The organism is Aurantimonas sp. E1-2-R+4, assembly GCF_036549515.1.
Classification (GTDB): Bacteria; Pseudomonadota; Alphaproteobacteria; order Rhizobiales; family Rhizobiaceae; genus Aurantimonas; species Aurantimonas coralicida_A.
Map to the genome: position 1 here is coordinate 1 of NZ_JAZHLK010000005.1, position 114,149 is coordinate 114,149.

Below are 114,149 nucleotides of genomic sequence, written 5' to 3' on the forward strand. Positions count from 1 at the left end.
GGATTTCGAGAACCTGTCGCGCAACGCGCTCGCATTCCTCAAACTGGCGTCTATCCGCCTAATGCTGCGAAGGCTTTGTTCAAATTGAACAACTTTCCGGACCGACTCTAAGAAGCGAACTTCCCTCCAATGCAAACACTGCTGGACGCTGAGTTGTCAGGAAATCGCTGAATGTCGTCTTGCCGGCGCACTTGTGGCCAATGACGATGAGGACGTTCCGCCGATCAGCTGGCAGCAAGGACAGCTGGTCTCCAGCCTCGATGCTCGGCTCAGCTGGACGACGAACGATGTAGTTGCGACTGCCTATGTTGAGCGCCGCGTTTAATTCCTCGAGTCGTTCGATCAACGAGCCGATAGACTTCGCACGGAAGTCGAAGGCAAGCGATTCCTCAAACTCCATTTCTCCGAGGCGCTTTCCCGAGCCATTGGGAACAAACCAGCCGTTGAACGTCTGCGGAGTCAGCCATGGATATTGCGGCGAGGCCTCGAAGTGCGGCGGCTCCGTAGCTACGGCGCCCGACGTCTCTCCATGAAAAAAGATCGGCTGCGATAGCGACGGTAGTCGCAGTGCGATGTCCGACTTCACGACGGCGCGACGGTCACCACCGCGCAGCGCAATCTGCCTGTCCAATTCCTCGAAGGAGGTGTCCGCGAACCACTCCTTAACCCGGGTGCCAGGATAGTCGTTGTTGTCGCTCAGGGCCTCCAATCGCAGCGAGGTATCCTCGACGAAGAAAACCGATCGACGCTCAAACTCCTGGCTTACCTGCTTGAGCGCCTCGCTAAGCAACCCCTCGGTCCCGAGGGAATAATCCTCATCATAAGGCTCGTGTCGGCTCCGATAGTGGTTCAGCTGATAGCCGTTTCGCATGAAGATCAGGCGGGCCTGAATGAGCTTGTCTGCGTTCGAAGTGTAGAAAAAAGTCCTCAGAAGCCGGTCGAACCGAAAGACGTCGCCATAGTGCGGCCTCACGCGACTACCAGTCGACGGACGGTTGCGCCTCGGTTGAGCCCACTATACGAGCCGAGCCACGCGGCCTCGCGCGAAAGACAAATAGATTGAATCTCTTCAGCAATAGCGTCATTCGCACCATCAAATATCACGTAAACTAGCGGCCCCATGCTGCTCATGCCGGCAGCATAGCCCTCGTAATGTAAAGATTCCAAGAGCCGTTCGACTGGTGTACCACAACGCTCGACTTCCAGACGCTTGAATCCTACTGTCGCCATGGCCTTCATAGCAGAGGCTAGCGCCTTAATATCCACGGAGCGAAAGGCAGGCAGAACGCCATGATAAAGTAGCGCCATCGCGCGTAACGCATCATTCGATTTGATGGGGGCATTTTCGTCGAAAAAGCGACGTTCATCAACCCCGTGAACCGACGATGCCACTGGCATGCAAAGCCCGATACGCCATTGATCGGGGAACGGAATTCGAAGCATCAATAGCGGCGCCAAATTAGCCATATGAGCCCGAGAGGGCAGCAGGCCATCGACGAGATCCCGCGGCCTACCGGCGTCCCATAAAATACCACCCTCGTAGAACCCGTGCACCCCGATGCCGGAAGCGCCGCCACGACCGCTCGCGCGTTGCTGCGCAGCCCGATCACGCGATGATCCGGTAAGCTCGTCAAACCCAACGACGATGCTCAACTTCAGCGCTGTTTTAGTACCGAAGCCGACATGCTGAGGCGCATGTTCCTTTATGGTGGCGGCCGCGCCGACGCCGCTTTCTTCGACAAGCGAATGAAGCAATTCGATTAGCTCACGGCGGGCATCTTCATCGAGAGACGCGACTCCCTCGACGAAAACACGATCGTTTCGTCGAAGCTCAACCCGGGATGCTGTGCGATTGACCATGAACCCCACGCCGCCATAAGCGCGGGGCGAAACGAAACCCATGTCCGCCAGTGAGACATGGATTCTCGAGCCTGCGGTCACCGACACCGACAAGCGATTATTCTTCCGGAGCCGGCACGGCGGATTTCCATGTTGCTTCAAAATGTCTTTCGAGCTCATTGAACATGAAGCCGCCGCGTTGCACGAGTAGCGTTGGGGTGTTGCGGCTACGCTCGTCCATTAGATAAGGCCCCCAAAAGATCTCGTCGTCGATGCGGAGAAGATTGATTGCTGGGATCGTCCGCATGCGGCGCATTTTGAACCTGCATGCGTCAATGTCTCCGTGCTGAGCGACTTCGGCTTCAAACGCCTCGACGGCGTTTCGGATTTCCCCCTTCGTCCCGCCTTCCTCGATATCTCGAAAATCCGCCAAGCTCTGGGATTTCGTCGGGAAGTCGGGATCGATCAACAATATCCGAACTTTCGCACGACGTGACCACTCGCCGAACTCACGAGCGTAGTCCTCGCGAAATGACGAAAGCCCTAGGCCAATGATGTCTATTTGCTTTGCTTTCCTCAACCGCGCATTATACTGCTCTTTAATGCGCACCGACCGATGGCGAAATACATTCGTGATTCCAGCTTCAGTGATCACTTCTAGACGACTTTGCATCCGCTCGCTCGATCGGACATACAGATACAGCACAAGCCCTGCGATGCCGGTCGCGAGCAAACCGCTTCCGACGCTCTGGCCTAAAGATTTCCCGAATAGCTCCCCGCCCTCAGTCGTCATGAAGAGCATGCCGATGAGTAAGAGAAGCGAATGCGCCGCAAGCCACGTCAGGCTCGTCGGCGATCGCCAAGATCGCATCCGCTAATTCCGTTACATTATCAACTTTTCCACGCTACGCTTTCAGAGAACACTTGTTGTTAGACTTAAATATATCAAGGGGAGTTTGGGAAATTCGGCAGGATTCCACTATAAAAAACTGACCAGAAGGAGCTCCCAAGCTCAAATCCGAGTTGCGGATTTTCACTTATCTCGGCTGTACGACCAGATCGATTTGCCCTCCCCCTACTCCCCCATCCGGCATGTCGTCTCCGGCCTATCCACCCCCAGCGTGTCGAGTTCGGAGACCCGGTGCAAAAAGCCTTCCTGCGGCGAGGCGGAGACGACTGAGGCCTCGGTGCCCAAGAGTACCGGCTGGCGCAGCTGCCAATCCCAGTCGCGAAACGTCAGCCGCTGGCCCTTGAAGGCGGCGACGGTGAAATCCGGCCCCTTGATGAAGGCGTCGATGGTCGCCGGGTCGACCGACTGGGTGCGCGAGGCGGCCTCGCCGATTACCCGGATCGCCGTCCAGACCTGCATGTCCTTTGATTCCATGCGGCGGCCGGCGACATCGACGAAGCGGTTCTGGATCTGCGCGCCGCCCCATTGTTCGCTCGCCGGATGCCAGGAGCCGGGTTGCAGCCCGGCGGTGCCGGCGACCGGGCGCGGCAGCCAGGTTCGCCAGGGCACATAGGTGCCGAACACCTCGCTCTCGTCGGCGACCAGCAGGACGTCGTGCTCGGGCAGATCCTGCAGGAATACCGGGATCTGGCGCTGCACCAGCGCCTGGCCGGAATCGGTGGCGCGGGCGCCGCCCTTGTCGGCGAAAATCTTCTCGGCGACGATCTTGCCGCCGAACTTTTTGGCCGAGCGCTTCAACGCCTCGGCGAAGAGCTGGTCGTTTTCGTGGTCGCCCTCGACCAGCGCCCAGTTCCGCCACTGCTTCCACATGAGGTATTGCGCCAGGCCGTCGGTCAGCATCGCCCGCGACGGGGCCGTGTGCAGCATGTTGGCGCGGCAGCCCTCGCCACGCAACCGATCGTCCGTCGCGCCGGCGTTGAGGACGAGGGCGTTCCGGGATTTGGCGAGATCGGCGACGGCGAGCGTATCGTCGGGCGACAGATCGGTGACGATGTAGTGGATGCCGTTCGCGAGCATGTCTTGCGCCGGTGCGGCGACGTCGTCGCCGGGGGCGAGCGTCGTCACGTCGAGGGTAAAGTTCTGGCCCATGAACGAGCCGGTGGTGTTGTTGTCGGCGATCGCCACCGTCGCGCCCGCAAGGCCGATGTCGGCCGGCGGGATGTCGAGGGCGGAGAGCGCCAGGGTGCGCTCATAGGTTCTGAGGAAGCCGATCTTGACCGTCTGTGTCACGGGCTGGACTGAGGCCGGCGCGGGGGCGGTGTCCGTCTGTGCGGGGGCTCCGGTCGTCAGGAGGATGAGCACCGCGGTTCCGCAAAGCACCCGCCGCAAGCGGTCTCTGGCCGGTGTGGTCAATGCTGGTTCCTCCCATTCCGCTGCCGGCCCGGCCGGCGGTCTTTCGCAATTAGCGTCTTGCAGCGCGCCCTTCAAAGCTTATGAATCATTGCCGAGGCTGGGCGCCGGATCAGACAGACGAGAGCTTTCATGTGTTACGGACCCCGCATTCCGAGACAAGCGCGACTTTTTCCCGTTGTCCTGGCGCTGCTCCTGGCCGCCCCCGCCTTCGCGGCGGAAAAGACTGTTGCCGTGTTCGATTTCGAACTGATCGATTCCAGCCTCGAAGGCTCGATGATCGGAAAGAACCCGGACGAGCAGACCCGGCTTGAAACCATGGCGCCGGCGCTGCGAGGCAACATCGACACGCTTCCCGGCTATGCCAGCGTCGACATCGTGCCGGTGCGCGACAAGGCACTGGCGCAGAATCTGGAAAGCTGCGGCAATTGTGCGCTGAGCTTCGCCAAGACGCTCGGCGCCGACATCGCCGTCACCGGAACCGTCCAGAAGGTGTCGAACCTCATACTCAACATCAACGCCTATGCCTTCGACGTTGAGACCGGCCAGCCGATCGCGCGCGGCAGCGCCGACATCCGCTCCAACACCGACGAAAGCTGGCGGAGGGGGATCGCCTATCTGTGGAAGAACGTCCTGAAGAAGCAGTTCGAGGCCGCGCCTTGATCCGCCTGCTGGCCAGCGTCACCGGCCCCGAGGAGGCCGAGATCGTCATCGAAGGCGGCGCCGATCTCGTCGATCTGAAGGACCCGGCGCAAGGCGCGCTGGGCGCGGTGTCGCCAGCCGTCCTCGATGCGACGCTGCGGGCCGTCGCCGGCCGGCGGCCGGTCTCGGCGGTGGCCGGCGACCTGCCGATGCAGCCGGACGTCGTCCGGCGCGCGGTCGAAGCGCGGCAGGCGGCCGACTACGTGAAGATCGGCCTGTTTCCGGCCAGCCGGGAGGAGCGGTTGGCCGTCATCGAGGCGTTGCGGGAGCCGGCCTTGCGCACCCGGCTGATCGCGGTGTTCTTCGCCGATGGCGACCCGGATTTTACGCTGCTGCCGGTGCTGGCCGAGGCCGGATTTGCCGGCGCGATGATCGACACGATCGGCAAGTCGAGCGGCCGGCTGCTTCAGCATCTGTCGCTGGCCGAGCTGGCGGATTTTGTCACACAGGCGCGGGGGCTCGGGCTGATCACGGGGCTCGCGGGCTCGTTGGAGCCGCCGGACGTGCCGCGGCTGGCTGTGCTGCAGCCCGATTATCTCGGCTTTCGCGGCGCCCTGACGGCTGGCCCGCGGGACGGGCCGGTCGATCTCGATGCCGTTCGGGCGATACGCGCGCTGATCCCGGCGGAGCAAGACGCCTCAAGGAGTGTCGCGTCGACCGCTGTCGCCGGCGACCTTATTTTCGTGCGCGACTTCACCCTGCCGATGGAAATCGGCGCCTATGGCCATGAGCGCGGCCGCACGCAAAAGGTGCGCTTTTCCGTCGAGGCCGAGATCGAGCCGATCGTCCCAGGCGCCCGGTGCATGGCGGAGATCTATTCCTACGACGTGATCATCGACGCGATCCGCAGCCTCGCCGCGCGCGGGCATACGGACCTCGTCGAGACGCTGGCGCTGGAGCTCGCCGAGACCGTGCTTGACGACGTCCGCGTCCGCGAAGTGACGGTGCGGGTCGAAAAGCTCGAGCTTGGTCCCGCTGCCGTCGGGATCGCGGTGACGCGCCGCCGCGCCGGACCGACCGGGTAGGGCCATTCGAAATCAGCGCTTTACAGCGGCGGCGAAGCGTCGTTCTCTTGTTACCTTGCGGTTGAGCGCCTCGGCGTTCGCCAACGATCAGAGCGGCCGATCAAGGCCGTCATGGCACAGGGGTGGAATCCGATCGGCATTTCACCCGGGAGAGACGCATCCGAAGGGCAGGTGGCAAGGCATGAAGGACATTCTCGTCGTCAAGATCGGTGGCAGTTGCGCGGCGTCGCCTGATCTGGTGCGGTGGGTGGCGGCGATCGAGCAAGCGCGATTGCCGATCGTCGTCGTGCCGGGCGGCGGTCCGTTCGCCAATGCCGTCAGGCGCTACCAGCCGCGCATGGGCTTCGGCGACGAGGCAGCGCACGAGATGGCGATCCTGGCGATGGAACAGTTCGGCTGCGCGCTCGTCGGTCTCGGCGGGCGGATGGTGAAGGCGGCGGACGAGGCCGCGATCATGGCGGCGCTCGAACGCGGCGACATCCCGGTCTGGATGCCACGCCAGCTGGTGCTTTCGGCGCCGGAGATCCCCAAAAACTGGAGCGTGACCTCGGATAGTCTTGCCGCCTGGCTGGCGGGACGGCTTCCCGGTGCACGGCTTTGCCTGTTCAAACAGATCGATTTGCCGGAAAACGCCACCATCGACGCTCTTGCCGGGGCACAGATCGTCGACGAGTGTTTCACCGAGTTGCTCGATCCGGCAACCGACGTCTATGTCGCCGGACCGGCGGATCTCAGTCTTGCCGGCGTACGCCTGGCCGAGGGAGAAATTCCCGGGCATCCTGTGATGCGGCGGCGCGTACTCGTGGCGGCAAACGCCGGGTGAGGCGAAGCCCCGACGATCCGGGCTTGGCGCTACGCCCGCCCGGCGGCTTTGCAACCGCGCCGGAATGGTCGACATAGCCGGGCATGGCGCGCGAAAAGCTGCTCTTTCTGACCGGACATCTGGCGCGGCCACGGCTCGAGCGCCTGCTGCGAGGGCTCGGTGCGACCGAATTCGACTGGGCGATCGCCGATATCGGGGTGAAGGTCGCGGCGCTCGCCACCGGCGAGATCATCGCGCGGCGACTGCAACAGCCGGTGGTGGCGGATCGCGTCATCCTTCCCGGCCGCTGCCGGGCGGATCTGGACCGCCTCTCCCAACACTTCAGGATCCCTTTCGTGCGCGGACCGGACGAACTCGCCGACCTGCCGGCCTTTCTCGGTCGCAAGGGCGCGCCGCCGGATCTGTCGCGGCACGACATGCGTATCTTCGCCGAAATCGTCGATGCCTCGGCGCTGTCCGTGGACGAGATCGTCCTGAGATCGGAGGCGATGCGGGCGGCCGGCGCCGACGTCATCGACCTCGGCTGCTTGCCCGATACGCCCTTCGCGCATCTCGAAGACGCGGTGCTGGCGCTGAAGGGCGAGGGCCACCGTGTCAGCGTCGATTCCGCCGATCCGGACGAGCTTGCGCGCGGCAACAGGGCGGGGGCGGACTTCCTCCTGTCCCTGACCGAGGAGACGCTGGCGATCGCCGGCGAAGGCGACGCCGTGCCGATCCTCGTGCCGGCCCGGCCCCATGACGTTGCCTCGCTGGAACGCGCGATCTCCGCGGCGCGGGACATGGGCATCGCTTTCATCGCCGACCCGATCCTCGATCCTATTCATTTCGGCTTTGCCGACTCGCTGGTCCGCTACCATCGTCTGCGTGAAGCCTATCCGGACGTCGACATCCTGATGGGCACCGGCAACCTTACCGAGCTCACCGACGCCGACACGTCGGGGATCACCGCGACGCTACTCGGCATCTGCTCGGAGCTTGAAATCCGCAACCTCCTCGTCGTCCATGTCAGTTCGCACACGCGCCAGACGATCGCAGAGCACGACGCGGCAAGGCGAATGCTCTTTGCCGCCCGCGAAGATGGCGCGCTGCCGCGCGGCTATTCCAAGGCATTGCTGCAGGTGCATGACGTCAAGCCGTTCGCGTCGACGCCGGACGAGCTTGCCGAGCAGGCGGCGGCGATCAAGGACCGCAACTACCGGATCGAGACTGCCGAGGACGGTATCCACCTCTACAACCGCGACGGCCATTTCATCGCAACTGATGCGTTCGATCTGTTCCCCAAGATCGCGGTCGAGGGCGATGTCGGCCACGCCTTCTATCTCGGTGCCGAGTTGCAGAAAGCGGAGATCGCCTGGCGGCTGGGAAAGCGCTACGCCCAGGACGGGCCGCTTGACTTCGGCGTCGCCGCGCCGCGCCCTGAGGCGGATCGGACTAAGCTCGAAGCGGCGGGGCATACGTTAAAGGCGAAAAAGACGCCATCATTGTAGCGGCCGACCGCGTCACGGTTTCCATGCAGAGAGTTCCGATGCCCTATATCCGCGAGACCATCCTGACCACCTGCTCCGCCTCTGGCAATGTCCACATCGCGCCGCTCGGGATTATCCAGGACGGCGAGGGCTGGGTGATCGCGCCGTTCCGCCCGTCGACAACGCTGGCCAATCTGGAGGCGACCGGCGTCGCCGTCGTCAACTACACCGACGAGGTGAAGATCTTCGCCGGCTGCCTGACCGGTCGCAAGGACTGGCCGCTGACACCGATCGACGGCTGCAAGGTGCCGCGGCTCGAAGCCGCGCTCTCTCATGACGTTCTGGAAGTCGTCTCCGTCACACCGGACGAGCAGAGGCCGCGGTTTACGTGCCGGGTCGCGGCCTCCGGTCAGCACCGGCCGTTCCAGGGGATGAACCGGGCCAAGGCGGCAGTGCTGGAGGCGGCGATCCTGGTGAGCCGGCTGAAAATGCTGCCGGCCGAGAAGATCGAGGACGAGATTGCCTATCTGAAGATCGCCATCGACAAGACCGCCGGCCCCGACGAGGAACAGGCCTGGTACTGGCTGCTGGAGAAGGTGATCGACCATCTCGCCGAGGTCGAAGGGGAAAGATGACCGGCGGGCGCCCGGTGCTCCCGCCACCGGTGACGTCGATCAGGTGATGACCGCTGGGCTGCTCAGCCGCGACTTTCGGCCAACAGCGCCAAGGCGGCCGCCGGAGCGGCCCGGCAGATGTCGTCGCGCATTTCGCCCGGGCAATCGAACAGATCGGAGAAGTCGACGACGCCGCGGTCGAGGCGGGCCGCGAGGCGCCGCAGCACGGGCCGACCGGCGCCGGCGACGACCACTGGCGCGTCGTCGCTCAGGTCTTCGCGCGACAACACCTGCAACGCCGCGTCGTGGATGTGGCGCATCTGCGCCTCCGCGAAGGCATGGGCGAGCCATTCCCAGGCGCCGTCGCCAGCATCCGCGGCATCCATGCCCACCATGCGGGCGAGGCGCCGGCGTGAGGCGTCGACCGTCTTTTCCTGATTGTCGGCGGCCGGATGCAGATCGTCCACCTCGTCGAGTATGCCGATGACGCGCTGGACGTCGGCCATCGTGGCGAAGGACTCGTTCATCACCGGGATCGACCGACCGGCGAAGGGGACACGCTTTTCCACCGCCATCAGGGGGGTGCGGGTATAGCCTTGGTAGACCAGCTCGCCGTGAACGAGGCGGTCACGGTCGGTGAAGCCGCGGGCGCGGACGTGGCCGTCGCTGACCGGCACGATGTCCGTCGTGGTCGAGCCCATGTCGAGAAACAGCGCTTCCTCGATCGAGGCGGCAGCGAGCGCCGCGCTGGCATGCCAGTTCGCCGAGGCGATCTCGGCGGCATGGGCGCCGGAATCGCCTGTCGAGATGAAGCCCGTCGCTCCGGCATAGAGCGAGATGTCGCCGGATAACCGCTCGGTGAAGACTCGGGTCAGCTGCTCGACGCCCTCCCGACGCGAGGCGAAGATATCGGACAGTTCCCCGGTCATGGTGATCGCGTGGCGCTCGACGCCGGAGACCTCGTCGAGAATGGTCGCGAGAGCCCGATCGAGATGCGCGAGGCCCTGCCAGATCGGGCTGGGCTCCTGCCAGATCTTGAGGACGCGGTCCCCCTCGGCCAGCGCCGCCTTCAGATGCGCGCCGCCAACGTCCCAACCCAGCGTTCTTGTCATGCTATTTCCGCCCGCCTCTGATACGCGCCATCCTATACCATCGAATGTTCGAACGATGCGACCCGAGGGCTTTCATGCGGATCATTCCGGTGCTCGACATCATGGGCGGTCTCGTCGTGCGCGGGGTCATGGGCGATCGCCAGGCCTACCGGCTGATCGAAACCCCGCTCAGCGACAGTGCCGATCCCGTCGCGGTGGCCAAGGGTTTGGCGGCACTGGGGAACTTTTCCGCCTTCTATGTCGCCGACCTCGACGCGATCGAGGGGCGGCCGCCGAACGCGGCCGTGTTGTCCGCGCTGGGCGAGGCCTTTCCGGACACGGAATTCTGGGTCGACGCCGGCCTGCGGACCGCGGCCGGCGCCGAACGCCTGCAACGGGCGCCGCGCCAGCACGCGGTGATGGGCACCGAATCGATCGCGGACGCCGCGGCCCTTGCGGCACTCACCCGCCCGAAGCGGGTCATCCTGTCGCTGGATTTCAGGGGTGACGCGTTCCTGGGGCCGCCGGAGATTCTCCAAGATACGACGCTTTGGCCGGACCGGGTGATCGTCATGACGCTGGCGCGGGTCGGCAGCGGCGCGGGGCCGGACCTTGCTCGCCTCGGCTCGATCATCGCTCGCGCTGAGGGACGGGCAGTCTACGCGGCCGGCGGCGTCAGGGGGCCGGAGGATATCGAAGCGCTGGAACAAGCCGGGATCGCCGGCGCGCTGGTGTCGACGGCGCTGCACGACGGACGGTTGTCGCCGGAGGCGCTGCGGCGCTTTTACCGCTGAGGGCAGCGAAAAGGGGCCGCATGGGCCCCTTTTCCTGTTGTTCGCTTCCTTGGAAGGTCGGTCTCTACTGGAAACCGAATTTGGCGGCCAATCGCCGGAGAAGGCCGGCGGGCATCGCCGGCTTGTCGTCTTTTCCGGGATGGTCTCTTGTCTAAGCCCCGGCGAACGGATGCGACGCCGTACCCTTCTTGGCAACGACTTCTTGGGCCGTCGGCGTGCCTTTGATGGCGCGCTCGATGGATTCCATCGTGGCCTGATAGTTATAATCGCGAATTTTCGCGTCGTCCTCGGCTTCCCAGTGGATGAAGACGCCGACGCAGATGAACAAATCGTCGGCCTCGGCCGCCGGGATGATGCCCTTTTCGACCGAGTCGGCTACGGCGCGCGCAACGGCGGTCTGGGCCGGGCCGAACATCTGGACGGCCTGCTTGGCGCCCTTGATGGTCACCTTGTTGAACATCACCGTGTTCGGCTTGCACGGAAGGTTCGGGGCCACGACCGCGAGCAGCGTGGTGAAGCCGTCCTTGTTGTTGGTCAGCGAGTTGCAGAACGCCGACTCCGCCGCGCTGCCGCGCGGTCCGATGATGAGGTCGATATGGGCGACTTCGTTGCCTTCGCCGACGAGCGATTCGCCGACCATGACCTTGTTGATGGTTGCCATGAGCTATTCCTCCACAAATAGGCTGCTAACTGGTCCGGCGTCGCCGCCGGCCCGGTTAAAGAACTTCCGATTCCCGAAAAGGCGAACTTATCCACGCGCCTGGATTAGGCCGCACGACCGTTCCTCCTCCCGGTCGCCAGACACGACAGGTCCGGCATACGGCTATCCTTGTTGGCGGCGTCCCGCACGGGACCGGTTAGCCAGATAGCAAAAGGGTCAAATGGCCCCCTATGGACGACAGTCAATCACCACCGAACGGCTTCCGCAAGGCTCCTCGCGAAAAGGCTGGCGACGGTCAGATCGGCCGACGTGCCGGGATTGACGCCTCCGCCTTTGAGTTCGGCGTCGAAGCTGAGGGCGAGGGCGAGCGCCGCGTCCGGATTTGGCTCCTGCTTCAAACGCTTGGCGAATTCGTCCATTCGTATCCGTATGGATTCGGCCACGTCTGGCCCGAATTTGCGCAGGATATGGCTGTCGGGAAATCGGGTAGAGAAGGCAATAAAACAATCGAGGGCTGGGCTGCGTCCCGGAGATGTTTCTCCGGTTCGGCCGGAAGCGGCGATCGCGGCAACTCCGATGTCGAAAATCTCGCGAAATCGGTTGGCATATTGCCGGGCGACGAGATCGTCCGCCTCTGCGAGGCGCATGGCGTCTATCAAACCAATCGACGGTGGTGAGCGGACGTCGTGGGTACCCCGGTTGCCAAGGCCGCCGGGAGAGGCGCGCGCGATCGCCGTGAAGACGTCTCGCGCGTCCTGCGGCCCGAGATCAGCAAGGACGGCTTCCAGTGCTCGGCGAAGCGCGCCGAGGCTTGAACCAGACATTGCGGAGACATCGTCAGCGATCTCGGCTGCCGCGGCGAGCGGGGCGGCGAGGAGCACGATGCCAAGATTGGTGTTCATGCCGGTCGCCGCCCAGCTTGCCTCGGTTGCGCCGCGAACGCGGGCGCCGACGCGGGCGCCCGGCTTTGCAATGAAGGGCGCCGCGGCAAGGGCTGCGGCCTCGAAGGTGGTGGCGCTCATGCCATGGCCGGGGGCGAAGCGGTGGACGTTGCCCGGTTTCACTGCGTCGAGCTCGGCCCGGCATGCGGCAAGGAAGGCCGCCTCGATCATGGCCGGTCTGATGCTCATTCTGCTGCCGACAGAGACCGAAAGGCGCTCGCCGCACGCCGCGCTTCAACCTGCGCCAGCAGATCGCGCGCGCGGATCGCGGCGAGGTCGCAGCCGGTGGCTTTTTTCAATCCGGTCCAGGCGGGCATCGAATTGACCTCGATGATCTGAGCGCGCCCAGCCGCGTCGCGCAGGAGATCGACGCCGCAGAAATCGCCGCCGACGGCCTCTGTGGCGGCGACGGCGAGGGCCTCAAGGTCACCGTCGGGCGGCATCGGCATCGGCTCGGCGCCCTGCTTGACGTTGGTGATCCAGCTGGCGGCCTGACGCCGCATCGATGCGGCGGCGCGGCCGGCCGAGACGAGGATGCGCACGTCGCTCCAGCGCCCGGCCGTTTCGACCCCGGCGAAGCGCTGCAGATAGTAGACGCCGCCGGCAATATCCTCGGCCGCCGGCAGATCGTCGGCGGTGTGGATCAGCTTCAATCCATTGCCCTGCGCTCCGAACAGCGGCTTCAGCACCAGCGGGCCGGCCTCTGCCGCCGTGATCCGCAAGGCCTCGGCGCGGGATTCGACAGTGAAGCTGCGCGGGCTCGGCAGTCCAGCGCGGGCGATGAGGAAGCTGGTCATCGACTTGTCGACGCAGTTCTCGATGGCCCGTGCGTCGTTCGACACGAGGACTCCGAGGCGGGTAAGGGCATGCAGCACGCCGAGCCGGCGGGTCACCTGCTCGAAGCTGCCGGCATCCATGGTGCGCACGCAGACCGCATCGGGAAGGTTTTCGCCGAAATGAGGAATGGTCAGTCCGCTGGCCGCGCCGGTGTCGAAACCGATCTCGGCAAGGCCCGCAGTATGAACCTCCGCGCCGAGGTCGCCGAATGCCTGGATCAGCTCGCGGGCGTGCCGGTCGATCCGCGCTGTGACGAGCAGGATCCGCACCGGCCCCAGGGAGGGTGCATCAATCAAAGGACGCATCGACGAGCTTGGGATCGACCGCGCCGCCTCTGAATGTCTCGCCGGTCTCCAATGCCACGACCGCGACTTCGGCCGGCGAAAACAGCATTGGGTCGATCTGGTAGAAGTCGCCCTTGTATTGGCGGAATATCTCCGCAAATGGCGTGCCGTAGTCCTTGGATGTGCTGCTCGGAAGTTGCTCGGCGAGGGCCTTGGCGTCGGTAGCGGGACCGGTGACGTGAAGCAGGATGCGGCCGCCATAGATTACCGCGTCGTTGGTGCGGCCCATCGCTGTCACGAAATCCGGATGTGGGGGGCTGAGCGGGGCGGTGCCCATGCCCTCGACGATGCGCGACAGGTCGAATTTCAGCTCATGCGCCTTGTGCAGGGCGACTTCGACGACGCGGCCGACGATCTGCACCGAGCCTGCGAGGCTCTGGGTCGGCGCGAAAATGATAACGAGATTGTCCGGCGCGACGTCGCAATCCGCGGCGATCTGGCGGACCAGCTTCTCCGGCGGCGGGCTTGACGCTTCGAGCACCAATGTCGCGATGTCGCCGCGGTCGGCATAGGCGATGTGCTTGAACAATTCCTCCTTGCCGGCGAGCGCCCGCGCCGGACCCGAGCCCATCGAGAAATAGGAATCCTCGCCGGCGCCGCTGGTCAGCTGCCAGCCGGCATATTGGCTTCCGAGGCAGGCCACAACCGGTTGCGAGGAGCGGACCGTCAAGGTGAACGGCCAGCGCACAAGATGGGGTGAGGCCTCGAAGCTGACGGTGCCGAGGCCGCCGAGACAGATCTCGGTGATCAGTCGGCCGGCCTCCAGGCTGCCGGGAACCGACGCGCCGGCGTCGATCAGGGTCTCGCCGGCCGCGCCGATCGCGATGGCGAGCCTGAGTTCGGCGGCCCGCGTCTTCATCGCCGCAACCATTGGGACCACCCCCTGGTTCACCGATAGCCTCTGCGCGCCGCTCATGCCGCTCTCCTCCCCACTCGTTCTTGCATGTCGGCGACGCGACTGTCGAACAGCGCCTGGGCCGCCGTCGGGGTCGCCGCCTCGGCGACGATCGTGCAAAGCGGCTGGCCGGCATGGAACACGACCGGCAGGGCGGACCGGTCGCGCGTCCAGTCCGGCCAGACGAAGTGTTCCGGCAGCGTGACCTCATCGTCCGCCCAGGCAAGGCCGGTGGCGCGCACCTGACGCGGGCCGGCGAAGCGCTCCGGCAACCGCCCCTGACAGGCGCCGAGATGCAGGCCGAACAGCGGTTCGCTGTCGGTGTCGAAGACGTCGATGGTGGCGCCGCTGCGCGGATTGATCTCGAGCAGCACAGGCCCGTCGGGCGCGAGCACGAAGTCGACGCTGCAGAGGCCAGTCACAGGCACGCGCGCCACCAGGCGTTCGATTTGCGCCAGCATTTCGCGACCGGCCGGTTCTGGAGGCTGCAGGGGGCCGACCGCGCCGCCATAGCGGTAGGGCTCGGCGATCGACGGCGCCGCCCATTGCCGGGTGAAGCCGAGCAGAGCGAGTTTGCTGCCGGCTGCAACGATGCCCGCCGACCACCGCTCGCCGGCGACGAAGCGCTGGAAATAGCGGTTTGCCGCCGGCGGCTGGCTCGCCGCCGGTTTCACATGGCTGCCGCCGGCACCGCCGATCTGCTTCGACAGCCAGCCCGACGGGTTCTCCGGCGCTTCCCGCCGTATCTCGGGATGGGGAATGGCGGCCTCGGCGCAGAGCGCGGCAAAGTGCTCGGGGTCCTTCAGCGTCCGCACGGTGGCGGCGTCATTGCCGAGCAGCGGCCAGCGCGCCGCGATCGCCTCGATCAGCTCCGGCCGATCCTCGAAGCCGGCGCCGTAGACGAAGCCGACCGGCGACTGGCCTTGCGCCAACCGGTCCAGCGCGTCCAGAAGATCGCCGCCGTCGAAGCCGTCCGGATAATGGCCGCGCAAAACCTCGCCATGAAGGGCGCTTTCCTTCAGATCGAGATCGCCGAAAAAGTCGACAGCCAGCGCGTCGTAGCCGGAGCGCCGCGCGCTTTCGGCAATCTGCCGGGCCGAGAAGGCGGCGACGAGGACAGTCGGGCGGGGCATGGCGATTACTTCACCAGCGTTCGGGCAAGCGCGAAGGCGTCGCGGAAATCGAGGATTTGCGGCTCGTCGGCCTCGATCATGCGTTTGAACAGGCCGGATTCGGTCTGATATTTGATGTTGCCGATCGCTAGCGCCCCGACGCCAAGCGCCTGTGTGCCGCTGATCGGCTTGCCGTTGTCCATCACGTCGATCCCCTCGATGCCGGAGGGCGGAACGGCGTTGACATCGGCAGCGACGAGGAGCCCTGACGCCTGCTTCAACTGGGCAGCGTCGAGCACGCGAACCCCGGCCTTGGCGGCGGAAAGGACCACCTCGACGTCTTTCACGATGGCGTTCTGCTTCGCCGTGTCGGAGCCGTCTGCGGCGTTCACCGCGACGCCGAAACGATCCTTCATTTCCTGGGCGCGATCCTCGACGCGTTTGAGGCCGCTATAGCCGACGATCGTCACCTTGGCGCCTTCGAGGGCGGCGATGACGGCGGCCGAGTAGCCGACGACGCCGGTGGCGCCGAAGACGGCGATCGAAGTGTCCTTCAACGACCGATCCTTCTTGTCCTTCAGCAGCTTCTCGACGCAGGCGACCATCGCCGCCGCCGTGGTGAAGGAGCCGGCGGGATCCGCGAAGAGGTTGGCGCCAAAGGGCGGCACCAGCGCCTTCTTGGCCGCGTCGATCATGTCGAGGGCGAGGATCGCGTCGTTGCCGCCGAAGAAAAGGCCCGACGCCGCTCCCCATTTCGGCGGGCGCGAAAAGATGACGTCCTGGACGAGATCGGCGATCTCGGCGAGTTCGACGTTTTCGTAAGGCACGACCGCGTCATAGCCGGCGTCGAGCGCCATGTTCACGTCGAACGGGCTGACATGCTTGTGCGGGGTGAGCATGTGAAGAATGTTCTTCTCGGTCATTCCCGTTCCTCCAGAAATTCGTTGTCGTTCGCCCGGTCGAATGGCCGGGCGGATCTCGCCGCTTCGCCGCGGCCTAGCCGGTGCCCGCCAGTTGGTGGCGCGAAGCGCGTTCGACGCTGGCGCCGTGATTGCGTCCCGCGACGATGCGGGTGTCGAGGTCATGCGCGGCGCCTTCGGCCCGCGCCGCTGCAACGAGCCGCTCGGCCTCTTGCGACGATGCCGAAAATGCGAAGCCGGTCGGCCCCCAGGAACTCTGGCCGATCCCGTGAGCCCCGGCGGCGGCCAAAAAGGTGCAGGCGCGGGCGACGCGCGGGCTGGTGAAGACGCCGCCCTGGGCTGGCGCGAAGTGGCCGCCGACCATTTCCTGAATGGTCGCGACGGAGGCGCCGAAGGCAGCGATGTCCTGTTCGGCGAGGCCCGGAAGCGTCTCCATCAGCACCAGCCGGCAGATTTCCGCCGTTTCGCTTTCCGGGAACGGCGGCAGGGCGTCGAAGGCAGCGATTTCATCGGCGCCGTGAAATCCTTGACTGTTCGGGTCGAGAACGAGGATGACCCGCCAGTCCGTCGGGAAGGCAAAGCGCGAGACGATCGGTGGTGGCCGGTCTTGCCTGCCCTTGCCGCCGTCGACGGCAAGCCCGCCCTGGTTGAAGAACGCCGCCCCCAGGCCAGAGCGATTGCCGCGTCCCAACCGGGTGGCATCGCCGGTAAAATCGGTCGGAAAGCCCTCGAGTGCCCTGACGCCGGCGGCGACGGCGAGCGCCAGCTGCGTCCCGGAACCGAGTCCGGCATGGGCGGGAATGGTTTCGTCGATCGTTATCTCGTGAGTCTGGTCGAGGCTGAGATGACGGCGCATGGCGCCGAGATGCTCCGCCGCTCGTTCGGCGTCAGCGCCTTCGACACGATCGTGCCCGGCGCGGCGGATCGACAGGCGCGTCGATGGGGCGTCGAGGGCGAGGCCGATGCCGCCGAACCGACGGCCCGACTGGCCACCCGGGTCGAGGAAACCCAGGTGCAGGCGTGCGGGCGCTGAGACGCTGACGACGTCTTCTGTCACGATGTCCCCTGCTTTCGAGGTGCCCGCACCCTATTATTGCGACTGGAGCCCATCGGGCAAGTCGGAGCGAGGGAGAAAACCATGGCAGCCAAGACCTATTCGGACGCGGAAGTCGAGGAACGGTTGAAGGCGGAGCTGCCCAGCTGGCGGTTGGAGGGGGGCTGGATTCGCCGCACCTACAAGACCGCTGGCTGGAAGGGAACGCTGATGGTGATCAATACGGTCGGCCATTTGGCCGAGGCCGCCTTTCATCATCCGGACCTTACCGCATCCTATGCCTGGGTGGAGATCCGGCTGATGAACCACGCCGCCAAGGGCATTACCGATTCGGACTTCGCCCTCGCCAAAAAGATCGAGGAGGTGGTGATGTGGCAGCCGGGCAAGGAGGACGGCCCGCTGCAAGGCACGCCCGACGATCCGCGCTTCGCCTACATCAAATACGACAAGAAATAAGCCGGAGCGGGCGATCGGCTTTGACCTTCTCCCGCAAGCCTGTAGATTTGGGCGACGGGCACAGAAAGCGAAGCGTCTTGCGCAAGGCATGGATCGATGGACGGCCGGTGTCCATGGAGGAGGCGGTCCGGGCGACGGCTGATCGCATCGGCCGGAGCCGGTTTCCCGTCGTTACCGGACTGGCTACCGATCTCGCCGGTATCAATGCGGCGATCACGCTTTGCCGGGTCGCCGGCGGCGCGATCGATCACGCGACGTCGAAAGAGATTTATCCGCTGATTTCAGCGCTTCGTGACGGCGGCATGATGCTTGGCGCGCCCGCGGAAATCCGGCGTCGCGCCGACCGCGTGCTGATCGTCGGACCGGACGCTTTCGCCCCGGCGCCGGACCTGCCGCAATTCCTGTTCTCGAACGGGCCGGATCTCGGCGGTCGCACAAAGGGCGGAGGGCGGCAGGCGCTGTGGCTGGGTGCGCCGTCCGATGCCCCGCCCTTGCCGAAAGCGATCACGGTTGAACGGGTCGGTTGTCCCGGGGAGGGGATCGTCGACGCCCTCGCGATGATCAGGGCCGCGCTTGCCGGGCATCGGTTCGGCGACGGGCCGTTGCCCGAGAAGCGGATAGGCGAGATCGCGGCATGGCTGAAGGGCGCTGCCTTCGGCTGCGCCATCTTCTCACCCGCGGCGATGGATGGTCTCGGAGTCGAGATGCTCGCCGGCCTTGTCTTCGACCTCAATGCCGAGACCCGCTTCACCAGCCTGCCGGTTTTCGGTCCGGAGCAGGCCTATGCGGCGGCGCTCGCCACGACTTGGTCGACCGGCTTTCCCCTGCGCACGAGCTTCGCGCGCGGGTTTCCCGATCACGATCCGCAGATGTTCGAGGCCGGACGGCTGGTTGCCTCGGGCGAGGCGGATCTCGCCATCCATGTCGCGGCTCTGGCCGGCGCGAACGCCGCCGAGCCGGAATGGGCGGGACGGGTGCCGGTAATCGCGGTCACCGCGCCCGGCGATGCCTGGACCCATACGCCCGAGATCGGTTTCGAGGTCGCCCTGGCCGGCCGCGATCATGATGGCGCTCTTTTCGACGGGACGTTCGGCGGCTTCGTACCGGTTCCTGCAAGCGCGGAAAGCGATGCCCCTCCCTCGGCCGAGATCCTGTCGGCGATCGCGGCGGCGCTCGGCGAGGCGGCGCCATGCTGATGCGGCTCAAGGACGGACATATCGTCGATCCGGCGAACGGCCGTGATGTGGTCGCCGATCTCTTCATCGAGGACGGCCATATCGTCGATCCGCCCGCCGACGGCAGGGTGCCCGGCGAAACTATCGACTGCAAGGGCCTGATCGTCATGGCCGGAGCGATCGACATCCACTCCCACATCGCCGGCGGGCATGTGAACACGGCGCGGCTGCTGCTGCCGGAATTTCACCGTGCGTTCCAGTCGCGGCCGGGTGCGACGGCGCTGTCAAAGGTCGGCTGGACGACCGAGGAAACCGGCCTGCGCTACGCCGAAATGGGTTTCACCACGGTGGTCGAGCCGGCGATGGCGCCGTCGTCGGCTCTGCATGCCCATCTCGAACTCGCCGACATCCCGATCATCGACAAAGCCACCCTCGTCGTCCTCGGCAACGACGATTTCCTGATGGGGATGATCCGCGACGGCGAGAGCGAGAGCGCCATCGCGGACTATGTCGCCTGGACCGTCTCGGCGTCCCGCGCGCTTGGCGTCAAATGCATCAATGCCGGCGGATCGGCCGCTTTCAAGGAGAATGTCCGCCAGTTTGGCTTCGACGATGAGGTGCCCGACTACGGCGTCTCCTCGCGCAAGATCGTCAAGACGCTGCAGACGGCGGTGACCGGCCTCGGCATTGCGCACCCGCTGCACGTCCACTGCAACAATCTCGGCGTTCCCGGGGATTCGGCCGCAGCGGCCGAGGCGACCATCGCTGCGGCCGAGGGTCTGCCGCTGCATCTGGCGCATCTGCAATTCTACGGCTATGGCGCCGAGGGAACTCGCCGGTTCTCCTCGGAAGGTCAGCGGCTCGCCGAACTGGTCAACGCGACGAAGGAAATTACCGTCGATATCGGCCAGGTGATGTTCGGACAGACGGTAACGGTCTCCGCCGACGAGTTGCGACAGTTCGCCGGTCGCGGCCAGGCGAAGCCGCGCAAATCGGTGATCTTCGATCATGAGGCGAATGGCGGCGGCGTCGTGCCGATGGACTACAAGCAGTCGAGCTATTTCAACGCGCTGCAATGGGCGATCGGGCTGGAGCTGTTTCTCCTGATCAAGGATCCGAGCCGGGTGTTCTTCACCACCGACCATCCGAACGGCGCCCCGTTCACCGCCTATCCGGACATCTTCGCGCTGCTGATGGACCGGGGCGTGCGCCAGCGCTGGCTGGAAGCCCTGCCGAAATCCGTGCTGGAAATGACGATCCTGCCGGAGATCACCCGCGAATATACGCTGAAGGAAATCGCGACCATGACCCGCGCGGCGCCGGCGCGGCTGCTCGGCACCGCCGATCGCGGCCATCTCGGCAAAGGCGCTATCGCCGATATCGCCGTCTACCGACCCGGCGACGACAAGGCGGCGATGTTCGGCCGGGCCGCCTATGTCTTCAAGGATGGGACCCTCGTCGTGCAGGACGGACGGGTGGTCAATCGTGTCTCCGGGCGGACCCTGTCGCTGCGTCCGGAGGCCGACAAGGCGATGGCGAAGCGTCTGGAGACCTATTTCGACGAGCGCTATGGCATGCCGGCGCGGTGGTTCGAAGTGCCGGACTACGCGATTGGGCGCGACGATCCGTTCAAGGTGGTGCCATGCCGGAGATGAACATCAACGGCGTCGCGATCGACGACAGTTTCGCAGAAGCCTTTCCGATGCGCGCCACAGCGATCCAAGTGACCGCCGACAGCGAAAAATGGGCGCTGGAAGCCGCCCGCTCGTTCACCGGCTTTGCCACCTCGGTCATCGCCTGCGGCTGCGAGGCGGGGATCGACCGGCTGCTGACGCCACAGGAGACCCGCGACGGGCGGCCGGGCGTGCGTATCCTGATCTTCGCGATGGATACGAAAGGCCTGGCCAAGCAACTCGGCACCCGGCTCGGCCAATGCATTCTCACCAGCCCGACGTCGGCTTGCTACGCCGATCTGAAAGGCGAGACGCAGATCGATCTCGGCTCGGCGATCCGCTATTTCGCCGACGGCTGGCAAATATCCAAGAAATTCGGCGACAAGCATTTCTGGCGCATGCCGGTGATGGAGGGCGAATTCGTCTGCGAGGCGAAGACCGGCGTTACCAGGGAGGGCGTCGGCGGCGGCAATCTCCTGTTCATGGCGCGCGGCAGTCGGCAGGCGCTCGCCGCCGCGGAAGCGGCCGTCGCGGCGATGCGGGCTGTGCCCGACGTGATCATGCCATTTCCGGGCGGCGTCGTGCGCTCCGGCTCCAAGGTCGGCGGTAAATACAAGGGCATGATGGCCTCGACCAACGAGGCCTATTGCCCGACGCTGAAGGGCGTGACCCAATCCGCGCTCGGGCCGGAGATCGGCTCGGTTCTGGAAATCGTCATCGACGGCCTGTCGGCCGAGGCGGTGGCCGACGCCATGCGGGCCGGGCTGCAAGCCGCCATCGACCTCGGGACGGAGGAGGGGGCGCTCAGGATCGGCGCCGGCAATTACGGCGGCAATCTCGGCCCGCATCACTTCCACCTCAAGGATCTCGTGCCATGAGCGGCCTGACCTTCCGCAAGACGGCGGAACCGGACCAGCGTCTCGATCTGTCGATCCTGACGCCGGCCCATCTGGCGAATCTTAGCCTGTCCGAAATCACCGCGCTGCCGATCGGCACGACCAAGCAGCTGGTGACCGTCGGCGATATCTTTGCGTTGTCCGGCAATGACGCGGCGACGATCCGCTTCGAGGGCGGGTCCGAGCGCTTCGACCGGATCGGCGAGGCGATGGACGATGGCGCGATCCATGTCGAGGGTGGCGCCGGCTGGCGCGTCGGCCGGCTGATGGCCGGAGGGCGGCTGACCGTCACAGGTTTAGTCGGCGGCCTCGCCGGGTCTGGCATGAGCGGCGGCTTTCTGTCGGTCGGTGGCGACGCGGGCGATTTTCTTGGCGGTCCGATGGCGGGCGAGATGGCCGGCATGCGCGGCGGCGCGATCCGGGTCGGCGGCAGCGCCGGGGCGCGGGCGGCCGACCGGATGCGCCGCGGCACCATCGTCGTCGATGGCGCGGTGGGCGACAATGCCGGCAGCCGGATGATCGCCGGAACCCTCGTCGTCGGCGGTCTGGCGCGCGGCGCGCCGGGGCGCTTGATGAAGCGCGGCACGCTGATCCTCTGCGGCGGCGCCGAACGGCTGGCCCCGACCTTTCTCGACAACGGCCCGGCGGATCTGTTGATCCTCAAGCTGATGGCCCAGGAATTCGCGACCGGCGACATCGGGCCAGCGCCGTTCGACGGCGCTCCGATGCGGCGTATCGGCGGCGACACCGCCGTTCTCGGCAAGGGCGAAATCTTCCTGCCGCTCGGTTAGGATAACCGCCACCCTCCCGTTCACGATCGCGGCATAGCGCCTGTTTCGGCAGTGGAATTCTGGGAGATCACCAGTTCCCGCGCTAATCTTTGCATCCGAGCGCCGACGGGCGCCGTAACTCGTCATATGGCAATGGCGGCTGGGTACCGACGCATCGATTTCGGGAGAAACGACGAACATGATGATCGACCTGATCCTGACAGTCTGCATGGTATCCAACCCCGCGAGCTGCAAGGAAGAGCGGCTCGCCTACCAAAGCCGGGGCTCGCTCGCCCAATGCATGATGCTGTCGACGCCGTACGTCGCGGCCTGGGCCGGCGATCACCCGCAATGGACGATCACGAGCTGGCGCTGCGGCTGGCCGGATGAGCGCAAACAGCCGATCTGAGCGGCTCTGGCGAACGGCCCGCCGCTTGTATGGTCGCTCTGACGGACCGGCGAAGGATGGACGGATGCAACTGACCCCGCGCGAAAAGGACAAGCTGCTCATCTCCATGGCCGCCATCGTGGCGCGGAAGCGGCTGGAGCGGGGCGTCAAGCTGAACCATCCGGAGGCGATCGCGCTGATCAGCGACTTCGTCGTCGAGGGTGCGCGCGACGGTCGCTCGGTAGTCGATCTGATGGAGGCGGGTGCGCATGTGATCACCCGCGATCAGGTGATGGAAGGCATTGCCGAGATCCATGACGTGCAGGTCGAGGCGACGTTCCCGGACGGCACCAAGCTGGTGACGGTCCACGAGCCAATCCGCTGAGGATCGGCGCGGAGGGCGGCCGAACGCCCAGCCCATAGAGATCGATCAGCTACCCTGCTGTACTTCCTCGTCGTTCCCGCCGGCCTGACCTTGGTCCGAGGCGCTGGTCTTCGGCATCGTCATGCTCGAAGGGTCGCTCGCGACCGCATTCTCGGCTTCATCGAGCGATGAGACCGCGATCGGCGCATCAGCGGCGACGAGGCCGTTCCGCGGCGATCCGCCGATGAAGCGATAGCCCTGCTCGACCGTTGAATAGTACGCGGTCCCGACGATTCCGTTCATGGTCACGGTGCGAATCATCACCGGGTCGCCGGACCCCGCCGATCCGGTCCAAGCAAGAAGTACCGCCGCGATCACGAATGATCTCAGCATGAAGTCGACTCCCTTCTGTTGCCGGCCGTCTGGCTTCGATCGTTGTGCGTCGAAACTCCGGAGCGGCCTGGCCCAATCCTCGAGAGCCAATGTGCGGCATCGAAAATCGGGCTTGCCGAGACGATAACGAAAGGTGGTTGCCAGAGTTTCTCGCTTGTCGCGCCAGCTTTGGTTTATCGTTTCCAAAACCCTTCCGACAACCGGCGATCGGTGGACCTTTGACGCGCGGCGGGAAAAGCGGCGAGAAACCCTTTGACACCTGCTTTCCGGCCTTCCATGCTCCGCACAGTAACCCGGCCGAATGCCGGGCGGGACGCGACCCAATTCGGGGCGACCGTCGACCAAACGAGGGACAACCATGCTCAAGCGCCTTTCTCTTATCGCCGCCTCGCTTTTCGCCGCGACGGCCCCCGCCTTTGCCCACATCAATCCGGCCGAGCACGGCTCGCTGCTCACCGGCTTCGTCCATCCGCTGCTGGGCTGGGACCATGTGCTGGTCATGGTCGCCGTCGGAATCTGGGCGGCGATGATCGGTGGCCGCGCGTTGTGGGCGGTGCCACTCGCCTTCGTCACGGTGATGAGTGCCGGCTTCGCCCTGGCGGTCGCCGGAATCGCGCTGCCCTTCGTCGAGCCGGTGGTGCTTGCCTCGGTCGTCGCGCTCGGCCTGCTGATCGCCATGGCGGTGAAGCTGCCGGTTTCGCTTGCAGCGACGATCGTCGGCGCCTTCGCGCTGTTTCATGGGGCGGCGCATGGCGCCGAACTCGGCGCGTCCGGGGCCGCGGTCTTTGGCCTCGGCTTTGCCGGCGCGACGGCACTGCTGCATGGCGGCGGATTGTTGCTCGGCAATGCTCTGGTCCGGACGGCGAACCCTATCCTCCTGCGGGCGATCGGTGCGCTGTCCGCCGGCGCCGGCCTCTATCTGATGGCCGGCTGATCGTCCGGAGCCTTCGAGCCGCGCCGGGCGGCGGGGAGATGTCATGCCGGAATTCCTGCGGGCACCGCAACCGGTTGGGGAATATGATCTGATGGCGATCGGCCCTGTTCTCCTGGCCGTGCTCGTCATAATCGGTATCCGCAAGCTTTGGAGTCATTGGTCATGATCCCTGGCGAAATCTCACGGCCGCGAGCGACATCGTCCTCAACGAACGGGCGGTTCCCGTCACGATCGAGGTCGCCAATACGGGCGACCGGCCGATCCAGATCGGCAGCCACTACCACTTCGCCGAGACCAACCCGGCGCTCGCCTTCGACCGCGAGGTGACGCGCGGCATGCGCCTCGACATCGCCGCCGGCACGGCCGTGCGCTTCGAGCCGGGGGCAGACGCGCGAGGTGACGCTGGTGCCGCTCGGCGGGGTGCGCAAGGTCCATGGCTTCAACGGCAAGGTGATGGGCGCGTTCTAACGCGTCGGTTTCGGCGATCTCCGGATGATCGCGCGGTGTGAGCCCGGCGAGCGTCCGCGCGTCACCGCGCTGCGGCCAATAGCGCCCGGACCGCCGCGAGCAAAAGCACCGGCATTGACGCTGTTGAGGTCGGAGCGGCCCTCCATGGCTCGCAGCTCGTTCGGCATGTCCGCACCGCCTCCGAAGCGGGGAACGACTGGCCGCAGATAGCTGTCATCGAAGTCGCGGCCATAGGCGCGCTCCTCGACCGTGTCGCCGAACACTCGGGCGCCGGGAATGCGCGGACCAGCTGGCGGTTGCGGCGCGCCGACGATCGGCAAGCCGGACATCGACATGCCCGGCACGTCTCCCATCGGGCCCGGATCGAAGGCCTGGGCGAAGGCCGCCGCCGGCAGGAGAAGTGTTGCGAGCAGTGCGAAACGAAACACGGAAAACTCCTTTCCGGCGAACGGGCGATGGGGGGCCGGCGACAGGCGCGAGCGCTGATGACGGGCGGACCATCCAGGAACGCGCCAGCAGTCTGCGCGATCCCGACAGATCGGGCAAGCCAGGCTTTCGCGACCGAATTATGGTCTGGAATGGTGCGAGGCAGCGATGGACGATGCGGAGCGCTGACCCTCGACCACACCGGCATCTACCAGGCCCCATGTCGGCCTGAGATGGAGGTCGATCCCAGACCTACGAAGTGCGGGCCGATGGCGCGCTTTTGACCTGCGAGCCGGCGAGCGAGCTGCCAATGGCGTAGCGGTATTTTCTGTTTTAGATCGGGTCCATGGCCGAATCTGCCCCGACGCTCAGGTGCAGTGCAGAGCATCGGCGCTGTCATGCACGGCGACGCGGTAGCCAGCGGCAAGGGCGTCGACGCTGGGTTTCGGCGTAACCACGGTCAGCGGGCCGCCGGGCAGTTCGCCGACGCGGTCGTAGCCGCTGGCGCTCCAGCGCAGCAGGCGGCGCTTCCAGACCAGCCAGGCGTCGCCGTCGACCAGCACGAAGGCGCCGTCAGGGATATCTGCGGCCGCCCTCGTATGATGCACTTGATCGCGCAGTCGCGGTTTGACCCGATGGGCATGGAGCGCGTCGTCCATGGCTTTGGCCGAAGGCGGTGCGGCGAGATGATGCGTCTTTCTCCACGCCTCGCGGTAGGCGTTGAAGTCGGCGCGCCGGCATTCGGCGCAAGGGCGGTGGCCGGCCGCCAGTGCCGTCGCTTCGTCGAGAAAGAACAGCTCGGTATAGCGGCCCGACGTCATCGGCGTGCGCCGCCTGCCGCGAAAGGCGAGAACGCAGGCAATCCAGGCCTTGTGCTTCCAGCGGCTCCGGCCGAGTTTTCGGTCGCGATCGTGCAGAATGCCGCGATTGCCCATCAGCGCGCCCCGCGCCGGATCGGCGATGATCTCTCCCAGCGGGGTTACCCGGTTTTGCAGCGGCATGACGGCTCCTCATGCCTGGTGCGCGGCTTGCTTGTCGCCGCCGTATCGTCGCCGCGAAGGGGACAGGGCGCGCTAGCGTGCGGAAGTAGGAAGATTGAATGATCGTTGGCACTTCGGTCAAGCGCGCGGGCGAATGGACGGACGCCGCCGACACGATCACGCTCGACGAGACGGCGCGGCATCGCCGACGCATGGCGATGGTCTCGGACGACGACGGCATCGCATTTCTGCTCGATCTGCCCGAGGCAGTGCTGCTGAGGGACGGCGACGCGATCGGCCTCGACGACGGCCGGTTGATCGCGGTGCGGGCCAAGCCCGAAGAGCTCTACGAGGTTCGTGGCAAGGACGCCCGGCATCTCCTCGTTCTGGCCTGGCAGATCGGCAATCGTCATCTGCCGGCGCAGCTTCTCGGCGAGTGTATCCTGATCCGCCGCGACCCGGTCATTTACGAGATGCTGTCCGGCCTTGGCGCGACGATCACCGAAGTGGCGGCTGGGTTCGATCCGGAGGGCGGAGCCTATGAGGCGCACGGCCATGACCACGAGCCTTCGCCCGAGACCGCAATCCGGTGAGGGACGCTGAAACCTCGACGACGCCAGAGGCGGGCGGTGTGGCCGGCGAAGCCGCCGCGCATCTGCCGCAACTGCTGACGCTGTTTTCGCCGCCTTTCCGATCGGCGCTGGACGACCTCGGTTCGGTGGCGCTAGGGTCCGACATCGCCGCGATGCGGCACGAGGCGCTGCGAACGAGGCTCTTCCGGTCATGATCCACATAAACGGCCTGCCGATGGTCGAGTCCGCGGCGTGACACGGCTGTGGCTGAAGCAGCCGCTCGCCATTCTTGCCGACGGCGCGGATGGCGGCATGGTGATCGAGGATGGGCGGATCGTCGAACTGGTGCCCGCAGGCGGCGCGCCTTCGGGGCCGGTCGACGCGGTCTTCGATGCGTCGCGGCACGTGGTCCTGCCGGGTCTCGTCAACACCCATCATCATTTCTACCAGACGCTGACTAGGGCGCATCCGGCGGCGATCGACAAGGCGCTGTTTCCCTGGCTAACCAGCCTCTATCCGATCTGGGCGCGGCTCGATCCGGACAGTTTCCGCCTGTCGGTCAGGCTGGCGCTGACCGAACTTCTCATGTCGGGCTGCACCACCGCAGCGGACCACCATTACCTGTTTCCAAAGGGTCTGGAGAACGCCATCGACATCGAGGCCGAGGAGGCGGCGAGCCTCGGCATTCGCGTCACATTGAGCCGTGGTTCGATGGACCTGTCGGAGAAGGACGGCGGCCTGCCGCCCGATAGCGTCGTCCAGGACAAGGACGACATCCTCGCGGACAGCGAACGGCTGATCGGGCGCTATCACGACCGGTCCGACGGGGCGATGATTCAGATCGCGCTGGCGCCCTGTTCGCCCTTCTCGGCGACCAAAAGCCTGATGATCGAGAGCGCCGCGCTGGCCGACAAGCATGATTGCCGGCTGCACACCCATCTTGGCGAAACCGAGGATGAGAACGCCTTTTGCGAAGCGACATTCGGTTGCCGGCCGCTCGACTATCTGGAAGACGTCGGCTGGCTCGGGCCGCGCACCTGGCTCGCCCACGGCATTCATTTTACCACCGAGGAATGCCGGCGCCTCGGCGCGCACAAGGTCGGCGTCTGCCATTGCCCGACGTCGAATGCGGTGCTGGCCTCGGGCTTTTGTCCGGTCAACGAATTGCGGGATGCCGGGGCGCCGGTCGGGCTGGGTGTCGACGGTTCGGCCTCGAACGACGCCTCGAACCTGATCGAGGCGGCTCGCCACGCGCTGATGGTCGGGCGCCTGAACTACCGCTCGGCCGCAGCGATCACCGCGCGAGACGTGCTGGCCATGGCAACCGAAGGTTCGGCGGCCTGTCTCGGCCGCACCGACATCGGCCGTATCGACATCGGGCGGCAGGCCGATCTTGCGCTGTTCACCCTCGACGAATTGCGCTTTTCCGGCGCGCATGATCCGATTGCGGCGCTGGTCCTGTGCGGCGCGACGCGCGCCGACCGGGTGATGGTGAAGGGCGAATGGCGCGTCCTCGACGGCCATCCGGTCGGGGTCGACCTGGCCCGTCTCAGGGCCGAACATAGCGCAGCGGCCCGGCGTTTCGGCTGAATTCGCGCTCCTGGTCTACCGATGCCCGGCGAAACGAGGTGCGTGGGGCAAGGAACGCGTCACGCTTTTCATCTTGCACGGGCTTGGAAGCAGCCGGATGCTTTCCGCTTTACGCCGCCGCTCCCGACGTTGCAGAATGCTTGACCGAATGGTCAAAAACGACGGAAAGAGCCTGAATGTCCGAACTGACCGCCGCCCGGCTGACGACCCATGTGCTCGACACCAGTCTCGGCCGGCCGGCCTCTGGTATCGCGGTGACGCTGTGGCGGCTCGGGGCGGACGGTGGCAGGGAAAAGGTCGTGGAAACCGTCACCAATTCGGACGGGCGCTGTGACGCGCCGCTGATGGCCGGCGAGACTTTCGTGGTCGGCGAATACGAACTCGTTTTCGCGGCCGGCGCTTATTTCGACGCGACGGGCCGGGATCTGCCGGAGCCGAAATTCCTCAGCGACGTCGTCATCCGCTTCGGCATCGCCGACGAGACGCATTATCATGTGCCGCTGCTCATTTCGCCCTTCGGCTATTCCACCTACAGGGGCAGCTGATGACCGGTCATGACGCCCCTCGGCCGATCCGCTTCGTCCTCAATGGCGAGGAGCGTGCCGTCGCGGGGCTGAAGCCGACGACGACGATTCTCGAGTATCTGCGCCGGACGGAACGGCTGACCGGCACCAAGGAGGGCTGCGCGGAGGGTGACTGCGGCGCCTGCACGGTGCTGATCGCGGAGCCGGATGGCGGCGGCGGCCTCTCGCGCCGGGCGGTCAATGCCTGCATCCAATTCCTTCCTTCGCTGAATGGCCGGGCGATCGAGACGGTGGAATACATCGGCCGCGATGGAGCCCACCCGATCCAGACGGCGATGGTGGAAAAACACGGCAGCCAGTGCGGCTTCTGCACGCCGGGTTTCGTCATGCAGCTTTACGCCGGCTGGCTCACAGGCGCGATCTCGGACCGCCAATCGGTCAAGGATCTGATCGCCGGTAATCTCTGCCGCTGCACCGGCTACGGGCCGATCGTCGAGGCGGGGTTGGAGCTCGGCGCGGTGCCGGTGCCCGATACTGCGAAAGAGGACGCGGCGCTCGGCGCTCGGCTGGCGGAATTCGAAGGTGACGGCGTCTTCGCCTATGAGGCCGGCGGCGATCACTGGTTCGCGCCGACCAATGTCGACGACCTCGCCGATACCTATGCCGCGCATCCGGATGCCGTGCTGGTCGCGGGCGCGACCGACGTCGGGCTGTGGGTGACCAAGCAGCACCGCGAGTTGCCGATGATCATCGACGTCAGCCATGTCCGCGATCTCCAGGTGATCGAGGAAGCGGCCGGCCGGGTCTTTATCGGGGCCGGCGTCACTCATCGCCGGGCTTTCGACATACTGACGGGTATGCACGCCGATCTCGGCGAGATGCTGCGCCGCTTCGCGGGCTGCCAGATCCGCAATGCCGGCACGGTCGGCGGCAACATTGCCAACGGCTCGCCGATCGGCGATCTGCCGCCCTGCCTGATCGCGCTGGGCGTGCGGCTGCATCTGCGCCAGGGCGACACGGCCCGCGCCATCGACCTTGAGGATTTCTTCATCGCCTACGGCCGCCAGGACCGGGCGAAGGGCGAGTTCGTCGCCGCCGTCGAGGTGCCGCGGCTGGGGACGAACCAGCGCTTCTTCGCGCACAAGATCTCCAAGCGCTTCGATTCCGACATTTCCGCTGTCATGGCCGCGTTCCGCCTCACCTTCGACGGCGACAGAGTGAGCGAAGCACGGCTTGCCTTTGGTGGCATGGCGGAAACGCCCAAGCGCGCGGCGAAGGCGGAAGCCGCGCTTGTCGGCCGGCGCTTCGACGAAGCGGCGGTGAAAGCGGCGACTGCGGCGATGGCCGAGGACTTCACCCCGCTAACCGACATGCGCGCCTCGGCTGCGTACCGGCTAAAGACGGCGCAAAACCTGTTGCGCCGGTTCTGGCTCGAACAGCAGGGCGGCGTGCGGACCCGCATCGAGGATGTCGCGGCAGACGCGACCACGCTCGGCGAGGTTGCGTGATGGACGAAACGCGCATCCAGGATCGCGGCGGCGCCGGCGAACCTTCGCTCGAAACGCTGGGCGAGAAGCCGCCAGGCGGCGAACGCGCGATCCGGGGCGGCGTCAGGACGGCGCTCGCCCATGACAGCGGCGGCAAGCACGTCTCGGGCGCCGCGCGCTATGTCGACGATGAGCCTGAGCTGCCCGGAACGCTGCAAATCTACATCGCCATGTCGGAGCGGGCCCATGCCCGCATTGTCGGCATGGAACTCGATGACGTTCGGTCGGCGCCGGGCGTTGTCGCCATGCTGACCGCTGCGGACATCCCCGGCCAGAACGACTATTCGCCGGTGTTCGGCGACGATCCGATCTTCCCGGTCGACACGGTCGACTATGTCGGGCAGCCGCTGTTCGCCGTCGCCGCCGAGACGGAAGCGGCCGCACGTGCTGCCGCGAAACTGGCGCGGATCGAATATGAGGACCTGGCGGCGGCGATCTGCATCGATGACGCGATCGCCCTTGCCGACAAGACCGGCGAAGACCTGCTTCCCGTCCATGAGATGAATCTCGGCGATGCCGGTGCCGCGCTCGATGCCGCGCCGGGCCGGGTCAAGGGCCGTGTCGAGGTCGGCGGTCAGGATCATTTTTACCTGGAAGGCCAGATTGCCTATGCGATCCCGCAGGAGGATGGTGACGTGCTGGTGCGCTCGTCGACCCAGCATCCCTCCGAAGTCCAGCACAACGTCGCGAAAATGCTGGGTGTGCCCGATCACGCCGTGACCGTCGAGGTGCGGCGGATGGGTGGCGGCTTCGGCGGCAAGGAAAGCCAGCCGGCGCTGTTCGCTTCGGTCGCGGCCCTCGCCGCGATCAAGACCGGCCGCCCGGCGAAGTGCCGGCTCGACCGCGACGACGACATGGAAATGACCGGCAAGCGCCATGAGGTGCGGATCGACTACGATCTCGGATTCGAGGCGGATGGCCGGATCGCGGCCGTCGATTTCGCCCATTTCGTGCGCTGCGGCTATTCGAAGGATCTGTCGGCGGCGATCGCCGACCGGGCGATGTTTCACGCCGACAACGCCTATGCGCTGCCGGCCGCGCGCATTCGTTCGCGGCGGCTGAAGACCCACACGGTATCGAATACCGCATTTCGCGGCTTCGGCGGGCCGCAGGGCATGGTCGGGATCGAGCGCGCCATCGACCACATCGCCTTTGAGACGGGGTTCGACCCGCTCGACGTCAGGAAGCGCAATTTCTACCCGGCCCCCGAGGACCGGGATAGTCCGGCCCTGACGCCCTATCATATGCCGGTGACCGACTCGGTGATCGGTGAGATCGTCGCGGAACTGGAGGCCTCGTCCGACTACCGCGCCCGGCGCGAGGCGATAAAGGCCTTCAATGCCGACAACCCGATTCTCAAAAAGGGCCTGGCGCTGACGCCGGTGAAGTTCGGCATCTCCTTCACCACAGCCCATCTCAATCAGGCCGGCGCGCTCGTCCATGTCTACAAGGACGGCTCGGTGCATCTCAACCACGGCGGTACGGAGATGGGGCAGGGGCTGTTCATCAAGGTCGCGCAGGTGGTCGCCGAGGAATTCCAGATCGACATCGACAAGGTGAAGATCACCGGCACGACGACCGCCAAGGTGCCGAATACGTCGGCGACGGCGGCCTCCTCCGGTTCGGACCTCAACGGCATGGCCGCACAGGCCGCCGCCCGGACGATCAAGGACCGGCTGATCGACTATGCCGCCGAGCGGTACAAGGTGCCGAAGGACCAGGTCGTCTTCGAGGCCAACCGGGTGCGGATCGGCAATGACGAGAAGCGCTTTTCCGATCTCGTCGGCGAAGCCTATCTCGCGCGCATTTCGCTGTCCTCGACCGGCTTTTACGCGACGCCCGGCATCAGCTACGACCGGGAGAACGCGCGAGGTACGCCGTTTTACTATTTTGCCTATGGCGCGGCCTGTTCGGAGGTCGTCATCGACACGTTAACCGGAGAATACCGGCTGCTGCGCGCCGACATCCTCCACGACGTCGGGCAGTCGCTGAATCCGGCGATCGATCTCGGCCAGATCGAGGGCGGCTTCATCCAGGGGATGGGCTGGCTGACCATGGAAGAGCTGTGGTGGGACGACAAGGGCCGGCTCAAGACCCATGCGCCGTCGACCTACAAGATTCCGACCGCCAACGATCGCCCGGACGATTTCCGCATGGCGATCTGGGAGAAGGGCGAGAACCGCGCGCCGACGATCTATCGCTCCAAGGCGGTCGGGGAGCCGCCGCTGATGCTGGCGATTTCGGTGTTCTCGGCGCTGACCGACGCGGTGTGTGCGGCGGGAGACGGCAAGGCCTTCCCCGATCTCGACGCACCGGCGACGCCCGAGCGCGTGCTTGCCGCCGTCGAACAGGTGCGAGGGGCTGGATGAGAGCAACCTATCTTGCGTTCACGGATATGGTACCGTATTTTAGTATCACTTCGAAATGAAGAGGCGACACAGTCGGACATTGGAACTCATATTCGCCCGCCCGGTGAGAGGTTCCATCCGATGGGTCGATATCGAAGCGATGTTCCTTGAGCTCGGCGCCACACTCCAAGAGCGCGAAGGCTCGCGCATCGGCGTCCTGCTGTTTGGCGAGGTTCGCGTATTCCACCGGCCTCACCCGTCTCCCGATACCGACAAGGGCGCCGTGGTGAGTATCAGGAAATGGTTGGAAGCCCATGAGGTCAGGCCATGACGCAGAACATCATGAAGATCGACGGACATAACGCCGTGGTGACGTTCGACCCGGAAATCGGCATGCTGCGCGGCGAGTTTGTCGGCCTGAACGGCGGAGCCGATTTTTATGCCTCCAGCGTTGAAGCCTTGCAGCAAGAAGGGCGCCTCTCGCTCAAGGTGTTCTTGGACATGTGCGAGGAACAAGGCATCGAGCCGTTTCGAAAATTCTCCGGCAAGTTCAATGTTCGTCTTGCGTCCGAACTCCACGAAGCGGCGGTCCAAGCCGCGCGCGCCGAGAACAAGAGCCTGAACGAATGGGTCGCCGAGGCGATCGATCATGCCACGAAGGCGGGGTGATCGATTTGGCGGGTTTGTCCACCCTCGTTCCGAAGGCGCTCGAGGCCGGCACGCCCGCCGTCCTCGTCACGATCATCCGCGCGCTCGGCTCGACGCCCCGCGAAGCGGGTGCGGCGATGCTGGTGACACCGTCGCAGTTTGCGGGCACGATCGGCGGCGGACGGCTCGAATTCGATGCGATCGAGCGGGCGCGGGCGATGCTGGTTTCCGGCGAGACCGAGGCGGTGATGGACGTCCCGCTCGGACCGGAGATCGGCCAGTGCTGCGGCGGGCGGGTGGAGCTGTCGCTGCGCCGGGCGAACGAAGCCCTGCTTTCGGAACTGGAGACGCTCGAGGCGCGCGAGAAGGCGGAGCGGCCGCTGGCGCTGATCTTCGGCGCGGGGCATACGGGCCGGGCGCTCGCCGCAGCCCTGGCGCTATTGCCGGTTCGCGTGCGCCTCGTCGACAGCCGGCCGGAGACCTTGGTCGGCCTGCCCGAGGCGGTCGAGACCGCCGCCGCCGCGCTGCCGGAGGCCGAGGTCGCGGCCGCTCCCGCCGGCACGGCCTTCGTCGTGATGACCCACGCGCATTCGCTGGATTTTCTGATTGCTGCAGCAGCCTTGGCGCGGGGCGACGCCGCCTATGTCGGCATGATCGGCTCGGCGACGAAGCGCGAACGGTTTCGCCGCTATCTCGTGGAGGAGGGACGGGACGCCGACGTCGCCCGGCTGACGCTGCCGATCGGCGGAGCCGCGCTGCATGACAAGCGCCCCGAGGTGATCGCCGCATTGACGGTGGCGGAGCTGGCCGTTTGCCTGCTTTCCGATCAACAGGAAAAGCTGATCGATCGCTTTGCGGCGCGCAACGGGCGATGTCATAGTGACGGGGTCAGATCAACGGGATGACCCACATCGACATGGCGCCGCGCCTGCAGCTCTCCGGCATCACCAAGCGCTTCCCGGGCGTCGTCGCGAACGATCAGGTATCGTTCTTAGTGGCGCCCGGCGAGATCCATGCGCTGCTAGGCGAGAACGGCGCCGGCAAGTCGACGCTGGTGAAGATCATCTACGGCGTGCAGAAGGCGGACGAGGGCACGATGGCCTTCGACGGGACACCGGTCGCGATCCACTCGCCGCGCGAGGCCCGGGCGCTCGGCGTCGGCATGGTGTTCCAGCACTTCTCGCTGTTCGAGGCGATGACCGTCCTGGAGAATATCGCCCTCGGCATGGACAACCCGCCGCCGCGCCGGGAATTGGAAGCCGCGATCCGGGAGGTGCTCGCCTCCTACGATCTGACGCTCGATCCGCATCGCGTCGTCCACACGCTGTCGGTCGGCGAACGGCAGCGGATCGAGATCGTGAGGGCGCTGTTGCAGCGGCCGAAGCTCTTGATCATGGACGAGCCGACCTCGGTCCTGACCCCGCAGGAAGTCGGGCAATTGTTCGAGACGCTGCGCCGCCTTGCCCGCGAGGGCTGCTCGATCCTGTATATTTCCCACAAGCTGCACGAGATCAAGGAACTCTGCGAGACGGCGACGATCCTCAGAGGTGGCAAGGTGGTGGCCACCTGCGATCCCCGCGAAGAGTCGGCGCGCTCGATGGCCGAACTGATGATCGGCGGCGATCTAAAGGATCTGTCTGGTAAGGCGGCCGGTGTTAACGGCGAGGTCCGCTTTGCCGTTAGCGATCTGTCGGCGCCGGGCGAGCCGCCCTTCGGCACCAGCCTCAAGGATATCTCCTTTACCGTGCGCTCCGGCGAACTTCTGGGCATCGCGGGTGTTGCCGGCAACGGCCAGAATGAACTGCTTCAGGTGCTGTCGGGCGAGCGAATGGCCGGCGTAACCGGCAAGATCATGATCGACGGCGGCACGATTTCGAACCGCTCGGTCGACGGGCGGCGGGCCTTCGGGCTGGCGACCGTGCCGGAAGAGCGCAACGGCCACGCCGCAGTGCCGGGCCTGTCGCTTGCCGAGAACGCGGTTCTGTCCGCGCGAAAGCGCATGGGGCTTGCCGCCGGCGGCATCATCAAGGCTGGCGCCGCGCGCGCCTACGCGGCCTCCGTCATCGATGCCTTCTCGGTCAAGGCGACGGGGCCGGGCGCCTTGGCGGGAAGTCTGTCCGGCGGCAATCTGCAGAAATTCGTGATGGGCCGCGAAATCATGCAGGACCCCGCCGTGCTCGTCGTCTCGCAGCCGACCTGGGGCGTCGACGCGGGCGCTGCCGCGTTCATCCGCCAGGCAATGATCGACCTCGCCGCCAAGGGCGCGGCGATCGTCGTCGTCAGCCAGGATCTCGACGAATTGCTCGAACTCTGCGACCGGATCGCCGTCATCAACGAGGGGCGGCTGTCGGAGCCGATGGATGTCCAGGGAATTTCCATCGAGCGGGTCGGTCTTTTGATGGGCGGCATCCACGGCGCTTACGGGGACGACCACGCCGGCGCCGAGAGGGCCGCCTGATGGCCCTCGTTTTCGAGCCCCGCCGGGAGCCGAGCCGCGCCATGATGCTGACGGCCCCCGTCATCGCCGTCGTCGCGACCCTCGTCGCGGGCGCGATCGTCTTCACGTTGCTCGGCCATGACGGTCTCAAGGCGGTCTACCAGATTTTCGTCGTGCCGCTGTTCAATCCCTATCGCTGGCAGGATCTTCTGGTGAAAGCCGCGCCGCTGGCGATCATCGCGACGGGCCTGGCCATCGGCTTTCGCGCCAACATCTGGAATATCGGCGCCGAGGGACAGTACATCCTGGGCGGGCTCGCCGGCACCGGCGTCGCCTTGCTGACTCTTGACGTCGAAGGCTTCTGGGTCCTGCCCGTCATGATCGCGGCCGGCATCCTCGGCGGCATGGTCTGGGCCGGCGTACCGGCCTTCCTCAAGACGCGGCTCAACGTCAACGAGATCCTGTCGAGCCTGATGCTCAACTATGTGGCGATCCAGCTGCTCTATTATCTGATGCGCGGTCCCTGGAAAGACCCGATGGGCTTCAACTTCCCCCAGACCGCGATGTTCACCGCCGCCCAGACGCTGCCGATCGCTGTTCCGGGCACGCTGATCCATCTCGGCATACCGATCGCGGCGGCACTGGCGCTGACCGCCTGGTTCCTGATGACGCGGTCGATCACCGGGTTTCAAATCCGCGTCGTCGGGCTGGCGCCGAACGCGGCCCGCTACGGCGGCTTCCGCCAATCCTCGACGGTCTGGTTGGCGCTGCTGGTCGGCGGCGGCCTCGCCGGCCTTGCCGGAATTCTCGAGGCGTCCGGCCCTTTCGGCCAGATGGTGCCGCAATTTCCCACCGGCTACGGCTATACGGCGATCATCGTCGCCTTTCTCGGACGGCTCAATCCGCTCGGCATCCTCGTCGCCGCGCTGGTGCTGGCGCTCACCTATGTCGGGGGCGAGAGCGCCCAGACGACGATCGGCCTGCCGTCGGCCGCGGCCGGCGTGTTCCAGGCGATGATGCTGTTCTTCCTGCTCGCGACCGATCTTCTGGTGCGCTACCGGCTTGTCGTGCGACGCAAGGCCGGAGGCCCGTCTCCGGAGACCCGCCGTATCGAGGTGGAGCCGGCGACATGACCACAGCACTGTTCATCTCCATCCTGATGACGATCGCGGCGGCGGCGACGCCGCTCTTGATCGCCGCGCTCGGCGAACTGGTGGTGGAGAAATCCGGCGTCCTCAATCTCGGCGTCGAGGGCATGATGCTGATCGGCGCCGTTACCGGCTTTGCCATCGCCTATACCACCGGCGTGCCATCGCTCGGCGCGTTGGCGGCAATGGTCGCGGGCGCCACGGCATCGCTGATCTTCGCGGTCTTGACGCTCAGCCTGATGGCCAACCAGGTGGCGACGGGTCTCGCCCTGACTATCTTCGGCACCGGCGTCTCGGCGCTATTAGGCGCACCCTATGTGGGCATCACTACCGCGACGCTCGGACCGATCTTTCCCGCCGCGCTCGCGAGCGATCCCATTGGACGGGTGATCTTCGGCCATTCGCCGCTGGTCTATCTCGGGCTCGTGCTGGCCCTCGCGATCTGGTGGTTCCTGAAGCACAGCCGCGCCGGGCTGATCCTGCGCGCGGTCGGGGAGAGCGACAGCGCCGCCCACGCGATCGGCTATCCGGTTCTCAAGGTGCGCTATCTCGCGGTCCTGTTCGGCGGCGCCATGGCCGGGCTTGCCGGCTCCTATTATTCGCTGGTGCTGACGCCGATGTGGGCGGAGCGGCTGACCGCCGGTCGCGGCTGGATCGCCATCGCGCTCGTCGTCTTCGCCTCATGGCGGCCGGGGCGGCTGGTGCTCGGCGCCTATCTCTTCGGTGCGGTCATCACGCTGGAGTTGCAGGCAAAGGCGGCCGGCTTCAATCTGTTCGCGCCGGAATTTCTTGCCAGCCTGCCCTATCTGGCAACCATCCTCGTCCTTGCCATCATTTCGGCCGGCAAGGGAAGCGTCCGAACCGCGGCGCCGGCCTGCCTCGGCCAACCGTTCCGGGCGAGCGCCTGACATCAACCCCAACCACCCCAAGGAGTCCCGCGATGTTCAACACCACTCGACGCCGACTGATGGCAGGAGCCGTCACGCTCGTTGCCGCGGTCTCGTTCGGCCTGCCGGCGACCGCGCAGGACGGCGAGAAAAAGGACAAGGTGAAGGCCGCCTTCGTCTATGTCGGCCCGGTCGGCGATTTCGGCTGGACCTATGCTCACGACCAGGGGCGCAAATATCTGGAGGAGAAGCTCGGCGACAAGGTCGAGACCACCTTTGTCGAAAATGTCGCGGAAGGGCCTGACGCCGAGCGGGTCATCCGCCAGCTCGCCCAGGACGGCAACGACATCGTCTTCACGACTTCCTTCGGCTTCATGAACCCGACCATCAAGGTCGCCAAGCAATTTCCGGACGTGAAGTTCGAGCACGCGACCGGCTACCAGACCGGCTCCGACAATATGGGCCTTTACAATTCCCGCTTCTACGAGGGTCGCGCGGTGCTCGGCACGATCGCCGGGAAGATGTCGAAGAGCGGCAAGGCCGGCTACATCGCCTCCTTCCCGATCCCGGAAGTGGTGATGGGCATCAACGCCTTCACGCTGGCGGCGCGGGCGGTGAATCCGGATTTCGAGACTCAGGTGGTCTGGGTCAACTCCTGGTACGATCCCGCCAAGGAGGCCGATGCGACCAAGGCGCTGCTCAGCCAGGGCGCCGACGTCATCACCCAGCACACCGATTCCCCTGCACCGCTGCAGGCCGCTGAGCAGGGCGGGGCCATCGCCTTCGGCCAGGCCTGGGACATGACCAGCTTCGCGCCCAACGCCCACATGACCGCCATCGTCGACAAATGGGGACCCTATTATGTCGACCGGGTGCAGGCGATGCTCGACGGCACCTGGACGGCCGACAATGTCTGGCTCGGCATGAAGGAGGGCGAGGTCGAGATGGCGCCCTTCAACGACAAGATGCCGGCCGACGTGAAGGAAGCCGCCCAGAAGATTGTCGACGACACCAAGGCCGGCACCTACGAGGTGTTCACCGGGCCGATCAAGGATCAAGCGGGCGAGGTCAAGGTCCCGGAAGGCGAGACCATGTCGGACGAGGACCTTCTGAAGATGGACTGGTACGTCGAAGGCGTGAAGAGCTGAGGCACGGCGCTCTCAAGCGCCCGACGACACGGCAAGGGGCGCTTCGCCGCCCCTTGCCGATACCGAACCCAACAGGCTCGCGCCTTCCCCGTCTCCTGAACGGCGGGCGCATGACAGCCTTATTCGAGACCTATCAGGAGGCGCCGCGACAAGGGGGCGGCGCTTCGAGGCAACTCGCGAATGTGGACCTATTTCTCCGAATGGCTGGGCTTCGCCGTGCGCTGGCTGCACGTCGTCACCGCCATCGCCTGGGTCGGCTCGTCCTTCTATTTCATCGCGCTCGACCTCGGCCTACGCAAGCCGCGCGAACTGCCAGACGGCGTCGGCGGCGAAGCCTGGCAGGTGCATGGCGGCGGCTTCTACCATCTGCGGAAATACATGGTCGCGCCGCCAGCGATGCCGGAGGACCTGACCTGGTTCAAATGGGAGAGCTATTCCACCTGGCTGTCCGGTTTCGTGCTGCTTGTCCTGATTTATTACCTCGGCGCCGATCTCTATCTGATCGATCCGGAAAAGGCCGATCTGCCGGTCTGGGGCGCGAGCGCGCTCGGCATTGGCGGGCTGGCGCTCGGCTGGCTGGTCTATGACCGGCTGTGCAAGTCGCCACTGAAGAAGAACGACACGGCCTTGCTCGCCGTCCTGTTCGTTTACGTGGTCGCGGCGAGTTTCCTGTTCTCGGAGGTTTTCTCGGGCCGTGGCGCGATGCTCCACACCGGCGCGATGATCGCCACGCTGATGACCGCCAACGTGTTCCTCATCATCATCCCGAACCAGACAATCGTTGTCGCCGACCTCAAGGCGGGCCGCACGCCCGAGCCACGGCTCGGCCAGGAGGCCAAGCAGCGCTCGCTGCACAACAATTACCTGACGTTGCCGGTTATCTTCCTGATGCTGTCGAACCACTATCCGCTGGCCTTCGCGACGGAGTGGAACTGGGCGATCGCCGGGTTGGTGCTTTTGATCGGCGCGGTCATCCGGCACTACTTCAACACGATGCACGCGACCGGTCGGCAGCTCTGGTGGTGCTGGGCGGTCGCCGGTCTGCTCTTCGCCGCAGTTATCACCCTGTCGGGTGCGCCGGGCTGGCGGGCCGAGGCGAAGTCCGGTGAGGGTGCGGAAGCGTCGCGCCGGTGGGACGGCGACCCGGCCGTCGCGCTGGCCGCCTCGCCGCATTTCGCCGAGGCGGAGGCGATCATCCTGTCGCGCTGCTCCATGTGCCACGCCAGCGAGCCGCTGTGGCCGGGGCTCGCGACGGCGCCGAAGGATATCCGCCTGGAAACGGGAGACGACATCATCCATTACGCGTCGCTGATCGAGCGTCAGGCCGTGCGCAGCCACGCCATGCCGCCCGGCAACGTCACCGGCCTCGAACCGGCCGAACGCGAGACCCTTGCCGCGTGGATCGCATCCGGCTCCGGCCGCTATGTCGCCGACGGCGGGCAACCGTGACACGCGTCGGTGGCAGCATCGCGATCCGGGGGCGGTTGCTCTGGTTCGACGCCGACCCGGCCGAGGAGGGCGAGGGGGCGGCGGTCCGTTACATCGCGGACGGGCTGGTCGTCGTCGACAAGGGGATCATCCGCCAAGTCGGCGAAGCCGCGACGCTGCTGCCCAGACTGCGGCCCGAAACGCCGGTCGCCGATCACCGGCCGCATCTGCTGATGCCCGGCTTCATCGACCCGCATCTGCACATGCCGCAAACGCAGGTGATCGCCTCCTACGGCACCGAGTTGATGGAATGGCTGGCGAAATACACTTTTCCCGAGGAGAGCCGCTACGGCGACCCGGCGGTGGCGGCCGAGGGCGCGCGGTTCCTCCTCAACGAGCTTCTGGCGAGCGGCACGACGACGGCCGGCGTCTATTGCACCACGCATCCGGAAAGCGTCGACGCGTTCTTCACCGAGGCCGCGCGGCTAAACCTGCGCATGGTCGCCGGCAAGGTGATGATGGATCGCGGCGCGCCGCCGGCGCTGCTCGACACGGCGGAATCCGGCTATCAGCAGTCCAAGGCGCTGATCCGCAAATGGCATGGCAAGGGCCGGCTCGACTATGCCATCACGCCGCGCTTCGCGCCGACCTCGAGCGCGGCGCAACTGGAAGCCTGCGAGGCGCTTGCGGTCGAGCACCCCGACCTCCACATCCAGACCCACCTGTCCGAGAATGCTGCCGAGATCGCCTTCGTCCGGGAGGCGTTCCCCTGGTCGAAGGACTATACGGAAGTCTACGAACGCTTCGGCCTTGTCCGTCCCAGGGCGCTGTTCGGTCACTGCATCCATTTGTCGCAGCGCGAGCGCGAGGCGCTCGCCAAAAAGGGCGCGACGGCAGTGTTCTGTCCGACCTCGAACCTCTTCCTCGGCTCGGGGCTGTTCGATCTCGCTGCCGCGCGCGCCGCCGGCATCAAGGTGGGGCTCGCGACCGACATTGGCGGCGGCACCAGCTATTCGATGCTGCGGACCGCGGCCGAAGCCTACAAGGTGCTGGCGCTGCAGGGCCAGAAGCTGCCCGCCTTCGACGCCTTTCACATGCTGACCGCCGGCAATGCGGCGGCGATGGGGCTCGACAACCGGATCGGGCGTATCGCGCCGGGGCTCGAGGCCGACCTCGTCGTCCTCGATACCTGCGCGACCTCGGCCATGCGCCGGCGCATGGCGCGGGTCGAGACGTTGGAGGAAGAGCTGTTCGCGCTAATGATCCTCGGCGACGAACGCGCCACTGTCGCGACCTATGCGCACGGCCACCGCGTCTATGACCGCGGGGCGGCGGCTTCGAAGCCATTGCCGCCGCGTCCCGACCATGCGCCTGTGACGGGACCGGAGCAGGCCGGCGAAGCGGCGCAGTAGCAGGTCGCATCCGGTAAATATCGCCCACCCACCGCGACAAATGCGTGTTCGCGGCTATCTCCCCTGCAGACAAGGCGACGGCGCCAAATGGTGCTGGCCTGAAGCCGGCAAGCAAGGGAGAAGCGGATGCGACTGGTACGATACGGCGAGAGCGGCGCGGAAAAGCCGGGTCTGATCGACGACGAAAACGTTCTTCGCGATCTGTCGGAGGAGGTCGAGGACATTGCTGGCGAGACGCTCTCTCGGGCGGGGCTGGAGCGGCTGCGCGCGCTCAATCCCAAGGGCTTGGCCAAAGTGGACCCGTCGCACCGCATCGGTCCGCCGGTCGGCCGGGTCGGGAACTTCATCGCGGTGGGGCTTAACTATGCCGACCACGCCAAGGAGTCCGGGATGGACATTCCGGCGGAGCCGATCCTGTTCAACAAGGCGCCGTCTTCGATCGTCGGGCCGCATGACGACGTGATCGTCCCGAAGGGCTCGGACCGGCTCGACTGGGAGGTCGAGATCGCCATCGTGATCGGCGAAGAGGCGCTCTATGTGTCGCAAGAACAGGCGATGGACCACGTCGCCGGCTTTTGCCTGTGCAACGACGTCTCGGAGCGCACCTTCCAGACGCAGCGCGGCGGACAGTGGATGAAGGGCAAGAGCGCCCCCAGCTTCGGCCCACTCGGCCCCTGGCTGGTCACGCCCGATGCGCTCGGCGACCCGCAGGCGGTCGATCTTTGGCTCGACGTCAATGGCGAGCGCATGCAGACCGGCTCGACCGCGACGATGATTTTCCCGATCACCACGCTGGTCTCCTACATCTCGCAATTCATGCGCCTGATGCCGGGCGACGTGATCATCACCGGAACCCCGCCCGGCGTCGGCATGGGAATGAAGCCGGAGCGCTATCTCAAGCCCGGCGACATCATCACGTTGGGCGGTCGGGGCTTGGGCGAGCAACGCCAGACGGTACAGGCCTTCGCGGGGTGAGCGTCGCCAAGGCCGGTTGGACTTTCATCGGGTTCGCCGGAACAACCTGCCCGTTTCGACCCTTAATCTGATCGAGCGGGTCATTTCGCGTTCCGTAACGGTAGCCGAGACTGGACATGGGACGAAGGTTTCCTATCCCTTAAGGTTCGGAGCTTTTCGCGCGGGAGCGTTGCCTCCGCGCATCGTCTTTCCTGACTGTTGAACCTGAAGGCCGTCCATGGACAAACCCGTTGCCGCCGCCCGTCAGCCGAAAAAAGCCCCGACAGCCAAGGCCGCCGAGAGCGAAGCTCGCCTCTTGGCGCTGGCCGAAAACCGCATCGTCATCGAGGGCGTCGCGCCGGAGATTGATGGCGGTCGCTTCGCGGTCAAGCGCGTCGAGGGCGAGAAGCTGGTCGTCTCCGCCGATGTATTTTCCGACGGGCACGACGAAATCGCCGCGGCGGTCGTCTACGGCTCGGCGGACGACGAGGCCTGGAGCGAGACGCCGCTGACATTCGTCGCGAACGACCGCTGGTCGGCGGACATCGTCTTCGAGGTTCCAGGCCCCTATCGCTTTTCGATTATCGCCTGGCGCGACCTCTATGCGACATGGCGCGACGAGGCGACGAAGAAGCGCGACGCGGGCAAACTGAGCGACCTGGAACTGACCGAAGCGCGTGAACTCGTCAAAAACGCGGCGACGTCAGGGCGTGGCTCCAAGGCCGATCAGAAAGCGGTGGCGAAGCTTCACGACAAGCTGGAAAAGCTCAGCGCCAAGGGCGACGCCGACGGCCAGTACGCGCTGATGCAGGCCGCCGACACGATCGCGCTGCTCGACGCCGCCGGCCACCGCACGCATCTGTCGCGCTATCCGATCGAGGTTCCGGTCTGGGTCGATCGCACCGCCGCGGCGTTTTCGGCCTGGTACGAACTGATGCCGCGCTCGCAGTCCGGTGACGCGAGCCGGCACGGCACCTTCGACGACGTTATCAAGCGTCTGCCCGACATTCAGGAGATGGGCTTCGACGTTCTGTATTTTCCGCCGATCCATCCGATCGGAAGCACCAACCGCAAGGGCAAGAACAATACACTGACGCCGGGGCCTGACGATCCCGGCAGTCCTTATGCGATCGGCTCGGACGAGGGCGGACACGATGCCATCCATCCCGAACTCGGCTCCTTCGAGGATTTCGCGCGGCTCATAAAAGCGGCGGGGGAGCATGGCTTGGAGATCGCGATCGACTTCGCCATCCAGTGCTCGCCGGACCATCCATGGATCAAGCAGCACCCCGAATGGTTCGACTGGCGGCCGGACGGCACCATCAAATTCGCCGAGAACCCGCCGAAGAAATACGAGGACATCGTCAACGTCCATTTCTATCGCGGCGCGCTGCCGTCGATCTGGTACGAATTGCGGGACATCGTCCTGTTCTGGCTCGACAAGGGCGTCAGGATCTTCCGCGTCGACAATCCCCACACCAAGCCGTTTCCGTTCTGGGAATGGATGATCGCGGAGGTGCGCAAGGTCGATCCCGGCGTGGTGTTCCTCGCCGAGGCCTTCACCCGGCCGAAGGTGATGAAGCGGCTCGGCAAGGTCGGCTACAACCAGTCCTATTCCTATTTCACCTGGCGCAACGCCAAGGCGGAGCTGACCGAGTATCTGACCGAGCTGACGCGCACGGAAGCGGCCGAATACATGCGGCCGAACTTCTTCGTGAATACGCCGGACATCAACCCGATCTATCTCCAGGTCAGCGGTCGGCCGGGGTTTCGCACCCGCCTCGCGCTCGCCGCGACGCTTGCCGGCAATTATGGTGTCTATTCGGGTTTCGAGCTTTGCGAGTTCCTGCCGGTTCCGGGCAGGGAAGAATATCTCAACTCCGAGAAATACGAGATTCGCGCCTTCGACTGGAAGGCCGAGGGCAATATTCGGGACGACATCGCCTTCTTCAACCGGCTGCGCCGCTCGGAAAAGGCGATGCAGGATTTCCGCAGCCTCGCCTTCTACAATTTCCACAACGACAACATCCTCTATTACGGCAAGCGGACGGCCGACCTTTCCTCCTTCCTGCTCTTCGCTGTCACACTCGATCCGCATGCGCCGCAGGGCGGCCATTTCGAAGTGCCCTTATGGGAGTTCGGGCTGCCGGACGACGGGTCGGTGATGGTCGAGGATATGGTCACCGGTCAGAGCTTCGCCTGGAAGGGCAAGGTTCAGCACTGGTGGATGAACCCGCACGACCGGCCCTACGCCGTCTTCAAGATCTCCCGCTGACACCCCAACGCCGGAAGCTGCAACCAACATGAACGAGCAAGTCTCCATCGCTCCGAACGAGCCGACCCCGGGCCCCGATCCCGAGGCCATGGACTGGTACAAGGATGCGATCATCTACCAGCTCCACGTCAAGACCTTCGCCGATTCGAACGGCGACGGGATCGGAGACTTCGCCGGGCTGCTCGACCGGCTGGACTATGTCCAGGAACTCGGGGTCACGGCCATCTGGCTGTTGCCGTTCTATCCCTCGCCGCTCCGCGACGACGGCTACGACATCGCGGACTACCGCTCGGTCAATCCATCCTACGGCAATCTGGACGACATCGAGCGATTGATCGAGGAAGCGCACAAGCGCGGCCTGCGAGTGATCACCGAGTTGGTCATCAACCACACCTCCGACCAGCATCCCTGGTTCAAGGCGGCGCGCAACGCGCCGAAGGGATCGCCCGAGCGCGATTTCTACGTCTGGGCCGATGACGACAAGGGCTACGACCAGACCCGCATCATCTTCCTCGATACGGAGACATCGAACTGGACCTTTGACCCGGTGGCGGGCCAGTATTTCTGGCACCGCTTCTATTCGCACCAGCCGGATCTGAACTTCGACAATCCGAAGGTCATGGAGGAAGTGCTGTCGGTCATGCACTTCTGGCTGGATAAGGGCGTCGACGGTCTGCGGCTCGACGCGATTCCCTATCTGGTCGAGCGGGAGGGAACCAACAACGAGAATTTGCCCGAGACCCACGTCGTCCTGAAGGCCATCCGCACGGATCTCGACAAACACTATCCCGACCGGATGCTGTTGGCCGAGGCCAATCAGTGGCCGGAGGACACGCACCCCTATTTCGGCGACGGCGACGAATGCCACATGGCGTTCCACTTCCCGCTGATGCCGCGCATGTACATGGCGCTGGCCCAGGAGGACCGGCACCCGATCACCGACATCATGCGGCAGACGCCGGAAATCCCGGAAAACTGCCAATGGGCGATCTTCCTGCGCAATCATGACGAGCTGACGCTGGAAATGGTCACCGAGGAAGAGCGGGACTATCTGTGGTCGACCTATGCCAGCGATACGCGGGCGCGGATCAATCTCGGTATTCGCCGGCGCTTGGCGCCGCTGATGGGCAACGACCGGCGAAAGGTGGAACTCCTCAACGCCCTGTTGATGTCGATGCCGGGCACGCCGACCATCTATTACGGCGACGAGATCGGGATGGGCGACAATTATTATCTCGGCGATCGCGACGGCGTGCGCACCCCGATGCAATGGTCCGCCGACCGCAATGGCGGCTTTTCCCGCGCCGACCCGCAACGGCTCTATCTGCCGGTGATCCAGGACCCGGTCTACGGCTATCAGGCGGTCAACGTCGAGGCGCAGTCCAACAATCCTTCTTCGCAGCTCAATTGGATGCGGCGCCTGATTCAGGTCCGGCGCACCAAGGAAGCCTTCGGGCGCGGCGAAATTACCTTCCTTTATCCCTCCAACCGCAAGATTCTTGCCTATCTGCGCGAATATGGCGGTGAGCGCATCCTGTGCGTCGCCAATTTGTCGAGTTCGGCCCAGGCGGTGGAATTGGATCTCTCCGCCCACGCCGGCGCGACGCCGGTGGAAATGCTCGGGCTTTCGGTTTTTCCGACAGTGGGGTCGGGAAGCTACGTTCTGACGCTGCCGGCCTACGGTTTCTTCTGGTTCGACCTGGCTTCCTCGGGGCGCGAATCCCCCGAACCGGCGCCGCTTCCGGCGTTCTCGACGGTTGTCGCCGCCAACGACCTTCACGGCACGATCAACAGGCGCAACCAGCAAGAGATGGAATCCGTGCTGCCGGAGTTCATCGCGGGCCAGCGCTGGTTCGCCGGCAAATCCGAGCGGCCGGGCAGGGTGCGAGTGGACGTGCTCGGTCCTCCGCCGATGGGTTCGCGGCGGCATCTCTTCACCGAACTGACCGTGACCACGGCCGAGGGCGAGCACCGTTATCTGCTGCCGCTCAGCGCCAGGTGGGGAGAAGACAATCTCCATCATCAGGCGCCGATGCTTCCCTACACCTTGATGAAGATCCGCCAGGGGCCGCGGATCGGCGCGGTCGTCGACGGGGCACGCGATCCCGATCTCGCCAAACTCGTGGTGGCCATGATCGCCGACGGCAAGACGATCGATCTCGCCGGCGGCGCCTTCGAGATCGCGACATCGCAATCGGCGCATGAGGCGCTGACGCGGGCGGCCGAGGTCGAGGCCGACGACATCCATGCGCTGAGTGGCGAGCAGTCGAACACCTCGCTGCAGATCGGCCAGGAGGCGATCCTGAAATTCTATCGTCGTTTGCGCGACGGCATCCAGCCGGAGCTGGAGGTCACGCGCTTCCTGACCGAGAAGACTAATTTCGAAGCAGCCCCCGCTCTGCTCGGCTCGATCGAACTGGTTCGCCAGGACGGCAGCCGGACGGCGGTCGCCGCCTTGTTCGAGCAAGTGTTGAATCAAGGCGACGCCTGGACGGTGGTTACCGATGCGCTGTCCCGCTATCTGCGCGATAACGCCTATGGCCAGCAGCCGACCGGCGATGAAAGCGCAGACCTCGGAGCCCTCGGCGGAGAGCCGCAACTGGCCATCCAGATCGACCCCGGCGCGGTCATCGGCACACGAACCGGCGAGATGCACGCCGCGTTGGCGACGAAGACCGGCGACGCCGCTTTCGATCCCGAGCCGATCGACGCGGCAGCGCTTGCCGAGATCGTCGCGGAAGCCAAGCGCGAGGTGAGCGATACGCTCGTTGCGCTGTCGCGCATGCGGCACGCGGTCGGTGATTCCGCGGCTGACGGGGTGGAGCGGTTGCTCGGCGCGGAAAAGGACATCCTGACCTGGTTCGACGGTTTTTCGCGTCTGGCGGTATCGACGCATCGGACCCGTATCCACGGCGACTACCATCTCGGCCAGGTGCTGGTCGCCAAGAACGACGTGGTCATCCTCGACTTCGAGGGAGAGCCGGGTCGGCCGCTGGAGGAGCGACGGCGCAAATCGTCGCCGCTGCGGGACGTCGCGGGCATGCTGCGGTCCTTCGACTACGCCGCCTTCGCGGCCCGCGACAAGGCGGGACCGGCGGACGACGCCACGGTGGAGCGTCTGCGCGAGATGGCGGAAAGCTGGCGCGACGAGGTGGCCGAGAGCTTCCTCGTGCATTGGAGTGCGGCCGCCGGCATCACGCTGGACGATCTGGCCACCGCGCAACTGCTCGATCTCTTCGTGCTGCAAAAAGCTTTCTACGAACTTCGCTACGAGGCGGCGATGCGGCCGGCCTGGCTGTCGATCCCGCTGCGCGGGATCATCGCGCTCCTCGAGAAACGACAGGTTTTGAAATGAACAAGACAGCACAAAAGAGCGGTGGAGCGGCCATGGTCGACCACCGCCCGAATGAGCACGAAGCGCATGAGATCGGTCGCGGCGTGCATGGAGATCCCTTCGCCGTGCTCGGGCCGCGGCCGGTCCAAGGCGGCTCGATTGTGCGGGTTTTTCGGCCTGGCGCCGAAGCGGCGGCCGTCGTCGATGGCAAGGGCAAGGTCCTTGGCGAGCTCGAACGCTTCGGTCCCGCAGGGTTTCATTCCGGTTTCGTCCCAGGCCTCAAGCCCGGCGACGTCTATCGGCTGCAATACGTCCATGGCGGCGACCATTGGCAGGAGGAGGACGTCTATCGCTTCGGAACCATTTTGGGCGAACAGGACGTCTATCTTCTCAACGAAGGCAATCACTACCGCCTTTACGAAAAGCTCGGTGCCCATCCGACCACGATGGACGGCATCCAGGGAACGGCCTTTGCCGTGCTTGCGCCGAGCGCGCGCCGTGTGTCGGTGGTGGGCAATTTCAATTCCTGGGACGGCCGCCGTCACGTCATGCGCAAGCGCCACGAATGTGGCGTCTGGGAGCTGTTCGTTCCCGCCGTCGGAAGGGGTGAGGTCTACAAATACGAACTGACCGGGCCAGACGGCAATATCATGCCGCTAAAGGCCGATCCCGTCGGTTTCCTGCAAGAAGCGGCACCGTCGACGGCCTCCGTCGTGGAAGGGCTGGTCGAGCACGACTGGCAGGACGGCGAATTCCAGAAGCATAGCGCCGACTGGCAGGATCGCGAAAAGCCCATCTCGATCTACGAGGTGCATCTGGGCTCATGGCGACGGGGCGACGACAACAGCTTCCTCACCTACGACGCTCTGGCCGAGGAACTCGTGTCCTATGTCAAGGACATGGGATTTACCCATGTGGAGTTCCTGCCGGTCTCCGAGCATCCGTTCTATGGCTCCTGGGGTTACCAGCCGATCGGCCTTTACGCTCCCACGTCCCGCTACGGCTCGCCCGAGGCCTTCGCCCGCCTCGTCGACGCGCTGCATCAGGCCGAGATCGGTGTGCTGCTCGACTGGGTACCGGGGCATTTCCCGACCGATATTCACGGCCTCGGCCAGTTCGACGGGACGGCGCTCTACGAACACCCCGATCCGCGCCGCGGCTTCCACAAGGACTGGGACACGCTGATCTACAATTACGGACGGCCGGAGATCGACAACTATCTGGTCGCCAACGGGCTCTACTGGCTCGACCGTTTCCACATCGACGGGCTGCGTGTCGATGCCGTCGCCTCGATGCTTTATCTCGACTATTCGCGCGAGCATGGCGAGTGGGAGCCCAACATTCAAGGCGGGCGCGAGAACCTCGAGGCGATGGCGTTCCTGAAGGACACCAACGAGCGCGTCGGCGAGTATTATCCGAAGGCGACCACCCATGCCGAGGAGTCGACCGCCTTCCCCGATGTCTCCAAGCCGACCTTCGCCGGCGGCCTCGGTTTCCACTTCAAATGGAACATGGGGTGGATGCACGACACGCTCGAATTCATGTCGAAGGAGCCGGTGCATCGGCGCTATCACCATCACCAGATGACCTTCGGCATGGTCTACGCCTATTCGGAGAATTTCATCCTGCCGCTCAGCCACGACGAAGTGGTCTACGGAAAGGGCTCCTTACTCGGCAAGATGCCCGGCGACCAATGGCAGAAATTCGCCAATCTCAGAGCCTATTTCGGCTTCATGTGGACGCATCCGGGCAAGAAACTCATCTTCATGGGGGGTGAGTTTGGCCAGGCCGGGGAGTGGAACCACGACCGCTCGCTTGACTGGCATCTCCTCGAAAGTCCCGAGCACAAGGGCGTGCAACGCCTCGTACGCGATCTCAACACCATGTACCGGGAGATCCCCGCGCTCCACCAGCTCGACTGCGAGCCCGCCGGTTTCGAGTGGGTCGACACATCGAATGTCGAGCAGAGCGTCATCGCCTTCCTGCGCAAAGATCGAGACGACAAGCCGGTGCTCGTCGTCTCCAACTTCACGCCGATGCCACGACACGACTACCGGATTGGCGTTCCGTCAGGCGGCAAGTGGGTGGAGCGGCTGAACACCGACGCCGAGATCTACGGCGGTTCGAATGTCGGTAATCTCGGCGGCAAGGAAGCCGAGGAACACTCGGTCCATGGCCGGCCCTATTCGGTGTCGCTGACCCTGCCGCCTCTGGCGACCATCGTGCTCGTCCAGGAGGGCTGACGCTGTCGGCAAGACGGACTTATACCAACCTGCGGTGATAGGGACCTATTCGATGGCGCTGGACGGGCTTGTCCGGCCAGGAGCGCCGCGCGGTTCGATGCGGCGCATCGGGCAAGCGGTGCGACGCCGTCCGGCAAGCCCGTACAGCCCACCGAAGGCCGGGCTCTCGCCGTGCCTGGCTTCGTCGCGGGCCTCGCCCGATGCGCCGCATCGCGCGTCGTCCCGCTCCTCGCCACGCATCGGCGATCGTCCCGGTCGAATGGGTTCCTATCACCGCAGGTTGGTATTAGACCTCGGACGGGGGTGACATTCCGTCCGGACTGCCCTGAACATCGCGGAGCGTGGTGAAGGGCGAACCGTGCGGGGCGACCACGACACTGAACGAGCCGTCTGTCTCCAGCACGACGGCCCGTACATTGGCGAGGTCGGCGGTCCCTTGCGAACGGATCGCCGCCAGGACCTCCTGCTCGGTGACCCGCTCCTTCGAGAGCATGGCCGATAGAAAGCGGCCGTCGAAGAACAGCAGTGTCGGCTCCGCCTTGACGAGGTTTTGAACCCGTTTCCATCGCAGCGACGTCCATGCGACCGCGTATTGCAAGCCGCAAAGGAGGACAAAGGCGAACAGGCCCTCAGACAGCGAGGTGTCCTTGTTCAAGATCACCGACGCCAGGATCGAGCCCAACGCGACGGTGACCACTAGGTCGAAAGCGTTCATCTTCGACAGCGTGCGCTTGCCGGTGGTTCGCAGGAGCAAAACCAGCCCGGTGTAAGCGAGAATGCCGGTTACCAGGATTTGCCACAAGTCGTACCAGCTATCGAATATCACGAGCCACTCCGATCGATTATTTTAAAGGCGGCGCCAAACGCCTCTCAGCGCTCGGCTGACATGATCAAGCCAGTCCTTGAGGGCGGCGCAGATCCAGCGTCATCGGGAACGTCGGGTTCGGCGCTTCGGCGGCCGGCTCGAAGCTGCCGGGCGTATGGCCGATGTCCTCGAACCGCGCGAGCCGGCGCGCCTCGGCCTCGTAGGAATTGACCGGGAAGACGTCGTAGTTCAGCCCGCCCGGATGCGCGACATGGTAGATGCATCCCCCCAGGGAGCGCTTCGACCAGCGATCGTAGATGTCGAAGGTCAGCGGTGCGTCGACGGGGATCGTCGGGTGGAGGCCCGAGGCCGGCTGCCACGCCTTGAAGCGGACGCCGGCGACGGCGTCCTTGCCGCTGCCCGTGGCGGTCATCGGCACTTCGCGGCCATTGCAGGTCACCAGGTGCCGGGCCGGATCGAAATTCGTCATCTTGACTTGTAGGCGCTCCACCGAGGAGTCGACGAAGCGGACCGTGCCGCCGATCGCGCCGGTCTCGCCCATGACATGCCACGGCTCCAGCGCCTGACGCAGTTCGAGCGTGACGCCGCCGCGCTCGATCTTGCCGCAGAACGGAAAGCGGAACTCGGCCTGCGCCTCGAACCATTCGGGCCGCATCGGATAGCCGGCGTCGCCGAGATCGGCGAGGACGTCCTGAAAGTCCTGCCAGACGAATTCCGGCAGCATAAAGCGATCGTGCAGCGTGGTGCCCCAGCGGACGAACTTGCCGGTTTGCGGCGACTTCCAGAATTTTGCGATCAGCGCCCGGATCAGCAGTTGCTGGGCAAGGCTCATGCGGGCTTCTGGCGGCATCTCGAAGCCGCGAAACTCGACGAGCCCGAGGCGGCCGGTCGGACCGTCCGGCGAAAACAGCTTGTCGATACAGATCTCGGCGCGGTGGGTGTTGCCGGTGACGTCGATCAACAGGTTGCGAAACAGCCGGTCGGTCATCCACGGCGGCACCAGTGATGACTCGGCCGGGATCTGCGCCATGGCGATTTCGAGCTCGTAGAGCTGGTCGTGCCTGGCCTCGTCGATGCGCGGCGCCTGGCTGGTCGGTCCGATGAACAGGCCGGAGAACAGATAGGACAGGGACGGGTGGCGCTGCCAATAGAGGACCAGCGACTTCAACAGGTCGGGCCGGCGCAGGAATGGCGAATCCAGCGGCGTCGCGCCGCCGACGACCACATGGTTGCCGCCGCCCGTACCGGCGTGCTTGCCGTCGATCATGAACTTGTTGGTGCCGAGGCGCGACAGCCGCGCTTCCTCGTACACCGCCGTGGTGATGTCGACGCTGTCCCGCCATGAGGCCGACGGGTGGACATTCACCTCGATAACGCCAGGGTCCGGCGCGACCCGAATGACGTTGAGGCGGGGATCTTCAGGCGGCGGGTAACCCTCGATCTGCAGTGGCAGGCCTTCGGCTTCGGCCACGTCCTCGACCGCGCCGAGAAGGTCGAGATAGGATTCGACCGTCTCGAGCGGCGGCATGAACACGCAGAGCTTGCCGTCGCGGGGTTCGATCGCCAACGCGGTGCGCACGGAGCCTTCGATCTCGGTCGGCGACGGGTCGGGCGTGCCGGCACCGGCTGACGGGCGACCGGTGGGAGACGTATCGTTGGCGGTGACGGGATCCGCCAGCGTCCGGCGCTCGCCGCCACTGCCACGCCGTGGCTGCATTTCGACACGCCCGAATTGGGTGCGGTGCTGCGGCGGCAGCGGCGGGAAGGGCTGCATCGGATCGGCCGGGTGGGTGTAGGGATAATCCTCGTCATCCAGATGCGGGATGGCGCCGAGCGGCAGGCGGTAGCCGAGGGCGCTGTCGCCGGGTGCGAGGAACAGATGCCCGCGCCGCGTCGTCCAGCGTTCGGACTGCCAGCGGATATTGCCTCTCGCCTGCCAGGCCTGGACCGGCAACACGTAGCCGGCCGGTTGCGACAGGCCGCGATCGAACACCTTGGCGAGACGCGCGCGCTCCTCGCGGTCTTCCAGCTTGGAATCGGTCGGTTCGACGTTTTCGGGAAGCTGGGCCTCGCGGGCCAACCAATAGGCCGAATCCTCGAAGGCCGGGGCGGCATAATCCGGATCGATGCCGAGAACTTCGGCGACCTTGCGCGAGAGGCGTTCGGCCTCCTTGGGGCCGACCGGCTGCGCGTCGGTCTCGCGGGCGACGAGGTCGACGTTTTTCCAGATCGGCACGCCGTCCTTGCGCCAGTAGAGCGAGAAGGTCCAGCGCGGCAGGGTCTCGCCGGGATACCACTTGCCCTGGCCGTAATGCAGGAACCCGCCGGGGGCGAAACGGTCGCGCAGGCGCCGGATGAGGTCGTCGGCGAGGCCGCGCTTCATCGGTCCGGTCGCGTCGGCATTCCACTCGGCCGATTCGAAATCATCGATAGAAACGAAGGTCGGCTCGCCGCCCATGGTCAGCCGGACGTCGCCGGCGACGAGATCGGCATCGACCCGCTCACCCAGCGCGTTGAGAGCTTGCCAGCTCTCCTCGGAAAACGGATGGGAGACGCGCGGCCGCTCGGCGATGCGCTCGACCGTCATTTCGAAGTCGAATTCGACCTCGGCGAAACTGACGGCGCCGGTGATCGGTGCGGCCGAGCGAAAATGCGGGGTCGCGGCGAGCGGAACGTGGCTTTCGCCGGTCATCAGCCCGGATGTCGGGTCGAGCCCGATCCAGCCGGCGCCCGGCAGATACACCTCCGCCCAGGCGTGCAGATCGGTGAAATCGACGTCGGTGCCGGTCGGCCCGTCGAGCGCCACCGTGTCGGGCTTCAACTGGATGAGGTAGCCGGAGACGAACCTGGCCGCGAAGCCGAGATGGCGCATGATCTGCACCAGCAGCCAGGAGGTGTCCCGGCAGGAGCCGGATCCGCGTTCGAGCGTCTCCTCGGGCGTCTGGACGCCCGGCTCCATCCGCACCAGATAGTCGATCTTCTGTTCGAGCGAGCGGTTGAGCCCAACCAGAAAATCGACCGTGTGCGTCTCGCTGCGGTCAAGTTCTTCCAGATATCGGGCCAGCAGCGGCCCGGCGGGCTCGGCGTCGAGATAAGCGGCCAGATCGGTTTTCAGCGGCTCTTCATAAGCGAACGGCCACGCCTCGGCGACCTCCTCGACGAAGAAGTCGAAGGGGTTGTAGACGGTCATGTCGGCGATGAGGTCGACCTCGATGCGAAATTCCGTCGCCGGCTCGGGGAACACGAACCGCGCCAGATAGTTGCCGAAGGGGTCCTGCTGCCAGTTGACGAAGTGCGGCTCGGGCAGGACCTTCAGCGAATAGGACGGGACCTTCGTCCGCGAATGGGGCGCGGGCCGCAACCGCACGACCTGCGGGCCGAGCCGCACAGGCCGATCGTAGCGGTAGTGGGTGACGTGGTGAAGGGCTGCGAGGATCGACATCGGGGCTTTCGTTGGACCGGTTCCGGCGGGACGGCCATTGGACAATAGGGCTTTGGCGCCGCCCGGCAAACCGCCCGGCCCCGCCAAACGGGCGGGAAGGCGCTTCCATTCGACGGCATGCGGCCGGAACCACGGGGCCGTTCGCCTGTTCATGGGCGCGGCGCGGCTGGCGCAAGAAGCGTTTTGGGATTCGACATCATGAAGCTGTTTTCCTGCCCGTCCTGCTCCCAGGTGGTGTTCTTCGAGAACGTCGTCTGCGAACGCTGCAACCACGCGCTCGGCTACGAGCCACGCTCGAACCGGATGCTCGCTCTGGAGCCTGCCGATGGATTGTGGGTGGAGGCGGGGCGCCATTCGCAGGGACGACGCTGGAAATATTGCCAGAACCATCAATACGGGGTCTGCAACTGGCTGATCGCCGCGGACAGCGGAGACGGGCTTTGCGCCGCCTGTCGGCACAATGTCACCGTGCCCGACCTTGCCGACGCCGAGAACATCTCGCTTTGGCGCCGCATGGAGGGCGCCAAGCACCGGATGATCTATACCGCGATGCGGCTCGGCCTACCGCTGCAAACCCGCGACGAGCATCCCGAGGGCCTTGGCTTCGAATTCCTCTCCAGCGATACCACGACCGGCGAGGCTGTGATGACCGGCCACGACGATGGTTTGATCACTATTGCCCTGGCCGAGGCCGACGACGCCGAGCGGGAGAAGCGGCGCACCGCCATGGGCGAGCCCTATCGCACGCTGCTCGGCCACTTCCGGCATGAGGTCGGTCACTGGTACTGGGACCGCCTGGTACGTGACGGCGGCGCGCTGGAGGCCTGCCGCGCGGTCTTCGGAAACGATGAACAGGACTATGGCGACGCGTTACAAGCGCATTACGCCAACGGGCCGAGGCCCGACTGGCAGAATTTCTTCGTCTCATCCTATGCCGGCTCGCACGCCTGGGAGGATTTCGCCGAGACCTGGGCGCATTATTTCCACATCGTCGATACGCTGGAGACCGGCAATAGCTGGGGGGTGACGGTCGATCCGCGGGTTGACGGCCAAGGTCTTCTGACGACGACGATCGATTTCGACGTCTTTGCTCATGAAATCACGATCCAGGACGTCGCGGATGCCTGGCTGGCGCTCTCCGCGGCGCTGAATTCCTTCAATCGCTCGATGGGTCATTCCGACCTTTATCCGTTCGTCCTCAACGAGGTCGTCATTGGCAAGCTGGGCTTCATCCACAATCTGGTTCACGGCCGCATTGGACACGGCAAGCAGACGTGACGGCCGGAATGACGCTCCCCACTTGAGGCGGGCGCGATCAGGCGGCCCCGAGACGCTGGATTTCGCTGGTCATTGAAAAAATAGACGGCGCCTGAGGGTGGAACGAACCGTTGCCGCTCCAATTAGCCTTATGGGACGGGTGATTGAAGCGGGTGCGCGCGACGGCCGATGAGTTGACGCGCGCCGCTGACTTTTTTCCCGCGAATTTTTCATCGACCCTCAGATCGCGGCCCGCGTGTCGGATCCGTGCGGTCCGAGACTCGAAACGAGACAGGTAGCAGGCCCGTGGACATGGCAAGCAGCGACAGATCTTCCTTCGAAACCTCCTGGGGTACTGCCCGGCACGGTGATCAGACCGAGTTCCGGCTATGGGCTCCCAGCGCGCAATCGATCGAGCTGGCCGCCGCGACGGGAGACGGTTCGCTCGAATTTCTCGCCATGGACAAGGACGCTGACGGCTGGTGGCGCATCACCACGGATTGCGTCGCGGTGGGTGGCGGCTATGGTTTTCGCGTGAATGGCGACAATGTGGTGCCGGACCCGGCGGCGCGGGCGCAGGCCGGCGACGTTCACGCACTGTCGAAGCTGGTCGATCCCGCCGACTTCGTGTGGAAATCGGTCGATTGGGCCGGTCGGCCGTGGCGGGAAGCGGTGTTCTACGAACTCCACACCGGCACGTTCACGCCCGAGGGCACATTCGAAGCGATCATCGACAAGCTCGACTACCTGCGCGAGGTCGGGGTGACCGCGATCGAACTCTTGCCCGTCGCCCAGTTCGGTGGCCGGCGGGGCTGGGGCTACGACGGGGTGCTGCTCTATTGTCCGCACGAGGCGTATGGCGGGGTAGATGGCTTGAAGCGGCTCGTCGACGCCGCGCATGCGCGCGGGCTGATGGTCTTCCTCGATGTCGTCTACAATCACTTCGGCCCGGATGGGAACTATATCAGCTCTTACGCCCCCGAGTTCTTCCACGAGGAGATTCATACGCCTTGGGGGGCTGCGATCGCCTATGACGAGGCGCCGGTGCGGGCCTTCATGATCGAAAATGCGCTCTACTGGATGGAGGAATATCGCATCGACGGGCTTCGCCTCGACGCGATCGACTCAATCGAGGACACGACGGAGACGCCGTTGGTAGAGGAACTGGCGACGCGGGTACGGGCGGTGTTCCCGGACCGGCACGTCCATCTCACCAGCGAGGACGACCGCAACATCACCTGGCATATCGAACGCGGGGCATCGGGCGAGCCCAAGCTCATCTCCGGCGAGTGGAACGACGATTTTCATCATTGCGCTCATGTGCTCGCCACCCATGAAGAGGAGAGCTACTACGCCGATTATGTGCGCCACAGTGTCGAGCAGATGGCCAAGTGTCTCGCTACCGGCTTCGTGTACCAGGGTCAGCATTCGCAAACGCGGGACCGTAAGGTGGGTCAGCCGTCCGGCCATCTGCCGCCGACGGCCTTCGTCAATTTCCTGCAGAACCACGACCAGATCGGCAATCGCGCCTTCGGGGACCGGCTGACGGATCTCGCGTCGCGCCGGGTCAACGAATGCCTCCAGGCTATCCTGCTGTTGTCCCCGCAGATCCCTCTGATGTTCATGGGCGAGGAATATGGCGACACCCATCCGTTCAGCTTCTTTACGGATTTCGACGGCGAACTCGGTGATGTCGTGCGGGAAGGCCGCCGTAGCGAGTTCAAGAGGTTCGGCGCGTTTCGGGACGAGGAGGCGCGCAAGCTGATCCCCGATCCGAATGCCGAGACCACCTTCCGTGATTCCCGGCTGGATTGGTCGGTGATGTCGCGGCCGACTTATGCCCGCCGTCTCGCCATGACGAAGGTGCTGCTGGCCAAGCGCCGGCAAAACATTGTCCCGCTTCTCGAAGCCATTCCGCCCCATTGCGGCAGCTATCACGTCTCGGATAATTCCAAGGCGTTCGTCGTTGCCTGGGTGCTGAAGGGCGGCGCGGTCCTGCATCTCTTCGCCAATCTGGATGACGAGCCCTGGGCGATCCCCGACGATGTCATGAAGGGCGACCTGACCTGCGGGACGCTGGTCCACGCCCACCCGAAGGGCGCCGACGCGGATCTGAAAACCGGCATCTTGCCCGGACCGTCAGTGGTTTTCCGGCTTGAAGAGCAGCGCCTGATTGTCGGGCCAGCCCAGTGAGCGAGCAACTCGACAGGCTGGCAGCGAGCCACGGCATCCAACTCGCCTATATCTCGGAACTCGGAGAGCGCCAGGTCATATCCGACGAAGCCAAGCGGGCGCTGCTCGCCATTCTGAGCGTCGATCCCGATCATGGCAAGGCCGGCGACTTCGACGAAGCGCAGGATGCGCCGACGCGGCGCTGCGCGTTGCCCGAGGCGATCGCGGCAAATCGCGCCTGGGGCGTCGCGTGCCAGCTTTACAGCCTTCGCTCGCATCACAATCTCGGCATGGGCGATTTCGAGGATCTGGCCGATCTGGCGCAAGTAGCCGCCGCCGAAGGGGCGGCCTTCATCGGCGTCAATCCGCTGCATGCGCTGTTCATGGCCGATCCTGGCCGCTACAGCCCCTATTCGCCGTCCAGCCGCCGCTTCCTCAATCCGCTCTACATCGCCGTCGACCAACTGGCGGGCGGGCCGGAGGCGATCGCGCGGCTGAGGGATGCCGAGCCAAGTCTTTTCGCGGGTCTCGATGGGACGCTTGTCGACTATCCGGCGGCCGGAAAGGTGAAGCGCGGGCTTTTAAAGCAGATCTTCGCCGATCGGATCGACGCCATCCGCGAGGATCAGGCGTTCGAGCGTTTTTGCGCCGGCGGCGATGAGGCCCTCGCGGGCTTTGCTTTGTTCGAGGCGATCTCCGAGTTGCGGGTCGACGCCGGAGCCCATGCGGGTTGGCACTCCTGGCCGGCGGCGCTCCAGAACCGGAACAGCCCGGAGGTCGCCCGCTTCGCCGAGGACCATGCCGACCTCGTCCTGTTCCACTGCTGGTTGCAATATGTGGCCGAGGAGCAGTTGGCCGAGGCTCAGGCGCGCGCGCTTGCCGCGGGAATGCCCATCGGCCTCTATCTCGATCTGGCCGTCGGCGTGGCGCCCGACGGGGCCGAGACCTGGGCCGATCCGTCGCTGACGGTCGGCGCGGCGCGGGTCGGCTCGCCGCCGGACATGTTCAACAGCCAGGGACAGGATTGGGGGCTGGCGCCGCTGTCGCCCAAAGCCCTCGCCGAACGCGGCTATCAGCCACTGCGCGATTCCTTCGAGGCGCTGACCCGCAACGCCGGGGCGATCCGGATCGACCATGTGATGGGGCTCGCGCGGTTGTGGTGGATTCCCGAGGGCATTCCCTCCTCGGGCGGCGGCTATGTCCGCTATCCGCTCGGCGCGATGGTCGACGCGGTCGCGGCGGCGTCCGAGGCGAACGCCTGCCTGGTCATTGGCGAGGACCTCGGCACCGTGCCGCCGGGCTTCCGGCACAAGATGGAAGCGGCGCGAATCCTGTCCTACCGGGTGCTGTATTTCGAGCGCCACCGCGAGACCGAATTCCTGCCGCCGAGCGCCTATCCGAAGCTCGCGCTCGCCTGCGTCTCAACCCATGATCTCGCCACCCTCGCAGGATGGTGGCAGGGTGCCGACATCGCGTTGCGGGCCGAGATGGGCACCCAGGACGCCGCCGCGACCGAGCGCGACCGCGACAGCCGCCGTCATGATCGCCGTGCGCTGGCGGTGGCATTGGCGGAGGAGGGGATCCTCCCCGACGATTTGCGCCCAGCGGTGGCCGGGACGGACGACCTGCCGGCGGAATTGCCCGCCGAGTTGGCCGTCGCGATCCACCGCTTCGTCGCCCGCACGCCATCCGTGCTAGTGACGGTGCAACTCGACGACATGGTCGGAGCCGAGCGCCAGCCGAATCTTCCCGGCACGACCGACCAATATCCGAACTGGCGTATCCGGTCGGATGTCCCGATCGAAGACCTGCCAGGGAACGAGCGTTTCCGTGCGCTTGCCGCCGCCATGCGTGAAGAAAGACCCATCGCCTCATGAGCCGCCCTCTCGTTGCCACCTACCGCCTGCAATTTCGCGAGGGCACGACGTTCGAAACGGCCGGGGATCTCGCCCCCTATATGGCGCGGCTCGGCGTCAGCCATCTCTATGCCTCGCCGATCTTCGCGGCTTCTCCCGGTTCGACGCACGGCTACGACGTCACGGATTACAACGCCTTCGAGGACGATCTCGGCGGGCTGAGCGGATTCACCGCCATGAGCGATGCCCTGGTCGCTTCGGATCTCGCGCTGATCGTCGACTTCGTTCCCAACCACATGGGGGTTTCGCCGAAGAATTATTGGTGGGAAGACGTTTTGCGCTGGGGCGCCGAAAGCCGCTACGCCCAGACCTTCGATATTTCCTGGGAAGCGGAAAAGATTCTCGTTCCGGTGCTTGGCAAGCCCTATGGCGAGGCGCTGGCCGAGGGCGATCTTTCGGTTGAGCTCGACGCGGAGAACGCTCAGTTGCGCTTCGATGCCTCCGGCTATGGACTGCCGATCGATCCCAGAACCTACGGCCATGTCTTCGGCTTGATGGATCATCCGGAAAAGGACCGGATGGTGCGGCGATTTTCGGTCTCGACTCCGGCCGAGGCGGAGGAACTGGCGGAACGCTTTTCGGAACATCTGACCGAGAAGGGGTTCAGCAAGGCCCTCAAGCACGCGCTCGAGACGATCAATAGCGACCGGCACGCGCTACACGAGCTGCACGAAGCGCAAACCTGGCGGCTCGCCTGGTGGCGGACGGCCCGCGAAAAGCTCACCTATCGGCGGTTCTTCGAGATCGCCGACCTGATCGGTGTCCGGCAGGAATCGCGGCGTGTCTTCCGCGAATCCCATCAACTGGTCATCCGGCTCGCCCGCGAGCGCCGGCTGGACGGAATCCGGATCGATCACGTCGATGGTCTGGCCGACCCGAAGGGCTACCTAGAACAACTGAAGCAGGCGTTCCACTCGGTTCGCCGTTCGCCGACGATCCACGTCGAGAAAATCCTGACCGGCCCCGAACGGTTGCGCCGATCCTGGGAGATCGAGGGGACCACCGGCTACGAGTTCATCACGGCCCTGTCCGGCCTCTACGTTGATGCCGGGCAGGAAGAGGCGATGACGGCGGCCTATCACGATTTCCTCGGCGAGGACGAGGATTTGCGGGGCATGATCACCCGGCAGAAACGCTCGATCTTCCAGCGCAACCTCGCCGGCGAACTGTCGCACCTGACCGGTCTCGCCCTGGCGGTGGCGGGCAGGGGCCTCGCCACCCGCGACCTCGGCCAGGACACCATAGCGCGGGCCATCGTCGAGGTTGCGACGGCGTTGCCGGTCTATCGCACCTATGTCTCTGTGGACGGCGTGCCGCGGCGCGATATCGCGATCATCGACGATGCCGTCGATCTCGCCATGACCTGGCGCGAGGTCGAAGCCGACGAGCCGATCCAGTTCATCGGCCGCCTGCTCAAGCTGGATTTCGAGGACGGCGCCGATGTCGCCGCTTCGCTGGACTTCACCCGGCGGTTCCAGCAGACCACCGGCGCGGTCATGGCCAAGGCCGTCGAGGATACCGCATTCTACCGCTATAACCGGCTCATCGCCCTCAACGAGGTGGGCGGCGAACCGGATCACTACGGCGCCGACCTGGATGCGTTCCACACGGCAATGCAAATCCGGGTAGAGGACCAGCCCGAGGGCCTGCTCGCCACCTCGACCCACGACACCAAGCGCGGCGAGGATGCCCGCGCCCGCCTCTACACCCTGTCCGAGGCGCCGGAGCACTGGCGCGATCTCATCACGGAATTCGCCGAACGGATGGCGCCGTGGCGCAAGGACATCGACGGTGGTGTCGAGGCCCCGGAACCCGCCACCGAATGGGGGCTCTACCAATCGCTGCTCGGCGTATTGCCGGCCGATTTCGACCCCACCGACGGGGCGCAGAGGGAGGCGATCGCCGGTCGTCTGGCGGCCTATGCTGAAAAGGCCGTGCGCGAGGCCAAGCGCTGGACCAGTTGGACCTCTCCCGCCGAGCCCTACGAGCGCGCGCTGCGCGGCTTCGTCGAGGCGGCGCTCGATCCGAAAAAATCGGGCTCGTTCCTGACCGACTTCTGGGCTGCGGCGCAGCCCTTCGTCGCCGCCGGAGCGCTGACGTCGCTGTCGCAGACGGTGATCAAGCTCGCCGCCCCCGGCGTTCCCGACATCTACCAGGGCACGGAATTCTACGATTTCTCCCTGGTCGATCCGGACAACAGGCGTGACGTCGATTTCGCCGCGCGCAGCGAGGCGATCGCTGGCGATGTGGCGTTCGAGGAGGCTCTGGCCGATTGGCGCTCGGGCCGCATCAAGGCGATGCTGACGGCCGCGGGGCTGGCGATGCGGGGCCGGACGCCGTCGCTGTTCACCGCCGGCAGCTATGTGCCGCTCGCGGTCGAGGGCGACATGGCGCGGCACGTCGTCGCCTTTGCGCGGACGGACGAGACCGGCGGCGCGGCGATCGCGGTGGCGCCGCGGCTTTGCCTGACGCTTCTCGATGGGCGCGAGGCCATCGACGTTCAGGCCGAGCGCTGGGGCGACACCCGGATCAGCCTGCCGGAGGAACTGGCGGCTCGATCCTGGCGCAACATCCTCACCGGCGAGACCGTCGAAGCGTCCGGCGAACTTGCGCTTGCCGCGATTTTGGCCAAGCTGCCCTTCGCACTTCTCGAGGTGAGCTGACGAAACGGGGTGTGCCGCCAGCCTCAATGGACGCATTTTCCGCGGGCGGAGATCGAGATCTGAGCGGGAGGAAGCCATGACCATCCGGACCGTCGTGTGGAACGAATTCATCCACGAACGGGAGAACCCGGTCGTCAAGGAGATCTATCCGGACGGAATCCACGGCACGATCGCCGCATTCCTGTCGACCGATCAGGACTTCGCGGTCTCGACCGCGACGCTCGACGAGCCGGAACATGGTCTGCCGCAAGCGCGCCTCGACGAGACCGACGTGCTCGTCTGGTGGGGGCACAAGGCGCATGGGCAGGTTTCGGACGAGATCGCGGACCGTGTCGCAGCCCGCGTCCATGAGGGCATGGGCCTGATCGTCCTCCATTCGGGTCATTTCGCCAAGGTATTCAAGCGGCTGATGGGCACGCCCTGTTCGCTGCGCTGGCGCGAGGCGGGCGAACGGGAGCGGCTGTGGGCGGTGAACCGCTCACACCCGATCGTGCAAGGGGTGGGTCCTGCGATCGAACTGCCGAACGCGGAGATGTATGGCGAGCCGTTTCTGGTGCCCGAGCCGATGGAGACCGTGTTCATCTCCTGGTTCGAGGGCGGCGAAGTGTTCCGGTCCGGCCTGACCTACCAGCGCGGGGCGGGAAAGATCTTCTATTTCCGCCCCGGCCACGAGACCTATCCGGTCTACCACAACGCGGAGATCCAGACGGTCGTCAAGAATGCCGTGCGCTGGGCCTATAATCCGGTGCCCGCCTGGAAGGATGTCGCGGCGGCGCCGAACGTGCCGGCCGACAAGGCGCCGGAGACACTCGAGGTCAGGGGCCCGAGGCTGCACAAGGCCGGGGAGGCCGGATACCGATGAGTGGCGGAGGAGACGGCGAGACCGGGGCCGCCGCCGGCGAAAAGCGCATCATGATCCTCGGCACCGGTGGCATCTCGCATCGCCATGCCGAACATTTCCTGTCGATTCCCGGTTGCCGGATTGTGGCGGCCTGCGACACTAATGGCGAAAGAGCCCGCGCCTTCGCCGACATGCACGCCATCCCGAAATCCTTCGACAGCCTTGGCGCCGCGCTCCAATGGGGTGAGTTCGATGCCGTAGTCAACTCGACGCCCGATAACGTCCACAAGCCGACGACGCTGGAGATTCTGGCGGCGGGCAAGGCGGTCTTTTGCGAAAAGCCGCTGGCCGTCAACGCCGACGACGCCTTCGAGATGGCCGAGGCGGCCGAGCGGGCGGGGCTGATCAACATGGTCAACCTCACCTACCGCAACGCCCACGGGATTCAGATGGCGCGGCGGATGATCGAAGCGGGCGAAATCGGCACGGTCCGCCACGTCGAGGCGAGTTATCTGCAGAGCTGGCTGACCGGCCAGCATTGGGGCGACTGGCGCATCGACGAGCGATGGCTGTGGCGCTTGTCGACGGCGCACGGCTCCAAGGGCGTGCTCGGCGATATCGGCATTCACATCCTCGACTTCGCCACCTATGGCACCGGCCTCGACATCGTCGCGCTGCAGGCCCGGCTGAAGACCTTCGACAAGGCGGAGGGCGGGGCCATCGGCGCCTACAAGCTCGATGCCAACGATTCCTGCGCGATGACGGTGGAGTTTTCGAACGGCGCGCTCGGCGTCGTCCATATGAGCCGCTACGCCACCGGTCGGGCCAATGACCTCGACCTGACCATCCACGGCGACAAGGGCGCCCTCAAGATCTGGGCGAACCAGACCGATTCGATGCTGCGGGTCTGTCTCGGATCGGATATCGAGACCCAGACCTGGAAGCCGCTCGAATGCCCGCCGACGCCGCGCAACGCCGACCGGTTCGTCATCGCGCTCTTGTCGGGGGTCAATGGCGAGCCGGATTTCCGCCATGCCGCCGAGGTCCAGAAGCTGCTCGATCTCTGTTTCGTGTCGGACGCGGAGCGACGGATGCTGCCAGTCGGCTGACGGGCAGCGGGGCGGTGGATTGTCAGCCGCCCCGGACCGAACTCAATCCATATACTGGCCGCCATTGGCCGACAGCGTCGAGCCGGTGATGAAGCCGGCGTCGTCGGAGGCGAGGAACACCACGCAGCGGGCGATTTCGTCCGCCTCGCCCAGCCGTCCGACCGGGATCTGCGGCAGGATGTGCTTTTGCATGACGTCGTCGGAGATCGTCGCCATCATGTCAGTGTTGATGTAGCCGGGACAGATCGCGTTGACCGTGATGCCCTTCTTGGCGCCTTCCAGCGCCAGTGCCTTGGTGAAACCGAGGTCGCCGGCCTTGGCGGCGGAGTAGTTGGCCTGGCCGGCCTGGCCCTTCTGGCCGTTGATCGACGAAATGTTGATGATCCGGCCGAAATTGCGCTCGCGCATCCCTTCCCAGACCGGGCGGGTCATGTTGAACAGGCCGGACAGATTGGTGCCGATGACCGCCTGCCAGTGCTCCGGCGTCATCTTGTGGAACATGGCGTCCTTGGTGATGCCGGCATTGTTGACCAGGATCTCGACCGGGCCGTGTTCGGCCTCGACCTTGGCGATCCCCTCAGAGCACGCCTCGAAGGACGACACGTCCCATTTATAGACCGGGATGCCGGTGTCGTCCTTGAAGGCGTTCGCCTTCTCGTCATTGCCGGCATAGGTGGCGACCACCGTATGACCGGCCGCCTTTAACGCCTTGGAGATCGCCGCGCCGATGCCGCGCGAGCCTCCCGTCACGATGGCTACTTTGCCCATGTGTTTCCTCCCGTTGCGTGTTTATGCCGGCATCAAACGGGCGGACCTCCATCCGTCCGTCGGCTGTTGCTATCGTCGTCCTACATTCGCTCGAAGCACATAGCGACGCCCATGCCGCCGCCGATGCAGAGCGTAGCGAGGCCCTTCTTGGCGTCGCGGCGGACCATCTCGTGGATCAGCGTGTTGAGGATACGGTTGCCGGACGCGCCGATCGGATGACCGATGGCGATCGCTCCGCCATTGACGTTGACGATGTCCGGGTTCCAGCCGAGATCCTTGTTGACCGCGCAGGCCTGCGCCGCGAAGGCCTCGTTGGCCTCGACGAGGTCGAGATCCTCGATGCTCCAGCCGGCCTTTTCCAGCGCCTTGCGCGAGGCCGGGATCGGGCCGGTGCCCATGATCGACGGGTCGACGCCGGCGGTCGCCCAGGAGACGATCCGCACCAGCGGGGTGAGTCCGCGCCGCTCGGCCTCGGCCTCGCTCATCAGCACCGTCACCGCGGCGCCGTCATTGATGCCGGAGGCATTGGCCGCCGTGACCGAACCCTCCTTGTCGAAGGCGGGTCGCAGCTTCTGCACCTTGTCGAGCGTGGTGCTATGCTTGATGTACTCGTCGTCCTCGACGATGGTGTCGCCCTTGCGACCCTTGACCGTAAAGGGGGCGATCTCGTCCTTGAACCGACCGGCCTTCTGGGCGGCCTCGGCCTTGTTCTGCGACTTCACCGCGAATTCGTCCTGCATCTCGCGGGTGATCTGCCACTGGCGCGAAACATTCTCGGCGGTGGTGCCCATGTGATAGCCGTTGAAGGCGTCGAGCAGCCCGTCCTTCAGCATGGTGTCGATCAGCTTCAGGTCGCCCATCTTCTGGCCGGAGCGCAGATGCGCGGCGTGCGGCGCCATCGACATCGACTCCTGGCCGCCGGCGACGATCACCTTGGCGTCGCCGCAAGCGATCTGCTGCATACCGATGGCGACGGTGCGCAGTCCGGAGCCGCAGAGCTGGTTGAGCGCCCAGGCGGTCGTCTCCTTCGGGCAGCCTGCCAGCATCGCCGCCTGGCGGGCCGGGTTCTGACCCTCGCCGGCGGTCAGGATCTGCCCCATGATGACCTCGTCCACCTCGCCTGCGTCAACCTTGGCCCGCGAGAGCGCCTCGCGGATCACGGCGGCGCCCAGCTCATGGGCGGGCACGGTCGCGAAGGCGCCGTTGAACGAGCCGACCGGCGTGCGCGCGGCCCCGACGATGACGACCGATTGTCCGTTATTCATGGCATGTCCTTCCCTGGAGATGAGCGCGGTGCCGAATCCGGTGCCGTTGGTGCAGATGCAGATAGGGCGCCGTCGCGGCTTTTCTCAGTTGTCGCAGAGGCGGTTCGCGGCTGTCAAACCCGCTTCGCCAGTTCGCCTCGCTGGCGCCAATAGCCGAAAGGTTTGGAAAGCGCCCGGTTTTGTGCCTATCATTTATGCGGCGCAACGAAGCAGTTGCACAAAGCGTCCTCGGGGCGCCGACGGTATCGTGGACAAGGGGTGAGGCATGGCCAAGAATTCGGACGTAACGGTCATCAAGAAATACGCCAACCGTCGGCTCTACAATACCGGCACCAGCACCTATGTGACGCTGGAAAACCTGGCCGCGATGGTCAAGAGCAACGAGGAATTCGTCGTCCAGGATGCCAAGTCCGGCGAAGACATTACCCATTCCGTCCTGACCCAGATCATCTTCGAGCAGGAGAACAAGGGCGGGCAGAATTTGATGCCGATCGCCTTTCTGCGCCAGCTCATCAGCTTTTATGGCGACCAGATGCAGATGGTCATCCCTGGCTATCTGGAGCAGACGATGAGCGCCTTCACGCGGGAACAGGAGGGATTTCGCGACAAGATGTCCGGGCCCCTGGCCCACTCGCCGATCAAGATGATGGAGGCTCAGGTCGTCCGCAACACCGAGATGTTCCGGAAGGCTATGGCGGTGTTCAATCCGTTCGTCGCGGGGGCGATGAACGAGGGGGAGAAAGGCGAGAGCGCGTCGGCGCAAGGCTCGGACAGCGACGCAGCGTCCGGCCAGGAGGACCTGAAAGCGATGCGCCAGCAACTCGCCGAAATGCAGAAGCGCATTGAGGCCATCGACGGCAAGAAGAAGGGCTGAGGCCTCGCGTCCCGAGACCGGAAACGCTTCACGCCAGCTTCCTTGGCCCCCAAACGCGAAAAAGGCCGGTTGCTGAAACCGGCCTTTTCGATTCTGAGTCAGGATATGGCTGCCCCATTCTGGCGCAGGAGCCGACATCCGCCACGGATCGCGGCCGCCCTCACGTCATCATGCCCAGACACCGATCTGCCGCGTGCGCCTGATGACGCATGGCGTCAGCTTCGGTGTCAGGCTTTTTCCTTGATCGTCAGGATCTGACGACCGCGATACATGCCGGTCTTCAGGTCGACGTGGTGCGGCCGGCGCAGCTCGCCCGAATCCTTGTCCTCGATGTAGGTCGGCGCCTTCAGCGCATCCATCGAACGGCGCATGCCGCGCTTCGACGGGGATGTTTTGCGTTTGGGTACGGCCATGTTCTGCTCCGTTCGGGCTGTCGGGCGATGGCCCGCGAGGCGCATCGGCGACGTCAGTCTGATCTGTTGTGCGCCAACGCCAGGAAACGTCCCGCTTCTTCGCGCCGCGCTTTCACGTCCGAAGCCACTGCGATCACGCTGCGATCGCGGCAAGGCTTCACCATGACGGGAATTCGAGGGTGCCCATAGCAAAGCCAAGCGTCTTTGGAAAGGGGGCGAGGTGAAAACCGTCAGCTCACCTTCGCCGGTTTCAGGCAGCCGATATAGTCGCCGGACCGGCTTGCGAGACGTTCGACGCGGCGGGCCAGCCGATCCACGCTCTTGCTCGGGTTGGCCGGGCTGCGGGTCCCCGGAGCCGGCAGTGTGACGGCGAGGAGCGCTGCCTGACGGGCGTTGAGCTCGGAGGCGGGGCGGCCGAAATAGTGCTGGCTCGCCGCGCCGACACCGTAGACCCCCGTGTCCCACTCGACGATGTTGAGGTAGATTTCCATAATGCGGCGCTTCGACAGGATGGCATCGGCGTAAAGCGCCAGCGGCGCTTCCAGTCCCTTGCGCAGATAGGACCGCCCGTTCCACAGAAACAGGTTCTTCACCATCTGCATCGGGATGGTCGAGGCCCCGCGCGTTTCCTCGCCCGCCAAGGCCTCCTCGACGACGGCGCGCATTTCGCCCCAATCGATGCCGCGATGCCGGCAGAACTGCCCGTCCTCCGACATCATCACCGAATAGACCATCACCGGGGCGACATCGTCGATCGAGACCCACTCGCGGAGCATCGGCCGGAAGCTGAAATGATCGGCCAACATGAGCGTCGAGATCGGATGCACTGCGCGGATGGCATAGACCGGTGTCAGGATGAGCGGAATCGCCCCAAGCAGCAGAACGATCAGGAAAGCGCCGGCAAAAATACGGCGCATCAGAGCGGACCGCCGCAACAGGCGCCCGGACTATCCAAGATGCAAAGGCGACCGTGAAGGCTCATGAGGAGCGTTCTAGCCGGGTCGCCGGGGCGCCGCAACGCCGCTTTGCTTGACCGGCGGCACGACATGGGCAAAGCCGGAACGCGAGGGTTGGGGAGCAGGGATACGCGAATGAGCGCGAGTGAATTTGAAACGCGGCTGGCCGCGTCGGCAAAGGCGGTCGAGGCCTATCTGTCGCGCTGCCTCGGCGGCTCGGACCGGCTGCTGGCGTCCGCCCCCGAGCGGCTTCTTGGGGCGATGCGTCATGGTGCGCTCGGCGGCGGCAAGCGGCTGCGGCCGTTTCTGCTTGTGGAGAGTGCTCGCCTGTTCGGCGCCGATCCGGACGAGGCGCTCGGTGCGGCGACCGCGCTCGAATGCGTCCACTGCTATTCGTTGGTCCATGACGATCTGCCGGCCATGGACGACGATGCCATGCGGCGCGGTAAACCGACCGTTCACAAGGCGTTCGACGAGGCGACCGCGATACTTGCCGGCGACAGCCTGTTGACGCTTGCCTTCGGTTTGATCGCCGATGAGGACGGTCTTTCCCCCTCCGCGCGGATCGGCCTCGTCGCTCTGCTCTCGCGCGATGCTGGGGCGGCGGGCATGGCGGGTGGTCAGGCGCTCGATCTGGAGGCCGAGGGGCGCACTTTATCGGAGGAGGAGATCGCGACGATGCAGGCGATGAAGACCGGCGCACTGATCGCCTGCGCCTGTGAGGCCGGGCCGGTAATCGCCGATGCGGCAGCGCCCGATCGTGCCCGGTTGCGGCGCTTCGGCGAGATCCTCGGGCTCGCCTTCCAACTTTCCGACGATCTCCTCGACGAGACGGCGGACGCCGCGACGCTCGGCAAGGCGGCGGGCAAGGACCGGAGCCGTGGCAAGAAGACGCTGCCCGCGCTGAACGGCATCGCCTGGACGCAAGATCGCCTCGCCGAACTCGTGGCGCAGGCCGAAGCGGAACTGGCCCCCTATGGCGAACGAGCTATGACGCTGATCGAGGCGGCGCGGTTCGTAGCGGAGCGACGGCATTAGCCGAGCGGTTGGCCCGGACTATATTCAATCGCGAATCCGCTTGACGGCCTGAGATTCTGGGAGGCTACTAGCTCTGTTTTCACCTGTGGAGGTCGCGATGAAGATCGTGGTCATTGGCGTGTTGGGAAGCGCTATCCTGTTTTCGTCGGCGGCTCAGGCGCAGAGCTGCTTTGACCTTTGGTACGAGAGAAACCTGATCTATGCCGAAAACGGCTACTGTTTCTCGACGAGTCTCGGCCGGCGTACCTTCGCAAGCTTCGACTGCTGGACCTCCAACCCCCGGCTGACGGCGGCCGAGCAACGGCGGGTTGCCGCCCTCAAGGCCGAAGAAAAGCGGCGTGGTTGCAAGGTCAATTGACGCGGGGCGCGACGCCTCGAATGCCGTACGATCCGGGTTCCCGAACGAACGGTTTCAGTTCTTCATCACCACGCAGGAGCCGCCGGCGCCGCGCAGTCGCTGGCAGAGCTGGTCGGCCTCGCCCCGCGTCTCGGCGCCGATCCGCACCGCGTAGATCCGAGCCCGCCCACCGGCGCGATCGCGCAGGACAATCGGCGTCTTGCCTCCCAGAATCCCGGAATAGGTCGACTGCACGCGGCGAAACATCTGCATCGCGACCGACTGCTTCACATGGCCGGCGACCTGCACGCCCCAGGGTCGCATCGGGGCGCTTTCGACAGTGGCGAAGATCGCCCGCGTCTTCATGATGGGCAACCGGGCGCAGCTTTGCAGGAATTCGCGTTCGGCTTCGAGCGGTTTCGGCTCCAGTTCGTTGCCGTCTTCCTTGAACCAGTCGGCCGGACGAAAGGTGATGGCGTTGACATATTCCTCGGTCTCATAGGGGAGCGATCCGCCATTGGCGACCCAGCCTTTCACCCTGTTGATGCCGCCATTGTAGGCGGCCGCGGCAAGCCCCCAATTGCCGAGTTCAGCCTTCAGGTCGCTGAGATAGAGCGCCGAGTGACGGATGGCTGAGACAACGTCGTAAGGATCGGCGAGGCCGCGTTCGTCAGCCGTATAGGGCATGAACTGGGCGATGCCCTGTGCGCCGACGGGAGAGATCGCGCCGACGTCGAAGCGGCTCTCCTTCCAGATCAGCCGGGCGAAAAAATCCCGCGACATGCCGACGGCATCGGCGTTCGTGGCGATCAACTGGCAGATATCGGCGGAGACCGGCTTTGACGTCTGCAGCGCTGCGGCCTTGGCGGGCCTTTCGTCGGGTGTCCGGCTTGGGTCCGCGCCGATCCCGGGCGGGGTGGCCGGATAGGCGAGGGCCGGCAGGGTCAGCGATGAGGCGGCATCGTTATCGGCCGGGGCGGCCCGAGTCGGCGTGATGGCGACGAGAGCGAGAATCCCGGCGGCGACGCTGAGGCAGGCAAGCCGAAATGGGAAAAGGTCGTCTTGCATCGGATTTATCCGCATCGGGTCGGCCGGCGCGCGGACAAACCTGCCCCGGCTCCCCGCTACTATGACGAAGCGGCGGTCCGGCGGAAAGGCCGACGGAAGAACGCGACAGGATCCTGGCGGGGCGGCCGCCCGGTGGCGACTATTCCGCCGCCTGCTTTTCTCCGAAGCGGCGTTCGATATAGGCGGCGACCATCGCCTGAAACTCGGTCGCGATGTTCGGCCCGCGCAGGGTCACGGTCTTCTTGCCGTCGACGAAGACCGGCGCGGCCGGCGTCTCGCCGGTTCCCGGGAGCGAAATGCCGATATCGGCGTGCTTGGATTCGCCCGGCCCGTTGACGATACAGCCCATCACCGCGACGTTGAGCGCCTCGACGCCGGGATATTTCTCCCGCCAGGCCGGCATGTTGACACGCAGGTCCGTCTGAATCTTTTCGGCGAGTTCCTGGAAGACGGTCGAGGTGGTTCGGCCGCAGCCGGGACAGGCGGCGACGATCGGCACGAACTGGCGAAACCCCATCGTCTGGAGGAGTTCCTGGGCGACCTGCACCTCGCGGGTGCGGTCGCCGCCGGGTTCCGGCGTCAACGACACGCGGATGGTGTCGCCGATTCCCTCCTGGAGCAGGATGCCCATCGCCGCCGAGGACGCGACGATGCCCTTCGAGCCCATGCCGGCCTCGGTCAGGCCGAGGTGCAGTGCATGGTCGGTGCGGCGTGACAGATCGCGGTAGACAGCGATCAGATCCTGCACCTGGCTGACCTTGGCCGACAGAATGATGCGATCGCGCGCAAGTCCGGTTTCCTCGGCGAGCGCCGCCGAAAGCAGCGCCGACTGGATGATCGCCTCGCGGGTCACGGCGCGGGCCGAACGCGGTTGCGGCAAGTCGTTGTTGGCGTCCATCAGCCGGGTCAAAAGCGCTTGGTCGAGCGAGCCCCAATTGACGCCGATCCGCACCGGCTTGTCGTAACGGATTGCCGTTTCGACAATCGCGACGAACTGCCGGTCCTTCTTTTCCTTGAAGCCGACATTGCCTGGATTGATGCGGTATTTGGCGAGCGCCTCGGCGCAGGCCGGATGGTCGGCTAAAAGCTTGTGGCCGATATAGTGGAAGTCGCCGACCAGCGGCACGGTGACGCCCAGACGGTCGAGCCGTTCGCGCACTTTCGGCACCGCCGCGGCGGATTCGTCGCGATCCACCGTGATCCGCACGATCTCGGAGCCCGCCTCGGCAAGGGCGGCGACCTGCGCCACCGTCGCGTCGATGTCGGCGGTGTCGGTATTGGTCATCGACTGCACAACGACCGGCGCGTCGCCGCCGACCACCACACCTGCAACATCGACCCCGACGGTGCGGCGGCGCGGCGAAGGATCGGCGTCGACGGTGACGATAGAAGGCTGAACGGTCATGGCGAACCCTGAGGACATGTGCTTTCCACCTGCGAGGTGGCGTCTTGGCGCCGGCTTGTCAATTCGGTCGGCCACCGATCGCGGAACGCGAAGGCCCTGCCGGTTTCACCCTGCTGGCAATGTTCGTCGCGATCGGCGGATTTGCTCCGGCTTAACCAACAGCATCATTTGCATTCTTCGACGGGAACCCAAACGGCGTTCAACGGTTTGTGATGGTGACTGTTGTCAAAAAAACGATCGGACCTCACCATGAGCATCGGTACTATCCTTCTCGTCATCCTCATTCTCCTCCTCATCGGCGCGCTGCCGTCGTGGGGCTATTCGCGCGGCTGGGGCTATGGCCCGTCGGGCATTCTCGGCCTGATCGTCGTCGTGATCCTGGTCCTGCTTTTGCTCGGACGGATCTGACGGCCATAGCCTGACTGGTCACGAATATTAGGGGACCGGCTTCGTGCCGGTCCCCGTCCGTCGTTGCGCGTTACCATGGTCGGCGCCGGCCATCAGAGCCGACATCGCGAGAATGACTACCAGTAGAGTCGACATCCCAAGGAATACGGCGGGAAAACCGAAGCGATCCGCCAGGAACCCGATCGCGGCGGGCGCGATCAAGATGCCGGAATAACCAAAGGTCGTCGCGATCGCGATGCCGATGCCCGGCTTCAGCCCATCGATATTGCCGGCTGCCGAAAAGGCGATCGGCACGATGTTGGAGAGGCCGACGCCCAGCAGGGCGAAACCGGCGAGGACGGCGGGAAGATTGCTTGCCGCGCCGATCAGCACCAGACCCGATACCGCAATGATGAGGGATAGGCGCACAGTGCCGACAGCGCCGATCCGGTTGCGAATCCTGTCGCCGGCGAAGCGGAACAGGGCCATCGTGGCCGAAAAAGCCGCGAAGCCAAACCCCGACGCGGCGATGTCGACGTTCAGATCTTCGCGGAGATAGATTGCGCTCCAGTCGATCGCCGCGCCCTCCGGCACCATTGCGAACAACGAAAAAATACCGATCGCCAGGGCCGTGGCGAGAGCCGTGCGATCCCGCCTCGCGGCCGCGATCAGGCCGGCCAGCCCAGCCGCCTTCTGGTCGTCGTCGATCGGGGTGGCTTGCCTGTCTTCCAGCATGTGCCGCCATACGGGCCAGAGCATCGCGAGGGCAAAGCCCCCGACGAGGAGCGTGTGTCCGACCGGCCCGATCGCCGCGATGACGGCGCCGCCAGCGCCGGCTCCGACAAATCCGCCGATCGACCAGAAGCCATGAAAGGACGACATGATCGCCTTGCCGGCACCACGCTCGACGGCGACGGCGTTGGCGTTCATCGCCACATCCATGCCGCCCAGCATCATGCCGTAGAAGAAGATCGCCAGAGCGGCGAGGGGCACTGTCGGCGCCAGCGCCAGCAACGGCAGGGCGAATGCCAGCAGCATTTGCGTTATGAGCACGGGTCGCCGCGAGCCGCCCTTGGCGATCGTCATGCCGATCAGCGGCATCGCGGTCATGGCGCCGAGCCCGAGCACCAGAACGAACAGGCCGAGCGTCGACTGGGAGATGGCGAGCCGGTCCGCCAGCACCGGCACCTGCGGCGCCCAACTGCCGAGCACGAAGCCGTTGACGAAAAAGGCAATGGCGGCGGCGATGCGCACACTCGGCATCGTGAAGAACAGCCGGTTGACCCAGCCGACCGCGATCCGCCGCCCCTGATTCAAAGTGACAATCCCCGGAAGACCTGCACGACGCTTATTCCCCGCGCAGATAGGCATGCCAATAAGACAAGCCGATGAGACCACCGCCGATCATATTGCCGATCGTCACGAACAGAAGGTTCCAAAGGAACCAGCCGACGGTAAGCCCGGCAAACGCATCCGGTGTGGACGCCGTCGTCGTCCAGAACTGTTCGCCGGCGAACCACTTCGTCATTAGGCCGATCGGTATGATGGACATGTTGGCGATCGAATGCTCAAAGCCCGCGGCGACGAAGGTCGAAATCGGCCCGACGATCGCGAGGATCTTGCCCTGCACCGTTCGCGCGGCGAGCGCCAGCCAGATGGCCAGACAGACCAGCATGTTGGCAAGAATTCCCGCGGCGAAATTGGCGTAGAAGGTGTCGCCGGTCTTTCCCGAGGCGACCTTGAGCGCGTTGAGACCCACGGCACCATCGCCGATCATGTAGCCACCGGCAACGACGAACAAAATCGCAATGATCAGCGATCCGACGAAATTCCCGGCATAGACCATGCCCCAGAACCGCCACATCGTGGGCGCGGTCGAGCGTGTGGCGTACCCGTTGAATCACCAGCATCGTGTCACCGGTGAAAAGCTCCGCCCCGGCGACGACCACGAGGACCAGGCCGACCGAGAAGGCGACACCGCTGAACAGACGCGAGAGCCCGAACAGGCCATCATTGCCCGCGCCGGTTACAAGGTAGAAGATCGAGCCGAAGGCAATGTAGAAGCCCGCCAATATCGATAGGACGGCGACGTCGATCGCCGGCTTCTTCACCTTCCCAGACAGATAAACGACCGCGTTGGCCGCCGTTTCCTCCGGCGAGCGATCGCCCACGCCGGAGAATGTCGATCTGGTATCCGTCTTCTGATCCTGCATCGAGACCATCGTTGTTGTCCCCGTTGGAGCGCATCAGGCCCAACATGAACACTGCGGTTCCCACGGCAATGACGATGGGCGAGATCGGCTACTATTGCCCGTAGACCACCAGCAGATCCTTGGCGTCGATCTGGGCGCCGGCGGTGACATGCACGGCCTCCACCGTGCCGTCCCGCTCGGCGTGCAGCGCGGTTTCCATCTTCATCGCCTCGATCGACAACAGGACGTCGCCGGCCTTGACCGCCTGGCCCGGCGCAACGGCCAGCGTCGAGACGACGCCTGGCATGGGCGCGCCGACATGATTGGCGTTGCCGATCTCGGCTTTCGGCCGGACCGCGGCGCCGGACGCGCCGTGGGCGCGATCGGGCACCTTGACCCGCCGCGGCTGGCCATTGAGCTCGAAGAACACCGTCCGCATGCCCTTTTCGTCGGTCTCGCCGAAGCCGAGGCAGCGGATGACCAGGGTCTTGCCGCGCTCGATGTCGACGAGAACCTCCTCCTCCTGGTCCATGCCGTAGAAATAGGAGGGCGTCGGCAGCATCGAGACCGGGCCGTAGAGTTCCTGGATCGCGGCAAAATCAGCGAAGACCTTGGGATACATCAAATAGGAGGCGAATTCCGGGTCGCTCACCGGCCGCTCGAGCTTCGTCTCGATGGTGGCGCGCTCGGCATCGAGATCGGCCTCGCCGAGCAGCGAGCCGGGCCGCACGGTGATCGGCGTCTCGCCTTTCAGCACCTTCGCCTGGATATCCGCCGGCCAGCCGGACGGCGGCTGGCCGAGGTCGCCACGCATCATCGCCACTACCGAATCGGGGAAGGCGAGATCCTTGGCCGGATCCAGCACGTCGGCGACGGCGAGATCCTGACTGACCATCATCAGCGCCATGTCGCCGACGACCTTGGACGAGGGCGTCACCTTGACGATGTCACCGAACATCCTGTTCACGTCGGCATAGGTCTGGGCGACCTGGTGCCAGCGCGCCTCGAGGCCGAGCGAGCGGGCCTGCTCCTTCAAATTGGTGAACTGCCCGCCGGGCATCTCATGCAAATAGACTTCGGAAGCGGGACCCTTCAGGTCGCTCTCGAAGGCCGCGTACTGGGCCCGCACCGCCTCCCAGTAGAAGGAGATGCGCCGGATCGCGTCCGCCGACAGGCCCGGATCGCGATCCGTCCCCTTCAACGCCTCGACGATGGAGCCGAGGCAGGGCTGCGAGGTGTTGCCGGAGAAGGCGTCCATCGCCGCGTCCACCGCATCGACGCCGGCCTCGATCGCGGCTAGCACGGTGGCCGCGGAAATGCCGGAGGTGTCGTGGGTGTGGAAGTGGATCGGCAGGTCGGTCTCCTCGCGCAGCGTCTTGAACAGGACGCGCGCGGCGGCGGGCTTCAACAGACCCGCCATGTCCTTGACGCTGAGGATGTGGGCGCCGGCGGCCTCCATCTCCTTGGCGAGGGCGACATAGTATTTGAGATCGTATTTGGACCGATCCGGATCGAACAGGTCGCCGGTGTAGCAGATCGCGCCTTCGCAGAGCTTGCCGGCCTCGCACACGGCATCCATCGAGACCCGCATGTTCTCGACCCAGTTGAGGCAGTCGAAAACGCGGAACAGATCGACGCCGCCCTTCGCCGCCTCGGAAACGAAGCGCTTGACGACATTGTCGGGGTAGTTGGTGTAGCCGACGCCGTTGGAGCCGCGCAGCAGCATTTGCAGAAGGATGTTCGGCGCCTTCTCGCGGATCAGCGCGAGCCGCTCCCACGGATCTTCGGTGAGGAAGCGCATGGCCACGTCGAAGGTCGCGCCGCCCCAGCATTCGAGGCTGAGAAGCTGCGGCAGGGCGCGCGCATAGGCGTCGGCGATGGCGACGATGTCGTGGGTCCTGACGCGGGTCGCCAGCAGGGATTGCGGCCCGTCGCGCATCGTCGTGTCGGTGATCAGGACCTGCGGCTCGGCGCGCATCCATTCGGCGAAGCCCACCGGGCCGAGGGCATCGAATTTCTGGCGGGTGCCATCGACGATCGGTGCCTTGAACAGCGGCGGCACCGGGGCGACCTGCCCTTCGACGGGACGGGGGCGGTGTTTCGTCTCCGGATGGCCGTTGACCGAAACGTCGGCGAGATAGGTCAGGAGCTTGGTGGCGCGGTCGCGACGCTTGACCTGGCTGAACAGCGCCGGCGTGTCGTCGATGAACTTGGTCGTGTAGGTATTGTCCCGGAATTTCTCGTGGCCGATGATCGCCTCGAGGAAGGTCAGATTCGTCGCCACGCCGCGGATGCGGAACTCGCGCAGCGCCCGATCCATGCGGGCGATCGCCTCCTGCGGCGTCGGCGCCCAAGCCGTCACCTTTTCCAGCAGCGGATCGTAGAAGCGCGTGATGACGGCGCCCGAATAGGCCGTGCCGCCGTCGAGGCGGATGCCGAAGCCGGTCGCGCCGCGATAGGCGGTGATGCGGCCATAGTCGGGAATGAAGTTCTGTTCCGGATCCTCGGTGGTGATGCGGCACTGCAGAGCATGGCCGTTGAGCTTGATGTCTTCCTGGAGCGGCACGCCCGATTCCGGCGTGCCGATCGCGGCGCCGTCGAGGATGTGGATTTGCGCCTTGACGATGTCGATGCCGGTCACCTCCTCGGTGACGGTGTGCTCGACCTGGACGCGCGGATTGACCTCAATGAAATAGAAGGCGTCGGTGTCGGCATCCATCAGGAACTCGACGGTGCCGGCGCCGACATAGCTGGTGGCGTCGGCGAGCTGGCGGGCGTATCCGGCGATCTCGCGCCGCTGGGCGTCGTTCAGATACGGCGCGGGCGCGCGCTCGACGACCTTCTGGTTGCGGCGCTGGATCGAGCAATCGCGCTCGAACAGATCGACAACGTTGCCGTGGGTATCGCCGAGAATCTGCACCTCGACATGACGGGCGCGCTCGACGAGTTTTTCGAGATAGACCTCGTCCTTGCCGAACGCCGTCATGGCCTCGCGCTTGCCCTCGATCACCTCGCGCTCGAGGTCCTTTTCGGCGCGGATCGCGCGCATGCCGCGCCCGCCGCCGCCCCAGGACGCCTTGAGCATGACCGGATAGCCGATTTCCGCGGCCATCTCGCGGACCTTTGCCATGTCGTCGGGCAGCGGCTGGGTCGCCGGCACGACGGGCACGCCGACCTCGACGGCCAGATTGCGCGCGGCGACCTTGTTGCCGAGCCGGCGCATGGTGTCGGCGGTCGGGCCTATGAAGACGATGCCGGCCTCGTGGCAGGCATCGACGAATTCCGGACTTTCCGACAATAACCCGTAGCCCGGATGGATGGCGTCGGCGCCGGACAGCCTGGCGACGCGGATCACCTCCTCGATCGACAGATAGCTCTCGATCGGTCCCATATCCTTGGCCAGATGCGGGCCACGCCCGACCTGATAGCTCTCGTCCGCCTTGAAGCGGTGGAGCGCCAGCTTGTCCTCCTCCGCCCAGATCGCAACGGTTTTCAGACCGAGTTCGTTGGCGGCACGAAAGACGCGGATGGCGATTTCGGATCGGTTGGCGACAAGGATCTTGCGGATGGCCAAGGACTGCTCCTCCTACTAAAGTCGCGCGACTTATAATCGCTTTCGCCGATCGCTCAAGATTGCGGTGGCGCAGCATGTTTCGCAAGTGCGAAGCGCCGCGATGCCCTCGTGTCAGCGGTTGCGAATCAGCGGAATGCGGCTCGGCCAGCCGAAGCGCTGCTCCTCGCGCACCAGGGTGAACAGACCGGAGACGCCAACCAGCGCCATGCCGACCATCGCGAGACCGTCCGGATATTCGCCGAAGAAGGTGGCGCCGATGACGGCGGCCCAGACGATCTGGCTGTATTGGGTGGGGGCTACCCGGGCGGCGGGGGCGAGCCTGGTCGCGAAGACGATGAGCAGATGGCCCATGCCGGCGAACACGCCGCCGAGCAGGAGAACGGGCCAGAGGGCGGGGCCGGGCGTTTCGAAATTCGGGATCATCAACACGCCATTGACGACGATCCCGGCGACGAGAACGGCGCCGATCAGGGTGATCCGCCGCTCGGATGGGCCGAGGACGCGCAGGATGATGACGGTCGCCGCGCCGCAGATCGCGACGAGGATGGCGGCGAAATGGCCGGGCAGGATTTCCCGGAAGCCGGGCCTGACGACGAGCAGGACCCCGATGAGGCCGCCGAAGACGGCGAGCCAACGCCGCCAGCCCACGGGCTCCTTCAGCACCACACGGGAAAACACCGTCACGAAGATCGGCAGAAGAAAGATCAGGGCGTAGGCCTCGGCCAGCGGCAGGGTTGTGAAGGCGATGACACCGCCGATGCCGCCGAGCGTGCCGCTCAACATCCGCAGTGCCAGCAGGCCGGGACGCTTGGGCACGAAGACGTTGCCCCAATTGTCTTCCGGGCGCTTGGTGAACAGCGCCGGCAGCAGGGCGAACAGCGATACGAAAAAGCCGATCTCGAAGATCGGCAGGTCGGAGCCAATCCACTTCAGGCTGGCGTCGGCGCCGGCAAAGGAAAAATAGGCGGCGAAGGCCAGGAGGATTCCGGCTTGCATGACTGACGATCCGAGAGGGCGGCGGGAGCCTGTCGCTATGCTAACCCCGTCTTATGATGCAACCGAATTCGCCCGCGTTCACGGTGCCGGCCGGATTTTCTCGCTGCCTGTGTCGCGATACCCACCTCCAGACGCGAAAAAAGGCAGCGAGGGGGAGCTGCCTTTTTCCGTCTGCATAGAGCGATCGAGGGGGGATGATCGCTTGGGGTGTCTGAATAATGCGGGGGCGTGAAAGAGGTTCCAAAAAAAATCGCGCCAGACAAAACTTTTTTGCGCCCGCCAATCGCGAAGCCCTCGAGGCGGTCCGTCGGCGGCCTCCCAGGCGGCCGAAGTCGTTGCAAATCAATGCAGAACCTTTTCCAAACGATGCGTGATCCCACATAGCGATACGCATGGCAGAATTTTCCCCCGTACAAGAAACCGTCCGCTACGATGGGACCAATGTCACCGCCGTGCTCGGGCCGACCAACACCGGCAAGACGTTCCTGGCGATCGAACGGATGGTGGCCCACTCGTCCGGAACGATCGGCCTGCCGCTGCGGCTGTTGGCGCGCGAGGTCTATCAGAAGGTCTGCGACCGGGTAGGGCCGGCGGCCGTCTCGCTGATTACCGGCGAGGAGAAGATCAAGCCGCCCAATGCGCGCTATGCCGTCTGCACCGTCGAGGCGATGCCGCGCGCGCCGAATACCGCCTTCGTCGCGATCGACGAGGTGCAATTGGCCGGCGACCTCGAACGCGGCCACGTCTTTACCGATCGCATCCTGCATGCTCGCGGACGCGAGGAGACCCTGCTGCTCGGGGCGTCGACGATGCACGGCGTCTTGCAGCGCCTGTTGAAGGGCGCCCAGACGGTGACGCGGCCGCGCCTGTCGAACCTCGTCTATGCCGGTTCCAAGAAAATCACCCGCCTGCCGCGCCGCACCGCCATCGTCGCCTTCTCCGCCGACGAGGTCTACGCCATCGCCGAACTGATTCGCCGTCAGCGCGGCGGTGCGGCCGTGGTCCTCGGCGCGCTCAGCCCACGCACCCGCAACGCGCAGGTTGCGCTCTATCAGTCGGGCGACGTCGATTTCCTGGTCGCGACCGATGCGATCGGCATGGGGCTCAATCTCGATGTCGATCACGTCGCCTTCGCCCAGGACTGGAAGTTCGACGGCTTCCAGTACCGCCAGCTCACCGCTGCCGAATTCGGCCAGATCGCCGGTCGCGCCGGCCGGCATCTGCGCGACGGGACCTTCGGCGTCACCGGCCGGGTCGATCCGCTGCCGGGCGAGCTCGCCGAAGCGCTCGAAGCCCACGCGTTTCAGCCGGTGCGGGTGCTGCAGTGGCGCAGCCGAGACTTCGATTTCGCCTCGATCGCTGCGTTGAAGGACAGTCTCGACCGGCCGCCGCCCTGCCCGGAACTGACGAAATCCCTGCCCTCGGTCGATCAGCGGGCCCTGGAGTACCTGTCGCGCGATGCCAATGTCGCGGATCTCGCGCGGGGCCGGGAGCGGGTGGAGCTTCTCTGGGAAGCGTGCAAGCTTCCCGATTATCGCCGCATCGCTCCGGCGCAGCACGCCGAGATCATCGCAGCGATCTACGTCGATCTCGCCGTCCGCGGTCATGTTGCCGAAGACTATATGGCCAGCCAGGTCAATCGTGCCGATCGCACCGACGGCGACATCGACACCCTGTCCCAGCGTATCGCCGAAATCCGGACATGGACCTATATTTCACACCGCCCGGAATGGTTGGCCGATCCGACACACTGGCAGGAAAAGACACGCGCCATCGAAGACCGTCTTTCCGACGCGCTTCACGACAGGTTGACGAAACGCTTCGTAGACCGCAGGACAAGCGTCTTGATGAAGCGGCTGAGAGAGAACGCGTTCATGGAAGCTGAGATCAGCGGCGACGGCACGGTCGTGGTCGAGGGCCACACTGTCGGGGAGCTGCAGGGGTTCAGGTTCACGCTTGACGGCAAGGCCGAGGGCCAGGACGGCAAGGCGGTGCGCGCGGCCTCGCAAAAAGCCTTGGCTGGTGAGTTTGAAAAGCGGGCCGAGCGCTTTGCCAACGCGCCGAACGGCGACATCGCGCTGGGCTCCGACGGATTGATCCGCTGGCTCGGCGCGCCGGTGGCGAGCCTTGCCGCGAGCGACGACCCGCTGAAGCCGAAAGTCGTCCTGTTCGCCGACGAACAACTGAGCGGTCCGGAGCGGGACAAGGTCGCGGCGCGGGCCGAGCGCTCCGTCACCTATCAGGTCTCGACGGTGCTGAAGCCGCTGGTCGACCTGAAATCGGCCGAGGGTCTGGAGGGGACCGCGAAGGGGCTCGCCTTTCGCCTGTCCGAGAATCTCGGCATGGTGCAACGCCGCGACGTCGCCGAGGAAGTCCGTTCGCTCGATCAGGACGCGCGGGCAGCGCTGCGGCGCTGCGGCGTGCGCTTCGGCGCTTATCACATCTTCATCCCGGCGCTGATCAAGCCGGCGCCGGCGGCCTTGCTGACGCTGCTGTGGGCGGTGAACAAGGATGGACGCGAGCGGCCCGGCTATGGCGAGGTCACGCATCTATTGGCGACCGGCCGGACGTCGGCGGTCGCCGATCCGGCTATCGATCCGGTGTTCTTCGGCCTTGCCGGCTATCGGCTGCTCGGCCGCCGGGCGGTGCGGGTCGACATTCTGGAACGTCTCGCCGATCTGATCCGGCCGGCGCTGGCCTGGAAGCCGGGAACGGGAAAACGCCCCGAGGGTGGCTATAACGGCGCACAATTCCTGGTGACGCCAGCAATGATGTCGATTCTCGGCGCCACCGCCGAGGACATGGAAGAGGTGCTCAAGGGCCTCGGCTACCGCCCCGATGGCATCGAGGCGGGCACGGTCGAAGCCGAGATCCAGCGTCTCGACGCCGAGACCAAAGCGGCCGAAGTGGCAAGCCGGGCCGAAGCCGAGCGCAAGGCGGCGGAGGCCGTCGCCACGCTCGAAACGCCGCAACCGCAGGACGAATCCGGCGACGCCCCGGCCACGAGCGAAGCCGCGGACGCGCCGGCGGAGGAGCAACCGTCCGCCGAATCGAGCGATGGTTCTACCGCCGACGCGGTTGTGCCGGTGGCGGCGGTCGCGTCCGAGGAAGTCGCCAAGGGAGAGCCTGCCGCCAGCACGGCCGACTCGGTCGCAGCGACCGACGACACACCTGCCGCGACAAGTTCGGTGGAGTCGCCCGTGGCGGAAACGGCGCCGGACGAAACGGCGGTTGGCGAGCCGGCCTCCGAGTCCGATGGCGAGCCGGCCGCGCCGAAGCTCGTGCAGGTCTGGCGGCCGCAGCGCGCCGGTGGGCGAGCGGGCAATCGCCAGGGTCAGCGTGGCAAGGGCCGTGAGACCGGCGGCGGGGCGGCCGCCCCGGAGCGCGGCCAGCGCTTCGGCAAGGGCGGCCAGAAAAGCGACGGCGGAACCGAGAACGAGCGCCAGGCCAAGGGGCGGTCGAATCGTGACTGGAAGGAGCGCGGCGAGCGCAAGGAGGGTGGCGGTGGCCGCCGCTTGGACAAGCCGCAAACCTCATACAACAAGCCGGTGCAGACAAGGCCGCAGCGCGTCGACCCGGATTCGCCCTTCGCCAAGCTCGCGGCGCTCAAGGACAAGCTTGGCAAATAGTCCCGAAAGCGGTTCCGATGGCTGACGGAGCGGGGCAGCGCATCGACAAATGGCTCTTCTTCGCGAGAGTCGTTAAGTCGCGCAGCCTTGCCCAGAAGCTCGTCCAATCGGGCGGCGTGCGGATCAACCGCGACAAGACGACCAATGCGGCGCGTTTGGTGCGCGCGGACGACACGTTGACCGTGTCGATCCACGATACGGTTCGCATCTTGAAGATTCGCGACTGCGGCACCCGCCGCGGGCCGGCGAGCGAAGCGGCGGAATTGTACGAGGATCTGTCGCCGCCGGAGGAGACAACCAGGCGCAAGGATGCCGAGCTGCCCAAGGGCGGCTACATGCCGCCGAAACGGCCACCGAACAAGAAAGAGCGCCGCGCGCATGAGCGCCTGCGCTGGGGCTGAGCGGCCCCGGGGTTGATCGCGCCCGGCTGGTTCCGGCCAGGCGTCACCCGATGGCGACGGCTCAGTCGCCTTCGCCGGGCTCGGGCGAGAAGTATTTCTCGAACTTGCCTTCCTCGCCGTCGAACTTTTCGCCGTCGGCTGGACCTTCCCGCTTGATCGTGATGTTCGGCCATTTCTCGGCGTATTCGGTGTTGATCGTCAACCATTTGTCGAGGCCCGGCTCGGTGTCCGGCTTGATCGCCTCGGCCGGGCATTCCGGCTCGCACACGCCGCAGTCGATGCACTCGTCGGGATGGATGACGAGCATGTTGTCGCCCTCGTAGAAACAGTCGACCGGACAAACCTCCACACAGTCCATGTATTTGCACTTGATGCAGTTGTCGGTCACCAAATAGGTCATGACGGAACCTCGGTCTTGTCGGACCCCGTTCGGAAGGGGCCGGTCCTTGCGCGAGCGACAGTGCCGGCTCGAACGCCGGCGCATCCTCGTTTCGCCCGGACGTAACCGCTCGCTCGAAGGCTGACAAGGGCAAAGCATGTCGCGGCATGGGCACTTCGGCGGAATGGATTTCTACGCGCCGGGCAAACGCCGCCCGCGTCGCAGACGCCCCCCAGTTGTCGACGTCGCAGCGCGGGTATAAAAGCGCGCGCACGCCGTCCGGCTGGCCGGATCGCGGCGACCCTTTCGGGAGCTTCCCATTCTCCGAACCACCTTCCATACGGCGTCGATCTTCGGACTGGCCTTGGCCGGAGCCATGCTGGTTCCGGCGTTGACGGATTTCGCCAAGGCCAATGACGACTGGCGAATTTTCGTGTTTTCCGCCGTCCTCGTCGCGATCATCTGCATCCTCGTCGCCGCCGCCACTCGGGGCGAACGCGTTCCGTTCACGCCCCGCCTCGGCTTCCTGCTGGTAACGTCGGTATGGTTGGTTACCGCCGGCATCGGCGCCCTGCCGCTATATTTCGGCTCGGTCAACGTCAGCTTCGCCGGTGCCTTCTTCGAATCCATGTCCGGCCTGACGACGACTGGATCGACCGTGATTTCCGGTCTCGACGCACTCCCGCCGGGCCTTCTTTTGTGGCGCTCGCTGCTGCAATGGCTCGGCGGCATCGGCATCATCGGCATGGCGATTCTGATCCTGCCGTCGATCCGGGGCGGCGGTCTCTCCCTGTTCCACATGGAGAGTTCGGACAAATCCGAGAAGATCCTGCCGCGCGTCAACCAGTTGGCGGCCGGCCTGATGGCCGCCTATGCGGTGCTGACGGTGCTCTGCGTCATGGCTTATGCGGCCCTCGGCATGAGCTTCTTCGATGCCGTGAACCATGCGATGACGACGTTGGCGACCGGCGGGTTTTCGACCCACGACTCCTCGATGGGCTATTTCGACGACAACGGCATCCTGGCTGTATCCAGCCTGTTCATGGTGCTCGCCTCGCTTCCCTTCGTGATCTACATCCGGGCGCTGCTGCCGCTCCGGTTCCAGCGCTGGAACGATCCGCAGATTCCGGTTTTCCTGGCGACCTGCCTCGTGCTGAGCGTCGCTTTGGCCGCTACCCGCCATGCTCTCAACGCGACGCCCTTCAACGAGGCGTTCGTCAGTTCGGCGTTCAACCTCATTTCGGTGATCACCACCACCGGGTTTGCGTCAGAGGACTATACGCTCTGGTCGAACGCCGCGACGGGCGTCTTCTTCCTCGCCATGTTCCTGGGCGGTTGCGCCGGGTCTACGGCCGGCGGGATCAAGGCCAACCGGCTGGTCATCCTCTTCCTCCTCGTCAAGGCCAGCGCCCGGGGGCTGTTCCGCCCGCACGCGATTCGACGCCTGCGCTACGGCAATCAGGAGGTGACGCCGGAATTGCTGCAGACCGTGACGCTGTTCGTCTTGTTGTTTTTCGGTGTCCTGCTGACCGGCACCGTCGTGCTGACCTCGCTCGGGCTCGACTTTCTGACAGCCTTTTCCGGGGCGCTGACGGCGCTCGCCAATGTCGGTCCGGGATTTGGCCAGATCATCGGCCCGGCCGGCAATTTCGGCAAATTCTCCGATTCGACGCTCTGGGTGCTCTCGGCAATCATGCTGCTCGGGCGGCTCGAGATCGTGACGGTTCTCGTTCTCCTCTTCCCCGCGACCTGGATCGATTGAACGTCGCGGAGCTTCTTTGACGCCGCGACGTTCGACGTCGCCGCACGAGGGTGGAGCCGCCGGTCGCAACGCCTCGCCTACCAGGGTGCCGAGAGTTCGAGACGAATGGTGATCCCGACTGGATTCGAACCAGTGACCCTCAGATTAGGAATCTGATGCTCTATCCTGCTGAGCTACGGGACCACGCCGGGCGCACCATAATCGAATCCCGCCGCCGGCGCCAAGCCTTGTTCGATGAGGCGGATTGGGCCAGCGCCGCCGCCCGTCGTGGCCGCCGCGCAAAGCCTGGCCCACGCCCGCGCAGGGAGATCGCGGCCGCTACGGCGCCCACGGCGCGGGGCGCGCCTGGGCGACCGTATTGTCGTCGCCCGGTAAATGCGTTTGAATGAAACAAGGCAAGTCTCGTGGGGGCCGGCTTCCGACCGCTGTCGCGCGACCGGCAATTTGGGTCGGGGTTTCCACGGCCTTGTGCTATCGAGAGTTACCTCATTGGTGAAAACTGGAGCAGGGCGGGATCGAATTGACCGGATATGATCGACGTTTCGGCCTTGATCTTGCCAGCGGCTTCATCGCTCTGATCGTCTTCAGCTTCGTCATCAACATCCTGCTTCTGATTCAGCCAATCTATCTGCTGCAGATCTATGACCGCGTGCTGTCGTCGGCCTCCGTCGAGACGCTGGCGTTCATTTCCGTCATCGCGGTGGCGGCGCTGGTCTTGCTCGGCGCGGTCGACGCGATCCGTTCGATGATCTGCGGCCGGATCGCCGCTCGGCTGGAGGCCGGGACCGGCGCTCGGGCGCTCATCGGCGCGATGCGCGGCCCGCGAGCCTCGCTCGGCGACGTCCAGCCGCTGCGCGATCTCGCCACGGTCCGCGGGTTCATATCCGGCCGCGCCCTGCTGGCCTATTTCGACCTGCCCTTCGTTCCGTTCTTCATCGGGATTCTCTATTTCATCCACCCGCATCTTTTCTGGCTGACGCTGGGTGGCGCGACCGTCCTGGCTTTGCTCGCCTGGGCCAATCAGCACGCGATGCAGCGCCCGGTCGGCGAAGCCGGCGAGCAGGCGATGGCCGCGATGCTCGCGGCGCAGTCCTTCGCCCGCGGCGCCGAAAGTATCACGGCGATGGGCATGGTGGGCAATGTCGTGGGAGCATGGGGCGGACAGGAAGCGCGGTCGCTCGACGCGCAGGACCGGCTGAACCGCATCAATGCGATCTATGCCGGTGTCTCCCGCACGCTTCGCATCGGATTGCAGATCGCCATCCTCGGCTATGGCGGCTATCTGGTGCTGGCAGGCGAAATGACCGCCGGGATGATCTTCGCCTCCTCGCTGATTTCCGGTCGCGGACTCCAGCCGATCGACCAGGTCATCGCCGGGTGGAAGCCCGCCGTCGATGCGCGCAAGGCCTGGGGCCGGCTAAGCGTGCTGCTCGCCGTGCTTGGAACCAAACCAACCGCGACCGATCTGCCCGATCCCGTCGGGCGCCTGTCGCTCGAGAATGTCGTCGTGTTTCCGCCCAATGCACCGAACGCCGACCCGTTGCTCAAACGGATCTCGGCCGAGATTCCGGCCGGCGACTGCGTCGTGGTGGTTGGCCCCTCGGGCGCCGGCAAATCGACGCTCATGCGCGCCATCGTCGGGGGCCTCGAGATCCGTTCGGGCGCCATTCGTGTCGATGGGGCCGATATCCGCAACTGGGACAGGGAGAATCTCGGACGCCATGTCGGTTATCTGGCCCAGGACGTTGAGCTCCTACCGGGGACGATCGCGCAAAACATCGCCAGATTCGATCCCGACGCGCATGATGAGGCAATCATCGATGCGGCGAGGAAAGCCGAGGTTCACGACCTGATCCAGCGATTGCCGAAGGGCTATGACACGATCATCGGGCCGGCGGGACAGCAATTGTCCGGCGGACAACGCCAGCGCGTCGGTCTGGCCCGGGCATTTTATGGATCGCCGAAGCTGCTCGTTCTCGACGAGCCCAATGCCAATCTCGACACCGAAGGCGAGATGGCGCTGGACAAGGCGCTTGCATCGGCCCGCGAGGGGAAGGTGACGGTGCTCCTGGTCACACAGCGCCGGCCGATTGCCGAACGGGCCGACAAGATCATGATCCTGCGCGACGGGGCCGTGCAGGATTTCGGGCCGCGGCAAGAGGTGTTCGCGCGCCAGGTCCAGAAGGCGAAGGCGGCCCAGGAGGCCGCGCGGGCGGCTTCCAACGATCGGGCGGAGGCCTCGCCGGCATCGTTCCCGGTCGTCACCGGGCGTTTTCCGGCCGTGGTCGCCGGCGGGCGGAACCCCGAGACGGCTGACAGCTGACCGGCGGCTTGATGGCGCGGTCGCCGACAATGGAGCGGATACCCATGACGAAGAACGGCGACGGCTGGGCTAGCGACGTCAAGACCGGAATACGCCTGATCACCGTGACGGGAGTCGCGCTCTCGGCGATCTTCCTGTTGGGCTTCGGGGCTTGGGCCGCACTGGCGCCGCTGGCGAGCGCCGCGGTCGCGCCGGGGGTGGTCGCGGCGGCCGGCAAGAACCAGGGGGTCCAGCATCTGGAAGGTGGGATCGTACGGAGCATCCTCGTGCGCGAGGGCGAGCGCATCAAGGCGGGACAAGCGCTGTTCGCCCTGGATCCGACAGCTCCCAAAGCGCAACGCAATCGTCTGCAGAAACAGATGGTCGGCCTGGAGGCGCGGACCGAGCGGCTGACCTCCGAGCGCGACGGCCTGGAGATGTTGTCGTTTCCGCCGGTGTTGCGTCAGTTGGCCGGGACAGAAGGCATCGGCGATCTTCTCATCGAGCAGGAACGCGAGTTCACCGCCCGATTGGACCGTCACCGCCAGGAACAGGTGATCATGGGCCAGCGTGTCCAGGCCCTCCGCGAGCAGATCGAGGGGATGACCGCGCAGCAGACGGCGATCGAGCGCCAACTCGAAGTCGTTCGGGAGGAAGTGTCGCGCAAGCGCACGCTGCTGGACAAGGGCCTGACCAATCGCTCGGAATATACCGCGCTGCTTCGCAGCGAGGCAGATCTGGTCGGTCAGGTAGGGCAGGGTGTTTCCAGCATTCTGGCGGCGAAAATCCAGATCGTCGAAGCGCAGGCGCAGCTGGCGCGGCTCGAAACGCAGCGCGTCGAGACCGCGGTGACGCAGCTCAATGAAATCCGGGCGCAGATCTCCGATACCGAAGAACAGCTGCGGTCGGCCGAGGATGTGCTCGATCGCATCATCGTTCGTTCGCCGAGCGATGGGATCATCATCAAGATGAGCGTGAATGCCTCCGGCAGCGTAGTGGGGCCTGGCGATCAGCTCCTCGAACTCCTGCCGACCGGCGAAGATCTCCTCATCGAGGCTCGGGTCTCGCCGCAGGATGTCGACGTCATCTCGCTCGGACAAAGGGCCCGGCTGCGGTTCAGCGCGCTCAATACGCGCACCACGCCGACCGTGGAGGCGAAGGTCACCTATCTTTCCGCCGACCGGCTGATCGACCAGACCACCCGGCAACCCTACTACACCGCCCGGCTCAGCATGATCGACGACCTGCCACCCGAAATCAGCCGCGACCAGATTTATCCGGGCATGCCGGTGGAGGCCTATATCGCGACCGGCGAGCGCACCTTCCTGGAATATCTCGCCAAGCCCATCACCGACAGTTTCTCAAGGGCCTTCCGGGAGGATTGAACCGCTCGGCATCGCCTCACCGCACCGTGGGGTCGGCCTGGGCGATCAGCATCGCTGAGCCCTCCTGCAACCCGACGACGATCTCGCCGAGCGCCTCGTTCGATTGGGTCAGGATCGAATGGAACGGCACGTCGACATCGGCCAGCGGCCATTTCGCGCCCACGACTGTCAGTCCCGACAGATCCGAGAATTTCAGGATCGAGAATTGCGCGCCGGGGGTCAGATCGAAGCGGCGCGGCTCCGGGGACAGCGGCCAACCATGCTCACGGCCGTCGAACAGCTCGACATCGAGGCCGCGCGCGGCAAAGCGCAGCGCCAGGATGAGATGGGCGAAGGCATGGTCGCTGCGTGGACCGCCGAGCGCGCCGACAAGCAGCAGCCGGCTCGCGCCCCGAGCGACCGCCGCGTCGATGGCGAGTTCGCCGTCGGTCTGGTCCTTGTCGCTCGGAAAGGTCTCGCGGGGAATGTCGGAGAATTCGCCGGCCGCAATCGCCGGGCTGGAATCGAAATCGCCGACCCACAGTTCCGGGGTGAGCCCCAACGCCGTGGCATGGCGAATTCCGTCGTCGGCGGCGATCACTCGCGTGCCGGATACTGCATTAACAAGGGCGGGTGTCGGATCGACGCGGCCGGCAAGAAGAATCGTGAAGCGCATGGCGCCGTGATCTAGCGCGTGGAAGCGGCGAAGGGGAGGGGGAAACGCGCCCACCCGCTCGAAGTAGCGGCCGTTGGACCGGTTGCCCTTGCCGGTGGCGGAGCTTGCCGCTAAATCTTCGGCAGCTCACACGGGGTGCCTTCGGGCTGAGAGGCGTCGCGCCAACCCGTCGAACCTGATCCGGATCGTACCGGCGGAGGGATTGCGGGCGTTCGCGAGGTCCTCGCGGCGCGGCTCTTCCGACGTCGCCGCATCGAGAGGCCCCTTTATGATTACTATCCCACCGCAGCTTTTGTCCGGTGCGGCTGTCCTCGCCGTGCTGTCCACCTTCGCCGCTCCCGCCTTGGCGCAGGATGGCAAGCCGACACTCACCGTCTACACCTATGAGAGCTTCACGCCCGAGTGGGGGCCGGGGCCTAAGATCGAGGCGGCGTTCGAGGCGGTCTGCGATTGCGACCTGACATTCGTCGGCCTGGAGGATGGGGTCGCGATCCTCAACCGGCTGAAGCTGGAGGGCGAAACGAGCGACGCCGACATCGCCCTCGGGCTGACCTCCGACCTCATTCCGGAAGCCAAGGCGACGGGCCTGTTCGCCGACAGCGGCGTCGATCTGTCCAAGCTGACGGTGCCGACGGGCTTTTCCGATCCGGTCTTCGTGCCCTACGACTATTCCTATCTCGCCGTCGTCTACGACACCGAGGCTATCGACAATCCGCCGAAGAGCCTCGACGACCTCGTGTCCGGCGATTCCGAGCAGAAGATCGCCATCGAGGACGCGCGGACCTCGACGCCGGGGCTCGGTCTGCTTCTGTGGATGAAGGCGGTCTATGGCGAGGAGGCGAAAGCCAAGTGGGCAAAGCTCTCCGACCGCATCCTGACCGTCACGCCCGGCTGGAGCGAGGCCTATGGCCTGTTCACCAATGGCGAGGTGCCGCTGGTGCTGAGCTATACGACATCGCCGGCCTATCACATGGTCGAGGAAGGCTCCGAGCGCTATCAGGCCGCGGCCTTTTCGGAAGGCCAGTATCTCCAGATCGAGGTCGCGGGCCTGCTCAAGAACGCCGATCAGCCGGATTTGGCGCGCCAATTCCTAAAATTCATGCTGACCCCCGAAATCCAGTCGATCATTCCGACCACCAACTGGACGCTGCCGGTGATCGACGGCATCGAAATGCCGGAGGCGTTCGACCGGTTGGTCAAGGTGGAGACGCCGCTGTTCATCGATCCCGAGACGGTTGCGGCGAACCGCAAGGCCTGGACGCAGGAATGGCTCGAGGCGATCGGCCGCTGATGCGCCTGGGCGTCCGCGTTGGACGGCGCGGCAGGGCTCGATCGCGCGCGCGGCCATGACCGGCTCCACCGACCGGACCCTTCGCATCGGCCTCGGTTTTGCCGCCGCCGCGGCCCTGATCGTCTTTCTCGGCGGCGCGTTCGTGTTCCTGCTCGCGGCGACGGGCGCCGTGCCCGATCTGCCGGCACTCTTCGCCGACCGCTATATCCGGGGCGTCGTGCTCTTCACCATGGAGCAGGCGGCGCTGTCGACGCTCTTGTCACTTGCCGGCGCGGTGCCGCTGGCCGTCGCGCTCCACCGCGCGCGCTTTCCCGGACGCCGGGCGGTGCTGCGGCTGTTCCTCTTGCCGCAGGCGCTGCCAGTTCTCGTCGGGGCGCTGGCCATCATCACGATCTGGGGTCGCAACGGCGTGCTGTCCGGCGCCTTCGCCGCGATCGGGCTGCCGCGGCTCGACGTCTATGGCCTGGCCGGCATCCTGATTGCGCATGTCTTTTTCAACTTGCCGCTCGCCGCCCGGCTGATGGTGGCGGCGCTGGATCGCGTGCCGGCCGAAAGCTGGAAGCTCGCCGGGCAATTGTCTCTCACGCCGCTCGCCACCTTCCGGCTGCTCGAATGGCCGGCGATCCGCGCTAGCCTGCCGGCGGCGGCGAGCCTCGTCTTCATGCTCTGCGTGACGAGTTTCACGCTCGTCCTCGTCCTCGGCGGCGGACCCCGCGCGACGACGCTGGAAGTCGCGATCTATCAGGCGCTTCGCTATGAGTTCGACCCCGGTCGGGCGATCGCGCTGTCCCTCCTGCAAATCGCCCTGACCGCCATCATCCTGTGGTTCGCGACCCGGCTCGGCGGTGATGTCGCGGCCGGGTTCGGCCTCGGCGGCCGGGCGTTGCGCTACGACCGGCCGAGCCGGGTGAGGGCGGCAATGGATGCCGCGATCCTGTCGCTCGGAGTAGCCTTCGTCCTGTCGCCCTTCGTCGCGGTTCTGGTGCGCGGATTGCAGGCGGACCTCGTCTCGCTCGCCGTCGATCCGGCGGTCCGGCGCGCGGCGCTGACCAGCCTGGCGATCGCCCTTGCCGCGGCATCGCTGGCGCTTCTCGTCTCGGTCCTGGTGATCCTCGCCCTCGAAGCCTTGCGCGGCGCGCCGTCCGGGGCGCGTCGTGGCCGGGACACGGCGCGCAAGGGGCTGGAGACGGCCGCCAGCCTCGTTCTCGTGGTGCCGCCGATCGTCGTCGGAGCCGGCTGGTTTCTGGCGTTGCGTCAGGTCACCGACGTCTTCGCCGCCGCGCCTTATGTCGTCGTCGCAACCAACGCCGCCATGGCCGTGCCGTTCATCGTGCGGATCGTCGGGCCGGCGCTGGCCGCTGCCAATCAGGCGACCGGGCGACTGGCGGACAGTCTGGGGCTCGCCGGCCTGTCGCGGCTGCGCTTCGTCGATTGGCCGGCCATGCGTCCCGCGCTCGGCCTCGCCTTCGCCTTCGCGCTGGCGATTTCGCTCGGCGATCTCGGCGCGATCGCCCTGTTCGGCAACCAGGACCTCGTCACGCTGCCCTATCTGCTGTTGCAGCGCATGGGGAGCTATCGCACCAGCGACGCGGCCGGTCTGGCGCTGATTCTCGGAATTTTGTGCCTCGGCCTGATGGTGCTGGCCGAGCGCGGGCTGGCAGGCGCGGGAGAAAAGCGATGAGCGAGGTGCCGGCCTTATCCTTCGAAGACGTTCGCCTGGCCTATGAGGGCAGCGACATGCGGTTCGATCTCAAGGTGATCGAGGGCGAATGGCTGGCGGTGATCGGCCCGAGCGGCGCGGGAAAGTCGACGCTGCTCGATCTGGCGGCCGGTTTCGCGACCCCCGATTCGGGACGGGTCGGCATCGCCGGCTCCGACATGAGCGGGGTCGCCCCCGCCGAGCGGCCGCTCAGCATCGTCTTTCAGGAGAACAATCTGTTCCCCCATCTCGACGTGTTTCGTAACGTCGCGCTCGGCATCGCCCCGAATCTTCACCTGTCCGAGGACGACCGGCGCCGCGTCTTGGAGGCGCTGGAGGCCGTCGGCCTTGCGGGTTTCGAAGCCCGTCGTCCCGCCGCGATGTCCGGCGGCGAACGCCAGCGCGTCGCGCTCGCTCGCGCTTTCCTCCGCGATCGTCCGCTGCTGCTGCTCGACGAGCCCTTTGCGGCGCTGGGGCCAGCGCTGCGCAAGGAAATGCTGGGGATGCTGAAGACGCTTCGTGCGGAACGCGCGCCGCGTCCCATGACCGTGGTGATGGTGACCCATCATCCGGACGACGCGGCCGACCACGCCGATCGCGTCGCATTCCTCGATCGAGGCGTGGTGCTCGCGGTGGGGCCGACGCGCGCGATCCTGTCGGGCCGGACCGATCCGCGTGTCGCCCGCTATCTCGGCACAAAGGTTTCTGATTCATGACGCATTTCCGGCAAATTTGCTTGTTAGCCGGGAAGGCATCCATGATGAGGGGGCGCGCCGCGGATTTGCGACGTCGTGTTGCGGATCGATCCTTCCGCGGAGCGTGGCGTTTCGGCTAAGGGTCTTGTGCGAACAGGGCAGAGCTGAATTTCTGCGGCATATTGGCGGGGGCGGTGATCGCACCGATGGAAATGATGTCCGGGGTCTGGTCCGCAAGGCGTGTGACACGCGCGGCGCTTCGCGGCGCGGCGCTGGCCGCGTTGATGGCGGTTGGCGCGTGTACGTCGTTGGAGGCGAGCCTGGACGGTCTGGCCGGCGATGTCGGCCGCGACGCCAAGTCCGGCTATGCGGCGACGCGCCAGCCGATCACCTTCGAAAACATCCAGCAGGGCGACCCGCAATCGGTCATCGGACGGGCGCAGCATCCGAAGATCCTGGCGGCGTATGGTGGCGCCTATTCCGATCCGAAACTCGAACGAACCCTGGCGACGGTCGTCGGCAAGCTTCAGGCGGTGACGGAGGATCCGAACCGCGCCTACCGAATTACCGTTCTGAATTCTCCGAACGTCAACGCCTTCGCGCTGCCGGGCGGCTACGTCTATGTGACCCGCGGTCTGCTGGCGCTGGCCAACGATTCCGCTGAAGTGGCCGCCGTGATCGGTCACGAGATGGGCCATGTCACCGCCAATCACGGCATCGAGCGCCAGCAGCGCGAGCAGGCGGCCGAGATCGCCAGCCGCGTCGTGAACGAAGTTCTGGCCAGCGAGCCGGCCGGGGAGATCGCACTCGCCCGCAATCGGTTGAATCTCGCTCAGTTCTCTCGCAAGCAGGAATTGCAGGCCGATGTGCTCGGCATCCGCCACGTCGCCCGTGCCGGCTACGACCCGTTTGCGGCTTCGCGCTTCCTGGGTGCGATGGATTCCTATTCCAAGATCCGGAATGCCTTTCAGGCAAACGATCCCAATCTCGATTTTCTCGCCTCGCATCCGTCGGCACCGCAACGCATCGACCTCGCCGCGCGTCACGCGCGCCAATATGGCCCGTCCGGTACCGGCGCGACCGACCGCGACCGGTATCTGTCGGGCATCGACGGGATGCTGTTCGGGGACTCGGCTGCCGAAGGTTACGTGCGCGAGCGGCGTTTCTATCATCCCGGCCTCGGCATCACCTTCGAGGTTCCCGATGGCTTTCTTATCGACAATACCGCCGAAGCCGTTATGGCGACGGGGCCGGGCGACACCGCGATTCGGTTCGATGGTGTGGCCCTGCCGGCAACCACCAGCCTCGTTGATTACGTCAACAGCGGCTGGATCGGCGGACTTGATCCATCGACCATCCGCAAACGGCGAATCGGCAATCTGGACGCGGTTTCGGCGCGGGCGCGCGGGGGCGAGTACGCCTTCGAGGTGACGATCATCCGCGTTGGCGGCCAGGTCTATCGGTTCCTGACGGCCGTCCAGGCCGCGTCCGCGGCTTCCGTCGGCACCGTCGCCGATCGTGTCGCCAGTTCCTTTCGTTTGCTCAGCGCCTCGGAAAAGGCCGCGCTCAAGCCCCTGCGAATCCGGATCGTGACGGCTGCGGCGGGAGACACGGCCGAAAGGTTGGCGACTCGCATGGTCGGCGTCGACCGCAAATCGCAGATGTTCCGTCTTTTGAACGGCCTTGAGGGCCGGGAAGAGGTCCGCGCGGGAGGGCGCTACAAGATCGTCACGGAATAGTGTCGGAGGCGACGGCGTAGCCATGAAGCCCTTGGCGTCGCGTCGGCCATGTTGCGCGAACGCACTTTGAAGGCGCCATCGGCCGATTGACTTTTGCCCCCCACCCTTCCTATAAGCGCCCACACGAGTGGGCAGCGTTCCGCGCGACGGGTTGTTGCGCGCTTTCCTCCTGCTCCGTACCCAGATTTCGGAACACATGAAGGGTCCGCGCATCCGAGCGCGGGATTGATACGATGAAACGTACCTATCAGCCGTCCCGGCTCGTCCGTAAACGCCGTCATGGCTTCCGCTCGCGCATGGCGACCAATGGTGGCCAGAAGGTCATCGCGGCGCGTCGCGCCAAGGGCCGCAAGCGGCTCTCGGCCTAGTTGCGTCGCGGCCGCCGGACGATCTCCGATGGCCGTCGGCAAGATGAGAAATCGCGCGGAATTTCTGGCCGCGCGCAAGGGCCGTCGCTTGAACGGCCCGTTTTTCTTTGTCGAAGCCCTTGATCGGGGCGATGGCGAGGCTCCCCGCGTCGGTCTGACAGTGACCAAGAAGGTCGGCAACGCCGTCGTGCGCAATCGAATCCGCCGCCGGCTGCGCGAGGCGATCCGCCTTGACGCCGAGGCTGACATGGCGCCCGGCATCGATTATGTGATCGTCGCGCGGCGCGAGGTGCTGGCCATGCCCTTCGCCACCCTGAAGGACGAACTGTCCCGACGGTTTGCGCGTGCGAAGCGGCCGGATCGCGATCCGACCATAGTGAAGCGGCGTCCGCCAGGGCGTCCATCGGGGTCTGATTGATGGAAAACAACCGCAACTTTCTGATCGCCATGGCGCTCTCCATCGCGGTTCTCGTCGGCTGGCAGTTTCTGGTGGTCAGCCCGCGTATGGACGCGCAGAGGCAAGCGACAGAAACGGTTCAGAACGACGGTTCGTTGCAGACCCCGCAGACGCCGGCGGGTACCCCCCAGGAGAATGTCGTCGCGCCGGCGGGGCGCGAGAGCGTCGTGCCGAGTGAGGGTTCCGTTGCGGCGGTTCCGGCGACCCGCGAAGAAGCCGTCGCCTCCGGTGCGCGCATCCCGATCGACACGCCGGCGCTGTCGGGCTCGATCAACCTGACCGGCGCCCGCCTCGACGACCTGCGGCTCAAGAATTACCATGAGACCGTCAAGGATACCTCGCCGACGATCGTGCTGCTGTCGCCCGAGAACCTGCCGACCGGCTATTTCGCCGAATTTGGCTATATCGGGCAGAATGCCGGCGATCTGCCCGGTCCAACGACGAATTGGCAGGCCGAGGGCAACCAGACCCTGACGCCGGAAACGCCGGTGACGCTGACCACGACGAACGGCGCGGGCGTGACCTTCTCGCGGCAGATTTCCGTCGATGAAAATTTCATGTTCACCGTCGAAGACACGGTGCGCAACGACGGCGCGCAGCCAGTTACCCTGTCGTCCTACGGGCGTGTCACCCGCTACTCCAAGCCGGAGGTGGCCTCCGTCTACGTCCTGTTCGAGGGGCTGCTCGGGGTGTTTGGCGAGGACGGGCTCTCCGAAGTCAAATATTCCGCGATCGAGGACGACCTGCGCTACGTGCCGCCGAAGGTCGCCAGCGGCTGGCTCGGCATTACCGATAAATACTGGGCGACGACGCTGATCCCGCAGGCCGGGCAGCCCTTCCAGTCGCGCTTCCTCTATCTGACCGGCAACCGGCCGCGCTACCAGACCGAATATGTTGCCGATCCGATGACACTGGCTCCGGGCGCTACCGCTACCGCGACCAACCGCACCTTCGCCGGCGCGAAGGTCGTCGACGTCATCGACAGCTACGAGGACACGCTCGACATCCGCCAGTTCGGCCAGTTGATCGACTGGGGCTGGTTCTATTTCATCACCCGTCCGATGTTCCACGCGCTGGACTGGTTCTATCGCTTCATCGGCAATTTCGGCCTGGCCATCCTGGCGGTTACCGTCGTCCTCAAGCTGATCTTCTTCCCGCTCGCCAACAAGTCGTACAAATCCATGGCGCGCATGAAGAACATGCAACCCAAGATCACCGAGCTGCGCGAACGCTTCAAGGACGACAAGCAGAAGCAGCAGCAGGAGATGATGCGGATCTACAAGGAGGAGAAGATCAATCCGGCGGCCGGCTGCTGGCCGATCCTGATCCAGATTCCGGTCTTTTTCGCCCTCTACAAGGTCCTCTATGTGACCATCGAAATGCGGCATGCGCCGTTTTTCGGCTGGATCCAGGATCTCGCCGCGCCCGATCCAACCAGCATCTTCAATCTCTTCGGCCTGGTTCCGGTCGATCTGCCGAGCTTCTTGTTGGTCGGCGTCTGGCCGATCCTGATGGGCATCACGATGTTCATCCAGATGCGGCTCAACCCGACGCCGCCGGACCCCACCCAGCAGATGATCTTCACCTGGATGCCAGTGATCTTCACCTTCATGCTGGCCTCGTTCCCGGCCGGCCTCGTCATCTACTGGACATGGAACAACTTCCTGTCGATCATCCAGCAGAGCGTGATCATGAAGCGCAACGGTACCAAGATCGAGCTGTGGGACAATCTGCGCGGCCTGTTCCGGCGACGGGAAAAACCGTCCCAGAGCTGAGCCGACACCGACGGATAGAGGCGAAGGGCCGACGATGCATGGACCCGATCCGGACGATCCTCACCCGGTGGAGGGGCATCCACGGGTTGGTTTCCTGAAACCGATCGTCGACCATCCGCAGATCGAAATCGGCGCATACACCTATTACGACGACCCGGCGGGACCGGAACACTTCGTCGAGCGCTGCGTCGGTCATCTCTATCCGTTTCTCGGGGATCGCCTTGTGATTGGGCGCTTCTGCGCCATCGCGGCCGCTGTGTCCTTCGTCATGAACGGTGCGAACCACGCGATGACCGGTATCTCGACCTATCCCTTCAATATCTTCGGCCATGGCTGGGAAGAGGGGTTCGATTTCGCGACCATCCTCGCCGGCATGAAGGGCGACACGATCATCGGCAACGATGTCTGGATCGGCGAGGGCGCGACGATCATGCCGGGTGTGACGATCGGCGATGGTGCGATCGTTGCCGCACGGTCGGTCGTGACCGGGGACGTGCCGGCCTATGGCATCGTCGGTGGCAACCCGGCTCGGGTCATCCGGTTGCGGTTTTGCGAGCCGTCTATCGCGCGGCTGCTGCGGCTTGCCTGGTGGGATTGGCCGATCGACAAGATCACCTGCAATCTCGGTGCGATCCGGGGTGGCGATATCGATGAGCTTGAGAAGGCGCAATGACCATGGCTGACGAAACCGACAAGGCCGAGACACTTCCGGAAGCGGCGGACCCGCGCTTCTTCGCGCGGCCCTGGATCTTCGTGCGCGGCGCCCCGGCGATGAAGTTCTTGCCGCCGGAAGGCCCGCCCGAGATCGCCTTTGCCGGCCGCTCGAATGTCGGCAAATCCTCGCTGATCAACGCGCTGCTCGGCCGCAAGGGGCTGGCCAGAACCTCGAACACGCCCGGACGCACGCAGGAGTTGAATTTCTTCGTGCCGGACGGCTATGGCGGGGAGACGACGGAGCTGCCGCCGATCGCCCTGGTCGACATGCCCGGCTATGGCTACGCCAAGGCGCCGAAGGATCAGGTCGACGCCTGGACGCGGCTGGTGTTTTCCTATCTGCGCGGACGGGTGAGCCTCAAGCGTGTCTTCCTGCTCATCGACGCGCGGCATGGGATCAAGCCCAACGACGCCGAGGTGATGGGGCTCCTCGACAAGGCGGCAGTCTCCTACCAGATCGTCCTGACCAAGATCGACAAAATCAAGGCGCCAGCCGTTCCCAAGCTGGTCGAAGCGACTGCGGCCGCGATCGCCAAACGCCCGGCTGCGTTTCCGCGGATCCTGTCGACATCGTCGGAAAAGGGCGTCGGGCTGGACGATCTCAAGGCCGAGATCCAGTCACTGGCGGACTGAGCGCGAAAGCCCTCAGAACCTCTGGAAGACCATGTCGAGCGCGGCGACGATGGCGTCGTGCTCCAGCGAGAGGTTTTCAACGCGTTCGCCGAGCGCTGTGAGCGGTATGGCGGAGAGGAACTGCGTCGCCATGACCATTTTCATCCCGTCGATCTCGAAGATGGGATTGAGGCGCTTTGCCGGCTTCGGCGCCTGCGCAATCGGGAGAAGCGGAACGACGACCCGCGTGTTGAGGGCATCGAGGATGTCCGCCTGCACATTCAGGACAAGGCCGCGCCCGCCAATCAAAGGGTGAACGTCATGGCGGGCCATCTAAAACAGGCGGTGCCGTGCCAGCGGGGTGCCTTCGGTCTCGACATAGCGATTGGAACTAGCCAGGGCCTCTTCGTTTGCCTCCTGCCATTGTGCGGCATGGACGGCGCGTACGGCCTTTGCGATCCCCTCCTCCGCCGCTTTCGCGAGGTCGATCTTCAGAGCCTTCGCTTCCGCAAAGAGGGTCGGATCGATGGCGAGGCTGGCGGTGTGTGCGGGATTGGGCATGGGCGTCTCCGGGGTCACATAGCGAAGCTAAGCGCCGGATCGAGCGAGAGCAATATGGCGGCGTACTTGTCGGAGCGCCTTTTAAACCAACCATCGACGTGCCGTCAGCCGTCCCTCTTCAGCAGCCGCCTGCGGATATGCGCCTCGATCCGGTCGCAGACGGCGCGATAGGCATCGAGAATCTGTTCGCGGCTGCCGTCAGCCACGGACGGGTCCGGCATTGGCCAGAATTCGACGTCGACCGAGGCGGTGCCCGTGGCGTCGAGGGCGGCGTGGTGCGCCTCCGGCGCCATGGTGACGATCAGGTCGAAATAGCCGTCCTGCAGCTCCTCGAAGCGCTTCGGCCTATAGTCGCCGAGGCTGAGACCTCGTTCGGCCAGCACGATGTCGACGAAGGGGTCGCGCTGCCCGCTGCGGACGCCGGCCGAGGCGATGTAGACCGATGCGGGAAGGATCGAGCGGGCGATCGCCTCGGCGATCGGCGAGCGGATCGCGTTCATGCCGCAGACGAACAAGAGTGACGAGACCGCGACCTTGCCAGAAGGGTCGACCGCTGTCATTGGCCGCCCCCCGCTGTTGCAACAACATGGAATCCGACGTGTCGGGCCACGCAGGATACGCCAGATATTGTGCCGATTGCCGGTTTCGTCCGCGGCGCCATCGTGGGCTCAGTTCCGCCAGTGCAGAACGCAGATCAGCGTGAACAGCCGGCGCGCCGTATCGAGGTCGACGACGATTTTGCCTTTCAGGCGATCCATCAGGGTCTGCGATCCGTCATTGTGGATGCCCCGCCGGCCCATGTCGATCGCCTCGATCTGCTGCGGCGTCGCGCTGCGGATCGCCTCGTAATAGCTGTCGCAGATCAGGAAATAATCCTTGATCACACGGCGGAAAGGCGTGAGCGACAAGATATGCGCGACGATCGGCTCACCGACCTCGTCCCGTACGTCGAAAACCAGGCGCTTGTCGGCGAGCGAGAGCTTGAGCTTGAAGCGGCCGTCCTCGGGAGCGCCGGCCGGATTGAAGACGTTTTCCTCGATGAGATCGAAGATCGCCACCGCACGCTCGTGCTCGACATCTGGCGTTGCCCGGCCGATGGTCTCGTCGAGCTGGATGTCGATGAGCCTGCCGCTCTTCTGGTCGCCGCCGCCGGTCATCGCACGATCAAAGGTTCAGCCGGATCGCCACGGACCGGCCGTGAGCGTCGAGGCCTTCGACACGGGCCAGTTCGATCGCGGCGGGGCCGAGCGTCCGCAACTGCTCCGGCCCGAGCTTGAGGATCGAGGTGCGCTTGACGAAGTCGAGAACCGACAGCCCCGACGAGAAACGGGCCGAGCGAGCGGTCGGCAAGACGTGGTTCGAGCCGCCGACATAGTCGCCGATGACCTCCGGCGTATGGCGGCCGAGAAACACAGCGCCGGCGTTGCGCACCTTGGCGAACAGCGCCTCGGGGTCCTCGACTGCGAGTTCCAGATGCTCGGGCGCGATCCGGTCCGACAGGGCAGGGGCCTCGTCGAGGGATGCCACGCGGATGATGGCGCCATGGTCGCGCCAACTGGCGGCAGCGGTCTCGCCGCGCGACAGAAGCCGCAGCTGCCGCTCGACGGCCGCTTCGACCGCATCGGCGAAATCGCCGTCGTCGGTGATCAGGATCGACTGCGCCGCTGCGTCGTGCTCGGCCTGGCTCAAAAGATCTGCGGCGATCCAGTCCGGATCGTTGGCGCCGTCGGCGATCACCAGAATCTCGGACGGACCGGCGATCATGTCGATGCCGACCGTTCCGAACACCTGGCGCTTGGCGGCGGCGACGTAAGCGTTGCCTGGGCCGACGATCTTGGCGACCGGCGGGATCGTCTGGGTGCCATAGGCGAAGGCCGCGACCGCTTGGGCGCCGCCGAGCCGGTAAATCTCGTCGATGCCGCAGATCTTCGCGGCCGCGAGCACCAGCGGATTCAGCGCGCCCCGCATCGCCGGCACGGTCATGGCGATGCGCTCGACGCCGGCGACCTTGGCGGGAACCGCGTTCATCAACACCGAGGAGGGGTAGCTCGCCTGGCCGCCCGGAACGTAGAGGCCGACCGATTCGACGGCGGTCCAGCGGCTGCCGAGCTCGACGCCGAGCGCGTCGACATAGCGGTCGTCCTGGGGGCGCTGGCGTTCGTGATGGCTGGTAATGCGCTCATGTGCGGTCCGCAGCGCCGCGAGCGTCTCCGGGGCGGTTGCCGCGAAGGCAGCGTCGATCTCGTCCGATTCGACCCGCAATGTCTCCGCCGTCAGATCGAGGCCGTCGAAACGCCGGGTCAGATCGATCAGTGCTGCGTCGCCCTCGGCGCGCACACGAGCGACGATCGCGCGAACCGCGTCATCGACGTCGGCGGCGGATTCGCGTTTTGCGCCGAGCAGCGCCCGGAACTTCGCCTCGAAATCGGCGTCCGTGCTGGTAAGCCTCGACGGCACTGTGGCAATTCCCCTCTTGATCTGCGGCGGCGTGGCGACCGGCGCCGTGCCGAACTGCCTTCGTCAGGCCGACGGATCGGAACGGTCGTGCTCCGGCCGGGCCGATGTGCTCCAGGCACCTCCGACGTCGGCGAGCTGCGCCTCGATCACCTCGACGTCCAGCCTTATCGCGGAGCCGCCGGCGAAGACAAGTTCGACGACCCCGGAGGGGGCATCGGCGGGGGTGAAGCGGATGGCCAGCAGTACGAGCACCTGATCGCCCTCGGTCGCGTCCAGGCCCATCCGCTTGACGCCCCGCACCCGGTCGAAATGCAGGACGGCCCGCCGCCGCTCATATTCGGCCTTGCGGAACAGGCGAAAGCGGGAAATTCCCTCGGCGGTTTCCCAGACGAAGCGGTTCATTTCGACGACGAACTGCTGCTCACCGGCTCGGTAGCGACAGTCCCGCAATGTGACGACGGCATCCTGGCAATAGGCCGACAGGATGGCGAGATCGTCGGTATCGACGGCAAGGAGGCGCAGGCGGTCCATCGTGATGAGCGTTGCTTTCTATCTAAACGGGCGGACTGAACGGGTTACTGCACCGCAAACTAGGCCGGCGGCTCGGAATTGGAATGGTCATCCCGTCGCCCGGTTCACGACGACGTTTCGCGCGATTATTCAAGCCGGAAGCGGCTGCAAAGCCAAAGGCCGACGATGGCGAGCCAGGTCATGAGCCAGATCGGATTGCCGCGACTGAAGAAATAGCTCTCGAAGAAGGAATTCAACAGGGCAAATGCGAGGATCATCAGGAGGAAATCCGCCAGGCGACGGTTTTCCACGGCGGGCTGGGTCGTCAGATAATCCTTGAACGGCAGCAACACCAGCATCCATGCCGCGACCGCGAGTGTCGGCCATCCGCCCCAGATGGCGATGTCCAGATAGCCGTTATGGGCGTTGACGATAAGGCGCGGGTCCCAGGACAGCTCGAACGGGGCCTCGGCCTTGTAGACGACGCCCGTGTTCCAGAAGGTCTCGAAGCCGAAGCCCGTCCATTGATGATGGCCCATCAAGTCGAGGGTGAAGCGCCACAGATCGAGGCGGCCGGTAAAGGTCGTGCCGGGCAGAACCGCCTGCAGCACGATGTCGAGCGCGGGCGAAATTGCCGCTCCCAGCGTCAACAGCGCGGTTACGAGAATGGCAAGGAAAAGAACCGCGATCGGCAGGAGGCGGCCGCCGAATATCCGACCGCCCGTGACGAAAAGGGCAACGAGCGGAACCAGAGCCAGAGTCGTCTTGGAGCCGGTCTTGTAGATGAAGACCGCCGCCAGGACCGCGATGACGAGGCCGGCCCACCGCTCGCCGCAGCGCATGAGGTAGAGCCCGGCGAAAAACAGCATCGCCATGATCGGACCGGCGACGTTCTTGTGGCTGTAGATGCCCCGCCACAAACCGGCATGCTGCGGTTCGAGGCCGTCCGATCCGTGGATCGCCAATCCGGGATAGGCGACAAGCCCCAGATAGGAGAGCCCGAGAACGACGAGCGCGGCGATGGTGAGCGCCAGCCGGAAGTCGCGGATCGAGGGCGGTAGGCTGAGCGCGCCGGTCATGGCGAGCATTGCGGTCAGCGTGAACAGGATCGCGCGGATCGCGGCGCCCGGCGACTCCGATTGCAGAACGGAAAAGGCCAACAGGGCGATCGTCAACAGCCAGACCGGGCGCAGCAGCGAGAGCGCGACCGCGCGGTCGGTGAACAGGAGATGGCCGACGATCGCGACGAGCGCGAGAGCACTGTAGCCGAGTTGATTGACGATATTGCCCTGAACGTCGGTCTCGTATTCCAGCACGAAGGGCGTGAAGGAGACGAGAAGAAACGTCAGGATCGTCGCCGCGAAGACGAGCCGAAGCACCCTGATCGGGTCGTGGACGCCGACGGCGTCAGTTCTGTTCGGGACGACGATATTGTTCATTGACGAGGCCGAATTCGGCGAGCAGGCGGCCGACGGCGACCTGCATGTGGTAGAGCCCGATGACAGGCGACTTGGTGTCGAAGGCCAGCCGTGCAGAGCGGAACGGCGAGGCGGCCAGCAAGGCGGCGCTCTTGGCGAGGCGGCGGAACCGGTCGGTCGTCCCGCCGCGACGGCGGCGTTCGATGATCGAAGAGATCGCGCCATTGCGCAGTGCCCGCGCGTTCAGCCACGAGAATTCGGTGCGCCGGGCTGGCGTCGTCTCATGGACGGGAGCCTCCGTGCACCAGCCGAAGGTGAAACCTTTTTCGCGGCAGCGCGAATAGAAGTCGCTGTCGCCGCCGCCGATGAAGTTGAAGGCAGTATCGAGATAAGGGGCGCCGATCGCCTCCAGGACACGGCGCCGGATCAGGACGTTGCCGGAGGAATAGAGGATCGGCACGGGTCCGGTTCGGGCGTAATGGGGCGTGAACACGGGATGGCGAGCATAGCGCGCCTGTCCATTGCCTTCGAAAATCGGGATCTGCGGGGCGCCGACGATGTCGACGGCAAGGGTCTCGGCCGTCTCCACCAGCCGCGCGATCCAGCTTTTACTGGCAATCTCGTCGTCGTCGATGACCAGAAGATACCGCATCGCCGGGAAGCGCTCGATCGCCGTTTGCCATCCAGCATTGTAGGCCGCGCAATTGCCGCGCTCATGGGCGATCAGGATCAATCCCGGAAGCCGGCCGGTTTCGAACAAGTGCGCGGCGGCGGTCAGTCCCTCGCGGCCTTCGGCATCGTTCTCCATGACGATGACCGCGAACCGCCTTTCGGTCTGCTGGGCGGCGAGCGATTGAAGCGTCTTCAGGAGATGCTCCGGCCGGCGGAAAGTCGGCAGGGTGACGACGACCTCGTACCGCCCGAAATCGAGGTCCGGCGAGATACACTCGATGGTGATGGCGTCGGTCATAGGGCGTCGTTCGATCGGATCGCTTACCGGAAGGCGGGTTGGAGTAGATACCAGAACAAAATCAGAAGAAGATGAACGAAGTCTCGACGCAGCCCTCAAAAATCGCGAAATTCGGTCGCGAGCCCAGCAGAACAAACGAGAAGCTGGCCCCGCGGCGCGCTTTCCGATCCATCCCCATGGCACGCTTGGCCTGCTCCAACACGTCGCGCGGCGATCAAGTCGCCGAAACGTGCCGGCGGCATTAGGGCAATTTCAACGTGCGGCTGCGACAATCGGATTTTCCTGCAATGCGCGGAGTGGTCCGGTCGGAATGCATCTTCTGTTCGTTTCATCGCTCCTGCCCGACGACGATCCATCGACCGGCTTCGAGATCGCGAACCGCGCCATCGTCGCGGCGTACCGCCATCATGGCGTGCGACTGACTTTCGTCGGCTTCCGCCGGCCGGGATCGCGGCCCGCCAGGGCAGACGAAATCTGCCTCGGCGAACTGGCGATCGAAAATTCCGGGGCGTCGACGCTCCGCAAGGCGGCCTGGGTCGGCGCGGCGTTCGCTCGCAACCTGCCGGTCGGAGCCGCGAAAGTGGCCGGGCTTAGCCGCGCCGAGCTTCTCGGCCGTCTGGCCGAAGCGGGGCCGGTGGACGGATATGTGCTCAGTTCCGTGCAAATGCCGGCCGCCTATCCCTTCCTGGCGCGCGAAAAACCGTCGATCTTCATCGCTCACAATGTCGAACATCGCTCCGCCCGCGAAAACGCCCGCAATGCTGGCGGTTTCCACACCCGGCTGCTCTTCGGCCGCGAGGCGGCGCTGCTCGAGCGCGCCGAGGCAACGATCTGCCGGGACGCGGCGGTCGTCCATACGCTGAGCGAAGACGACCGGGACGGGCTCGGCCTTGCCGGATCCGACAAATGCGTGCCGCTGGCGCTGACCGTCGGCCGCCCGAACGTCGCCGACAAGGGCGAACGGGCCCATGATGTCGGACTGATCGGCACCTGGAGCTGGGCGCCGAACCGGGTCGGCCTCGACTGGTTCGTCGACGAAGTCGTGCCGCTGCTTCCTTCCGATATGTCCATCGCAGTGGCCGGGCGCTTCGACGGCCCGCCACCCGCCGCCGCCGCCAATGTCACTTTTCTCGGCCGCGTCGAGGACGCCCAGCGGTTCGTCGGCGCCTCGCGCGTGCTCGCCCTGGCGACCAAGGGCGGCACCGGCGTTCAGTTGAAGACGATCGAAACCTTCGAGGAGGGGATGCCAGCGGTCGCAACGCCGCAAGCCCTGCGCGGCGTCGACAGTGTTCCCGCCAATGTGCGGGTCGCGGATGCGCCGCGGGACTTCGCCGACCGGATCATCGAACTCGTCGCCGCCGAAAGGGCCGGCCAATCGCTTCGCCTCGACGGCGCCGCCTTCGCGCGCGCCCAGGGGGCCGCGCTCGACGCCGGCATCGCCGCCGGCCTGGATCGGTTCGCCAAGGCCATCGATAACCATCAGGCGCTGGTTGCACCGGTTGGCCCCGATGCAGTCGTCCCGCCTCGGCTCGCCAACGGAGTTGCCGGACGATGATGAAAGCGAGCGCCCTTTGGCCGGCGGGTTCCTCGCGAGGCGAAGCCGGCGCGAGCCGTGACATCGCCGGCATCGCGGTCACCGACCGCTCCGGCGTGGCGGTCATCGCGGCGCTCGCCGACGCACTGGCGGCCGGCCGGACCACGCGGCTAGCCTTCCTCAACGCCCATTGCGTCAACATCGCCCGGCGGGACGCAGCCTACAAACGCGCTCTGGAGCGCTTTCTGGTGATCCCCGACGGGATCGGCGTCGATACCGCGGCGCGGATGATCTACGGCAAACCGTTCACCGAGAACCTCAACGGCACCGATTTCCTGCCCCGCCTTCTCGCCTCGCTCGACGGCCGCCTGCGCGTCGCCCTGATCGGGGGCGCGCCGGGCGTCGCCGAGCGCGCGGCGACCCGGCTCGCGGTCGAGATCCCGGCGCATGATTATCTCGTGGTGTCGGACGGGTTCTTCGACCGCAAAGCTTGCGCTGGCGTCCTGGACCACCTCGCCTTGGCCAAGGCCGACATCGTTCTCGTCGCCATGGGCGTTCCCGCCCAGGAACTCTTCATCGCCGATCATCTGGGCGAGCGCTACGGCCGGCTCTTCGTCGGCGTCGGCGCGCTGTTCGACTTTCTCGCCGGCAATGTGGCCCGTGCGCCGCTCGCTATTCGGCGCCTGCGCATGGAATGGGCTTGGCGTCTGGCGCTGGAGCCCGGCAGGATGTGGCGCCGTTATATTCTCGGCAACCCGCTCTTCCTCTTTGGCATTCTGCGCGATCGGTTGCGGCGGGAGCGGGACGATGTCTGATGCCGCGCCACGGCAGGGCGCCGGGAAAGGGCGGCCCATGCCATCGGCGATCGTCACGTCGAGTTATCGCGGCGATTTCGAGCGATGCCGGTTGCTCTGCGAAAGCATCGATCGGCGCGTTGCCGGCTTTACGCGCCACCTGATCCTGGTCGAGGCCGGCGACATCGCGCTGTTCCGGCAACTCGCCGGGCCGAAGCGGGAGATCGTCGACGAGCGCGAGCTGCTGCCGCGTTGGTTGCGCCCGTTCCCGGACCCCTCGTCCTTCGGTCGCCGTCGGATTTGGCTCTCGGCCTACGGCCCACCTCTGCGCGGCTGGCATGTCCAGCAATTGCGGCGGCTGGCGATCGCGGCGGCGATCGAAGAAGAGGTGATGCTCTCCGTTGATTCCGACGTGGTCTTTCTGCGGGAGTTTGACGTCGGCAGCCTGTCGAGCGACGGCAAGGTTCGTTTCTTCCGGCGTAAGGGCGCGGTCGCGACCATCGATTCCGCCGCGCGCGACGAACACCGCGAATGGTCGCGACGGGCCGGCGAATTGCTCGGCATTTCCACGCCACCTTGGACCGATACGGCCTACATCACCACGCTTTTGGCCTGGCGCACCGACACGGTTCGGGACTTTCGACGCCGCGTCGAAGCCCGGATGGGCAAGCCTTGGCTCGCGGCCATCGCGGCCTCGCGCAGCCTGTCGGAATGTACGATCTACGGGCGCTTCGTCGACGAGTGCGAAGATCGGCCCGATCGCCACGCGCCGAGCGACCTGGAGCTGTGTCAGGTCTACTGGAACGGCGCGGCCCTCGGCTCACGCGAACTGACGGATTTCGCCGCGGGGCTGGAGCCGCATCAGGTCGCTGCGGGCATCCAGTCCTTCACCGGCACCGATCCCGATCTCATTCGCCGGGCTGCTGGGCTGGCGTGAGACGCCGCGCCGAGCGCGCGGCGGGTGGGGCGGTCCAGTCGAACGCCGCGTAGGTCGCGGCGGCGGACACGATCCAGAGCACCAGGAACAATCCGTTCAGGCCGAAAATCCAGGTCTCGGTCTGCGGCGCCGCGCGTAGCAGAACGATGAGAAGCGCCGCCTTGATGAGGCCGACGACCGCCAAGATCATCGCCCGTATCCCGGTCCTGCCACGGGCGTAGAGAAGCTCGCTCTCATATTCGACCAGATTGCGGAAGGCCGGCACGAACAGAGCGAGCAGCACCAAAGGCGCGGCCTCGGCGACATTCTTTCCGAGCGCCATCGGGAAGACGTGCAAGACACTGCCGAGAAAGCCGAGGCCGGCGACGGAGACGGCCGCGACGGCGGCCTCGATCCCCCAACGGATTCGCCATTGTGTCAGCCACTCGGGCGTGCGCATCAGCTTCTGGACGATCATCGTGTTGAACGAACGGATCGGCAGGGCGGTGAGATCGATGAGCCGCATCAAGATCGCGTAGATGCCGGCCATCTGCGGCCCGCCGAGCGACAGGACCAGCAGCTTGTCGAGCTCTGACTGGAGATAGAAGATGATTTCGGCGCTGGCGACCGACACGCTGTCCCGCCACCTGGCGAGATAGAGGGCCGGACGCAGGCGCAGGCGCTGACGGGGATAATAGGCGATGATCGCGAAACTTGCCGCAACGGCGTTCGCGCAGGCATAGGCGAGCGCCCATTGCACCAGCGAGCCGTCGCCGATCATCACGAAACCGACGGCGGCCACGGCCCGGATCGCCGAGCCGGCGATGACGATGATCGCCCCGCGCATAAAGCGTCCGAGGCCATTGTTCACGATGACCACGACCTCGAGGGCGCGCCAGAACACGACCTCCGCCAGGACCACGGCGGCGAAGGCGCCGATGCTCATCTCGCCCTTGAAGAATGTGACATAGAAGCCGGCCGCCGCGATCGCGACCAGCGGCAGCGACAGGATAAATGCAACAATCAGTCCGGCGGTGTAGGTTCCCACCAATCGCCGACGGACCGTCGCAACGCGGTAAAGCGGCGAAACGAAGCCGAAGCCGGCGATGCGCGACAGAACGATTCCGGTTGCTGAAGCCGTGGCGAACAGGCCGAAATCGCCAACCGACAGCCCGTTGGCGATGGAGACGAAATAGGCGAGCGACAAGACGAGGCGCCCGGCCGATCCGCCGAGCAACGAGGCGTAGTCCCGCACGAGGTTTAGGTTGCCCTTAAGCCTTTCGATCCAGACTGCGAAACGTTGCATGATCGACAACCTTGGAGCCGAGGGGCAGATGACGATACTTCACCGCCGTCGAGCCGCAAAATCCGCTTTCGCCGTCCCGCAGCGGGACGCGGCGGATGGGTGTTTGTCCAACCTTTCAAATAGCGCGGGAACCTTAACGCGCCGTTCTCTGTTGGCCGCCGGCGCCGGACTGGCGCTGGCGCCGGGGACAGTCGCGCTCGCCCGGGCCGAGCGGCATGGGGCGCCCCGTTCCGGCCCGGTGCCCCTCGGTTGCGCGGTCCAGGCCGAGTATTTCGATGCCGATCCAGCCTACAGAGACGCCGCGGTCGAGTATTTCGACCTGATCATGCCGATGAACGAACTGAAATTCGATCAGATCCGGCCGACCCGCGACAGCTGGAATTTCGAGCCCGCGGACCGGCTGGTGGAGTTTGCCCTTTCCCACGGTCGCTCGACCCGCGGGACCTGCCACGTCTGGTGGAATTCGACGCCGGAATGGGTTGAGCGGATCGAGACGGCAAAGGAAGCGGAAGCGGCGCTCATCGCGCACATCGAACGGGTCGGGGACCGCTACGAGGGCAAGTTGACCGGCTGGGACGTCGTCAACGAGGTGATCTCACACAATCCCATCAGCGAGGGTCCGCTGCGCCGGACCGCGTGGCTCAAGAAGCTCGGGCCGCAGCATATCCCCATCGCCTTCGAGGCGACGGCGCGGGCGGATCCCGGCGCGCGGCTGGTCATCAACGACTACGATCTCGAATTCGCCGGGCCGCGCTACGATGCCCGCCGTCAGGTGATGCTGACGATCGTGCGCCAGCTCCAGGATCGCAACGTGGCCGTCACCGGCGTCGGCATCCAGGGGCATCTTTACGCCGACCGGACGATCGACAAGGACGCACTGGAAGTGTTCCATCGCACGCTTGACGGCTTGGGGGTCGGCCTCTTGGTGACCGAACTGGATGTGATCGACTGGGAGAGCGTGCCCGGTGCCGAGCCCCAGGATGCGACGGCGCAACGCCTGGTGACCGATCTCCTCGATGGAGTCTTTGCCTTCAAGGCGCCGGAATCGGTGATCGTCTGGGGTGTCAGCGACCGCTACAGCTGGGTCTCGGATGTGCTTCCCCGCCCGGACGGGCATCCGAGCCGCCCGTTGCCACTCGACCGGGATATGGCTCCGAAGCGCTGGATGACGCTCTTGCGGCAGCGTTTGAGATCGATCTGACTTTGCGTAAGGGGCCGTTATCGTCCCCGCGTTAACTGTTTCTTGAGCATGAAACCGCATTTTCGACGGATCAGGGCCCGCGACAGACGTCCGGCTCCGGCAATTCGGTGACGCCCATGTTCTCGACATCTTCAGCGACAAATCCGACGGCAAGCGCCCGGTCGCGCTCGCATGTCACGGTCGTTGAGCGTTCTGGACAGGCTTCGCTGATCGACCCCATCTACATCTTCCGCCATGTCTGGTCGTCCAAGCCGCTAATCGTCCTCACAACGTTTCTCGGCATCGCGCTCGCCATTCTACTGGCTCTATCGACACCGAAACTCTACACCGCCGACACCCAGATCCTGGTCGACCCGCGCGACATCAAGGTGGTGCAGAACGAAGTCACCCCGAACGGGCTGCCCAACGAGGCAACCTTGGCGCTGATAGAAAGCCAGATCGCGGTCGTCTACTCGAACAACGTCCTGAACCGGGTGATCGACGAAGCCGGGCTCGAAAGCGACCCGGAATTCAACGGGACGGCCGAAACGTTCTTCGGGTCGATCTTTCCGAACCTGGCGTCCTTCCTCCGTGAGGACGACGCTCAGAGCGGGCGGCAACGGCTCGTGACCGTGAAGAACCTTCGCAAGGCGATGACCGTCACCCGCGACGCCAAGAGCTTCATCATCAATCTTTCGGTCGAGACGAGGGACCCGGAAAAATCCGCCGAGCTGTCGCGTCTGATCGGCGTCACATTCATCGACCAACTCGGGCGCGTGCAGTCGCAGACGGCACGGCGCGCCAGCGACGCGCTGTCTGCGCGTCTGGCTGAACTGCGCCAGACCGTCGCTGAAGCGGAACGGGCCGTCGAGGAATACAAGACGCGGAACAGGCTCGTCGGCGTCGGCGGGCGGCTCGTCGACGACGATTACATCCTGCGCACCAACGACCAGCTTGCCCGCACGCGTGGCGAACTGGCGGCGCTGCGGGTGCGCGCCGAGCAGATGAAAAACGTCGGCATCGACGATGTCGTCAAAGGCTCCTTCCCCGAGGAGTTGACGTCGGAAGCGCTGACCCGGCTGCGCAACACCTATTCCGAACTCGCCCAGCAGGCGGCCGTCCTCAGCACCACGCTCGGGCCTCGTCATCCGCAACGCATGGCCAGCCAGGAGGCGTTGGCCTCGGCGAGGAACGCCATCCGTGCCGAGCTCAACCGTATCGTCGCGGCGGCGCAGACGGATCTGGCCCGCGCCGAGCGCACCGACCGCGATCTGAGCACGCAGATCACCGCATTGAAAACCAAGCAGCTGGAGACCAGCGAATCCTTCGTCAAGCTGCGCGAACTGGAGCGCGAGGTCGAGGCATCGCGCGCGGTTTACGAAGCGTTCCTGCTTCGGGCGCGCGAAACCGGCGAGCAGGAAACCCTGAATACTGCCAATGTCCATGTCATCTCCGAGGCGACACCGCCGCTGGAGCCGTCGAGCTTGTCCCGGCGGACGATGGTCCTTCTTGGCGCGATCCTCGGCTTTCTCGTCGGAATCGGTATCGCCGTCCTCCGCGGCGCGGTGCGGTTCTTCCAGGAAGTGCGGCCGCTCGATCGTGTCGCCTGGGACGGCGCTGGCGTCCCTCTCGGTTTCGAGGCAGCCGGCTATCGCGGGCGCTCGCCCTATTCCCCCGGATATTATCCGTCTGCCGGCTTTTATTCCACTGCTCCCGCCGGCATGGGCGAGGCGCGACAGGCTGACCGCGACGACGCCGCCGTTGTTGGCGGGGTGGGTCTCGCTGACGCAGCCGGGATCCGTCCGGCGGTCTACGCCGAGACGGGGGATATCCGGCGTCCGGTTGACGAGGCCGGTGAACCGAACCGGGACCAGCACGAATCCGACCAGCCGGCCGAAATGAGCCCGCTCGAGGAGGAGCGCGTGGTCAGCGAAGAGGACATGGATCGGCAACCTGCGGGCGACGCTCCGGCTTCGCCCGACGCGGCGGCGGAGCCCGCCCCCGTCAACGGTGAACCGCAGACGAGCGAAGAATTGCGCGACGGTATCCGCGCGCTTGCCGCCGCGAGCCCCGAAATCGGCGATCAGCATAATCTCGTCGAAACGGACGACGCGGAGGTCGAGCGTCTCCAGTTCGACATCGCCGCCGTCAAGCGGCACATCGCTGAAATCCGCGAACGGCGTCAGGTCCACTGAGACGGCGCCCCCGTCCGACCTCCCGAAGCCGCGGGCGCGAACGCTCGCGAATTGATCCTTCCCAAGTCCGATCGCGGCTTTCACGCGCCG

101 protein-coding genes, 1 tRNA gene, 2 pseudogenes and 1 riboswitch are annotated in these 114,149 nt (G+C 65.4%); of the genes and pseudogenes, 63 read left to right on the forward strand and 41 right to left on the reverse strand.

What is annotated here, in order from left to right; translation table 11 throughout:
• Positions 1-79: 79 nt before the first annotated feature.
• The 4 genes from VQ045_RS03680 to VQ045_RS03695 all read right to left on the reverse strand — a co-directional run bounded on the left by VQ045_RS03680 (position 80) and on the right by VQ045_RS03695 (position 4,162).
• Entirely contained in the window at positions 80-973 is an 894-nt protein-coding gene (locus tag VQ045_RS03680; protein WP_331829200.1) for a non-canonical purine NTP pyrophosphatase, read from the reverse strand.
• A complete protein-coding gene (locus tag VQ045_RS03685) occupies positions 970-1,947 on the reverse strand; it encodes a beta-ribofuranosylaminobenzene 5'-phosphate synthase family protein (protein ID WP_331829283.1) in 978 nt (325 codons plus the stop codon). Before VQ045_RS03685 ends, VQ045_RS03680 begins: the two co-directional genes overlap by 4 nt.
• A 10-nt stretch (positions 1,948-1,957) precedes the next feature.
• Positions 1,958-2,632, reverse strand: coding sequence for a hypothetical protein (locus VQ045_RS03690; RefSeq protein WP_331829201.1), 675 nt, complete (start codon positions 2,630-2,632; stop codon positions 1,958-1,960).
• Between the two features lie 282 nt (positions 2,633-2,914).
• Positions 2,915-4,162: an ABC transporter substrate-binding protein gene (locus tag VQ045_RS03695; RefSeq protein WP_331829202.1), complete on the reverse strand. Its 1,248-nt coding sequence runs from the start codon at positions 4,160-4,162 to the stop codon at positions 2,915-2,917.
• A gap of 129 nt (positions 4,163-4,291) precedes the next feature.
• On the opposite strand from VQ045_RS03695, the gene VQ045_RS03700 reads away from it, so the two are divergent.
• The 5 genes from VQ045_RS03700 (at position 4,292) to VQ045_RS03720 (ending at position 8,810) form a co-directional block, all read left to right on the forward strand.
• Positions 4,292-4,822 carry a DUF3280 domain-containing protein gene (locus VQ045_RS03700; RefSeq protein WP_331829203.1) on the forward strand — a complete coding sequence of 177 codons (531 nt, stop codon included), beginning with the start codon at positions 4,292-4,294 and terminating at the stop codon, positions 4,820-4,822.
• Positions 4,819-5,886 (forward strand): (5-formylfuran-3-yl)methyl phosphate synthase, encoded by a 1,068-nt coding sequence (locus VQ045_RS03705; protein WP_331829204.1) that lies wholly within the window; start codon positions 4,819-4,821, stop codon positions 5,884-5,886. Before VQ045_RS03700 ends, VQ045_RS03705 begins: the two co-directional genes overlap by 4 nt.
• Positions 5,887-6,067: 181 nt before the next feature.
• Entirely contained in the window at positions 6,068-6,709 is a 642-nt protein-coding gene (locus VQ045_RS03710; RefSeq protein WP_331829205.1) for an amino acid kinase family protein, read from the forward strand.
• 83 nt (positions 6,710-6,792) lie between these two features.
• A complete protein-coding gene (locus VQ045_RS03715; protein WP_327623144.1) occupies positions 6,793-8,196 on the forward strand; it encodes a DUF6513 domain-containing protein in 1,404 nt (467 codons plus the stop codon).
• Between the two features lie 38 nt (positions 8,197-8,234).
• Complete coding sequence (locus tag VQ045_RS03720; protein ID WP_327623263.1) at positions 8,235-8,810, forward strand: DUF447 domain-containing protein; 576 nt, start codon at positions 8,235-8,237, stop codon at positions 8,808-8,810.
• Positions 8,811-8,872: 62 nt separating this feature from the next.
• On the opposite strand, the gene VQ045_RS03725 is transcribed toward VQ045_RS03720, so the two are convergent.
• The gene (locus tag VQ045_RS03725; RefSeq protein ID WP_327623145.1) at positions 8,873-9,901 is read right to left on the reverse strand and encodes a hydantoinase/oxoprolinase family protein; all 1,029 of its coding nucleotides are present in this window, start codon (positions 9,899-9,901) and stop codon (positions 8,873-8,875) included.
• A 74-nt stretch (positions 9,902-9,975) separates the two neighbouring features.
• Between VQ045_RS03725 and VQ045_RS03730 the strand changes: the two genes are divergently transcribed.
• A complete protein-coding gene (locus VQ045_RS03730; RefSeq protein WP_331829206.1) occupies positions 9,976-10,674 on the forward strand; it encodes a HisA/HisF-related TIM barrel protein in 699 nt (232 codons plus the stop codon).
• Between the two features lie 151 nt (positions 10,675-10,825).
• Here VQ045_RS03730 and fae read toward each other — a convergent pair whose 3' ends face one another.
• The 7 genes from fae to VQ045_RS03765 form a co-directional block, all read right to left on the reverse strand.
• Complete coding sequence (gene fae, locus VQ045_RS03735; protein ID WP_327623147.1) at positions 10,826-11,335, reverse strand: formaldehyde-activating enzyme; 510 nt, start codon at positions 11,333-11,335, stop codon at positions 10,826-10,828.
• Between the two features lie 245 nt (positions 11,336-11,580).
• Positions 11,581-12,465 (reverse strand): triphosphoribosyl-dephospho-CoA synthase, encoded by an 885-nt coding sequence (locus VQ045_RS03740; RefSeq protein ID WP_327623148.1) that lies wholly within the window; start codon positions 12,463-12,465, stop codon positions 11,581-11,583.
• Positions 12,462-13,418, reverse strand: coding sequence for a RimK family alpha-L-glutamate ligase (locus VQ045_RS03745; protein ID WP_331829207.1), 957 nt, complete (start codon positions 13,416-13,418; stop codon positions 12,462-12,464). Before VQ045_RS03745 ends, VQ045_RS03740 begins: the two co-directional genes overlap by 4 nt.
• Positions 13,402-14,373 (reverse strand): methenyltetrahydromethanopterin cyclohydrolase, encoded by a 972-nt coding sequence (gene mch, locus VQ045_RS03750; protein ID WP_331829208.1) that lies wholly within the window; start codon positions 14,371-14,373, stop codon positions 13,402-13,404. Before mch ends, VQ045_RS03745 begins: the two co-directional genes overlap by 17 nt.
• Entirely contained in the window at positions 14,370-15,485 is a 1,116-nt protein-coding gene (locus tag VQ045_RS03755; protein WP_331829209.1) for an ATP-grasp domain-containing protein, read from the reverse strand. Before VQ045_RS03755 ends, mch begins: the two co-directional genes overlap by 4 nt.
• A gap of 5 nt (positions 15,486-15,490) precedes the next feature.
• Positions 15,491-16,387, reverse strand: coding sequence for an NAD(P)-dependent methylenetetrahydromethanopterin dehydrogenase (locus VQ045_RS03760; RefSeq protein WP_331829210.1), 897 nt, complete (start codon positions 16,385-16,387; stop codon positions 15,491-15,493).
• Between the two features lie 73 nt (positions 16,388-16,460).
• Entirely contained in the window at positions 16,461-17,441 is a 981-nt protein-coding gene (locus tag VQ045_RS03765; RefSeq protein ID WP_327623153.1) for a beta-ribofuranosylaminobenzene 5'-phosphate synthase family protein, read from the reverse strand.
• A gap of 81 nt (positions 17,442-17,522) precedes the next feature.
• Between VQ045_RS03765 and VQ045_RS03770 the strand changes: the two genes are divergently transcribed.
• The 7 genes from VQ045_RS03770 to VQ045_RS03800 all read left to right on the forward strand — a co-directional run bounded on the left by VQ045_RS03770 (position 17,523) and on the right by VQ045_RS03800 (position 23,181).
• Entirely contained in the window at positions 17,523-17,894 is a 372-nt protein-coding gene (locus VQ045_RS03770; RefSeq protein WP_327623154.1) for a 4a-hydroxytetrahydrobiopterin dehydratase, read from the forward strand.
• Between the two features lie 77 nt (positions 17,895-17,971).
• Positions 17,972-19,090, forward strand: coding sequence for a hypothetical protein (locus VQ045_RS03775; protein ID WP_327645603.1), 1,119 nt, complete (start codon positions 17,972-17,974; stop codon positions 19,088-19,090).
• Positions 19,084-20,724, forward strand: coding sequence for a formylmethanofuran dehydrogenase subunit A (locus VQ045_RS03780; RefSeq protein ID WP_331829211.1), 1,641 nt, complete (start codon positions 19,084-19,086; stop codon positions 20,722-20,724). Before VQ045_RS03775 ends, VQ045_RS03780 begins: the two co-directional genes overlap by 7 nt.
• Positions 20,721-21,620: a formylmethanofuran--tetrahydromethanopterin N-formyltransferase gene (gene fhcD, locus VQ045_RS03785; protein ID WP_331829284.1), complete on the forward strand. Its 900-nt coding sequence runs from the start codon at positions 20,721-20,723 to the stop codon at positions 21,618-21,620. The genes VQ045_RS03780 and fhcD overlap by 4 nt, the downstream gene beginning before the upstream one ends.
• On the forward strand, positions 21,617-22,429 hold the full coding sequence (locus tag VQ045_RS03790) for a formylmethanofuran dehydrogenase subunit C (protein WP_331829212.1): 813 nt from the start codon (positions 21,617-21,619) through the stop codon (positions 22,427-22,429). Before fhcD ends, VQ045_RS03790 begins: the two co-directional genes overlap by 4 nt.
• A gap of 178 nt (positions 22,430-22,607) precedes the next feature.
• A complete protein-coding gene (locus tag VQ045_RS03795) occupies positions 22,608-22,817 on the forward strand; it encodes a hypothetical protein (RefSeq protein ID WP_327645598.1) in 210 nt (69 codons plus the stop codon).
• A 64-nt stretch (positions 22,818-22,881) separates the two neighbouring features.
• Positions 22,882-23,181, forward strand: a complete 300-nt coding sequence (locus tag VQ045_RS03800) for an urease subunit gamma (protein WP_331829213.1) — start codon at positions 22,882-22,884, stop codon at positions 23,179-23,181.
• 45 nt (positions 23,182-23,226) lie between these two features.
• Here VQ045_RS03800 and VQ045_RS03805 read toward each other — a convergent pair whose 3' ends face one another.
• Positions 23,227-23,553, reverse strand: a complete 327-nt coding sequence (locus VQ045_RS03805) for a hypothetical protein (RefSeq protein WP_327623159.1) — start codon at positions 23,551-23,553, stop codon at positions 23,227-23,229.
• 358 nt (positions 23,554-23,911) lie between these two features.
• On the opposite strand from VQ045_RS03805, the gene VQ045_RS03810 reads away from it, so the two are divergent.
• Together VQ045_RS03810 and VQ045_RS03815 are read left to right on the forward strand one after the other, a co-directional pair.
• Positions 23,912-24,487: a HupE/UreJ family protein gene (locus tag VQ045_RS03810; RefSeq protein WP_327623160.1), complete on the forward strand. Its 576-nt coding sequence runs from the start codon at positions 23,912-23,914 to the stop codon at positions 24,485-24,487.
• 162 nt (positions 24,488-24,649) lie between these two features.
• Positions 24,650-24,955, forward strand: a pseudogene (locus VQ045_RS03815) (urease subunit beta).
• Here VQ045_RS03815 and VQ045_RS03820 read toward each other — a convergent pair.
• Entirely contained in the window at positions 24,952-25,383 is a 432-nt protein-coding gene (locus VQ045_RS03820; RefSeq protein WP_327623161.1) for a hypothetical protein, read from the reverse strand. The pseudogene VQ045_RS03815 and the gene VQ045_RS03820 overlap by 4 nt on opposite strands.
• Positions 25,384-25,749: 366 nt before the next feature.
• Positions 25,750-26,382, reverse strand: a complete 633-nt coding sequence (locus tag VQ045_RS03825) for a hypothetical protein (protein WP_327645588.1) — start codon at positions 26,380-26,382, stop codon at positions 25,750-25,752.
• A gap of 98 nt (positions 26,383-26,480) precedes the next feature.
• On the opposite strand from VQ045_RS03825, the gene VQ045_RS03830 reads away from it, so the two are divergent.
• From VQ045_RS03830 to glgB, 19 genes are all read left to right on the forward strand, one after another.
• Positions 26,481-26,954: an urease accessory protein UreE gene (locus VQ045_RS03830; protein ID WP_327623163.1), complete on the forward strand. Its 474-nt coding sequence runs from the start codon at positions 26,481-26,483 to the stop codon at positions 26,952-26,954.
• Positions 26,951-27,148, forward strand: coding sequence for a hypothetical protein (locus tag VQ045_RS21945; protein WP_442872873.1), 198 nt, complete (start codon positions 26,951-26,953; stop codon positions 27,146-27,148). Before VQ045_RS03830 ends, VQ045_RS21945 begins: the two co-directional genes overlap by 4 nt.
• 37 nt (positions 27,149-27,185) lie before the next feature.
• Complete coding sequence (locus VQ045_RS03840) at positions 27,186-28,523, forward strand: 8-oxoguanine deaminase (RefSeq protein ID WP_327623164.1); 1,338 nt, start codon at positions 27,186-27,188, stop codon at positions 28,521-28,523.
• Positions 28,524-28,699: 176 nt separating this feature from the next.
• Positions 28,700-29,068 (forward strand): hydroxyisourate hydrolase, encoded by a 369-nt coding sequence (gene uraH, locus VQ045_RS03845; RefSeq protein WP_327623165.1) that lies wholly within the window; start codon positions 28,700-28,702, stop codon positions 29,066-29,068.
• Positions 29,068-30,555 carry a xanthine dehydrogenase small subunit gene (gene xdhA / locus VQ045_RS03850; RefSeq protein WP_331829214.1) on the forward strand — a complete coding sequence of 496 codons (1,488 nt, stop codon included), beginning with the start codon at positions 29,068-29,070 and terminating at the stop codon, positions 30,553-30,555. The genes uraH and xdhA overlap by 1 nt, the downstream gene beginning before the upstream one ends.
• On the forward strand, positions 30,555-32,963 hold the full coding sequence (xdhB, locus tag VQ045_RS03855; protein ID WP_331829215.1) for a xanthine dehydrogenase molybdopterin binding subunit: 2,409 nt from the start codon (positions 30,555-30,557) through the stop codon (positions 32,961-32,963). Before xdhA ends, xdhB begins: the two co-directional genes overlap by 1 nt.
• Positions 32,964-33,042: 79 nt before the next feature.
• Positions 33,043-33,273 carry a type II toxin-antitoxin system HicA family toxin gene (locus tag VQ045_RS03860; protein ID WP_331829216.1) on the forward strand — a complete coding sequence of 77 codons (231 nt, stop codon included), beginning with the start codon at positions 33,043-33,045 and terminating at the stop codon, positions 33,271-33,273.
• A 62-nt stretch (positions 33,274-33,335) separates the two neighbouring features.
• Positions 33,336-33,611 carry a type II toxin-antitoxin system HicB family antitoxin gene (locus VQ045_RS03865; protein WP_331829217.1) on the forward strand — a complete coding sequence of 92 codons (276 nt, stop codon included), beginning with the start codon at positions 33,336-33,338 and terminating at the stop codon, positions 33,609-33,611.
• Positions 33,608-34,495: a xanthine dehydrogenase accessory protein XdhC gene (xdhC, locus tag VQ045_RS03870; RefSeq protein WP_331829218.1), complete on the forward strand. Its 888-nt coding sequence runs from the start codon at positions 33,608-33,610 to the stop codon at positions 34,493-34,495. Before VQ045_RS03865 ends, xdhC begins: the two co-directional genes overlap by 4 nt.
• Positions 34,492-36,048 (forward strand): ABC transporter ATP-binding protein, encoded by a 1,557-nt coding sequence (locus VQ045_RS03875; RefSeq protein ID WP_331829219.1) that lies wholly within the window; start codon positions 34,492-34,494, stop codon positions 36,046-36,048. Before xdhC ends, VQ045_RS03875 begins: the two co-directional genes overlap by 4 nt.
• The gene (locus VQ045_RS03880) at positions 36,048-37,160 is read left to right on the forward strand and encodes an ABC transporter permease (protein WP_327623169.1); all 1,113 of its coding nucleotides are present in this window, start codon (positions 36,048-36,050) and stop codon (positions 37,158-37,160) included. Before VQ045_RS03875 ends, VQ045_RS03880 begins: the two co-directional genes overlap by 1 nt.
• Positions 37,157-38,083, forward strand: coding sequence for an ABC transporter permease (locus VQ045_RS03885; RefSeq protein ID WP_331829220.1), 927 nt, complete (start codon positions 37,157-37,159; stop codon positions 38,081-38,083). Before VQ045_RS03880 ends, VQ045_RS03885 begins: the two co-directional genes overlap by 4 nt.
• Positions 38,084-38,115: 32 nt before the next feature.
• Entirely contained in the window at positions 38,116-39,210 is a 1,095-nt protein-coding gene (locus VQ045_RS03890) for a BMP family ABC transporter substrate-binding protein (protein WP_327645576.1), read from the forward strand.
• A 180-nt stretch (positions 39,211-39,390) separates the two neighbouring features.
• Positions 39,391-40,659, forward strand: coding sequence for a urate hydroxylase PuuD (locus VQ045_RS03895; RefSeq protein ID WP_331829221.1), 1,269 nt, complete (start codon positions 39,391-39,393; stop codon positions 40,657-40,659).
• Positions 40,656-42,050 carry a guanine deaminase gene (gene guaD, locus VQ045_RS03900; protein WP_331829222.1) on the forward strand — a complete coding sequence of 465 codons (1,395 nt, stop codon included), beginning with the start codon at positions 40,656-40,658 and terminating at the stop codon, positions 42,048-42,050. Before VQ045_RS03895 ends, guaD begins: the two co-directional genes overlap by 4 nt.
• A 126-nt stretch (positions 42,051-42,176) precedes the next feature.
• Positions 42,177-43,025: a fumarylacetoacetate hydrolase family protein gene (locus VQ045_RS03905; RefSeq protein WP_331829223.1), complete on the forward strand. Its 849-nt coding sequence runs from the start codon at positions 42,177-42,179 to the stop codon at positions 43,023-43,025.
• Positions 43,026-43,242: 217 nt separating this feature from the next.
• Positions 43,243-45,279, forward strand: a complete 2,037-nt coding sequence (locus VQ045_RS03910) for an alpha-1,4-glucan--maltose-1-phosphate maltosyltransferase (RefSeq protein WP_331829224.1) — start codon at positions 43,243-43,245, stop codon at positions 45,277-45,279.
• Positions 45,280-45,307: 28 nt separating this feature from the next.
• Positions 45,308-48,634 (forward strand): maltose alpha-D-glucosyltransferase, encoded by a 3,327-nt coding sequence (gene treS, locus VQ045_RS03915; protein WP_331829225.1) that lies wholly within the window; start codon positions 45,308-45,310, stop codon positions 48,632-48,634.
• Positions 48,631-50,856: a 1,4-alpha-glucan branching protein GlgB gene (glgB, locus tag VQ045_RS03920; protein ID WP_331829226.1), complete on the forward strand. Its 2,226-nt coding sequence runs from the start codon at positions 48,631-48,633 to the stop codon at positions 50,854-50,856. The genes treS and glgB overlap by 4 nt, the downstream gene beginning before the upstream one ends.
• 45 nt (positions 50,857-50,901) lie before the next feature.
• On the opposite strand, the gene VQ045_RS03925 is transcribed toward glgB, so the two are convergent.
• The 3 genes from VQ045_RS03925 to VQ045_RS03935 form a co-directional block, all read right to left on the reverse strand.
• Positions 50,902-51,096, reverse strand: a complete 195-nt coding sequence (locus tag VQ045_RS03925; RefSeq protein WP_331829227.1) for a hypothetical protein — start codon at positions 51,094-51,096, stop codon at positions 50,902-50,904.
• Between the two features lie 46 nt (positions 51,097-51,142).
• Positions 51,143-51,682, reverse strand: coding sequence for a DUF421 domain-containing protein (locus VQ045_RS03930; protein WP_331829228.1), 540 nt, complete (start codon positions 51,680-51,682; stop codon positions 51,143-51,145).
• A 64-nt stretch (positions 51,683-51,746) separates the two neighbouring features.
• Positions 51,747-55,124, reverse strand: coding sequence for a transglutaminase family protein (locus tag VQ045_RS03935; protein WP_331829229.1), 3,378 nt, complete (start codon positions 55,122-55,124; stop codon positions 51,747-51,749).
• A 198-nt stretch (positions 55,125-55,322) separates the two neighbouring features.
• On the opposite strand from VQ045_RS03935, the gene VQ045_RS03940 reads away from it, so the two are divergent.
• From VQ045_RS03940 to VQ045_RS03965, 6 genes are all read left to right on the forward strand, one after another.
• On the forward strand, positions 55,323-56,402 hold the full coding sequence (locus VQ045_RS03940; protein WP_331829230.1) for a zinc-binding metallopeptidase family protein: 1,080 nt from the start codon (positions 55,323-55,325) through the stop codon (positions 56,400-56,402).
• Positions 56,403-56,693: 291 nt separating this feature from the next.
• Positions 56,694-58,574, forward strand: coding sequence for a malto-oligosyltrehalose trehalohydrolase (treZ, locus tag VQ045_RS03945; protein WP_331829231.1), 1,881 nt, complete (start codon positions 56,694-56,696; stop codon positions 58,572-58,574).
• Positions 58,571-60,430, forward strand: a complete 1,860-nt coding sequence (malQ, locus tag VQ045_RS03950; RefSeq protein ID WP_331829232.1) for a 4-alpha-glucanotransferase — start codon at positions 58,571-58,573, stop codon at positions 60,428-60,430. Before treZ ends, malQ begins: the two co-directional genes overlap by 4 nt.
• Positions 60,427-63,132: a malto-oligosyltrehalose synthase gene (gene treY, locus VQ045_RS03955; protein ID WP_331829233.1), complete on the forward strand. Its 2,706-nt coding sequence runs from the start codon at positions 60,427-60,429 to the stop codon at positions 63,130-63,132. The genes malQ and treY overlap by 4 nt, the downstream gene beginning before the upstream one ends.
• Before the next feature lie 76 nt (positions 63,133-63,208).
• Positions 63,209-63,994: a ThuA domain-containing protein gene (locus VQ045_RS03960; protein WP_331829234.1), complete on the forward strand. Its 786-nt coding sequence runs from the start codon at positions 63,209-63,211 to the stop codon at positions 63,992-63,994.
• Entirely contained in the window at positions 63,991-65,082 is a 1,092-nt protein-coding gene (locus VQ045_RS03965; protein ID WP_331829235.1) for a Gfo/Idh/MocA family protein, read from the forward strand. Before VQ045_RS03960 ends, VQ045_RS03965 begins: the two co-directional genes overlap by 4 nt.
• A gap of 42 nt (positions 65,083-65,124) precedes the next feature.
• Here VQ045_RS03965 and phbB read toward each other — a convergent pair whose 3' ends face one another.
• Positions 65,125-65,850, reverse strand: a complete 726-nt coding sequence (phbB, locus tag VQ045_RS03970) for an acetoacetyl-CoA reductase (protein WP_327623186.1) — start codon at positions 65,848-65,850, stop codon at positions 65,125-65,127.
• Positions 65,851-65,930: 80 nt separating this feature from the next.
• Positions 65,931-67,115, reverse strand: a complete 1,185-nt coding sequence (locus tag VQ045_RS03975; protein WP_331829236.1) for an acetyl-CoA C-acetyltransferase — start codon at positions 67,113-67,115, stop codon at positions 65,931-65,933.
• 265 nt (positions 67,116-67,380) lie between these two features.
• Here VQ045_RS03975 and phaR point away from each other — a divergent pair, with 265 nt between their 5' ends.
• Positions 67,381-67,989 (forward strand): polyhydroxyalkanoate synthesis repressor PhaR, encoded by a 609-nt coding sequence (gene phaR / locus VQ045_RS03980; protein WP_331829237.1) that lies wholly within the window; start codon positions 67,381-67,383, stop codon positions 67,987-67,989.
• 227 nt (positions 67,990-68,216) lie between these two features.
• Here the strand turns inward: phaR and rpmF are convergent, their stop codons facing one another.
• On the reverse strand, positions 68,217-68,402 hold the full coding sequence (rpmF, locus tag VQ045_RS03985) for a 50S ribosomal protein L32 (RefSeq protein WP_327623189.1): 186 nt from the start codon (positions 68,400-68,402) through the stop codon (positions 68,217-68,219).
• A 230-nt stretch (positions 68,403-68,632) separates the two neighbouring features.
• A complete protein-coding gene (locus VQ045_RS03990; protein ID WP_331829238.1) occupies positions 68,633-69,319 on the reverse strand; it encodes a biosynthetic peptidoglycan transglycosylase in 687 nt (228 codons plus the stop codon).
• Between the two features lie 174 nt (positions 69,320-69,493).
• Here VQ045_RS03990 and VQ045_RS03995 point away from each other — a divergent pair, with 174 nt between their 5' ends.
• Together VQ045_RS03995 and VQ045_RS04000 are read left to right on the forward strand one after the other, a co-directional pair.
• Entirely contained in the window at positions 69,494-70,396 is a 903-nt protein-coding gene (locus tag VQ045_RS03995) for a polyprenyl synthetase family protein (RefSeq protein WP_331829239.1), read from the forward strand.
• Between the two features lie 97 nt (positions 70,397-70,493).
• Positions 70,494-70,754 carry a YARHG domain-containing protein gene (locus VQ045_RS04000; RefSeq protein WP_327623192.1) on the forward strand — a complete coding sequence of 87 codons (261 nt, stop codon included), beginning with the start codon at positions 70,494-70,496 and terminating at the stop codon, positions 70,752-70,754.
• 54 nt (positions 70,755-70,808) lie between these two features.
• Here VQ045_RS04000 and VQ045_RS04005 read toward each other — a convergent pair whose 3' ends face one another.
• Positions 70,809-71,801, reverse strand: coding sequence for a lytic transglycosylase domain-containing protein (locus tag VQ045_RS04005; protein ID WP_327623193.1), 993 nt, complete (start codon positions 71,799-71,801; stop codon positions 70,809-70,811).
• A 139-nt stretch (positions 71,802-71,940) separates the two neighbouring features.
• Positions 71,941-73,206, reverse strand: coding sequence for a flavodoxin-dependent (E)-4-hydroxy-3-methylbut-2-enyl-diphosphate synthase (gene ispG / locus VQ045_RS04010; RefSeq protein WP_331829240.1), 1,266 nt, complete (start codon positions 73,204-73,206; stop codon positions 71,941-71,943).
• Positions 73,207-73,455: 249 nt separating this feature from the next.
• Here ispG and VQ045_RS04015 point away from each other — a divergent pair, with 249 nt between their 5' ends.
• Entirely contained in the window at positions 73,456-73,614 is a 159-nt protein-coding gene (locus tag VQ045_RS04015; protein ID WP_327623195.1) for a DUF3309 family protein, read from the forward strand.
• 27 nt (positions 73,615-73,641) lie between these two features.
• Here VQ045_RS04015 and VQ045_RS04020 read toward each other — a convergent pair whose 3' ends face one another.
• From VQ045_RS04020 to VQ045_RS04040, 5 genes and pseudogenes are all read right to left on the reverse strand, one after another.
• A complete protein-coding gene (locus VQ045_RS04020) occupies positions 73,642-74,910 on the reverse strand; it encodes an MFS transporter (protein ID WP_331829241.1) in 1,269 nt (422 codons plus the stop codon).
• 31 nt (positions 74,911-74,941) lie between these two features.
• Positions 74,942-75,457 (reverse strand): formate/nitrite transporter family protein, encoded by a 516-nt coding sequence (locus VQ045_RS04025; protein WP_331829242.1) that lies wholly within the window; start codon positions 75,455-75,457, stop codon positions 74,942-74,944.
• 85 nt (positions 75,458-75,542) lie between these two features.
• Positions 75,543-75,815: pseudogene (locus VQ045_RS21950) on the reverse strand (formate/nitrite transporter family protein); the annotation flags it as partial.
• A gap of 82 nt (positions 75,816-75,897) precedes the next feature.
• Positions 75,898-79,359, reverse strand: coding sequence for a pyruvate carboxylase (gene pyc / locus VQ045_RS04035; protein ID WP_331829244.1), 3,462 nt, complete (start codon positions 79,357-79,359; stop codon positions 75,898-75,900).
• A 111-nt stretch (positions 79,360-79,470) separates the two neighbouring features.
• The gene (locus tag VQ045_RS04040; RefSeq protein ID WP_327645529.1) at positions 79,471-80,355 is read right to left on the reverse strand and encodes a DMT family transporter; all 885 of its coding nucleotides are present in this window, start codon (positions 80,353-80,355) and stop codon (positions 79,471-79,473) included.
• Between the two features lie 392 nt (positions 80,356-80,747).
• On the opposite strand from VQ045_RS04040, the gene VQ045_RS04045 reads away from it, so the two are divergent.
• Positions 80,748-83,984 carry a helicase-related protein gene (locus VQ045_RS04045; protein ID WP_331829245.1) on the forward strand — a complete coding sequence of 1,079 codons (3,237 nt, stop codon included), beginning with the start codon at positions 80,748-80,750 and terminating at the stop codon, positions 83,982-83,984.
• Positions 83,985-84,001: 17 nt separating this feature from the next.
• A complete protein-coding gene (locus VQ045_RS04050; protein WP_327645525.1) occupies positions 84,002-84,385 on the forward strand; it encodes an RNA-binding S4 domain-containing protein in 384 nt (127 codons plus the stop codon).
• Between the two features lie 61 nt (positions 84,386-84,446).
• Here the strand turns inward: VQ045_RS04050 and fdxA are convergent, their stop codons facing one another.
• Positions 84,447-84,785 (reverse strand): ferredoxin FdxA, encoded by a 339-nt coding sequence (fdxA, locus tag VQ045_RS04055; RefSeq protein WP_327623201.1) that lies wholly within the window; start codon positions 84,783-84,785, stop codon positions 84,447-84,449.
• A gap of 343 nt (positions 84,786-85,128) precedes the next feature.
• On the opposite strand from fdxA, the gene VQ045_RS04060 reads away from it, so the two are divergent.
• Positions 85,129-86,526 carry a TrkH family potassium uptake protein gene (locus tag VQ045_RS04060; protein WP_331829246.1) on the forward strand — a complete coding sequence of 466 codons (1,398 nt, stop codon included), beginning with the start codon at positions 85,129-85,131 and terminating at the stop codon, positions 86,524-86,526.
• Between the two features lie 106 nt (positions 86,527-86,632).
• On the opposite strand, the gene VQ045_RS04065 is transcribed toward VQ045_RS04060, so the two are convergent.
• A tRNA-Arg gene (locus VQ045_RS04065) sits at positions 86,633-86,709 on the reverse strand.
• A gap of 337 nt (positions 86,710-87,046) precedes the next feature.
• Between VQ045_RS04065 and VQ045_RS04070 the strand changes: the two genes are divergently transcribed.
• Both VQ045_RS04070 and VQ045_RS04075 read left to right on the forward strand, forming a co-directional pair.
• A complete protein-coding gene (locus tag VQ045_RS04070; protein ID WP_331829247.1) occupies positions 87,047-88,849 on the forward strand; it encodes a type I secretion system permease/ATPase in 1,803 nt (600 codons plus the stop codon).
• A gap of 44 nt (positions 88,850-88,893) precedes the next feature.
• Entirely contained in the window at positions 88,894-90,213 is a 1,320-nt protein-coding gene (locus VQ045_RS04075; protein WP_331829248.1) for an HlyD family type I secretion periplasmic adaptor subunit, read from the forward strand.
• 16 nt (positions 90,214-90,229) lie between these two features.
• On the opposite strand, the gene VQ045_RS04080 is transcribed toward VQ045_RS04075, so the two are convergent.
• Positions 90,230-90,868 carry a thiamine diphosphokinase gene (locus tag VQ045_RS04080; RefSeq protein ID WP_327645517.1) on the reverse strand — a complete coding sequence of 213 codons (639 nt, stop codon included), beginning with the start codon at positions 90,866-90,868 and terminating at the stop codon, positions 90,230-90,232.
• A gap of 121 nt (positions 90,869-90,989) precedes the next feature.
• A riboswitch (TPP riboswitch) is annotated at positions 90,990-91,088 on the forward strand.
• 48 nt (positions 91,089-91,136) lie between these two features.
• On the opposite strand from VQ045_RS04080, the gene thiB reads away from it, so the two are divergent.
• From thiB to yihA, 9 genes are all read left to right on the forward strand, one after another.
• Positions 91,137-92,159 (forward strand): thiamine ABC transporter substrate binding subunit, encoded by a 1,023-nt coding sequence (gene thiB / locus VQ045_RS04085; protein ID WP_331829249.1) that lies wholly within the window; start codon positions 91,137-91,139, stop codon positions 92,157-92,159.
• A gap of 55 nt (positions 92,160-92,214) precedes the next feature.
• Positions 92,215-93,840, forward strand: a complete 1,626-nt coding sequence (gene thiP / locus VQ045_RS04090; protein WP_331829250.1) for a thiamine/thiamine pyrophosphate ABC transporter permease — start codon at positions 92,215-92,217, stop codon at positions 93,838-93,840.
• Positions 93,837-94,574, forward strand: coding sequence for a thiamine ABC transporter ATP-binding protein (locus VQ045_RS04095; protein WP_327623236.1), 738 nt, complete (start codon positions 93,837-93,839; stop codon positions 94,572-94,574). The genes thiP and VQ045_RS04095 overlap by 4 nt, the downstream gene beginning before the upstream one ends.
• Positions 94,575-94,759: 185 nt before the next feature.
• Positions 94,760-96,292: a M48 family metalloprotease gene (locus tag VQ045_RS04100; protein WP_331829251.1), complete on the forward strand. Its 1,533-nt coding sequence runs from the start codon at positions 94,760-94,762 to the stop codon at positions 96,290-96,292.
• 233 nt (positions 96,293-96,525) lie between these two features.
• Positions 96,526-96,660, forward strand: coding sequence for a 50S ribosomal protein L34 (rpmH, locus tag VQ045_RS04105; RefSeq protein WP_206453065.1), 135 nt, complete (start codon positions 96,526-96,528; stop codon positions 96,658-96,660).
• 28 nt (positions 96,661-96,688) lie between these two features.
• Positions 96,689-97,078, forward strand: coding sequence for a ribonuclease P protein component (gene rnpA, locus VQ045_RS04110; protein ID WP_327623238.1), 390 nt, complete (start codon positions 96,689-96,691; stop codon positions 97,076-97,078).
• The gene (yidC, locus tag VQ045_RS04115) at positions 97,078-98,892 is read left to right on the forward strand and encodes a membrane protein insertase YidC (protein ID WP_327623239.1); all 1,815 of its coding nucleotides are present in this window, start codon (positions 97,078-97,080) and stop codon (positions 98,890-98,892) included. The genes rnpA and yidC overlap by 1 nt, the downstream gene beginning before the upstream one ends.
• Positions 98,893-98,926: 34 nt before the next feature.
• The gene (locus VQ045_RS04120; protein WP_327645511.1) at positions 98,927-99,565 is read left to right on the forward strand and encodes a CatB-related O-acetyltransferase; all 639 of its coding nucleotides are present in this window, start codon (positions 98,927-98,929) and stop codon (positions 99,563-99,565) included.
• A gap of 2 nt (positions 99,566-99,567) precedes the next feature.
• On the forward strand, positions 99,568-100,239 hold the full coding sequence (yihA, locus tag VQ045_RS04125) for a ribosome biogenesis GTP-binding protein YihA/YsxC (RefSeq protein WP_442873056.1): 672 nt from the start codon (positions 99,568-99,570) through the stop codon (positions 100,237-100,239).
• 12 nt (positions 100,240-100,251) lie between these two features.
• Here yihA and VQ045_RS04130 read toward each other — a convergent pair whose 3' ends face one another.
• The 8 genes from VQ045_RS04130 to VQ045_RS04165 all read right to left on the reverse strand — a co-directional run bounded on the left by VQ045_RS04130 (position 100,252) and on the right by VQ045_RS04165 (position 106,134).
• A complete protein-coding gene (locus VQ045_RS04130) occupies positions 100,252-100,551 on the reverse strand; it encodes a CcdB family protein (RefSeq protein ID WP_331829252.1) in 300 nt (99 codons plus the stop codon).
• Positions 100,552-100,779, reverse strand: a complete 228-nt coding sequence (locus tag VQ045_RS04135; protein ID WP_331829253.1) for a type II toxin-antitoxin system CcdA family antitoxin — start codon at positions 100,777-100,779, stop codon at positions 100,552-100,554.
• A 104-nt stretch (positions 100,780-100,883) separates the two neighbouring features.
• Positions 100,884-101,339 (reverse strand): arsenate-mycothiol transferase ArsC, encoded by a 456-nt coding sequence (locus VQ045_RS04140; protein ID WP_331829254.1) that lies wholly within the window; start codon positions 101,337-101,339, stop codon positions 100,884-100,886.
• Positions 101,340-101,447: 108 nt separating this feature from the next.
• Positions 101,448-101,936 (reverse strand): UPF0262 family protein, encoded by a 489-nt coding sequence (locus VQ045_RS04145; RefSeq protein ID WP_327647768.1) that lies wholly within the window; start codon positions 101,934-101,936, stop codon positions 101,448-101,450.
• 7 nt (positions 101,937-101,943) lie between these two features.
• Positions 101,944-103,236 (reverse strand): histidinol dehydrogenase, encoded by a 1,293-nt coding sequence (hisD, locus tag VQ045_RS04150; RefSeq protein WP_327647769.1) that lies wholly within the window; start codon positions 103,234-103,236, stop codon positions 101,944-101,946.
• Positions 103,237-103,299: 63 nt separating this feature from the next.
• Positions 103,300-103,767 carry a DUF2948 family protein gene (locus VQ045_RS04155; protein ID WP_327647770.1) on the reverse strand — a complete coding sequence of 156 codons (468 nt, stop codon included), beginning with the start codon at positions 103,765-103,767 and terminating at the stop codon, positions 103,300-103,302.
• 125 nt (positions 103,768-103,892) lie between these two features.
• On the reverse strand, positions 103,893-105,185 hold the full coding sequence (locus tag VQ045_RS04160; protein ID WP_331829255.1) for an O-antigen ligase family protein: 1,293 nt from the start codon (positions 105,183-105,185) through the stop codon (positions 103,893-103,895).
• Positions 105,154-106,134 carry a glycosyltransferase family 2 protein gene (locus tag VQ045_RS04165; RefSeq protein ID WP_331829256.1) on the reverse strand — a complete coding sequence of 327 codons (981 nt, stop codon included), beginning with the start codon at positions 106,132-106,134 and terminating at the stop codon, positions 105,154-105,156. Before VQ045_RS04165 ends, VQ045_RS04160 begins: the two co-directional genes overlap by 32 nt.
• Before the next feature lie 310 nt (positions 106,135-106,444).
• On the opposite strand from VQ045_RS04165, the gene VQ045_RS04170 reads away from it, so the two are divergent.
• Genes VQ045_RS04170 through VQ045_RS04180 form a run of 3 tightly spaced genes read left to right on the forward strand, consistent with a single transcriptional unit; the run spans position 106,445 to position 109,399 of the window.
• A complete protein-coding gene (locus tag VQ045_RS04170; RefSeq protein ID WP_331829257.1) occupies positions 106,445-107,689 on the forward strand; it encodes a glycosyltransferase family 4 protein in 1,245 nt (414 codons plus the stop codon).
• Complete coding sequence (locus tag VQ045_RS04175; protein WP_331829258.1) at positions 107,686-108,483, forward strand: WecB/TagA/CpsF family glycosyltransferase; 798 nt, start codon at positions 107,686-107,688, stop codon at positions 108,481-108,483. Before VQ045_RS04170 ends, VQ045_RS04175 begins: the two co-directional genes overlap by 4 nt.
• A 37-nt stretch (positions 108,484-108,520) precedes the next feature.
• Positions 108,521-109,399: a DUF6492 family protein gene (locus VQ045_RS04180; RefSeq protein ID WP_331829259.1), complete on the forward strand. Its 879-nt coding sequence runs from the start codon at positions 108,521-108,523 to the stop codon at positions 109,397-109,399.
• Here the strand turns inward: VQ045_RS04180 and VQ045_RS04185 are convergent.
• The gene (locus VQ045_RS04185; protein ID WP_331829260.1) at positions 109,371-110,684 is read right to left on the reverse strand and encodes a lipopolysaccharide biosynthesis protein; all 1,314 of its coding nucleotides are present in this window, start codon (positions 110,682-110,684) and stop codon (positions 109,371-109,373) included. The genes VQ045_RS04180 and VQ045_RS04185 overlap by 29 nt on opposite strands.
• 151 nt (positions 110,685-110,835) lie before the next feature.
• Here VQ045_RS04185 and VQ045_RS04190 point away from each other — a divergent pair, with 151 nt between their 5' ends.
• Positions 110,836-111,885 (forward strand): endo-1,4-beta-xylanase, encoded by a 1,050-nt coding sequence (locus tag VQ045_RS04190; RefSeq protein WP_331829261.1) that lies wholly within the window; start codon positions 110,836-110,838, stop codon positions 111,883-111,885.
• Between the two features lie 116 nt (positions 111,886-112,001).
• Positions 112,002-114,059: a GumC family protein gene (locus VQ045_RS04195; protein WP_331829262.1), complete on the forward strand. Its 2,058-nt coding sequence runs from the start codon at positions 112,002-112,004 to the stop codon at positions 114,057-114,059.
• Positions 114,060-114,149 lie beyond the last annotated feature (90 nt).

What these genes read in the sequence shown, in the direction of transcription:
- rpmH (WP_206453065.1), top strand. Translation starts at nt 96,526, where the DNA reads ATGAAACGTACCTATCAGCCGTCCCGGCTCGTCCGTAAACGCCGTCAT.
- rnpA (WP_327623238.1), top strand. Translation starts at nt 96,689, where the DNA reads ATGGCCGTCGGCAAGATGAGAAATCGCGCGGAATTTCTGGCCGCGCGC.
- VQ045_RS04145 (WP_327647768.1), bottom strand. Translation starts at nt 101,936, where the DNA reads ATGACCGGCGGCGGCGACCAGAAGAGCGGCAGGCTCATCGACATCCAG.
- VQ045_RS04095 (WP_327623236.1), top strand. Translation starts at nt 93,837, where the DNA reads ATGAGCGAGGTGCCGGCCTTATCCTTCGAAGACGTTCGCCTGGCCTAT.
- VQ045_RS03715 (WP_327623144.1), top strand. Translation starts at nt 6,793, where the DNA reads ATGGCGCGCGAAAAGCTGCTCTTTCTGACCGGACATCTGGCGCGGCCA.
- VQ045_RS03830 (WP_327623163.1), top strand. Translation starts at nt 26,481, where the DNA reads ATGATCGTTGGCACTTCGGTCAAGCGCGCGGGCGAATGGACGGACGCC.
- treY (WP_331829233.1), top strand. Translation starts at nt 60,427, where the DNA reads ATGAGCCGCCCTCTCGTTGCCACCTACCGCCTGCAATTTCGCGAGGGC.
- VQ045_RS03760 (WP_331829210.1), bottom strand. Translation starts at nt 16,387, where the DNA reads ATGACCGAGAAGAACATTCTTCACATGCTCACCCCGCACAAGCATGTC.
- VQ045_RS04155 (WP_327647770.1), bottom strand. Translation starts at nt 103,767, where the DNA reads ATGGACCGCCTGCGCCTCCTTGCCGTCGATACCGACGATCTCGCCATC.
- yihA (WP_442873056.1), top strand. Translation starts at nt 99,568, where the DNA reads ATGGCTGACGAAACCGACAAGGCCGAGACACTTCCGGAAGCGGCGGAC.
- VQ045_RS04040 (WP_327645529.1), bottom strand. Translation starts at nt 80,355, where the DNA reads ATGCAAGCCGGAATCCTCCTGGCCTTCGCCGCCTATTTTTCCTTTGCC.
- VQ045_RS03885 (WP_331829220.1), top strand. Translation starts at nt 37,157, where the DNA reads ATGACCACAGCACTGTTCATCTCCATCCTGATGACGATCGCGGCGGCG.
- VQ045_RS03880 (WP_327623169.1), top strand. Translation starts at nt 36,048, where the DNA reads ATGGCCCTCGTTTTCGAGCCCCGCCGGGAGCCGAGCCGCGCCATGATG.
- phbB (WP_327623186.1), bottom strand. Translation starts at nt 65,850, where the DNA reads ATGGGCAAAGTAGCCATCGTGACGGGAGGCTCGCGCGGCATCGGCGCG.
- ispG (WP_331829240.1), bottom strand. Translation starts at nt 73,206, where the DNA reads ATGACCGTTCAGCCTTCTATCGTCACCGTCGACGCCGATCCTTCGCCG.
- VQ045_RS04045 (WP_331829245.1), top strand. Translation starts at nt 80,748, where the DNA reads ATGGCAGAATTTTCCCCCGTACAAGAAACCGTCCGCTACGATGGGACC.
- thiP (WP_331829250.1), top strand. Translation starts at nt 92,215, where the DNA reads ATGACCGGCTCCACCGACCGGACCCTTCGCATCGGCCTCGGTTTTGCC.
- VQ045_RS04025 (WP_331829242.1), bottom strand. Translation starts at nt 75,457, where the DNA reads ATGTGGCGGTTCTGGGGCATGGTCTATGCCGGGAATTTCGTCGGATCG.
- VQ045_RS04180 (WP_331829259.1), top strand. Translation starts at nt 108,521, where the DNA reads ATGCCATCGGCGATCGTCACGTCGAGTTATCGCGGCGATTTCGAGCGA.
- VQ045_RS04000 (WP_327623192.1), top strand. Translation starts at nt 70,494, where the DNA reads ATGAAGATCGTGGTCATTGGCGTGTTGGGAAGCGCTATCCTGTTTTCG.
- thiB (WP_331829249.1), top strand. Translation starts at nt 91,137, where the DNA reads ATGATTACTATCCCACCGCAGCTTTTGTCCGGTGCGGCTGTCCTCGCC.
- VQ045_RS03810 (WP_327623160.1), top strand. Translation starts at nt 23,912, where the DNA reads ATGCTCAAGCGCCTTTCTCTTATCGCCGCCTCGCTTTTCGCCGCGACG.
- VQ045_RS03865 (WP_331829217.1), top strand. Translation starts at nt 33,336, where the DNA reads ATGCTGCGCGGCGAGTTTGTCGGCCTGAACGGCGGAGCCGATTTTTAT.
- VQ045_RS04080 (WP_327645517.1), bottom strand. Translation starts at nt 90,868, where the DNA reads ATGCGCTTCACGATTCTTCTTGCCGGCCGCGTCGATCCGACACCCGCC.
- VQ045_RS03755 (WP_331829209.1), bottom strand. Translation starts at nt 15,485, where the DNA reads ATGCCCCGCCCGACTGTCCTCGTCGCCGCCTTCTCGGCCCGGCAGATT.
- VQ045_RS03925 (WP_331829227.1), bottom strand. Translation starts at nt 51,096, where the DNA reads ATGCGTGGCGAGGAGCGGGACGACGCGCGATGCGGCGCATCGGGCGAG.
- rpmF (WP_327623189.1), bottom strand. Translation starts at nt 68,402, where the DNA reads ATGGCCGTACCCAAACGCAAAACATCCCCGTCGAAGCGCGGCATGCGC.
- VQ045_RS04015 (WP_327623195.1), top strand. Translation starts at nt 73,456, where the DNA reads ATGAGCATCGGTACTATCCTTCTCGTCATCCTCATTCTCCTCCTCATC.
- VQ045_RS03960 (WP_331829234.1), top strand. Translation starts at nt 63,209, where the DNA reads ATGACCATCCGGACCGTCGTGTGGAACGAATTCATCCACGAACGGGAG.
- VQ045_RS03825 (WP_327645588.1), bottom strand. Translation starts at nt 26,382, where the DNA reads ATGCCGCTGCAAAACCGGGTAACCCCGCTGGGAGAGATCATCGCCGAT.
- VQ045_RS03965 (WP_331829235.1), top strand. Translation starts at nt 63,991, where the DNA reads ATGAGTGGCGGAGGAGACGGCGAGACCGGGGCCGCCGCCGGCGAAAAG.
- VQ045_RS03940 (WP_331829230.1), top strand. Translation starts at nt 55,323, where the DNA reads ATGAAGCTGTTTTCCTGCCCGTCCTGCTCCCAGGTGGTGTTCTTCGAG.
- VQ045_RS04165 (WP_331829256.1), bottom strand. Translation starts at nt 106,134, where the DNA reads ATGACCGACGCCATCACCATCGAGTGTATCTCGCCGGACCTCGATTTC.
- VQ045_RS03790 (WP_331829212.1), top strand. Translation starts at nt 21,617, where the DNA reads ATGAGCGGCCTGACCTTCCGCAAGACGGCGGAACCGGACCAGCGTCTC.
- VQ045_RS04175 (WP_331829258.1), top strand. Translation starts at nt 107,686, where the DNA reads ATGATGAAAGCGAGCGCCCTTTGGCCGGCGGGTTCCTCGCGAGGCGAA.
- VQ045_RS04100 (WP_331829251.1), top strand. Translation starts at nt 94,760, where the DNA reads ATGGAAATGATGTCCGGGGTCTGGTCCGCAAGGCGTGTGACACGCGCG.
- fae (WP_327623147.1), bottom strand. Translation starts at nt 11,335, where the DNA reads ATGGCAACCATCAACAAGGTCATGGTCGGCGAATCGCTCGTCGGCGAA.
- VQ045_RS03780 (WP_331829211.1), top strand. Translation starts at nt 19,084, where the DNA reads ATGCTGATGCGGCTCAAGGACGGACATATCGTCGATCCGGCGAACGGC.
- glgB (WP_331829226.1), top strand. Translation starts at nt 48,631, where the DNA reads ATGAACAAGACAGCACAAAAGAGCGGTGGAGCGGCCATGGTCGACCAC.
- VQ045_RS03975 (WP_331829236.1), bottom strand. Translation starts at nt 67,115, where the DNA reads ATGAATAACGGACAATCGGTCGTCATCGTCGGGGCCGCGCGCACGCCG.
- VQ045_RS03710 (WP_331829205.1), top strand. Translation starts at nt 6,068, where the DNA reads ATGAAGGACATTCTCGTCGTCAAGATCGGTGGCAGTTGCGCGGCGTCG.
- VQ045_RS03805 (WP_327623159.1), bottom strand. Translation starts at nt 23,553, where the DNA reads ATGCTGAGATCATTCGTGATCGCGGCGGTACTTCTTGCTTGGACCGGA.
- VQ045_RS04160 (WP_331829255.1), bottom strand. Translation starts at nt 105,185, where the DNA reads ATGAACAATATCGTCGTCCCGAACAGAACTGACGCCGTCGGCGTCCAC.
- yidC (WP_327623239.1), top strand. Translation starts at nt 97,078, where the DNA reads ATGGAAAACAACCGCAACTTTCTGATCGCCATGGCGCTCTCCATCGCG.
- VQ045_RS03730 (WP_331829206.1), top strand. Translation starts at nt 9,976, where the DNA reads ATGCGGATCATTCCGGTGCTCGACATCATGGGCGGTCTCGTCGTGCGC.
- treS (WP_331829225.1), top strand. Translation starts at nt 45,308, where the DNA reads ATGAACGAGCAAGTCTCCATCGCTCCGAACGAGCCGACCCCGGGCCCC.
- VQ045_RS03720 (WP_327623263.1), top strand. Translation starts at nt 8,235, where the DNA reads ATGCCCTATATCCGCGAGACCATCCTGACCACCTGCTCCGCCTCTGGC.
- VQ045_RS03905 (WP_331829223.1), top strand. Translation starts at nt 42,177, where the DNA reads ATGCGACTGGTACGATACGGCGAGAGCGGCGCGGAAAAGCCGGGTCTG.
- VQ045_RS03990 (WP_331829238.1), bottom strand. Translation starts at nt 69,319, where the DNA reads ATGCGCCGTATTTTTGCCGGCGCTTTCCTGATCGTTCTGCTGCTTGGG.
- VQ045_RS04050 (WP_327645525.1), top strand. Translation starts at nt 84,002, where the DNA reads ATGGCTGACGGAGCGGGGCAGCGCATCGACAAATGGCTCTTCTTCGCG.
- VQ045_RS04195 (WP_331829262.1), top strand. Translation starts at nt 112,002, where the DNA reads ATGTTCTCGACATCTTCAGCGACAAATCCGACGGCAAGCGCCCGGTCG.
- VQ045_RS03740 (WP_327623148.1), bottom strand. Translation starts at nt 12,465, where the DNA reads ATGAGCATCAGACCGGCCATGATCGAGGCGGCCTTCCTTGCCGCATGC.
- fdxA (WP_327623201.1), bottom strand. Translation starts at nt 84,785, where the DNA reads ATGACCTATTTGGTGACCGACAACTGCATCAAGTGCAAATACATGGAC.
- VQ045_RS03770 (WP_327623154.1), top strand. Translation starts at nt 17,523, where the DNA reads ATGGCAGCCAAGACCTATTCGGACGCGGAAGTCGAGGAACGGTTGAAG.
- VQ045_RS04005 (WP_327623193.1), bottom strand. Translation starts at nt 71,801, where the DNA reads ATGCAAGACGACCTTTTCCCATTTCGGCTTGCCTGCCTCAGCGTCGCC.
- VQ045_RS04130 (WP_331829252.1), bottom strand. Translation starts at nt 100,551, where the DNA reads ATGGCCCGCCATGACGTTCACCCTTTGATTGGCGGGCGCGGCCTTGTC.
- treZ (WP_331829231.1), top strand. Translation starts at nt 56,694, where the DNA reads ATGGCAAGCAGCGACAGATCTTCCTTCGAAACCTCCTGGGGTACTGCC.
- VQ045_RS04120 (WP_327645511.1), top strand. Translation starts at nt 98,927, where the DNA reads ATGCATGGACCCGATCCGGACGATCCTCACCCGGTGGAGGGGCATCCA.
- xdhB (WP_331829215.1), top strand. Translation starts at nt 30,555, where the DNA reads ATGGACGAAACGCGCATCCAGGATCGCGGCGGCGCCGGCGAACCTTCG.
- VQ045_RS04140 (WP_331829254.1), bottom strand. Translation starts at nt 101,339, where the DNA reads ATGACAGCGGTCGACCCTTCTGGCAAGGTCGCGGTCTCGTCACTCTTG.
- VQ045_RS03910 (WP_331829224.1), top strand. Translation starts at nt 43,243, where the DNA reads ATGGACAAACCCGTTGCCGCCGCCCGTCAGCCGAAAAAAGCCCCGACA.
- VQ045_RS04170 (WP_331829257.1), top strand. Translation starts at nt 106,445, where the DNA reads ATGCATCTTCTGTTCGTTTCATCGCTCCTGCCCGACGACGATCCATCG.
- VQ045_RS03895 (WP_331829221.1), top strand. Translation starts at nt 39,391, where the DNA reads ATGTGGACCTATTTCTCCGAATGGCTGGGCTTCGCCGTGCGCTGGCTG.
- VQ045_RS03890 (WP_327645576.1), top strand. Translation starts at nt 38,116, where the DNA reads ATGTTCAACACCACTCGACGCCGACTGATGGCAGGAGCCGTCACGCTC.
- VQ045_RS03800 (WP_331829213.1), top strand. Translation starts at nt 22,882, where the DNA reads ATGCAACTGACCCCGCGCGAAAAGGACAAGCTGCTCATCTCCATGGCC.
- xdhA (WP_331829214.1), top strand. Translation starts at nt 29,068, where the DNA reads ATGACCGGTCATGACGCCCCTCGGCCGATCCGCTTCGTCCTCAATGGC.
- fhcD (WP_331829284.1), top strand. Translation starts at nt 20,721, where the DNA reads ATGAACATCAACGGCGTCGCGATCGACGACAGTTTCGCAGAAGCCTTT.
- VQ045_RS03725 (WP_327623145.1), bottom strand. Translation starts at nt 9,901, where the DNA reads ATGACAAGAACGCTGGGTTGGGACGTTGGCGGCGCGCATCTGAAGGCG.
- VQ045_RS04135 (WP_331829253.1), bottom strand. Translation starts at nt 100,779, where the DNA reads ATGCCCAATCCCGCACACACCGCCAGCCTCGCCATCGATCCGACCCTC.
- VQ045_RS03935 (WP_331829229.1), bottom strand. Translation starts at nt 55,124, where the DNA reads ATGTCGATCCTCGCAGCCCTTCACCACGTCACCCACTACCGCTACGAT.
- VQ045_RS03690 (WP_331829201.1), bottom strand. Translation starts at nt 2,632, where the DNA reads ATGACGACTGAGGGCGGGGAGCTATTCGGGAAATCTTTAGGCCAGAGC.
- VQ045_RS04185 (WP_331829260.1), bottom strand. Translation starts at nt 110,684, where the DNA reads ATGCAACGTTTCGCAGTCTGGATCGAAAGGCTTAAGGGCAACCTAAAC.
- VQ045_RS03795 (WP_327645598.1), top strand. Translation starts at nt 22,608, where the DNA reads ATGATGATCGACCTGATCCTGACAGTCTGCATGGTATCCAACCCCGCG.
- VQ045_RS04075 (WP_331829248.1), top strand. Translation starts at nt 88,894, where the DNA reads ATGACGAAGAACGGCGACGGCTGGGCTAGCGACGTCAAGACCGGAATA.
- mch (WP_331829208.1), bottom strand. Translation starts at nt 14,373, where the DNA reads ATGAGCGGCGCGCAGAGGCTATCGGTGAACCAGGGGGTGGTCCCAATG.
- uraH (WP_327623165.1), top strand. Translation starts at nt 28,700, where the DNA reads ATGTCCGAACTGACCGCCGCCCGGCTGACGACCCATGTGCTCGACACC.
- VQ045_RS03700 (WP_331829203.1), top strand. Translation starts at nt 4,292, where the DNA reads ATGTGTTACGGACCCCGCATTCCGAGACAAGCGCGACTTTTTCCCGTT.
- phaR (WP_331829237.1), top strand. Translation starts at nt 67,381, where the DNA reads ATGGCCAAGAATTCGGACGTAACGGTCATCAAGAAATACGCCAACCGT.
- VQ045_RS03875 (WP_331829219.1), top strand. Translation starts at nt 34,492, where the DNA reads ATGACCCACATCGACATGGCGCCGCGCCTGCAGCTCTCCGGCATCACC.
- VQ045_RS03995 (WP_331829239.1), top strand. Translation starts at nt 69,494, where the DNA reads ATGAGCGCGAGTGAATTTGAAACGCGGCTGGCCGCGTCGGCAAAGGCG.
- VQ045_RS03745 (WP_331829207.1), bottom strand. Translation starts at nt 13,418, where the DNA reads ATGCGTCCTTTGATTGATGCACCCTCCCTGGGGCCGGTGCGGATCCTG.